Below are 113,373 nucleotides of genomic sequence, written 5' to 3'. Positions count from 1 at the left end.
CACCACCCGCCTCGTGACCCGCCTGGAGGACCGCGGCCTGCTCGCGCGCTACCTCTGCCCGACCGACCGCCGCGGCATCTACACCGAGGTGACCATCGCCGGCCGCGAACTGCTGGACCAGGCGCGCCCGACGCACGCGTCGGCGCTGTCGGCGGCGCTGGCCGAGGCCGAAGAGCTGCCGGAGCTGGCGCCGCTGGTGGGAGCGCTGGGTTCGCTGGCGTTGGCGAAGTAGGCCGCCGGCCATGAGCTGCGCGTGGCAGAACAGCTGCCGGAGCCGGCGCGCTCGCCTCCGCAAAACGTGACGCACCGTGACGGGCCCTGCGAGGACCTTCGGCCCTAGGCGGGCACCAGCCGCCGCGTGAGGCTGGACCGGGAAGACTTCCCGGAGGCCGGGTGGCGAAATGACGGAAAACGCTGGTACTGCGGACGAATCTCCCGTCGGGCTCCTCGAGCGGCTCGGCCGTTGGTGCGCCGGACACCCGTGGCCGGTGATCGTGATCTGGGTCCTGATCCTGGCCGGCGCGACCGTCGCCAACAACCTCGTCGGCGGTACGTACAGTGACGACTTCAGCCTGCCCGACGCCGAATCCGGCCAGGGCAGCACCGTGCTCGCCCAGCACGGCGTCGTCGGTGGTTCCACCAGCGCCCGCCTGGTCTTCACCACCGATTCCGGCACGCTGAGCAGCCAGAGCGCGGTCATCGAACAGGCCGCCGCGCAGGTGCGGGCGGTGCCCCACGTCGTGTCGCTGTCCGATCCGCTCGCGCCGGGCACCACCGCTCAGGACGGGCAGGTCGCCTTCGCGAACATCCAGTTCGACGACAAGCCCGCCGCGCTCGGCAGCGACCTCGTCGACGGCATCGACCAGGCCACCGACCCCGTGCGCGCCACCGGCGTGCAGGTCGACTACAGCGGCGCGCTCGGCAAGGCGGCCGAACCCGGCAGCGGCGACCTGCGCTCGGAGTCGGTGGGCTCATCGTCGCGATCCTGGTGCTGCTGCTGGCTTTCGGCAGCGTGATCGCCGCCGGGCTGCCCATCGTCACCTCCGTGATCGGCGTCGCGACGGGCCTCGGCATCCTCGGCCTGCTGGCCGCCGCGATCAGCTTCGCCACGGCCTCGCCGACGCTGGCGATCATGATCGGCCTCGGCGTCGGCATCGACTACGCCCTCTTCCTCACCACCCGCTTCCGCCAGCACATCCTCGACGGTGCCGAACCCGTCACGGCCGCCGGTCGCACCGTCGCCACGAGCGGCCGCTCGGTGCTGATCGCGGCGTCGACGGTGGTCATCGCGCTGATGGGGTTGTTCACGGTCGGCGTCGGCTTCATCGGCAAGCTCGGCCTTGCCGCCGCGATCACCGTGATCGTGGCCGGGATCGCGGCGACGACGCTCGTGCCCGCGCTGCTCGGCTTGTCCGGGCGGCGGATCGACCGCTGGCACCTGCGCAAGCCCGTGGCCGAACAATCGGCCGACGGCAAGGAAAGCGCGTGGCACCGCTACGCCGTGCGCATCGACCGGCACCCGTGGCGCTACCTCGGCGGCGGCGTGCTGGTGGCCGCCGTGCTCGCGATCCCCGCGTTCTCCATGCAACTCGGCCACATCGACGAGGGCGCCGACCCCGCGGGCACCACCACCCGCGAGGCCTACGACGCCATCACCCGCGGCTTCGGGCCGGGCGCCAACGGGCAGTTCACCGTGGTCATCGAGTCCCCCGACCCCGCGCTAGGCTCGACGGTGCAGCAGGCCCTGGCGAAGACCCCCGGCGTCGCTTCCGCCACGCCGATGAGCCCCAGCCCGGATCGCGTGCTGCAGCTGTCCACCGTCACGCCCACCACCGGCCCGCAGGACGCCGCGACCGACGAGCTGCTGTCCACCCTGCGCACGCAGACCCTGCCGCCGGTGCTGGCCGGCACGACCAGCTACGTCACCGGCATGACGGCCGGCCAGCTCGACTTCCGCGACATCGTCGCCGCCCGGCTGCCCACGATCATCGGCGTGGTGGTGGCGGCCGCGTTCGTGTTGCTGCTGCTGTCTTTCCGCAGCCCGGTGCTCGCGTTGAAGGCCGCGCTGCTGAACCTGCTGTCCATCGCCGCGTCGTACGGGGTGATCGTCGCGGTGTTCCAGTGGGGCTGGGGCGGGTCCCTGCTGGGCGTGCACGAGAAGGTGCCGATCGAGTCGTACGTGCCGATGATCATGTTCGCCATCGTGTTCGGCCTGTCGATGGACTACGAGGTGTTCCTGCTCTCGCGAGTTCACGAAGCCTGGCTCCGCACGCGCGACAACCACGTCAGCGTCGCCGACGGCCTCGCCGTGACCGCCCGCGTGATCTCCTCGGCGGCCGTGATCATGGTGTGCGTGTTCTTCGCCTTCCTGGCCTCGCCGAACGTGGTGATCAAGATCCTCGCCCTCGGCTTGGGCGTCTCGGTGCTGATCGACGCCACGATCATCCGGCTCGTCATCGTGCCCGCGGCGATGTTCCTGTTGGGACGAGCCAGCTGGTGGCTGCCCCCGTGGCTGGACAAATTGTTGCCCCACCTCGAACCCGAGCCCGAAGAGGTGCCCGAACCCGCACCGTCCACTTAGGGCGCGAGGCGGTGCACGTCGCGCGGGAACAACGTCGTACCCCGGACGTTGGGCACCTCGAGCACCCTCGCGACCCACCGCTCGAGCCCGATGGCGAACCCACCGTGGGGCGGCATGCCGTGCTCGAAGGCCGCGAGGTAGTCCCGGTACAGGTGGGTCTGTTCTCCGAGGACGGCTTCGTAGTCGGCGTACCGGTGCAACCGCTGGCCGCCCGTGACGAGTTCCAGGCCGCGGAAGAGCAGGTCGAAACTGCGGGAGAGGTGGGGCGCTTCGGGGTCGGGATGGGTGCAGAAGGGGCGCTTGGCCATGGGGTAGCCGGTGACGAAGAGGAAGTCCGAGCCGTGTTCCTGGTGGGCCCACTCACCGAGGCGACGTTCGTCTTCGGGGGAGAGATCGGGTTCCGTGCTGTGCAGGAGTTGCTGGGCCGCGGGGTAGTCGATGGCCGGGATCTCCGCAGGGACTTCGGGTCCTTCCGGGATGGCTGTGGCCATCTCGGCGATGACGTCCCTGAGAACCGCCATCACGTCCCGGTGGTCGTCGATGAACCCGAGCTCGGCGTCGAGGCTCGTGTACTGGGCCAGGTGCCTTGCCGTGTCGTGCTTTTCCGCTCGGAACACGGGCCCGGCCTCGTAGACGCGCTCGAACACGCCGACGAGGGTCTGCTTGAAGAACTGCGGTGACTGGGCGAGGTAGGCGGGTCTGCCGAAGTAGTCGAGCCGGAAGACGTCGGCGCCGGATTCCGTGCTGGTGGCCACGATTTTGGGGGTGTGGACCTCGGTGAAGCCCCGCTGGTCCAGCGCCCGCCGGAACGCCTGGACACTGCGGGCGGCCAGCTCGTGGCGGCGTTTGAGCACGGGATGCCGCAGTGCTGCGGCGGCGTTGTCGAGGATGGTGGGGAGCGAGGCGGGGATGGTGGGGCGGTAGAGGTCGAAGGGTGGGTGTTTTCGGGGTGTGGCCAGGATTTCGACAGTGGGGTCGGTGATCTCGATGCCGCCGGGAGCTTGGTCGTTCGGGGTGACGAGGCCGGTGATTTCGAGGACGGTTTCTTCGCTGAGCACGGCTGTTTCTGGGGCGCCGGATTTGTCGTGCGTGACTTCTGCGGCGGTCTTTTCGCTGGCCAGGGTCGGTTTTTCGGGCAGGGCGGTGCCTCTGAGCGCCTGCTGCTGACCGGGTTCCGGGGATTTGTCCACAGCCGGCTCGAGTTGTGGACAACTCGAGCCCATTTCGGCTTCGCTCAGGTTTTTGTCGGGGGTGGGCGATAGAATGGAGCCGGGGACGCCCCCCGGAGAGGGCGGGGGTGTGTCCGGCGTGGATGTGGCCGGCGTGGCGCGAGGGGATTTCCTCACCACCACCTGCGCCAATCCCGAACGGTCACGGATCACCAGGAACGTGACGGATTTCAGCGTGCGCCGGCGGTGCAGCCAGCCGGCGATGGTCACCGTGGTGCCGACGTGCGTGGGCAGGTCGGCCGCCAGAGTGCGAGGGAACATCGGGTCTCCAGGAAGCGAAGGACCCCTTGGGGGTGCGGGCGAGAAGGGAACTCGCGGTACCACCGCACCTTCGCCGCCCGGCGCGCCGGGCGGCCTCGAACAAGCCCGATCTCGGGGGCCGGCCGGCGGGGCATTTCCTCCCCGCTGCTCGGGAGTGTCTTCGCTGCGGGGGTGCGGCGCCGCCTCTCAGCGATGGCGGCTCTCTGTAGGCGCGGGACCCCGCGCTACTCGGCTCCGTCAGCGCGTTACCCGCGAGGGTAACCGCCGACCGGCCGTCGTGTCGCGCGAATTGACCACGCGAACCGAAAGCAGCAAACGACTTTCGACTTGCCGGCCAAAAACAGCCGTTTCCAACAAACCCACCCCGCCCGGCCAAGCCTCCCCACCCGAATGGCCCAGCCGAACTCAACTCCGAACCGCCCAAACCCATGCAGATGGCCAAGGCCGAACGGGTGAGCGGTTCGGGCGTCCACCACCCCGAACCCCTGCTCCATCCGAAGGACCACCCGCCCCGGCCACGAACCGAATCTCCGCAGGTCAACCAGGAGAAACGGGGTATTTGCCGGGATCGTTACCATTCCTCCATCGTTGACCCCTTCGTTCGGGCTGACCTAATTTGTTGCCCCACCAGACGAACTTGGCGGTGTCGGCGTGGACTCCTCCCTGCCTCTGCGAACCGGCGGCCCCCCGCGGCCGGCGGACCAGGCCTCGGTGCGGCGCAGCAACCTCGCGCTAGTGCTGCGGCACCTGCGTGACGCCGGCCCGAAGTCGCGGGCCGGGATCGCGGCGGAGACCGGCCTGAACAAGGCCACGGTGTCGAGCCTCGTGGCGGAGCTGGTGGAGCGGGGGCTGGCGCGCGAGGGTGACCTCGAACGAGCGGGCGCGGTGGGTCGACCCGGCACGATCGTCGAGCTCGACGGGCGGAGTGTGGGCGGCGTGGGGGTGGAGTGCAACGTCGACTACCTCACCGCGCTGGCCCTCGATCTCACCGGCACCGTCCTCTTCGAACAGCGCATCCCGCTCGACGTGCAAGCGCTTCCCCCGGCGAAGGTCCTCGACGCGACGGCCGAGCTGGCCGCCCGGGCGCTCAGGGAATGCCGCCGGCTCAGAATCAAACCCGTCGGCCTGACGTTGGCGATCCCGGCCCTGGTCGACGTGAAGGCGGGCACCGTGGCGTTCGCGCCCAACCTGCACTGGACCGACGTCCCCGTGGTCGCCGGTCTGACCGAGCGCCTCACCCAGCGCCTGGGCCACCTGGACTTCCCGATCCGCATGGCCAACGACGCCAACCTCGGCGCCCTCGGCGAACACGCGATGGGCAGCGTCGCCGGCACGGCGGACCTGGTGTACCTCACCGGCGAGATCGGAGTGGGTGGCGGCGTGATCTCCGGCGGCCGCCTTCTCGGTGGGGCGGAAGGGTTTTCCGGCGAGATCGGCCATATCCAGCTCGACCCCCACGGCCGGCGCTGCGGCTGCGGCCGCCGCGGGTGCTGGGAGACGATCGTGGGCCTGGCGGGGATGCTGCGGCTCGCGGCGGAGCCCAGCGACCCCGTGCACGACCCGTCGCTGGACCTCGAGCAGCGCCTCGACATGCTGCGCCGCCGGGCCGAGCTCAAGGACCGCCGCACGCTCGACGCGCTGGCCCAGGTGGGCACCGCCCTGGGGGTCGGCGCGGCGGTGCTGGTGAACGTGTTCAACCCGCGCGTGGTGCTGCTCGGCGGCTACTTCGCGCAGCTGGGCCCGTACCTGCTCGGCCCGATGATGGCCGAGCTGGAGGCTCGCGTGGTCGCGCCCGACATCGGCGGCTGCCGCGTGGAGCTGTCGTGGCTCGGGTTCTCGGCGGCCTCGCGCGGCGGGGCCCACGTGGCGCTGGAAGCCGTGTTCGACGACCCCGCGCGGGTCGTCGCCGCAGCGGGGGAAAGGGACAGCGGATGACGCTCCTCGAAATGACCGGCATCGGCAAGGGGTTCCCCGGCGTGCGCGCTCTCGACGACGTCGAGCTGAGCGTGGCCGAGGGCGAGGTCCACTGCCTGCTGGGCCAGAACGGCGCCGGCAAGTCCACTTTGATCAAAGTGCTCGCCGGAGCGCACCGGCCCGACGCGGGGGAGATCCGCGTGGGTGGCGAGCCGGTCGAGCTGCCCAACCCGACGGCCGCCATCAAGTGCGGCATCGCCACGCTGTACCAGGAGCTCGACCTCGTCGACGGGCTTTCCGTGGCGGAGAACATCTTCCTCGGCCACGAGCAGGCCAGCGTCGGCTGGGTGCGCCGAGCCCGGATGCGCTCCGACGCCCGCAACCTGCTCGACCGGCTGGGGCACAAGGAAATCCGCGTCGAACGCGAGGTCGGGTCATTGTCCGCGGCAGGAAAGCAGATCGTGAGCCTCGCCCGCGCGCTCTCGCTCGACGCCCGCCTGATCGTGCTCGACGAGCCCTCGGCCGTGCTCGCCAGCGACGAGGTCGCGAACCTGTTCCGCGTGATCCGCGGCCTCACCGAACGCGGGGTCGCCGTGGTCTACATCTCCCACCGGCTCGAGGAGATCCGGGAGATCGGCGACCGCGTCACGGTCCTCAAGGACGGCCACACCGTCGCGACCGGGCTCCCGGCCCGCACCACGCCGACCGCCGAGCTGGTCGCGCTGATGACCGGCCGCCGCGTGGAGTACCTCTTCCCGCCGCGCCCGGACGAAGCCGCGTTCGCCGATCGCCCGGTGCTGCTGGAGGTCGAGGACCTCGGTGTCACCGGCGAGTTCCGGAACGTGTCCTTCACGGTGCGGGAAGGTGAGATCGTCGGCCTCGCGGGGCTGGTCGGGTCGGGCCGCAGCGAGGTGCTGGAAACCGTCTACGGAGCGAGGAAACCGGCCACCGGACAGGTGAAGCTCGCCGGGAAGCCGCTGCGCAAGGGCGTGACCTCGGCCGTCCGCAATGGACTCGGGCTGGCTCCCGAGGAACGCAAGAGCCAGGCCCTGCTGCTGCAGGAATCGGTGGCCCGCAACGTGTCCCTCGCGTCGCTGCGGCGCTACGCCCGCTTCGGCTGGTTCAACGCGCGGGCCGAGACCACCGCCGTCCGCCGGCACACCGAGGCGCTCGACCTGCGCCCGCCCGACATCCGCCGGCCCGCGGGCAAGCTCTCGGGCGGCAACCAGCAGAAAGCCGTGCTCGCGCGTTGGCTGCTCAAGGGCTGCCGCGTACTGCTGCTCGACGAGCCCACGCGCGGGGTCGACGTCGGCGCGCGGGCGGAGCTCTACCGCGTGATCCGCGAGCTGGCCGATTCCGGTGTCGCGATCGTGCTGGTGTCCAGCGAGCTGCCGGAGGTGCTCGGCCTGGCCGATCGGGTGCTCGTGCTGCGCGAAGGCCGCGTGCTCACCGAAGCGCCGGCGCGCGACCTCGACGAACCGGCCGTGCTCGACCTCATCCTCGAAGAGCAGGAGCGTGCGGAATGAACGCTGAACAGGCGGTGGCATCCGAACGTACCCGGGGGTTTTCCGTGCGGCTCAAGGAGGCGCGCAACCTCGGCCTGGTCGGAGTGCTGGCCGTGCTGGTCCTGATCGGCGCGCTGACCGAACCGGGCCAGTTCCTCACCACGGGCACGCTGGTGCTGGTGCTCACGCAGGCTTCGGTGATCGGCGTGATCACCGTGGGCATGACGTTCGTGATCATCGGCGGCGGCATCGACCTGTCGGTGGGCGCGGTCGTGGCGCTCGCGACGGTGTGGGCGACCACGCGCGCCACACAGGCGTTCGGCATCACCGGGATCGTGTTCACCGCCGTGGCCGTCGGCGTCGGCTGCGGCCTGGTCAGCGGGCTGCTCATCGCGTACGGCCGGCTGGTCGCGTTCATCGGCACGCTGGCGATGCTCGCATCGGCCCGCGGCCTGGCGATCCAGCTCTCGCAAGGCCGCACGCAGACCGTGACCACGAAGAACCAGGCGCTCGTGGACCTCGGTTACCAGGACAGTTACGTGCTCGGCATCCCGCCGTTGGTGCTGATCTTCGCGGCCGTCGCGATCGTCGGCTGGCTCGTGCTCAACCGCACGACCTTCGGCCGCCGCACCTACGCCATCGGCGGCAACCTCGAAGCCGCGCGGCTCGCGGGCATCAACGTGAAGCTGCACACCTGCTTGCTGTACGTCCTTTCCGGACTGTGCTGCGGCATCGCCAGCGTGATGCTGATCATCCTCACCTCCAGCGGCACCTCGGGCAACGGCAACCTCTACGAGCTCGACGCCATCGCCGCGGTGATCATCGGCGGCACCCTGCTCTCGGGCGGACGCGGCACGCTCGTCGGTTCCGTGCTCGGGGTGCTCGTGTTCACGACCATCAGCGTGCTGTTCACCCTCAACAACCTGCCCACGGCCGTGCAACAGCTGGCCAAGGGCGTGATCATCGTGCTCGCCGTGCTCGTGCAGCGGCGGGCTTCGCTCTACTCGAGTGAGAGGACCTCCCGATGACTGCCACCGATCTGCGCCGCCGCACGTTCCTGACCGGGGCCACCCTCGCGGGGGTGGGCGTGCTCGCCGCGTGCACCAGCAACGAAGAACCACCGCCGGCCGCCCAGACCGGGCCGGCCGGAGCACAGAACGCGCCCGGCAAGCGGGTCACGGTCGGGTTCGCCGGGCCGCAGGCCGACCACGGCTGGCTCAACGCGATCACCCTCAACGCGCGGGCCGAAGCACAGCGGCACTCCGACGTGGAGCTCGTCGTCGCCGAGGGGTCGAACGACGCGGCCACGCAGTCGGCGCAGATCGACGCGTTGATCAACCGCAAGGTCGACGTGCTCGTGGTGCTGCCCGCCGACGGCAAGCAGCTCACGCCCGCCGGGCGCAAGGCGATGGACGCCGGCATCCCGGTGATCAACCTCGACCGCATCTTCGACTCGCCGCAGGCCTACCGCACGTGGGTGGGCGGCGACAACTACCGCATGGGCGTGAACGCGGGCAACTACATCGGCCGGCAGCTGGGCGGGCAGGGCACGGTGCTGGAGCTCGCCGGCATCGACACCCTCGAGCTCACCCGCCAGCGCACGCAGGGCTTCGACGACGCCCTGGCCAACTACCCGGGCATCCGGAAGGTCGGCCGCGCCGCCGCCGAGTTCACCGTGCCCACCGGGCAGGCGCGCATGGCCGAATTGCTGCAGGCGCACCCGCAGTTCAACGCGATCTGGAACCACGACGACGACCAGGGCGTGGGCGCGCTGCAGGCCGTGCGCCAGGCCGGGCGCACCGACTTCCTGATGGTGGGCGGCGCCGGCTCGAAGGCCGCGATGGAGCAGATCAAGAGCGGTGACTCGGTGCTGAAGGCCACCGTGCTCTACCCGCCGACGATGTCCGCCTCCGCGATCCGCCTGGCGCGGCTGCTCGGGCAGGCGAAAGGCGTGTCGGACCTGGCCGAGCAGGAGATCCCGGCTTCGGTGACCACGTTCTCGGCGGTCGTGACGAAGGACAATGTGGACACGTACCTGCCGGTTTCGTTCGAGTGAAAGGACTCCCGGGCATGGCCGACGAGATCGGCGTCGGGATGGTGGGCTACGCCTTCATGGGCGCGGCCCACTCCCAGGCGTGGCGGACCGTGCACCACGCCTTCGACGTGCCGCTCACGCCGAGGATGGCCGTCCTGTGTGGACGCGATCCAGCGGCGGTCTCGGCCGCGGCGGCGAAGCTGGGCTGGGCCGCCGTGGAGACGGACTGGCAGCGGGTCGTGGCGTCCGACGAGGTGGGGCTCGTGGACATCTGCACGCCCGGCGACTCGCACGCGGAGATCGCCCTGGCCGCGCTCGCCGCCGGGAAACACGTGCTGTGCGAGAAACCGCTGGCCAACTCCGTCGCGGAAGCCGAGACAATGGCCGTGGCTGCCGCGGAGGCGGCGACGCGCGGGGTACGGTCCATGGTGGCGTTCAACTACCGCCGGGTGCCGGCGCTCGCGTTCGCGCGGACGCTGGTGGCCGAGGGCCGGCTGGGGGAGATCCGGCACGTGCGGGCGCAGTACCTGCAGGACTGGCTCGTCGATCCGGAGTTCCCGCTGGTGTGGCGGCTGCGCCGCGAGCACGCCGGCTCCGGTGCGCTCGGTGACCTCGGCGCGCACCTCGTGGATCTCGCGCAGTTCCTCACGGGGTCCCGGATTTCGGGCGTGAGCGCGGTGTCGGAGACGTTCGTGCGCTCGCGCCCGCTCGTGGCGTCGTCCTCGGGCCTGGCGGGTTCGGCGGGCACGGCGCACGGCGAGGTGACGGTGGACGACGCCGCCCTCTTCACCGCCCGCTTCGAAAACGGTGCCCTCGGCACCTTCGAAGCGACAAGGTTCGCCGCCGGGCGCAAGAACGCGATGCGCATCGAGCTCAACGGCGCCGCGGGCAGCCTCGCCTTCGACTTCGAGGCCATGAACGAACTGCACTTCCACGACCACACCCAGGATCCGTCGGTCGCGGGGTACCGACGGATCCTGGTCACCGAGCCGGCGCACCCGTACGTGGGCGCGTGGTGGCCGCCGGGGCACGGTCTCGGGTACGAGCACACGTTCACCCACGAGGTCCGCGATTTCCTCGTGGCGCTGGGCGAGGGCAGCGACCCGGCGCCGTCGTTCGCCGACGGGCTGCAGGTGCAGCGGGTGCTCGACGCCGTGGCACGCAGCGCCGCCGCCGATTCCGTGTGGACCATCCTGTAGAAGGGGAGTTTTTCGATGGCACGACCGCTGACGTTGTTCACCGGGCAGTGGGCAGACCTGCCCTTCGAGGAGGTCTGCCGGCTCGCGAGCGGCTGGGGTTACGAGGGCCTCGAGATCGCGTGCTGGGGCGATCACTTCGAAGTCGACAAAGCGCTTTCCGACGGTGGTTACGTGCGGTCCAAACTGGACACGCTGGCCAAGTACGACCTGCGCGTGTGGACGATCTCCAACCACCTCGTGGGCCAGGCGGTGTGCGACCACCCGATCGACGAGCGCCACGAGGCCATCCTGCCGGCCCGCATCTGGGGCGACGGCTCACCCGAGGGCGTCCGGCAGCGCGCGGCCGCCGAGATGATGGACACCGCGCGGGCGGCCGCTCTGCTGGGAGTGTCCACTGTGGTCGGATTCACGGGATCGTCGATCTGGCACACCGTGGCGATGTTCCCGCCGGTGCCGCAGTCGATGATCGACCGGGGTTACGAGGACTTCGCCGCCCGCTGGCACCCGATCCTGGACGTGTTCGACGAGGTCGGCGTGCGCTTCGCCCACGAGGTGCACCCGAGCGAGATCGCCTACGACTACTGGACGACGGTGCGGACCTTGGAGGCCATCGGCCACCGCGCCGCCTTCGGGCTGAACTTCGACCCGTCGCACTTCGTGTGGCAGGACCTCGATCCCGTCGGGTTCCTGTGGGACTTCAAGGACCGGATCTTCCACGTGGACTGCAAGGAGGCCCGCAAGCAGCTCAACGGCCGGGGCGGCCGCCTCGGCTCGCACCTCCCGTGGGGCGACCCCCGCCGCGGCTGGGACTTCGTCTCGACCGGCCACGGCGACGTGCCGTGGGAGGACGTGTTCCGCATGCTCAACGCCATCGGTTACGACGGCCCCGTCTCCGTGGAGTGGGAGGACGCCGGCATGGACCGCCTCACGGGCGCGCCCGAAGCCCTGGAGTTCCTGCGGCGCTTGAACTTCACCCCTCCGACGGCGGCGTTCGACTCGGCGTTCTCGGTGAAGGCCGACTAGCCGGCGTACCGCCCGACCCGAACCCCGACGGCTTCCAGCAACCCGGCGAGCGGCACGGTGACGTCGCTCTGCCGGGGATCGACCGAATAGCCGTCGCGACGGAGGAGATCGAGCAGCCGGGTGGCCAGTGGCATGACCATGTGGCGGCCCCAGCAGCGTTCGTTGACGTGGCCGAACGGCAGGTAACCCGGCTGGTTGTCGGGGTCGAGGTCACTCCAGCGCTGCGGCCGGAACTCGTCGGGGGCTTCCCACAGCCGCGGGTCGCGGTGGCTGAGCAGCGGCAGGATCAGGACGTCGTCGCCTCGGCCGATCCGCTCGTCGACCTCGGGGAACTCGGCCGACGCCCGGCGCAGCAGGTTCCACGACGGCGGCAGCAGCCGCAGCGCCTCGTTCAGCAGGTACTCGTCCGGCACGTCCTCGTCGAACGGCGAACCGAGCCAGAGCGTGGCGGTGACGAGCGCGGAGACGGTGAAACAGACGGTGCTCGTGATTCGGCGGTACAAGGTCATCGCGCGCCGCCGTTGGCGGTAATCCGGGGCAGTGGCGGCGAGACCTGCGACCGTGGACACCGGGTCGTTCTCGCGCGGCCCGCCCGGCAGTGCGGCGCCCGCTGCGATCACGGCGAGGCTCAGCTTGGGGGTGAGCTCCAGGTTTCGGTTCACGAGGACCTTGAGCCGGTGGGGATCGTCGCCGAAGATCAGGTCGCGCAGGTAGTTGTGCCCGGTCAGCGGCCACTCGCCGGACAGGTCGACGTGGTCCTCCAACGGCTTTTTCAGGGCCACCCGCACGTCGTGGCCCACCGCCTGCATCAGCGTGGCTGCCTCGCGCCGCGGGACCGGTGTCCTGCTCACCGGTTTGAACGTCGGCCGTTCGATATCGGTGGCCGGCCGCGCCCGTAACACCGCGTCCATTTCCTCGGCCCCGGCTACGCCGATGGTGTCTTTTTCCAATCGGAAGACATCGGTGCCGCGATATTCGCGTAACAACGCGTCGAGCCGCGGGGCGAACTTCGTCTTTCGCGCGAGTCGGCTCGTTTCGGAAATGCTCACGATCATCCCTCGGTTCCGGGGTGCGGCGCCCGGGGATCCGCCCGGGCGCCGCGCTGTTCCAGCTGATCAGGCCTGGTGGCTCACAGCCAGATGTACCAGGCGTAGGCCTTCAGGCTCTTGCGCGCGGACAGCTTGTTCTTGACGAAGAATGCGAGCTTCACAATCAGAACCTCCCGTTGTCGAACTGGCGACCGTTGGCCCCAGCTGCCACCATTTCGTGGCTCATCAACGACTACCAGGCAGGTTTGTTGTCAGCAATGGACAAGTCCGATCGTGCACGACGGCACGGGAAAAACGGGTAGCGTGCGTTTTCGGCGAGGCGCCGCGCCGTTACACTGATGCCGCCGCCGGCTCGGCGTGGTGGCTCGCGGTGGTGCTCGGGGGCGCGGCATGGGCCGCGACCCGGTTGCCGACCATGATCACACCCACGACGAGCGCCAGCGTGGCGCACATCATCCCGATCACGGCGAGCGCCTTCACCGGCCGTCGTCCGATGCACCCCACGACGCCCAACGCGAACGCCACCACCGCGAACGGGAACGCGATCCACGACCGCACGTGGTCCAGCGGCAGCGGGAGGAACGGCACCACCAGACCCAGCACGCCGAACACCAACGCCAGCGCGCCGGGCGCGGCACTCTTCTCGGGTCCCTGCCGGGCCTGGGCGGCTTGCCCCGGCCAGGGCTGCTGAACCGGCGCGCCGAATCCCTGGTGGCCCGGCGCGCTCGGGAAGGGGGCCGGTTGGTGCGGCGCCGCGCCGAGGCCGGTGGTTGCGGGCGTGCCGACAGGACCGGCGGTGCCCGGCCCCTGCGCCGTACCTCCGGTCGGCCACGCCTGTTGCGTTCCGCCGGTCAAGCGGCCCGACTCGTCGGCGCTGCCGGACAGGGAGCCCGGTGATCCGGCCGGCCCGGGGGTGTACCGGGGCACCGGTCCCTGCGGCGGTGGGGGAAAGTCGTCCTGCTGGGGACCGTCGGTCATGGTGGGGGACTCCTCGGTGGTGGGGACCGTTCGCGAGATCACAAGATAGTCGTCCGGACCATTCCGCGACCAGTGAACGGCCCCCGCCGCCCGAGAATCACCGGGTGCCGAGCAGGTGCTCCAGGGCCAGCTGGTTCAGGTGCGTGAAGTGGTAACCGCGCTTGCCCGCGGCCTCGACGTCGAAGTCGTCCGCCGCCAGGTCGTCCAGGGTCTCGCCCGGTGCGGCCGTGGGCACCGACAGCTCGTCGACGCGCGAGGCCGCCAGGGCCGCGACCACGTCCGGGTCGGCGCGGAAGGCGGCGGCCTTTTCTTTCAGGATCAAGTACATCCGCATGTTCGCGGCGGCCGAGACCCACACGTCGGCGGGGTCCTCGGTGCGCAGCGGCTTGTAGTCGAAGTGGCGCGGGCCCTCGTAGCCGGCGCTCTCCAGCAGGTCGACGAGGAAAAACGCCGACGTGAGGTCACCGTGGCCGAAGATGAGGTCCTGGTCGTACTTCGGGCCGTGCTGGCCGTTGAGGTCGAGGTGGAAGAGCTTGCCCTGCCACAGCGCCTGCGCGATGCCGTGTACGAAGTTCAGGCCCGCCATCTGCTCGTGGCCCACCTCGGGGTTGAGGCCGAACAGCTCGGGCCGCTCCAGCCGGGAGATGAGCCCCAGCGCGTGGCCGATCGTGGGCAGCAGGATGTCGCCGCGGGGCTCGTTGGGCTTGGGCTCGAGCGCGAAGCGGATGTCGTAGCCCTGGGACACGGCGTAGTCGGCCAGCAGGTCGAGGCCTTCCTTGTACCGGTCGAGCGCCGCGCGCACGTCCTTCGCCGCGTCGGATTCGGCGCCCTCGCGGCCGCCCCACAGCACGTACGTGGAAGCGCCGAGCTCGGCGGCCAGGTCGAGGTTGCGGCGCACCTTCGTGAGCGCGTAGCGGCGGATGTCGCGGTCGTTGCTGGTCAGGCCGCCGTCCTTGAACACGGGGTGTGTGAACAGGTTCGTGGTCGCCATCGGCACCTTCAGGCCCGTGGCCTCCAGTGCCGCCTTGAACTTCTTGATCGCGGCGTCGCGGTCGGGCTCGGTGGCGAGCAGGTCGTCGTCGTGGAAGGACACGCCGTACGCGCCCAGCTCGGCCAGGCGGTGCACGCTCTCGACCGGGTCGAGCGCCGGTCGCGTCGCCACGCCGAACGGGTCCGCGGCCGGCCAGCCCACGGTCCACAGGCCGAACGTGAACTTGTCGTCCGGGGTGGGCGTGAAGTCGGTCATGGCGATCCCTTCATTTAGTTCACGTTATAGACTAAATACTGCGCCGCACCGGCCCGCGAGTCAAGGACCGCCGGTACAGTGCCGAGAGGAGGTCGGGGGATGACGCAAGCGGTGCGGCACGACTCCATGCGCGCGCGCAACCTCGAGCTGGTCCTCGGCGAGGTCAGCCGTCGCGGTCCGCTTACCCGGGCGGCGCTCGCGGAGCTGACCGGCCTCACCAAGACGACCGTGTCGAAGCTCGTCGCCGACCTGCTCGACGCCGGTTTCCTCGCCGAGACGGGACCGGCCCCGGCCCGCGCCGGCGAACGCGGCCGCCCCGGCGTCGAGGTCGTGCTCTCCGGCGCGCGCGTGGCCTCGCTCGGGCTGGAGATCAACGTCGACTACCTGGCCGTCTGCCTGCTCGACCTGGCTCGCGAGGTGCGCTTCACCGAACGCCGCGAACGCGACAACCGTGGCGCCCGTCCCGAGGAAGTGCTGGGGGAGCTGCAAAACCTGGCCGAGGCGGCCCTCGCGGCCGCCGGTGACCTGACCGTCGCCGGCGCGGTGCTCGCCGTCTCCGGCCTGGTCGGCGACGGCGTGCTCTTCAGTGCCCCGAACCTCGGCTGGGCCGACGTGCGCGCCGCCGACATGCTGCACCTGCCCGTGTCCGTCACCGTCGACAACGAAGCCAACCTCGGCGCACTGGGCGAGCTCTGGTTCGGCGCCGGCCCACCCGACTTCCTCTTCGTCTCCGGCGAGGTCGGCATCGGCGCCGGCCTGGTCGTGGGCTCGGAGCTCTTCCGCGGCCCCCACGGGCTCGCCGGCGAGCTCGGCCACGTCGTGGTCTCGCCCGACGGCGCCCGCTGCCGCTGCGGCGCGTCCGGCTGCCTGGAAACCTATGCGGGACAAGAAGCCCTGGTCACGGCGGCGGGCGTGCCGAGCGTCGCGGCGCTGCTCGAAGCGCTCGACCGCGACGACGCCGCGGCCACCCGGGCCACCACCGCGGCCGGCGAGGCGCTCGGTCTGGCGCTGTCCTCGGCCGTCAACCTGGTCGACCTCGACCACGTGGTCCTCGGTGGGGTGTTCGTCCCGCTCTTCCCCTGGCTCGCGCCCGCCGCGGATGCCGTGCTGTCCGCGCGTCTGGGCCGGCTGCGCGGCTCCGTCCCGACACTGGCACCGTCCACTGTGGATGGCGAAGCCGCGACGCTGGGCGCAGCCGGCCGCACGATCCACCGCGTCCTCGCCGATCCCGGCCCGTTCCTCGGCCGCGCCGGAGATCGTTAGCGGCGTTCGGTCACCTTCCTTGACGACCGCGTTCGCCCGAGTGGCGCAGGCGGAATCCCGGAAGGGCAACGAGGGCACCTGTTCGCACGTTGCCGGGGCGGCGGGAGATTGCCCCGCGAGTTCGCGCGTGGCTAGCGTTCGGCCTCCGAAGAGCAACTCACTGGCGTCGACGAGGTTGTCGTGCACGCCGTTGGCGTTGCCCGAAACCGAAATGCGGCGCAGCGTGTTGGGCGGGTTCTGGTAGAAGCCGAAGTAGATCCGCAGGGAGTGCTCACCCGGCAGGTCGAGCCGACCACCGGTTTCGGTGCCGGGCACCGGAATGCTGCGGGCCTTGCCGCCGAGAGCGCGGCGCTCGTACACGGTGACGTCGAAGCCGCGCTCGGCGAGATCGTGCGCGGCGGTCAGGCCGGCGATCCCGCCGCCCAGCACCGCGACGGTGCCCCCGGTCGCCGTGTCGGCGGGCGAGGCCGAAGCGGGAGCGGCCAGGCCGCTCATCCCGGCCAGCCCCGCGACCCCCGCCGCGGTACCCATCAGGAACGTCCGACGATGGGCTTGTGTGCGCCCATCATCCACCACCTCGTGATCAGCGTTGCGCCAAAAGGAAAGTCCGAAGCGCGGCCGGGCACCCCGCCACCCGCCGCACCCCGCAACCTCTCCGCGCAGTACGGCGACGGAAGCGTGAAGGAGATCATCTCCGCGATCTTCGGCGAGTGGGACAAGCCGGGCATCCTCTTCGGCAAGCCCGCGAAGCAGCTCACCCGCGACCAGATCACGCAGGAAGTGTGGGCGCAGATCAAGCAGAGCCTCAACGACACGGGCGAGACCGTCGTCGACGATGCCTCGCTGGTGACCTCGATCCTCGACCCGGGCGTGTCCGGGCTCGGCGGCCCGAACCCCCAGGACGCCGACCAGCTCTTCGTGCACCCCACCGGTTCCTGGCTCAAGCGTCCCACCTCGCGCACCATCCCGAACCTCGCCCTCGCCGGCGACTACGTGCGGGTCCCCATCGACGCGGCCGCCATGGAGGGCGCGAACACCGGCGGCCGCATGGCCGCGAACGTCGTGCGCGACGCCACCGGCTCGTCGGCGTCTCGCGCGGCCGTTTTCGGCCAGTACAGCGCACCCGAGTTCGAAGCCCTCAAGACCGAGGACGCGCAGCGGTTCGCCGCGGGCCTGCCGAACACGTTCGACGTGCCGGCCCGCGGCATGTGACCACCTGATCGTTTGACGAGAACCGCCCCGGAACCGACGGGTTCCGGGGCGGTTCTCGTGTGGTGTTCCGTCACGGTCGCGGCGCAGGGCGTGCTCGGCCGGCCGAGCACGGACTCCCGAAAGACTGTGTGCTCCGAAGACGGCGGGCTGAGCCCCCGAAAGGGAACCCGGCCCGCCGCCCACAACGGAACTCAGCTCACCGCACGCACCAGCACCGTGCCGTTGCCGACGGTCTTGCCGGCGTCGTCGACCACCGACAGCCGGCCGCGCAGCACACGACCGGCCGCGGGGGCCTGCGACGCCGTGACGACACCGGGCACGGTCCACGTCGAGCCCGACGCGTGGGCGGCCACCGGGTCGGTCACCGAGACGGTGCCGAGGGCCGGGTTGGTGAACACGTCCAGGTAGTCGTACGCGGTGGTCCCGGCGGGCACCGAGTACCCGTCGACGAGTGCGAGCCACTTGCCCGCGGCCGGGTTCTGGATCGTCACCGACTCCTCGGAGTCACCGTCCGCGCTCTGGCCCGCCGCGACGCACGAGCCGCTCGTGCAGTTGTAGACGACCAGGTCCAGGTCGGCGGCGGCGTCGGCGGTGCCGCCGATCGTCACCGTCAGCGAGGACGAGCCGGGCAGCACGTCCACCGGGAACTGCTGCTGCGCGCCTTCGGCGATCGACGGCCGCTTGATCGACGCGCTGCCGAACGTGCTGCCCACCACGTGCCCGGTGAACGCCTTGAGCGTGTTCTTCACCGTGTACGTGCGCGCCAGCCCGGTGCCCAGCGGGGCCGACGCGATGTCGTCCGGGTTCGGGGTGATCGCGGTGCCCAGCGCCGAAACCGTGAGCGAGTACGGCGCGGTGTCCACATCGGACGTCCGTCGCGCTTCCACCGTGATCTCCCAGACGCCCGGCAGCGGGTTGGTCAGCGTGCGGCTGGTCGGCGTGCCGCCGATGCAGCCCGCGCCCGCGTCGGGGTTGTAGCAGTTGGTGGAAGTGTTGCTGTCGACCGGAACACCGGTCGGGTCGTAGCGCAGGAAGCGCACCTGCCCCTTGCCCGGGTCGCCGCCGCCGGTCAGGTCCACCTGCAGCGAGCTCGCGCCCTGCGGCACACGCAGGAAGTAGCTCACCGACTGGTTGCGCCCGATCTTGCCCGACGCGGTGAAGATGCCCGACGCCGGGAATTCGGCCGGCGCGAAGACCGTGTTCATGGTCTGTGCGTCGACGCCGATCGTCAGCGGGTTGTCCAGGTACAGCAACGCCGAGTGCGCCCCGGCCGTCTTCGGGTTCACCTTCACGGCGAAGGAAACCGGCTTGTTCAGCGGCAGGCTCAGCAGCGAGCCCGAGGAGAAGGTACCGTCGTTGCCCACCCACCGTGCGAAGTACACCACCGGACGCGAAGAACCGGACGTGCGCGTGAGCGTGTACGTCCGGGTGTAGGACTTCCCGACGGTCACCCCCTCACGGTCGTGGATCCCCACCCCGACACCCGGCGCCGGCTTCAGCAGGTTGGCCTGCACCGTGTGCACGTCGACCGCGGTGGTCACGGCGTCCGGCTTCGGGTTCAGCGAGAGCGCGACCCACGCGGCGGGCACGTTGAACAGTCCGGCGCCCTGCTCGTACGCGCCGATCCCCGGCACGAACCGCGCCGTGGACTTGATCGCCGAACGCAGCGCGGCCACCGGCGGGCGCTGCCCGTGGTGCGTCGCCTTGTACGCGCTCACCAGTAGGGCCGCCGCGCCCGTCGCCTGCGGCGAGGCCATCGACGTGCCCTGCAGCATCGCGTAGCCCGCGGGCAGCGCGTACGTGCCCGCGACCGGGCCCGGCGCCTCCCACCGCGGCACGGTGGAAATGGCCGCACCGGGCGCGATGAGGTCGGGCTTGAACCCGCCGTCCTCGCGCGGCCCGCGCGAGGAGAACGGGTGCAGCGCCTCGGCTTTGTCCACCTTCGAGCCGTAGTTCGACAGCCACGTCTGGCGCGTGATGTAGGAGCCCACGCTGATCGCGTCCGTGGCCACCGATGGGTCGCCGACGGAGTTCGCGCCCGCGCCGGAGTTGCCCGCGGAGATGAAGATCTGCACGTTGTACTCGGCGATGGTGCGGTTGTAGAGCTCGGCGCGCGCGTTGTTGCCGTCGTTGAGCGCCGGCAGGCCGCCGATGGAGATGTTGATCACGTCGGCGCCGTGGCTCGCGGCGTAGACCACGCCGTCGAGCAGGCCGCTGTTGGTGCAGGAGTCCGTGGTGAGGCACACCTTCACGGCCATCACGTTGGCGCCTGGGGCGGCGCCGTCCATCTTGCCGCCGAACAGGTCGTTGCCGGTCGCGATGCCGGCCACGTGCGTGCCGTGCTCGGCACCCGCGATGCCGATGTTCACGAAGCCGGGGTGGTCGGTCTGCACCACGAACGCCATGCGCTCGGCGCGGTCGGTGGCCGGGTCGTCGGTGCCGAAGTAGCCGACGTCGAAGTTCTTGGCGTAGTCCGACATCGGCTTCTCGTCGGTGAAGTCGCCGTCGCCGTCGAGGTCCACGCGCACCTGCTTGTTGGCGGTGTCGAGCAGCACGCCCCAGGAGTCGGCGCGGTCGCCGTCTCGGTTGAGGTCACCGCCGGTCTCGCTGCCGGCGCCGCCGAGGTCGCCCGAGGTTTCGGTGAACAGACCGAAGGTGTACGGCCCGCCGGTGGTGGGCGCGGTCCACTCGCGGTTGTTCGAGGAGAACACGCCGGAGTAGGTCTGAGCCGACTGCTGCACCCACGTGCCGTCGCCGGAGTTGGTGGCGTTGGCGTTGTACCAGTCGACGATCTTGCGGTCGCCGTGGCTGGTCTTGGCCAGCGCGGGGCTGTCGAGGTCCACCCCGGAGTCGAGCACGGCGACGGTGGTGCCCTTGCCGTCCCAGCCGCCGAAGGTCTGGCCGAACTGCGCGGCGTAGGTGTCGCCGGTGGGCAGGTACGGGTTCACCCGCGGCGTGTTCTTGCCCGGCGCCGGCTGCGGGATGGGGCTGGCCGCGCCTTCGGGCTTCGGGTCGTCGCGGTGGATGAGGCCGTCGACGTCCACGGCGTCGACCGACGTGAGCTTCGCGGCCTTCTCGGCGTTCGCCACGGGCACGGAAACCTTGACGTAGTCGAGCTTCGCGTCGGTGGACTCGACCACACCGCCGAGTACCTCGAGGTCGTTCACGGCGGCGTTCGACCGTCCGCGCTCCGCGGCCACCAGCAGCGTCACGGTGCGCTTGCCGGCGCGCTGGGCTTCGGCCACGAGCGCGCGGTCGCCGTCGTCGAGGGTCTTGGCGCTGTCGGTGCTGGGGGAGGCAGGAGGTAGGAGGGGGGAGATCGGGGGCTGCGCGGCGAGCGCGGCCGGCACCCCGACGGGTGCGACGCCGAGAGCGGTGGCGAGAAGGGTGATCCCGGCCCGCCGTCTCCAGCGCGAGGTGTGCTGTGTCATCGGAGAAGTACACAGGTCGGGACCATCGGCATCAATCAGACAGTCAGCCGATACCGCCCACACTTCGACGTGGGACGAACGGCCTAACCCCCGACACCGCAACCCCCGCTCGCGACATCCGTCGACAACGCAACCACCACTGGGGGTCCGCAACCACCACTGGGGGAACGCAACCACCACTGGGGGTCCGGGGGCGAAGCCCTCCGGGCGGGGCCCGGGGGTTGCACCCCCGGAAACACGACGAGCGACCCCGGCCCGCTCTCTCCGGGCACACTCCACCCAAGTCGCTCGTGGCAGCCGAGGGAGTCGAACCCTGCGCGGCTTGTGAAGGCGGCGCCCCTGACCGGCCCTGACCCTTCGGCGGGCGACGGCTGCCATTGATGTCAACACCAGTGGAGTACCCGGGCATTCCCGTGATCGCACATTCGTCACCCGTTCGGGCAGTGACGGGATCGCCGTGATCTCGGCCGTCCGGTGATTCCCTTCCCCCGCACCGGCCTGGCAGGCTGGGCGGATGGACGATCTCCTCCTCCGCCGGGTGCGGGTCGGGCTGGGCGGCGGGCTCGCCGATGTGCGCGTGAACGACGGTCGCGTGGCCGCCATCGAGGAGCCGGGCGCCGGGTCGGGCTTCGCGGCGCGCGTGCTCGACGGGCACGGCGGCACCCTGCTGCCGGGTCTCGTCGACGCCCACGTGCACGCCCTGCAGTGGGCCACCTTCCGGCGGCGCATCCAGCTGGAGGCCGCGCGGTCGGCGGCCGAGGCGGTGGAGCTGCTGCTGCGCAAGCTGCTGGAGACCGCGGACCGGCAGGGTGACCTCGTGGTCGGCGCCGGCTTCCGCGACGGACTGTGGCCCGACAAGCCGCACAAGGACCTGCTGCAGCGCGCGCTGCCGGGCCGCGCGGTCGCGTTGTTCAGCGCCGACCTGCACACGCTGTGGCTCAGTCCCGCGGCGCTCAAGCTGATCGGCCGCGAGCACCCCACGGGGGTGCTGCTGGAAAACGACTGCATGACCGCCACGGCCGCGCTGCCGTCGGCACCGCTCGACGTGCAGGACCGCTGGGTCGCCGACGCGTTGTCGGCCGCGGCTTCCCGTGGTGTCACGGGCATCGTGGATTACGAGTACGCCGACACGGTGGCGGACTGGACTCGCCGTGCCGCCGAGGTTTCCCCCGCCACCAGGGTTTCCTGCGTGATTTCCCGGCCCCTGCTGGACGAGACGATAGCCCGCGGCCACCGCACCGGAGACGTCCTCGCCGACGGGCTGCTGAGCGTGGGGCCGTTCAAGCTGTTCGTCGACGGTTCGCTCAACACCCGCACCGCGTACTGCCACCACCCCTATCCCGAGTCGGATTCCCCGGGCCTGCTGGAACTTCCGCCCGCGGAGCTGGAGGCGTTGATGCGGCGCGCGTGGGAAAACGGCCTCGTGCCCGCCGTCCACGCCATCGGCGACAAGGCCAACACCATCGCGCTCGATGCGTTCTCCAGGGTGGGCTGCCCGGGCCGCATCGAGCACGCGCAGCTGCTCTCGCCCGACGACATCCCGCGGTTCGCCGGGCTGGGCCTGGTGGCGAGTGTGCAGCCCGCCCACCAGCCCGACGACCGCGACGTCGCCGACCGCCACTGGTACGGCCGCACGGACCGCGCCTACGCCTACCGCGCGCTGCTCGATTCGGGTGCCCGCTTGGAAATCGGCTCCGACGCGCCGGTCGCGCCGCTGGATCCGTGGGACGGCATCGCCGCCGCCGTCGGCCGCACCGACGACGACCGGCCCGCCTGGCACCCGGAGCAGGCGATCCCTCTCGCCGACGCTCTGGCCGCGGCGAGTGGCGGCCGCCGGGGCGTGGTCGTGGGTGATGTCGCGGATCTGATGATCACCGCCGCGGACCCGTCGCACCTGTCCCCGGCGCAGCTGCGCGACATGCCCTTGACGGCGACGATCCTCGACGGGAAGCCGTCGCACCTGGCCTGATCAGCTGATGTGCACGGGCGTCTCGTTGATCACCTTCACGACCTGGTCGTAGTTGCCGTTGGCTTCGCAGTAGCGGAGGAACTTCACGGCCTCGACCTGAATTTCCGTTGCGTCCGGCCGGGTTTCGAGCAGGTGCAGGACCTCCGTGACGAACTCGTTTACCGGTTGGGCGTAGCCCAGATCGAGGCCCGACCCGGCCGTCCGGATGGCCGGCGGCTGCAGTTCCAGGACCCGCACCGGCGTGTCCTCGAGCTGCAGCCGCAGCGATTCCGTGAGCAGGTGGATGGCGGCTTTCGACGCGTTGTAGCTCGGGGTCGCCTTCAACGGCACGAAACCGAGGCCGGACGACACGGTCATGATCGTGGCGTCGGTCCGCGTCTGCAGGTGCTCCACGAACGCCGCGATGAGGCGGACGGTGCCCAGCACATTGGTCTTCAGCACCGCTTCCGCCGACGCCAGGAACGACTCGGCCCGGTGCCAGTCCTCCGCGCGGATGATGCCGGGCATGGTGATCAGGACGTCGAGCTCCGGGTGGTTCGTCAGCACCGTCTCGGCGGCCCGGCGGACGCTCACCGGCTTCGTGATGTCTATTTGCACGGTCTCGAGTTCCGGGTTCTGCTTGGCCAGCGAGCGCAAGGGGGCGGCGCGCCGCCCGCCGATGATCACGGTGTTGCCGCGTGCCCGGAGCGCGAGCGCCAGGGCGAGCCCGATGCCGCTGGTGCCGCCCGGGATGAAAACGGTGTGCCCCTCGATGTTCATCTGCACAACGGTGCTGATCTTGCGGTCGTCGTGGCAGGGGAGCGTTTGCCCACGGATCCGTGATCCCAGGATCACCCGCGGCCCGGCCGCGCGCGAAATCCCGCGCCGAGCGGTTCTCGCCGAGGTCAGGGAGGCACAGATCGTGCACACTGGGATCTCGTAACCTTGGATCGCACTCCGTGTTCGCCCGATACTGAATGCGTGAACAGAACTGCACTGGCGGAGTTCCTCCGCCTTCGCCGGGCGAAGTTGCGCCCAGAAGACGTCGGCCTTGCTTCGGGACCACGGCGGCGTGCACCGGGGTTGCGGCGCGAGGAAGTGGCGACCCTGGCCGGGATGTCGGCCGACTACTACGCGCGGCTGGAGCAGCAGCGCGGCCCGCAGCCGAGTGAGCAGGTGCTGGGAGCTCTGTCCGGGGTGCTGCGCCTTTCCGAGGGGGAGCGGGAGTACCTTTTCAACATCGCCGGGCGCACCGCGCCGGCGTGCGCTCCGACCGTCGCCGAGCAGCCCGGCCCGGCATTGCTGCGGGCGCTCGACCTCCTCGGAGCCGTGCCCGCCGCCATCCTCTCGGACGTCGGCGACGATCTCGGGAAGAACGATCTCGCCCGCGCCCTCTACGGCGACACCTCGCACCACACCGGCCTGGCCCGCAGCGAGATCTACCGGTGGTTCACCGACCCGGCGCGGCAGCTGCTGTGCCCCGAGCAGGAGCGCGAGAACCAGAGCCGGTGCCGCGTCGCGAGGCTGCGGGCGGCCTACGGGTCTGCGGGCCCGCGCTCGCGCGCCGGGGAACTCGTGCGGGCGTTGCGTGAGGGCAGCACGGAGTTCGCCCGCCTGTGGGACCTGCACGAAGTCGCGCGCCAGTCGGAGGGCCGGGTGACCGTGCTGCACCCTCGGCTCGGCGAGATCGAGCTCGAACGCCACGTGCTCTTCGCCGACGACAAGAACCAGGTGCTGCTGGTGTTCTACCCGGCGCCCGGTAGCGACGCGGAGCGGAAGATCCGGCTGCTGGACGAGCGGCCGCGCTCGGCGAGCTGATCGCGGCGGCTCGCCTGCTCCCCGCTGAGGTCGAGGTTGTTGACGGCCGCCACGACCGGGTCGTAGTCGCCGCGGGCTTCGCCGTAGCGGAGGAACTTCACGCGCTCGACCTGGATCTCGCGGGCGTCCGGCAGGTGCCGGCGAACCACCCCGATCTCAACGTGCTGGTCACCATGTCCGGCATCATGCGACTGGAGGACTGGCACCGGTCCGAGACCTTCCTCGACACTGCCGAAGCCACCATCACCGCCACCGTGCTCGGCCCGATCCGGCTCATCGCCGCGTTCGTCGAGCACCTGCGGACGCGCCGCAACGCGACGATCATGATCGTCTCGTCGGGACTGGCGTTCACCCCGCTCAGGATCACGCCGAGCTACACGGGTTTCCAGGAGGGTCATGACCTTTGCGATGAACTCGTCCAGGGGCTGGGCGTCGCTGTTTTCGGCCTGGCCGGGGATCAGGTCGGTCCGCACCGACGGCGGCTCGAGCTCGACGACCCTCACCGACGTGTCCGCGAGCTGCCGCCGCAGCGATTCGCTGCGCATGGGGATGGCGCCTTGGAGGCGTTGCTAGGCGGTGGCGGTGATGCTCGCGGGGTCGGCGGTGTCGATCTGCCCGGTGTCGATCTGCCCGGTGTCGATCTGCCCGGTGTCGATCTGCCCGGTGTCGAGGCTGGGGTGCTGCGCCACGATCTCGCGCAGCCGCCCGGTGCGGCGGCCGCCGATGATCACGGTGTTGCCGCGAGCCCGCAGTTCGAGCGCCGGCGCAAGCCCGATGCCGCTGGTCGAGCCGGGGATGAAGATGGTGTTTGCGCTGATGTCCACGTCGTCGACCTTCGCGGCCCGCGTAGCGGTGGGGCAGAGACCGCTCATCGGGGGATCGCCGCTGCCTGGTTGGGCGCCTGCGCGCCGCGGATACCGGGTGCCATGGATCGATCGACTTCGGCGGAGTTCCTGCGTCGCCGCCGGGAGGAGCTGCAACCCGAGGACGTCGGCCTGCCCTCGGGCGCGCGCCGCCGGGCGCCGGGCCTGCGGCGCGAGGAGGTCGCCGCGCTCGCCGCGATGTCGGTCGACTCCTACACCCGCCTGGAACAGCAGCGCGGTCCGCAGCCGAGTGAGCAGATGCTCGCCGCCCTGGCTCGCGCGCTGTGCCTCGACTCCAGCGAGCGCGACTACCTGTTCTAGATCTCCGGCCGCAACGCGCCTTCGGCCGCCACCGTCGCGACCCACGTGGCGCCGGCGCTGCTGCGGGTCCTCGACCGCCTCGACGACAAACCCGCGCTGATCCTGTCGGACCTCGGCGAGATCCTGGTGCAGAACCGTTTCGCCGAAGCGCTCTTCGGCGACCACTCGCACCGCACGGGCCTGGCGCGCAGCACCATCCACCGCTGGTTCACCGATCCCGACGAGTGGCTCGTCCACCCCGCCGAGGATCGCGACCGCCAAAGCCGTTCACAGGTCGCGGGTCTGCGCGCCGCGTACGGGCTCGACGGGACCGCAGTCGCGCGCCGGTGAGCTGGTGCGGGCGTTGCAGCAGGAGTGCTGGGCACCGAGCGGTTCACAGCGTCGGCTCGATGAGCGCCCTTGAGGGCTGCCGCGCAGTCCGGAGCCCTTCGGTCACTTGATCTTGCCCGAACGGCTCGGGGATGACCGGTCCGCGCCGCGAAGGATTCCGTGCCGCCCGACCGGGCTGCTTGGATCGCCCGGCGCCGCGTCCGTGGTGCCCGACGTCGGGGAGGAAGACCGAGCATGTCGCCCGCTGAGGTTTTCGCGCGGCTGAGTGATACCCGCACGCCCACGGCCGGGCCGGTGGTGATGCGGACCGCCGTGGTGCTGGGCGGGAGCGTCGCCGGGTTGCTCGCGGCACGGGTGCTGGCCGACCACGCCGACGAGGTCGTGGTGCTGGAGCGCGACGAACCGGGCCTCGGCTCGCGCCCCGGCGCACCCCAGGGATCGCAGACGCACGTGCTGCTGCCGGCCGGGTTGCAGCAGCTCGAACGGTGGTTCCCCGGCTTCACCGACAAGGCCGTGGCGGCGGGTGCGCGGCTTGCGCCGGCCCGGTCGCGCCACACGTATGCCGATGGCGTGCGCAAGGTCGTCGGCTCGGACACCGACATGCTCACCAGCAGCCGGCCGTTCCTGGAGGCGCGGATCCGGGAGCACACGCTGGCGTTGCCGAACGTGCGGGCGCTCGTGGCTCGCGTGACCGGGCTGGAGTTCTCGGACTCCGCGGTCACGGCCGTCCGCTACGAGGGTGGCCGGCTGGAGGCCGAGTTCTTCGTCGACGCCATGGGCCGTGCCAGCCGTCTCGGCGACTGGCTGGCCGACGCCGGCTGGGAACAGCCGCCGATGACGCGGATGAAGATCGACCTCAACTACGCCACCGCGGTGCTGCGTCGCGAAGGTGAGCAGCCTGCCGCGCGCCTGGGCCTGGCGACGTACTCGCCGGGCGCACCGTCGGGCATCGCGGCCGCCGTCACGTGCGAGATCGAGGACGACCGGTGGATCGCCACGCTGTCGGGATACCTCGACGAGCGCCCCGGCAGCACGCCGGAGGACTTCGTCGAGCTGTGCCGCACGGCGCTGCCGGACGAGTTCGGTGCCGTCGCCGGCAACGAGCTGCTCGGCGGCATCACCACCTACCGCCACGCCGACAGCCGCCGCCGCGACTTCCACGGGCTCAAGCGCTTCCCCGCGCGCCTGGTGGCCACCGGGGACGCCGTGGCGTCGTTCAACCCCATCTACGGCCAGGGCATGACCTGCGCCGCGTTCCACGCGTCGTGTCTCTCGGAGTACCTGCGCTCCGCCCCCGATCTTTCCGTGCGGGCAAGCGAATTCTTCGCCCTGCAACGCGTGGTCGTCGACGCCGCCTGGGACCTCTCGACCGGCGCCGACCTGGAACTGCCGCACGTCGACGGCCCCTACCCCCGCGGCTACCGCCTGCAGAAGTGGGCGATCGGCCAGATCGTCGCCGCGTCGGTGCACGACCCGGAGATCGCGCGCCGGTTCGACGAGGTCACGTACTTCCTCGCCCATCCGGCGACGCTGGCGAAGCCGGGCACGTTGGTGAAGGCGATCCTGGCCAACCGCCGGAAAAGCTGATCGCCGGTCCGGGCGCCGCGATTTCCGGCGCCCGGACCGGCTTCGGTCGGTGTTTCAGGTCAGTGCTCGGGGTCGATGCTTCGGTTCAGTGCTTCAGTTCGGCGCGGACCAGGAGGGCGTCGTGGTCGGTGTAGGTGGTCGGGAGGACCTGCGCGCGGGCGGCGGCGAGGGTGCCGTAGGAGTGCTGGATGCCCGGGTCCTTCGCGGCGGCCGCGTCGGTCAGCGTCCAGAAGCCCTGGGGCGCGCACGAAGCGTGCCGGTTCACGTCGCCGGCGAAGAGGGTCGGCCGGTGGCGGGCGGCGAGCACGGCGCTCAGCTCGGTGCACTGCACGTTGTTGGTCGAGCCGGCGGCCTCGCCGTCGGTCGAGAGGTGGCTGGTGCAGACGTCCACGCCGCGCGCGGTCGTCACACAGAGCCAGCGCCGCTGCTCCACGCCGCTGAACACGGAGTACGGCGCGTCCTGCGAGGCGCGGATCGCGTCCTTGGTCAGCACGGCGTTGCCGAAGAAGCCGCGGCCTTCCGGGTTCTTGCAGGCGAGCGGGGCGCCGTTGTAGATCACCGTGGCGAAGCGGTAGTGGTAACGGGTGCGCGCGGCGATCTGCGCGACGTCGCCGCTGCAGGCCTCGTTGAGGGTGACCACGTTGACGTCGTTGGCCTTGATCTTGGCGACGACCTCGTCGTCGATCTTCGGGTACTCGGTGCCGGCGTAGCAGCCGGCGTAGCCGCTGGAGCACACGTTCATCTGCAACAGCGAGTACGGCGATCGCCCGTGCCCGGCCTCGGCGGCATCGGCGGTGCCGAGGGGGGACAGGAGCCCGAAGGCCAGCAGGCAGAACAGCACTGTACGCAAACGCGCCGCGAATCTTGAGGTCACGCGCCGATTCTGGCGCCCGCGGCGCGCCACCCGAAGAGCTCTCGGCAAGAGTTCACCGGGTGGACGCTCGGAAGGCGACTTTTCGGCGTTTTGTGTTGCGCCACCGCGATTTCCGGCGGACTACATGGTCTACCGGCCCGACGGCCGTGGCAGGTCGAGGTTCTCGCGCAGCGTCGATCCGGTGTACTCCGTGCGGAAGCGCCCCTTCGCCTGCAACAGCGGCACCACGTGGTCGACGAACGTGGCCAGCTCGTAGGGCAACGTGGAGCCCATGATCGTGAAGCCGTCGACCGCGCCCGCGTTCTGCCAGGTGAGGATGTGGTCGGCCAGCTGCTCCGGGGTACCGACGAAGTGGTACTGCCCCGCCCCGCTTTTCATGGCCGACGTGAGCTTCCGCAACGTCGCTCCCGGCTCCTTGCGCGCCGCCTCCACGAGCTGCGCGGCCCGGCTCGACGCGGCCGGGGCGTCGAGCAGCTCCATCGGCAGCGGCGCGTCCGGGTCGTAGGCGTCCGGGTCGAGCCCGGCGGTGTAGAGCACGTTCTGCCAGCGGAATTCTTCGCTCGACAGCTCCTCCAGCCGGTGCGCCTTCGCCTGGGCCGCCGCCTCGGTGTCCGCGAGCGTGATCATCAGCGCCGGCAGCACCAGCACCTCCTCGGCCTTGCGCCCCGCCGCCGCGGCCTGCGCGTGCAGATCCGTGCGGAACTTCACCGCCGCCTCCAGCGACGGCGGCCCCGAGAACACGAGCTCCGCGAACCGCGCCGCCAACCCGATCCCCGCCGACGACTGCCCCGCCTGCACCAGCACCGGCCACCCCTGCGGCGACCGCGGGAACGGCAGAATGCCCTCGACGTCGTAGAACTCCCCGTGGAACCGCGGCGCGTGCAGCTTCGCCCGGTCGGCCCACACCCCGTCCGGCCGATCCCCGACGAGCGCGCTGTCCTCCCAGCTGTCCCACGCCCGCGTGACCACGTCGACGAACTCGTGCGCCCGCGCGTACCGGTCGGCGTGATCGGGGTGCGCGGCCTCGCCGAAGTTGGCCGCCGCCAGCGAGGTGACGGTGGTGACGATGTTCCACCCCGCCCGGCCACCGCTGAGGTGATCCAGCGTCGCGAACCGCCGCGCCAGCTCCCACGGCTTGTTGTACGTGGTGGACCCGGTGCCGATCAGCCCGATGTGACTGGTCACCGCCGCCAGCGCCGAGAGCACCGAGATCGGATCGAACTGCGTCTGCGGCAGGTGCGCCACGCGGTACTCGGGAATGGCGATGTTGTCGGCGAGGAAGATCGTGTCCAGCAGCCCCCGCTCGGCGGTCCGGGCGATGTCGGCGTAGTAGGGCAGGCCGAGGACCCCGCGGACGTCGTCGTCGACCACGCGCCACGCTGATTCGTGGTAGCCGTTGGGCCAGATGAAGGCGTTGAAGTGCAGGGGGCGCGCGCTCATGGGCTGGACTCCTCAAGCAGGGTTGTCACGGTGGTGTGGTCCTCGGGGCGGAGGGGAATGGCGGGCCGGGGGCGAATGGCGGGCCGGGGGGAATGGCGGGCCGGCACCTCGGAGCTCCCGCCACCCCGTGGCAAGCCCTGCCGCAGGGCGGAGCGAGCGACCCCGACCCGCCAGACCTCAGGCCAGCCCCACCTTCGACAGCCACTCCTTCGCCACCTCAGCCGCCGGCTCGCCGTCCGCGTCGACCTGGCTGTTCAGGCCCCGCAGCTCGTCCGTGGTCAGCTTCGCCGAGACGGCGTTCACCGCCGCCGCGAAGTCCGGGCCGCGTTCGTCCAGCACTTTCTGGCTCACGGCGGGCACGACGTTCTCCGTCGGCTCGATGCCGAGGTCGTCCTTCAGGACCACGTACTTCGGGTCGCCGGCGACCGGGCTGACCGAGTCGACCGGGATCACCGTGGCGCCGCCCGAGTCGAGCTCCTGCACGCGCGGGCCGATTTCCTGCACGGTCTTGAACGTGGCGTTCGTGAGCTTGTACACGTCCTGGAAGCCCTTGAAGCACGGCAGCCGCGTCTCGCACTCCGGGCCGCCCGCCATGACTACTTTGTCCACCTTGCGCAGATCGCCGATCGTGGCCAGGCCCTTGGACTTCGCCAGGTCCGCCTTCACGATGTAGACGTCCTTGTCCTCGGCCGGCGCGTAGTTCAGCAGGCCGATGCCCTCGGGCTTGAACAGCGCGGCGAGCTGGCTGTGCTCCCCGGCGGCGTCCTTCACCGCGTCCTTGCCGAAGCCCGTCGCGATGGCCGCGCCCTGGTACTCCGGCACGAACTGCAGCTCGCCCTTCTTCAGCGACGGGTAGATCAGCTCGCGCGAACCCAAGTTCAGCTTCCGCGTGACCGGGTAGCCCTTCGCCTCCAGCGCGCCCGCGTAGATCTCCGCGAGGATCTGGCTGTCCGTGAAGTTGAACGACGCGACGACGATCGGCGCCCCGCCCTTGCTCTGCGCGGCCGGCTGGTCACTGCCACCACCGCACGCCGTGAGGCCGAGCCCTGCCGCGGCCAGCAGCGCCGCCGCTCGGATGGTCCGGGTCCAGCGCACGTGCCCACACTCCTAGAGTCGAGAACGGTCTCGTTGACCGATCACTGGGACCCTATAGACGGGTACCGACAGAAACCACATCGTGGGAATCACACGCCCCCGAAGTCCCCTGTGGACAGGGGATATTCCCGCCGAACGGCCACGAATCCCGGGCCGAACGCATACAGATCGGGCGGCGCGGCGCCGTTCGACCGGCGAGAATCGACCAGAGGCAGGTGCCGTGATCACTCGCTCGGTCTCGCGGACCTTGACGAGCACCGGCGGCCCAGTCCGGGGGCCCGAGTTTCCCTGGTCGGCACGCCCGTACCCGGGCTAAGTTGATCGCGTGACGAGTTACGCGATCGTGGGATCGGGCTGGCGCGCGGAGTACTTCTGGCGGCTCGCGGGGGACCTCGACTGCCTCGGCGTGGTCTCCCGCGCCCCCAAGGACCTGCCGGTCCCCGTGTTCACCTCGCTGGACGAGTGCCTGAAGCTCAAACCCGACTTCGTCGTCACGGCCGTGCCCTGGCAGGTCACCCCGGGCCTGATCCGCGAGCTCGTCGAGCGTGGGACGAGGGTCCTCGCCGAAACGCCACCCGCACCGGACCTCGAAGGCCTGCGCAGCCTCTGGCACGACGTCGGCGAAAGTGGTCTGGTGCAGGTCGCCGAGCAGTACAGCCGCATGCCCGCCCACGCCGCCCGCCTCGCGCTGGCCCGCTCGGGCGTGCTCGGCGACATCACGCGCGTGGACGTGTCCTCCACCCACCAGTACCACGCCGTCTCGTCTATGCGGACCTTCCTCGGCGCCGCCCGCGGCCCCGTCGAAGTGCGCGCCATGAGAACCACCGCGCTCCTGGCCGATCCGCTCTCCCGCGCCGGCTGGGCGGAGAACACGGAGACCAAACCCGCCGTCACCACGCACGCCACTGTGGTCTTCGCCGAGGGCGTCGGCGTCTACGACTTCACCGACAACCAGTGGCACAACCAGCTCTTGCACCGCCGTCTGCTCGTGCGCGGCACGCGCGGCGAGCTCGCGGACTCCGGTGTGCTGCGGCTGACCGCGGAGAAGACCATCGTCAACACCCCGATCGTCCGCCGCCAGACCGGCTACGACCTCGACCTCGACGGCTTCGACACCGATCACCTCACGTTCGGCGACCAGGTCCTCTACCGCAACCCGTACCCGGGCCGCCGCTGGAACGACGAGGAGATCGCCATCGCCACCCTCCTCGAAGACACCGCCGCCTGGGCCCGCGAAGACGGCCCACCGCCGTACCCGCTTGCCGACGGGATCGAGGACCACCGCATCGCCCTCGCCATCGAAGAGGCGGCGGACCGCGACGCGACCGTGCGAACGGCGAAGGAAGCCTGGCACTGAAACCGGCCTGAACCCGCGGCCAGTGGTTCACACCACCGGAACCGATTCAGCGCCCTGGTGAACGCCCCACTGGTACGCCCGGTGGATTGACGGAACCCCACCAAAGCGGCAAAGATCGTAGACACCCCGATCTGACAACGTTGTCACCCCGAAAGGAACGCGATGAGAGCGCGGAAACGCGTGTTCGCCGCCTTGGTGCTCGCCGTGGCGGTGGCCGCCACCGGAGCCACCTCGGCGCAGGCCCAGCGCGGCCCGAAGTTCGCCGACGACCCCACTCGGCTCGTCGACACCAGCATCGGCAACAACGGCGACGGGACCACGTTCCCGGGCGCCTCCACGCCGTTCGGCATGGTGCAGCTGAGCCCCGACACCCAGCTCAACCAGTACGCCTCCTACGACTACAAGCAGGACACCATCCTCGGCTTCAGCCACACACACCTCTCGGGCGTGGGCTGTCAGACGATGGGCAACTTCCGCTTCATGCCCACCACCGGCGCGGTCACCTCGTCGGACCCGAGTCAGTACGGCGCGAAGTTCAGCCACGCCAACGAAACCCGCGCCCCCGGCTACTACGGCGTGAAGTTCGACAACGGCATCCAGGCCGAGCTCACCGCGACGCAGCGCACGGGCCAGCACCGCTACACCTACCCCGCCGGCTCGGGCCCCGAGAACGTGCTCATCGAGGTCGGTCAGAGCAACGGCTCCACCTACGCCGGCGACGTGCACGTGGTCGGCAACGACACCGTCGAAGGCTGGCTGCAGGGCGGCAACTTCTGCGGCGAGACGGGTAAAGAGCGCTACCGCGTCTTCTTCAGCGCCAAGTTCGACCGCGCGTTCAAGGCCTTCGGCACCTGGACCGACGGCACCATCACCCCGAACCAGCGCGACGCCTCCCGCGGCAACCAGCGCGCCGGCGCGTACCTGACGTTCGACCCCACCAAGAGTGACCAGGTCGGCATCTCGGTGGGCCTGTCCTACACCTCCGTCGACGGCGCGCGGCTCAACCGCAAGACCGAGCAGCCGAACTCCTTCGACAAGGCCCGTTCGCAAGCGCACAACACGTGGGAGGACGAGCTCAACCGCATGCGCGTGGCCGGTGGCACGACGGCTGACCAGCGCACCTACTACACCGCGCTCTACCACTCGCTGCTGCACCCGTCGATCGGGTCCGATGTGGACAACCGCTACCGCGGCTTCGACGACCAGGTGCACAAGGCGGATTCCCCGTACTACCAGATGTTCTCGCTCTGGGACACCTACCGCTCGCAGAACCAGCTGGTGGCCCTGCTGCACCCGGACAAGGCCGCCGACATGGCCAAGTCCATCCTGCACATCTATCAGGACGGCGGTTGGTTGCCGCGCTGGGCGCTCGGCAACAGCGAGACGAACGTGATGTCCGGCGACCCGGTGACCCCGTTCATCGTGGACCTCTACAACCGCGGCCTGCTCGACAACCGCACCGCGCACGGCCTCTTCGACGCGCTGTGGAAGAACGCCAACGAGGTTCCCGCCGACCAGTCGATCTTCCGTGGCCGCGACGGCAACCCGTCGTATGTGCAGAACGGCTGGGTCGCCTACCAGAACCTGCCCGGCTACAAGTTCGGCGACAGCCGCCAGGCCGGCTCGGCCACGCTCGAGTACGCCCTCGGCGACTGTGCGCTGTCCACCATGGCGGCGGGACTCGGCGACCAGGACAAGGCGAAGACCCTCGCGGGTCGCTGTGACAACTTCACCAAACTCTGGGACCCGACGATCACCTCCCAGGGCTTCAACGGCTTCCCCGTGCCCAAGAACGCCGACGGGAGCAACGTCGGCAACCCCGACCCCACCCAGACCAACGCCTTCCACGAGGGCACGGCCTGGCAGTACCAGTGGATGGGCCAGCAGGACCCGCAGACCCTCTTCGGGCTGATGGGCGGCGCCGGGCAGGCCGAGCAGCGGCTCGACAAGTTCTTCGACATGCCCACCGTGCTCACCGACCCGGCGAAGGCCGCGTCCGACTCGTGGGTCACCGGCGCGTACGACTACCACAACAACTTCGCCTTCAACCCCAACAACGAGCCCGACTTCGCCGCCCCGTGGATGTACACGTGGACCGGCTCGCCGTGGAAGACGTCCTCCGTGCTGCGCGCACTCCGGACGCTCTTCACCGACGACGTCTACGGCATGCCCGGCAACGACGACCTCGGCGCCACCTCGTCGCTGCTCGTCTTCGCCATGGCCGGCGTCTTCGAGGCCCAGCCGGGCTCCGCGACGTACGTCGTCACCGCGCCCATGTTCGACAAGGTCGAGATCCGGCCCGAACACGGCCGCACCATCAGCATCGATGCGCCGGGTGCCAGCGCCTCGAAGCTCCAGTACGTGTCGTCCGCGTCGACCGACAAGGGCAAACTCCGCCAGAGCTGGCTGTCCCACAAGGACCTGCTCCGCGCGGGCACGATTCACCTCAAGCTCTCGGACACCCCGACGAGCTGGGGCGTCAACGCCGGCCCGCCCCCCGTGGCGCGGGCCTGAGGTTCCGGGGTGCGGGCTCCTCGCCGGAGGCCCGCACCCCGGGCTTCACCCGTTTGGCGGCTTCAGTGCTCCGCTTGCAACATCGACAGCACCCCGTGCCACGCTTCGCGCGAGACAGTGAGTTGTCCTGCTTCGCGATTCTTTGTGTCCCGGACACCCACCCGCTGCGCGACGGCCACCTCGACACAATTGGAATTTGCCGTGCTGTAGGACGACGTCCGCCATTGGGCAGTCTGCATGTGTGGCCCTCCGCTTACCTAGCTGCCTCCGCGATCACCGCGCGGCTCGCTTCCTCGCTCAACGCCTCTCCGAACAGGAGCCTAGCAAGCTGCCGATAGAGCCCCCAATCCTTATCGGCGCTCAGGAACGAGGTCGTGCTGTGCTGCTCGAGCAGCACAACTGGGTCGCGGTGTTGATATTCGAAAATGATGAAAGAGCCGATCAAGCCGGGATGATAGTGCGGCTGCCGGGGGAGCACTCGCAGCGAAATGTTCGGGCGTTCGGACATGGCCAGCAGGTGGTCCATTTGATCGGACATCGCCCAATCCGGTGCGACCGGCTCATCGACAGCATGGATGCCGATGATCGCGGAATACTTTACCGGATCCCTTTCGGTGAGAATTTTCTGCCGGTTGAGGCGAACCTTGATACGTGCATCGGTCTGCTCCACGGTTAGGCCGGATTCTTCGAAAATTCGTCGTGCATAATCTGGAGTCTGCAGCAGTCCAGGAATGATGTTGAGAGCCCACTCGTTAATATTGCGAGCACCCCGCTCGTATTGCAGCAATGTGGTCAATTCTGGAGTCAGCTCTGCTTGCCCGGCCGCCATCCAGTTTGGGTCGCGTACATGCCTTGCCAAATCCATGATTCGGCGCTTCGAGTCGCCGATCACCCGCAAGTAGCCCAGAAGGTTGGCAACGTCCTCGGTGGAGGGCATGCGCGTCCCGGCTTCCCAGTGCGCAATGAGACTCGGGTTCAACTCGAGCGCTCTTCCCAGCTCGCGCACACCGAACTTCCTTGCTTCGCGCACTTCGCGCAGTGCCGCACCCAGCGCCACGGCGCGCGGGGTGCCAGAAGGCTTGGTCATGGCCCACATCCTACGTAACCGGATGATCACCCTGGCCGTCGCTGGCGTTTACTGAAGTTGACAGAAGGCTATGTTCAGCACGTTTGCTGAATAGGGGAGACCGCCATGTTGAGGTGGCAGCAGGCCGAGGGAAAACGGCATGCTCTCGAAGGGCCTTTCGCGCCGCGTCCGGAGGAATCGTTCGTGGCGTTGTGCGGGGTGGAAGTGCGGGTGGCGGAGCGGGACGTTCCGCAGCTCGGTGGGAATTGGTTCGATCCGACGTGTGCGGTGTGTTCGTCGGCGTGGCTGGCGCGGACGTGAACGATCTGGCACTCCTCGACCGGCTCCGGGATCTGCACGCGTCGCTCGGGTCGGATCTCGCGTTTCTCGTCCGCGCGCTGGAGGAGGACTCGCCGCGGCCCGACGCCTGGCGCGACCTGGGCGAGCGGCTGCTGGACCTGGGCGGCGCGCTCGTCGCCCGGTCGGACGAGCTGAACGCGGCCGTCCTCGCGCTGCTGCCGCCTGACGGCTGGCTGCCGGAGGCGGGCACGCGCCGGCACGTGATCGGGCTGGTGCACCAGGTGGGGCCGAGGCCGTTGCGGTGTGGGGCCGTGTTCCTGGCGTTGTGCGGTTCGGCGTGTTTCCCGTTCTACGGCCGCGACGCGACGAACCGCTCGGCCCGCCACGAACGGTGCGAATCCTGCCTGGCCCGCAGCACACCCCGAGCGTGACCGGCGGTTTTCGTGTTGGCTGGACCGATGGCTGACGCACCGCGGCGGAAAACCAGCACCGAGCGCCTGTTCCGGATCGCGATCGCGCTCAAGGGACTCGACGGCGCGCTGCAGCTGGTCGGGGCGCTGGTCCTGGCGTTCATCCCGTCGACGGTCGTCACGGGGTTCACCCACGCCGTGATCACGCGCGACCTGCTGGGCGACCCGTCGGGCACGCTCGCGCACCACCTCGAACTGGCCACGGAGCACTTCGTGAGCGGCGGGACGAAGACGTTCGCGGTGGCGTACCTGCTGGCCCACGGCGTGATCAAGCTGCTGCTGGTGTGGGCGCTCGCGCGCAAGTGGCTCCGCGCGTACCCGGTGGCGATGGTGGTGCTGGGCGCGTTCGTGGTCTACGAGGTGTACCGCGCGATCGCCACGCACTCGATCGCGCTGCCGTTCTTCGCGGCGCTCGACGCGCTGATCATCGTGCTCGTGTACCGCGAGTACCGGCAACTGAAGCGTGAACGCGCTTCCCGCTCGTCCGGCAAAGACGCGAGGTGAAGCTACGCCGCCGTGGCTTCCGTATCTGATCTCGCCGCCGCGGTGCGCGCGGGTCTGACCGCAATCTCCACGGCCCGTACAGCGCTGGAGCGCGCCTACGCCCTCACCGGCGAACTGGCGAAGACGTGGCGTCGGGTGCTCATCGGGACGAACGATTCCGAGGCCGCCGGGCTACCCGCGCTGGAGGAGGCGACGACCCAGAGCATCGGCACCTGCCGTGCCGCGACCGCGCAGGCCGAGTCGCTGTTGACCGCCTACCTGGGCAGCCTCGCCGTGGATTTACCGGTGGCTCCGGCTCCGGCGGCCAAAGGTGTCACTCACACGTACGCCCAGCGGATCGCGCAGGCCAGAACAAGGGGTGGGGCAGTGATCGACCGGGCCGTGTGCGGCACCCGCGACACCGACCGCGAGCAGCCGTTCACCTGCGGACAAGTACCTACCCCGGTTCTTGTCACCAGGGCGCGCTCGCGGGTCGTGCAACCTGACGGGACAGTGAGGGTCTATACGGGTACCGAAATGGAGCGGCGATGACGACGGAGACCACGCTGGGCGCCAGCGTCCCCACCTGGCGCGACGGCCAGGAAGGCGGCGAATACGTCACCCTCGCCAGCCAGGACGACGTCACGCGGCTGGCGGAGCTGCTGGCGCAGCCGTGGGCCGACTCCGGTTCGATCCAGACCGAAAACTTGGTGTTGGACGTGCACCTGACCGACAAGTGGGGCTACATGTCGTATTACGGCGACGCCGGAAGCCTTGAAACGGACGGTGACCCGGCTTCACCGGAAGTCTTCGGAGAAGGTGGCCACCGAGCCGGAACCGGACTGCCGGTCGCCGACGTGGTCGCGGCGCTGCGGGAGTTCGTCGCTCCGGCGGGCAGCTGCCCCGGTCGGTGCCCTGGCGCGACACCTGAACACCAAGCAAAAGCCGGGACCTTTCACCGCCCCTCAGGCAGCTGAGGGAAATCGTTCGGTGACGACGGCGGCCACGTCCACCTCCGGCTGTTCGACGAAGAGCGCGGTGGCGTTGTCGGTGCCGCCGAGGGCGATGGCCGTCTCGACCAGAGCCGCGGCGCCGCGCGAGGGGTCGGCGAGGATGGCGTCGATGGTGGCGGGCGGCAGCACCTTGTGCACGCCGTCGCTCGTGAGCAACAGCCCGCCGCCGACGACTTCCGTGGTGCCGATCTCGTCGGGTTTCGTGGTGCGCACGCTCGTGGTGACCATGTGTTCCATGCGCGGCGAGTAGGGCTGGTGGCGAGCGCGGAAGTACTCGGCGAGCGTGTGGTCGGTGGTGAGCTTGCGGATCATGGTGCCGTCCCAGGCGTACGCGCGGGAGTCGCCGACCCAGGCGATGCGGTAGCCGCCGGGGAAGGGCATGGCGACCACGAGCACGGCGTCGCCGGTGCCGCCGAGTTCGCGCAGGGCGCACTGGGCGTTGAGGATGGCCGCCACTGGCCCGCTCTGCACGGGCGTGCGCGCGGCGGCGGCCGCCGCGGTCCGGGCGGCGCGGCCGGCGCCGGGGTCGTCGCCGACGCCGTCGGCCAGGGCGAAGGTGATGCCGGGGGCGCCGGCCAGGGCGTACGCGCTCACGGCGTCGGCGTTGCGCTCGCGTGGGCCCTGGGCGCTGGCGGTGTGCCAACGGGGGTAACCGGCCATCGTGACCTCCCGGGTGTCGGTAACTCCCAGAATGCGCGCGTTTCCTGGGAACAGTCTGAGACCCGGCTGTTTTTCCCCTGTTGGCCTAAACCACCGCTTCACGGAACTCGGCGGGCGGCAGTCCCGTGGCGTCCTTGAAGACCTGGCCGAAGTGCGAAGCCGAGGTGAAGCCCCACCGCGCGCCGATCGCCGCGACGGGCGTGGTGCGTTGCGCCGGGTCGGCCAGGTCACGCCGGCACTCGGCCACGCGGCGGTGGCGGATCCAGCCGGCGACGGTGTGTCCGCTGCCTCGGAAGAGCGAGTGCAGCGAGCGCACGGAGACGAAATGGGCGGCGGCGATCGTGTCCACGCGCAGACCGGGATCTTCGAGGTGTGCGTCGATGTAGGCGAGCACGGCTTCGCGGCGGCGGGTCAGGGCGTCGGCGGGTGCTCCGGCGTCGGCTTCGGTGCGGAGCATGGTGGCGGCGATGTCGAGCACGTGGCCGGCGACGACGATCGCCCCCGGGCTGCGCGCCGCTGCGCCGAGGGTGAGCGCGGCCGACCAGAACACCGGCGCGAGGCCTTTCTCGGCGGAGAACTTGCGGGCGACCAGTCCGGCGAAGGCTTCGGTGTCGTGGGCGCCGAGGGCGGCTTTGCGGAAGCGGACGTTGACGGAGCGGTAGCCGTCGCCGATGTCCATGGCCAGCGGGCGTTCGGAGTCGTAGAGGGCGAAGTCGCCGGCTTTGAGCGTGGTGGCGCGGCCTTCCTGGGTGACGCGTTTGTGGCCGTCGACCTGGAGGGTGAGCACGAAAGCGGGGTCGTGGGGCAACGCCAGGTCTTCGGCGCCGCGGCGCACGGTGTGCGGGCGGCAGGCGATGGCGAACGTGGCGAGCGCGCCGAGGTCGTGGTGGACGAAGGCGCCGGCGAACTTGTTCTGGCGCGCGAAGTCGTAGCTGAAGTTCAGGGCGACGCCGGTGTTCACGCGCCGCCGCCAGGTGCCGGGCCGGACCGCGACGGCGGTGCGGGGCACGGCTCGCTCGGCCTCGACGATCCTGGGACCGCGCATGGCTGCTCCCGTCGTTGGGCTCGGCGTCGGGCTTTCCCGCCGAGGCTACGCCCGTGCGCATCGACGACAGAAGTGTGCACTTTTCGGTGATGCGTGTCTCGTCTGTTCGGACGTATGTTCGATCGAGCCGACCGACGAAGAGAGGCTTGGCCATGGCGTACATCGAAGGGTCCCACCACATCACGCTGTCGGTGGGGCACGCGCAGGAGGACGTGGATTTCCACGTGCAGGTGCTGGGCATGCGCTTCATCAAGCGCACCGTGCTGTTCGACGGATCCTTGCCGATCTACCACCTGTACTACGCCAATGCGAATGGTGATCCGTCCAGTGTGGTCACCACGTTTCCCTGGGCGCAGGCGGGAAAGTTCGGCAAACGCGGCACGAACCAGGGGCGGGAGGTGCTGCTGTCGGTGCCTGCTTCGTCGCTGGAGTTCTGGAGCCGGCGGCTGGCTTCGTTCGACGTCCCCGCGCGCGACGCCGAGGTGTTCGGCAAGCGGCGTGTGCTGTTCTCGCACCCGAGCGGGATCGAGTACGCGCTCGTCGGCAACGACGGCGACGACCGCGTGGGCAACCCGGGCTCCGGCGTGCCACCGGAACACGCCATCCACGGGTTGCACGGCTTGGGGGTGCACGTGGTGACGCCGGATCGCACGGTGGAGTTCGCGGCGGAGACTTTCCACGCGCAGAGCGGGCTGGTGGAGGAAGGTGACCGCGTGGCGCTGCAGATCGGGAAGCAGGCACAGGGCAACCACCTGGAGATCACCGTGAACCGGGCCGACGAGCAGGGCACCTGGCGCTACGGTGCCGGCACGCTGCACCACTTCGCCTGGAACGCCGACACGCTGCAGAACCAGGACGAGCTCAAGTTCGAGGTGGAGGGCGACGGCTACACAGACATCTCGGAACTGAAGGACCGCAAGTACTTCAAGAGCGTCTACGTCCGCTCCCCGGCCGGCGCCCTCTTCGAGTTGGCGGTGACCCACGCCGACGGCGGCTGGGACTGCGACGAGTCCCCGCACGAGCTCGGACAGCGCTTCCAGCTCCCGGAGCAGTTCGAGGACCGCCGTGAGGAGATCATGGCCGCCCTGGAACCGATCGACGGATGACCCCGGTCTCCTGGGGCCCGGCCGACGCGCCGGTGATCGTGCTGGCCGTGCACGGGCGGGGGCAGGACCCTTCGTTCATGCGCTCGCTGTCCGCGCGCTTCGGCCCGGTGCCGGCCCGCTTCGTCGCCCCTGTGCCGTCTTCGGGCGACAGCTGGTATCCCTTGCCGTTCCTCTCACCCATCGCCGAAAACCAGCCGGCGCTGGACCGCGCTTTGGACGTGATGGAGGCTTCGCTGGACGGCCTTGACCCTTCGCGCGTGGTGCTCCTGGGCTTCTCCCAGGGCGCCTGCCTGCTGGCCCACCTCTTGCTGACCCGGCTCCGCCCGGTGGGCGCCGCGGTATTGCTCACCGGCGGCTACCTGGGCCCCACTCCGCTCGCCCCACCGCCTTTCCCGTACAACGGCATGCCGGTCCTCCTCCGCAGCATCTCGCAGGACCCGTGGGTACCCGCTTCGCGAGTCCACGAGACCGCACAGCTCCTGTCCGCCGCCGGCGCGAAGGTCGACGTCACCATCGCCCCGGGCACCGACCACACCATCACGGCCGAGGCCTGCTCGGCAGCTGCGGAGGTGATCCGCGGGCTCGCTTCCTGACGACGCGGCATGGTTGCGCCACTCTTACCCGGCGGCAGTGAAAGCTTGGGGCGCTTGGCCACCTCGGTACTTGCCGCGCTCGTGCCCAGGCCGCTCGGCTTTCGTCGCGTGAGTGGTGGAGAGCACCGGCGTTGCCGCGCGGGATGCGACCGCATCATGTGGCGGCGATGGCTTGGCGTGGTGCGGCGGGGTTGTCTTCGCGCGGAAAGTCTGTGCCGGAGGCCACGCCACCGGGCGGGGCGTGGCTTGCGGCCGTGAAGGCTTGTCGCGGTTGGTGTTTGGCACGCTTGGTCAAGATCGCGCGCTTCGCCCGACCGGGTCGCCGGCTGTGAGGGCTTGCGGCCGTTGGGGATTCGTGTGTGCCGCGCTCGTGCGCGGGCCACTCGGCATGGGCGCATGAGCGACGGAAGCGCTCGCGATGCTGTGTGACTGCCACCGAGCAGAAGCCGAGAGGCGAGGTCACTGCACCCCACCGCGACGCGGGGTGCAGTGACCTCCCCTGAAGCCGGGAGCTACTTCGTGAGGTCGTAAACCGTGGTGTTGCCGACCGCGGTGGCGGTGAAGGTGGCCGCGATCCATTCGGCGATGGCACTGGAGTTGCCCGCGCCACCGCCGCCGCCCGGGCCGCCGCCGGGGCCGCCGTCGACGTAGTAGGAGACTTGGCCGTTGGTCACGTACTGCTGGAATTCGGTGAGGGTGGGGGCGGGGTCGCTGCCGTCCCAGCCGCCGATGGCGATGACCGATTTGCCGCTGACGAGTTCGAGGCTCGCGGCGGATGGGGAGCCGGTGGTGGCTGCGGCCCAGGTCGTGGTGGTGCCCGCCAGGAGCTGGGAGAGTTCGCTGTTCGATTGGTCATCGCCGAAGCCGAAGCCGGCACCGAAGCCTGAGCCGACGTCCGAGGTGGCCGAGCCCGACGTGGGGATCGAGCCGGTGTGGGGCTGCGCCGCCGTATCGAGGGCGTAGGCCGCGGTGCCCAACCCCAACGTCAGCACACAGAAAGCCGCGAGGACGGTCACCGCGTGGCGAAGCGGTGCCACGCCGACGACCACAACCGTCGCGATCAGCAACCCCAGCGCCACGAGAACCCAGCGCAGCCAGGGCAGCCAGTCGGGCGTGCGGTCGAGGAGGATGAAGCTCCACACGGCCGTCACGGCGATCATCGCGCCGAGCACCGCGCGCGGAGCCTGGTGAGCGCGGCCGCGCCACAGGGCGTGGCCGGAAATCGCCACCACGGCGGCGATCGCGGGCGCGAGCTGAACCGAGTAGTACGGGTGCACGATCCCGCTCATGAAGCTGAACACCAAGCCGGTCACGAGCAGCCAGCCGCCCCACAACAGCAGTGCGGCGCGGGTGCGGTCGGTGCGGGCGCTGCGGCGCGTGAACCACAGGCCGGCGACCAGGCCGATCACCGCGGCGGGCAGCAGCCACGACACCTCCGTGCCGAAGCTCGCGCCGAACATCCGGCCGAGGCCGCTGCTGCCACCAAAGGCAGAACCACCTCCACCGAAGCCACCACCACCCGAGCCGCCGAAGATGCGGCTGAGGCCGTTGTACCCAAGAGCGAGCTCGAGAAGACTGTCACCCGTCGAACCACCGATGTACGGCCGCGAACCCGCGGGCCAGATCGACACCAGCGCCACGAACCAGCCCGCCGACACCAGCACTGCCGCACCCGCGCAAACCAGATGCAGCAAGCGCTTCCCCAGAGACGTCGGCGCAGCCACCAGATACGCCAACGCCAACCCCGGCACCACAAGAAACGCCTGCATCATCTTCGTCAGAAAACCGAACCCCACCGCCACCCCGGCGAACGTCAGCCACAGCGGGCTCGCCTTCTCCGCCGCCCGCACCGCGCAATACGCAGCCACGATCAACAACAGCACCAGCAACGCATCGGGATTGTTGAACCGGAACATCAACGCCGCCACGGGCGTCAACGCCAGCCCGGCACCCGCGAGCAACCCGGGCACCGGACCGGACACCCGGCGGACCGTCAGGTACAGCAACCCGACCGAAACGACGCCCATCAGCGCCTGCGGGGCCAGCACCGTGAAACTGGAGAAGCCGAAGACGCGGGCGAACGCCGTCCCCACCCACAGCGCGGCAGGCGGTTTGTCGACAGTGATCACGTTGCCGGCGTCGAGCGAGCCGAAGAGCCAGGCCTCGACGTTCTGCGTGCCCGACTGCACGGCGGCCGCGTAGAACGAGTTGCCGAACCCCGAAGCCGGGAGATCCCAGAAATACATTACGGCCGTGAGCACGAGGAGCCCGAACACCGCCGGACGAGTCCACGGCACAGGGCGCACCGAAACAGCGGGGACGGAGAGCGTGGCAGTCATTGAGACTCCTCGGACGGACGGCGGCGCGGGTTGAACACCCAGCCGCGCAGCAGCAGGAAGCGGAGCACCGTGGCGGCGAGGTTCGCCAGCACCAGCACGGTCGTCTCCAGCACGAGGCCCGGGTGGGTCGTGTGGTTGAGCAGCGCGAGCGAGCCGCTGGTGAGCACGAGGCCGAGACCGAACACGAGCAGGCCCTCGAACTGGTGCCGTCCGGCGCCACCCCGCCCACGGACGCCGAACGTGACCCGGCGGTTCACGGCGGTGTTGGCCACGGCCGTCACGAACAAGGCCAGGAAGTTCGCGGCCTGCGAGCCGATCCCGGTGCGCAGCACCAAGAACAACACGAGATACGCCGCGGTGCTGGCGACCCCGACGGCGGCGAACCGCACCAGCTGCTTCACCAGCCCGGGCGGCACACCGGGCGCGGTGACGCCGATCGGCTCGCGGCCCAGCTGCTCCCGCAGGAGGCGCACGGGGATCTCGCCGGTGAGTGTGGCGCGGGTGATGCGCACGATCCCCTTGAGGTCCTCGGTCGCGGTCGGGACGAGGTGCACCGACGAGCGCGGGTCGTCGACCCAGTCGACAGGGACCTCGTGGATCCGCAGGCCGGCGCGTTGCGCGAGCACGAGCAGCTCGGTGTCGAAGAACCAGCCCGTGTCGCGAACATGCGGCAGCAGGCGGCGCGCGACGTCCGCGCGGATGGCCTTGAAACCGCACTGTGCGTCGGAAAACCGGGCGGCGAGGGCGCTCCTGAGGATCAAGTTGTAGCAGCGCGAAATGAACTCGCGCTTCGGCCCGCGCACGACCCGCGCGCCCCGCGCGAGCCGGCTGCCGATCGCGAGGTCCGAGTGCCCGGACAGCAGCGGCGCCACGAGCGGCTGCAGCGCGGCGAGGTCGGTGGAGAGATCCACGTCCATGTAGGCCAGGACTTGAGCGTCCGAAGTGGACCAGACGGCGTTGAGGGCACGTCCGCGGCCCTTCTCGTCGAGGTGGTGCACCTGGACGTGCGCGAACTCGGCGGCGAGCTGCTCGGCGATTCTCAACGTGGCGTCGGTGCTCGCGTTGTCCGCGATCGTGATGCGATAGGTGCAGCCGGCGTGCGCTTCGAGGTGCGCGTGCAGCCGGCGGATGCACGGCTCGAGGTCGGTTTCCTCGTTGTACACCGGGATCACGACGTCGAGCACCGGCTGCGGCCCGCCGAGCCCGACCGGCGTCGAGCCGGGTCGCGGGCTCGGGACCCGGCCGGTGGTCCCCGTTACCCGGGAAGGTGCGGTGGCGTTCATGGGCTTCATCGTTCGGTCCGCGGCTTTGCCCGGCTTGTGGCATCGCTGTGGGTGGCCTGTGGGTCATTACACCAACGGGTGATCTTGAAGAAGCCCGTACGATGAGCGGATGCTGTTCGAAGCACGACTGCGGGAAGGCATCCACGCCGGGCACGTGACGGTGATGGTGCGGCGCTGGGCGCGCAACAAGGCGATCGCCGGGCACCGCTACCGCACGGGCGTGGACCTGATCGAGGTCGAGCACGTCGACGAGGTGCGCCCCGAAGACCTCACCGGCGCCGACGCCGTGGCGGCCGGGTACGCCGACCGCGCGGAACTGCTGGCGAGCATCCGCGGCGACGAGTCCGTGCCGTTGTACCGCGTGCAGTTCCACGTCGTGCCGGGCGGCGACCCGCGCGACACGCTCGCGGCCGCCGCGGCGCTCACGGCCGACGACGTCGAGGCGATTTCCGCACGGCTGCTGCGCTTCGACGCAGCCGGGCCCCACCCGTGGACCCGCGAAACGCTGGAGGCGATCGCGGCGAACCCGGGGCTGCGGGCGGGGACGCTGGCCGAGCGGCTCGGGTGGGACGAGCTGCTGGTGTTCAAGCGGTCGGTGCGCAAGCTGAAGGACCTGGGGCTGACCTTGTCGCTCGAGGTGGGCTACCGGATCTCGCCGCGAGGTGCGGCTTATCTCAGGATGTCGGGTCGTCCCCGCTGACACCGTCCACTGTGGTCGCGGTGTGGTTCTCGGCAACCCGGTTCGCGGCCGGGCGGTGGCGTCGTGGGAACCGGCGGTGGCCGCGGCCCAGGTGAGGACCACACGCGGAAGCTGCTTTCGGCCGTTCCGGGGACGCGGCGCGCCGAGGTGCGATCGGAGCGGGCACTTCCGGGCCGGAATTCTTGCCGTTGGCCCCCGGTGTTCCGGTGGCCGGGACCGGGGGTGAACGCTTCGCGCCGCTGTCTCGTACCCAGGAGGCCTTGCTCACCGAAGCAGAACGGAATTCCTCATGAGATCGCTCTCCTCGCGCCGGTTTCTCGGCGCCACCGCGCTGGCTGCGTGCCTCGCGCTCGGCCTTCCCGTCACGGCGGATGCCGCGACGCCGAACCAGGCCTGCCCGTCGTCGAACTGCGTCGCGGTCGGTCCGGACCTCGGCCAGGCGTACTCCGCGACACCCGACGGCCACGGCTCGGCGCTGGTCAGCAGCCGCGACGGGTCGATCACGAAAGTCGACCTCACCACCGGCGCGGCGCGCACGGTCGCGACCGGACTGGGCAACCTGCGGGGCGTGTCCGCCGACGGCGCGGGCACGGTCTACACCGGCGTGTTCGACGGCAGGGTGGTCGAGGTGAACTCCACGACCGGCTCGTCGGCCGTGATCGCCGACGGGCTCGGCTCGGTGTTGTCCGTCTTCTACCACGACGGCCACGTGTACGCGGGCGGCGTCGACGGTGTGGTGTGGGACCTCGTCGCGGGGCAGGCGCCGCGGCAGCTCGCCACCGGGCTCGGCGGGATCATGGACCTGGCCGCGGCCGGCGGCCGGGTGTGGGTGGTGTCGTTCACCGGCGAGGTTGCCTCGGTCGACGCCGTGACCGGCGCCCGCACCGACTTCGGCGGCGGCGATCTGTACGAGCCGAACGCGGTGAGCGTCGCGCCTGGTGGCACCGCGTACTTCGTCGCCGGCACCGGCGACTTCCACCGCATCGACACCGCCACGGGCTCGACCCCGCTGCTCGCGAGGTTCTACGGGATCAGCCCGCTCGACTTCGAGTTCCAGCAGGACGGCACCGCGCTGGCCCTCGACTCGTCCGGCTGGAACGCCCGGTTGTGGAAGATCACCGGCCCCGCGTCCTGACCGCGGCCGGACCCGGCCGGCGACGCTGCCCGGCCGGCCCCCCGGTAACCGCGCGACGGCGATCTCCAGCCACCGCAGGTCGCCGTGCGACGCGAACGACGAGGTTGTGGCACGACCACGCGATCGATCACCTGGGGTACGGCTTCCCGCTGGGCCGCCGGGGACACCGCGACCGCGGTCGTGGTCATCCCGTCGCTTCGATCCGCGCCACCGGCGAGCCGGTGCGTTGCGCCGGAACCACCACGGGCAGCCGGACGGCGAACTCCGTGCGTCCCGGCACGCTCTGCACCTCGATCGTCCCGTGGTGCGCCACCAGCACCGCCGCCGCGATGGCCATGCCGAGCCCGGTGGAGCCGGCGGCGCGGGAGCGGGACGAGTCGCCGCGGGCGAAGCGTTCGAACACGGCCGGGAGGAGGTCCGACGGGATGCCGGGGCCGTTGTCGGTGACCGTGACGACCGCCGTGCCGTCGGGCGACTGCGCCAGGGACGTGACGACGGTGGTGCCGGGCGGGGTGTGCACCCGGGCGTTGGCCAGCAGGTTGGCCAGGACCTGGTGCAGGCGCTGCACGTCGCCGACCACGAGCACCGGCGCCTCGGGCAGGCGCAGCTCCCAGTGGTGCGAAGGACCGGCCACGTGGGCGTCGCTCACGGTGTCGGCGACCAGGCGGGCCAGGTCGACCTCCGCGAGGTCCAGCGGACGGCCCGCGTCGAGCCGGGCCAGCAGCAGGAGGTCTTCCACGAGGGTCGTCATGCGGTCGGCCTCGGACTCGATGCGGGTCATGGAGCGGGCGACGTCCGGGCTCAGCGCCATGCGGCTCGCGAGCTCGGCGTAACCGCGGATGGCGGCCAGGGGCGTACGCAGCTCGTGGCTCGCGTCGGCGACGAAGCGGCGCACGCGCATTTCGCTGGCGTGCCGGGCTTCCAGCGCGGCGGAGATGTGGCCCAGCATGAGGTTGAGCGCCGAGCCGAGCTGACCGACCTCCGTGCGCGGGTCGGTGTCGCCGTCGGGCACGCGCACGGAGAGGTCGACGTGACCGCGGTCCAACGGCAGCTCGGAGACCTGCGCGGCCGTCGCGGCGACGCGGTCGAGCGGGCGCAGCGTGCGCCGCACCGCGAAGGCGCCGACGAAGGCCGCGCCGATCACCCCGGCGGCCGCGACGCCGAACAGGATCAGCCCGACGGTGAGCAGCGTCTGGTGCACCTGTTCGAGCGGTACGCCGGTCACGACCACGCCGTCGGGGATCGGGGCGGCGGTGAGGCGGTAGTCGCCGAGGTCGCCGACGGTGCGGGTGTATGCACGGCCGTCGGCGGGCAGGCTCTGCAGGGCCGCGAGCTGGTCGGCGGTGAGCGTCACGCGCTGGCCGTGCTGGGACAGCGAGCCGCCGTCGACCAGTTGACCGCCGGAGAAGTGGGCGTTGACGGTGCCGACGCCCTGTCCCGGCGCGTCGAGCGGGTTGTGCCCGCCCAGCGGCCCGCCGTGCAGCGCGAAGTCCCGGGCGCGCCCGGCCGCGGCGTAGAGCTGCCCGTCGGTCTGGTCGATGAGGAACGCCCGCAGCGCGAACTCGCTCACCACCCCGATCACCAGGCACACCAGCGACAGCAGTGCGACGATCGACACGGTGAGCCTTGCGCGCAGCGAAAGCCGCCCCAGGCGGGGTGAGGCGGTGTGCGCGCGCGATGTCATCCCCCGAGCGTGCGGGTGCCGGGTGTGGGCCGCATGTGTGCTGCCTGTGAGCCCGCTGTGATGTCAGGCATGCGGCGAAAAGTCGGGTCACAGGAGCGGCTGACCACGGGCACGGTGCCCGCACCGGCACCACCCCGACCGTGGTCGTCGTTCCCCCTTCGAAGAGGAGCACACCATGCCGACGCCACCGTCCACTCAGGACACTGTTACCACCGAGCACACCGTGGGTGCGCCCCGGCGCGGGCCAGGGTGGCCCCGGGCAACGCTTCGGACCCGGCGGTGCAGGCGGCCTCGGCCAGGCCCTCCGCGGTGAGTTCACGACCACCGGCGAGAGGTCACGATCATCGCCACCACCTACGGCGACACGGCCACCACCACGTCCATCACAGAGGCATCCGGAGATGCAGTCACAGTGATTCCCGCGCTGCCGCAAGGGCTTGCTCTGCATAGGACCGTCCGAACAGGACGGTGTGCACGAGCAGCGGGAACAACTGGTGCAGCGGCACCCGCTCCCGCCACCCGGCGGCCAGCGGCGCCACCTCGTCGTACGCGGCCACGACGTCGTCGAGGTGCGGGCAGCCGAACAGCCGCAGCATCGCGAGATCCGTCTCCCGGTGCCCGCCGTGGGCGGCCGGGTCGATGAGGCGGACGCCGGTGCCGGTCCACAGGACGTTGCCGTTCCAGAGATCCCCGTGCAACCGGGCGGGGCTCTCACCCGGCCCGGCGACCTCGCCGAACCGCGCGCACGCCCGTTCGAAGACCCGGGCCTCCGCCGCCGCAAGCGTCCCGGCGTCCACCGCCGTTCGCACGTACGGCAGCACCCGCTGCTCGGCGTACCACCGCGGCCAGTCGGTGCCGGTCACGTTCGCCATCGGCGCCGTCCCGATCCACGCGGCCACCGGCCCGCCCGGCGGCGGCGACCCGAACGCGGGGGCGCCGGCCACGTGCAGCCGGGCCAACCCCCGTCCGAAGTTCCGCGCGGCGGCCACCGTCGGACGCGCGGGAGAAACCCGCTCCAGCACCAGCCACTCGTCGTCGGCGCCCAGCACCGCAACCACCGGCACGGCCCGGGCGGAAGCGAGCCACCGCAGTCCCGCGGCCTCCGCGGCGGCCGCACCGGGGGCGTGTTTGACGACGACCCACCCGTCGCTCAGCCGGGCTTCGGTCAACACCCCGGAGCGCACGGACAGCACTTCCCGGCCCGTGAGCCGGGCGACGACCTCAGCGGCGGAACCCATCCGGCGAGGCTCTCACCGGTCGTAGTCGACCGCCAGCTCGGGCGTGGTCGGGCGGGCGCGGCAGGTCAGGATGCGGTTGTCGGCGACGTCGACCTCCGTCAGCGCGTACTGCACGTCCATGTCCACGCGGCCGCGCACGAGCTTCGCCACGCAGCTGCCGCACGCGCCGCCGGTGCACGAGTACGGCACGTCGAGCCGGGCGCGCAGTGCAGCGTCGAGCACGGTCTCGCCCGGTCGCGTCACGATGTCCGTCACCGTCCGCCCGACCGTGACGGACAAGGCCGCCGGCGAGCCTTTCGGGCTGCGCGCCGGCGCACCGGCGAAGAGCTCGAACTGCACGTCCTCGTCGGGCACGTAGGCCTCGCGCAGCGTGCGGCGCACCGTGTCGAGCAGGCCGCGCGGGCCGCACAAGAACCACTGGTCGACCTTCGCCGGGTGCAGCCGGTTCTGCAGCAGCGCCCGCAGCCGGGTCGCGTCCAGGCGGCCACTGCGGTAGCGCTCGTGCGAGATCGCCAGCGCCTCGCCGACGGTGTCGAAGTGCCGCACCGGCCGGTGCGCGTGCAGGTCGGGATCACGCACGTCGGTGCGAAAGTGGACCACGTGCAGCCGGCCCGCGCCCTCGCGCGCGAGCGCCGAGAGCTCGTCGGCGAACATTGTGCTCGCGCCGGAGGTGTTGACGTACAACAAGGTCACGCGGCTGTGGGTCTCGGTGCGCAGCACGCTCGAGAGGATCGACAGCACCGGCGTGATGCCGCTGCCCGCCGCCAGCATCACGTAGTGCGCGGAGCGGTCCGCGCGCGGCGAGAGCGCGAAGCCACCGGAGGGCGGCAGCACCTCCAGCACGTCACCCGGCTTCAGGAGCGTGGTCGCGAACGCCGAGAACGTGCCACCAGGCCGGCGTTTCACGGCGATCCGCAGCGACGCCGAGCCGGCGGGGGAGCAGATCGAGTACGTGCGCCGGACCACGGTGCCGTCGACCGCCGTGCGCACCGCCACGTGCTGGCCGGGCACGTGGCGGAACGTCTCGCGCAGCCCGTCGGGCACGGTGAAGGTGACCACCACGGCGTCCTGCGTCACCGGTTCCACCGCGGCGACCCGCAACGCGTGGAACTGCCGCGGCCCGTGGCGCGACGGCTCGGGTGGCGGGGTCTTCTCGAAACACTCTGTGAGATGGCGCCACGCGCGGTACTCGTCGGCGGTCAGCTCGCGGCCCCACGCCGTGGTGATCGGGACCTCGCGCGCCAGGTAGGCGTCGCGGTTGTCGTTCCACGCGCGCACGTAGCGGTGGAACGGGATTCCCGGGTGCAGGTGGTGCACGAGGTGGTAGTTCTGCGACAGCATGATCGGCGTCATCAGCCACTCCAGCCCCACGCGCACCCGCGCGGCGCCGAAGCGGTTCTCGGCGAGACCGTGGTGGGGCAGCCAGTCGAACCACCAGGCCAGCAGCGCGAGCCCGAGCCGCTGCGGGATCAGGTAGACCGCCAGCAGCTCCCAGCCGTGGCCGGACGCCAGCACCGCGACCACCATCGCGGCGAACGCGGTGAGCGCCACCAGCGTCTCGGCGCGTTCCGCACGCGGGCGGCCGTGCGCGCGGCGGGAGTAGAAGCGGGCGTACCAGAGGTCGATCGTCAGCCAGCGCAACGGCAGCTGCCACCACGGGCCCTGCGTGGTCCACGCGTCCGGGTCGGTGCTCGCGTCGGCGTTGGTGTTGCGGTGGTGCTCGAGGTGGATGAAGCGCAGCAGCGGGAACGAGCCGTAGGCCGCCACGAACAGCATCGCCAGGCGGCCGAGCACCTCGTTGAGCCAGGTGAGCTTGCCCGCGGCGTGGTGGGCCGACTCGTGCGCGACGGTGAACATCGTGAACGTGACCAGCGCGTGCAGCGGGATCGTGACCCACAGCGGCGCGAGCCCGGTGAGCAGCAGCCACGTGGTCGTGACCCACCCGGCCAGGCCGGCGGTGAACAGCACGAGCGTGGGCAGCGACGCGGGCGCGAGCGGGATCCGAGGGCTGGGCACGGTCGGGCCGTGCTGCTCCCCGGTGCCGAGCCGGCTGTCGACGACGGGCATCGAGCGGTCTCCTCGGTCGATCGCTCCTGGCCAAGCGGTGAAAACCTAGACAACCGGGCGGGGTTTGTAAATCGTTTTGCCGAGGAATCGGCGTCGGCCGGGGAAAGGCGCAGGCCGTGCGCCGGGTCCACGACGAGGCCGGCCCGCGCTCGACCGCTGATCGGGAGGGGTGTCAGGGTGCCCCCGACCAGGTCCGGTCACGCCACTGGCCTAGACTCGGCTGTCCCGGTCGGCAGGTGACCGGGGCCGTCCTGAAGGACTGACCACCCACATCGTTTACCGCTCGAGGAGAAGACCTTGAAGAGCACCGTCGAGCAGCTCAGCCCGACGCGAGTCAAGATCAATGTCGAGGTGCCGTTCGACGAGCTCAAGCCGAACTTCGACCGCGCCTACCGCAAGATCGCCCAGCAGGTGCGCATCCCGGGCTTCCGGCCCGGCAAGGCGCCCGCTCGCGTCCTGGAAAGCCGGATCGGCCGTGCGCCGGTGCTCGACGAGGTCGTCAACGAAGCCATCCCGGCCAAGTACATCGAGGCCGTCCGCGCCGGTGAGGTCCGCACGCTGGGCCAGCCGGAGTTCGAGGTGACCAAGCTCGAGGACCGCGACGTCCTGGAGTTCAGCGCCGAGGTCGACGTGCGGCCGGAGATCGAGCTGCCCGACCTCGCGGGCCTCGAGGTGAGCGTCGACGACGTCGAGACCACCGACGCGGAGGTCGACGAGCAGCTCGACGAGCTGCGCGCCCGCTTCGGCACCCTGACCGGTGTCGAGCGTCCCGCCGAGAACGGCGACTTCGTGTCGATCGACTTGTCGGCCACGGTCGACGGCACCGCCGTGGAGGAAGCCTCCACCAGCGGCCTGTCCTACGAGATCGGCTCCGGCCAGCTCGTGGACGGCATCGACGAGGCCATCATCGGCGCGAGCCAGGGCGAGACGAAGACCTTCACCACGAAGCTCGTGGCCGGCGAGTTCGCCGGGCAGGACGCCGAGGTCACCGTCACCCTGCAGTCGGTGAAGCAGCGCGAGCTGCCCGAGGCCGACGACGAGTTCGCGCAGCTCGCGAGCGAGTTCGACACCATCGACGAGCTGAAGAGCGACCTTCGGGAGCGCCTCGGCCGCGTCAAGAAGATGCAGCAGGGCGTGCAGGCTCGCGACAAGATCCTCGACATCCTCCTGGAGCGCACCGAGGTGCCGATCCCGGAGAAGGTGCTCGAGGCCGAGATCGAGAACCGCAAGCACGACGCGGTGCACCCGTTCGACCACGACGAGGCGAAGTTCGCCGAGGCGCTCGAGGCCGAGGGTCGCACGCTGGACGAGTTCAACACCGAGGTCCAGGAGGAGTCGGAGAAGGCGGTGCGCACCCAGCTGCTGCTGGACACGATCGCCGACAAGGAGAAGACCTCCGTCAACGACGGCGAGCTCACCGAGCGCATCATGTACCAGGCCCAGCGCTTCGGCATCAGCCCGGACGAGTACGTGCAGCGCGCGCAGCAGTCGGGCCAGCTCACGGCCATCTACGCCGACGTGCGCCGCGGCAAGGCGCTCGCGTCGGTGGTGCGCGGCACGACCGTCAAGGACGCCTCCGGCGCCGAGATCGACCTGACCGAGCTGTTCGGTGCCGACGAGGCCGACGCGCCCGCCGGCGACGAGACGCAGGTCACCGAGGAAGCGGCCGCTACCCCTGCGGAGTGACGCTGTGAGCGAACTTGGGCGGTGTCGGGCATTCCGCACCGCCCGAGTTCGTTAGGGTCGTTTGCAAGACCTCAAGGCATCTGAACACGACAGCGGTGGCCCGGTACGACGAAGGGCCGCCGCCGGCGAATAAAGGCAGGCAGACGTGAAGCAGCACATGCCCGAGGGGCGGACCGGCACCTCCGGACTCAACCTCACCGACTCGGTGTTCGAGCGGTTGCTCCAGGAGCGCATCGTCGTCCTCGGTTCCGAGGTCAACGACGAGGTGGCCAACCGGATCACCGCGCAGCTGTTGCTGCTCGACGCGGACGACGGCGAGTCCGACATCCGGTTCTACATCAACTCGCCGGGTGGCTCGGTCACCGCCGGGTTCGCCATCTACGACACCATGCAGCTGATCCGCCCGGACGTGGCCACCTACGCCATGGGCATGGCGGCCTCGATGGGGCAGTTCCTGCTCTCGTCGGGCACGCCGGGCAAGCGGTACGCGCTCCCGCACGCCAGGATCCTGATGCACCAGCCGTCGGCCGGTGTCGGCGGTACCGCGTCCGACATCGCGATCCAGGCCGACCTGTACAACAAGTGGAAGCAGGAGCTCGCCCGCATCACGGCCGAGCAGACCGGCCAGACCACGGAGCAGATCGTCAAGGACGGCGACCGCGACCGCTGGTTCACGGCGCAGGAGGCGAAGGAATACGGCTTCGTCGACCACGTGCTGTCGGCCGGCATCACCTCGAACAACTGAGCGCGAAGCACACAGGAGACCTCTCATGAGCAACTTCCGGCTCCCGGGTGACTTCCGGGCTCCGCAGACTCCGCAGTCGCGGTACATCCTGCCGTCCTACGTCGAGCGGACCAGCTACGGCGTGAAGGAGTCCAACCCGTACAACAAGCTGTACGAGGAGCGGACGATCTTCCTCGGCGTGCAGGTGGACGACGCGTCGGCCAACGACGTGATGGCCCAGCTGCTGCACCTCGAGCACGAGGACCCGGACCGCGACATCAGCATCTACATCAACTCCCCGGGTGGGTCGTTCACGTCGCTGATGGCGATCTACGACACCATGCAGTACATCCGCCCGGACATCTCCACGGTGTGCCTCGGCCAGGCCGCTTCGGCCGCCGCGGTGCTGCTGGCGGCCGGCACGCCGGGCAAGCGCATGGCGCTGCCCAACGCGCGGGTGCTGATCCACCAGCCCGCCACCGAGGGTACTTACGGGCAGGTTTCCGACCTGGAGATCCAGGCCAACGAGATCCAGCGCGTGCGGCGCCAGATGGAGGTCATCCTGGCGAAGCACACGAACAAGGAGCCCGACCAGATCCGGGCCGACATCGAGCGGGACAAGATCCTCACCGCCGACGAGGCCAAGGCATACGGGCTGATCGACGAGGTCCTTCCGTACCGGAAGGCGTCGGCCAACTGATCACCGGGCCGGTGCGTGTCGAATCGGCGACACGCACCGGCCCTCTGGTCTAGTGTCGAGCTCTGACGTGCCTTCGACGCCTCGGGTGTTCCCGCTCGCGGCGTCGGACGGGTACCGTCAGTGGCAGTGCGTGAAGCTCCGGGACGCCTCAGCTCAGACCGGAGCGGCAAGACAGTGTCAGGTGCGTACCACGCACCGGAGGGGACGAGGTCAACGGCCATGGCACGGATCGGTGACGGCGGCGACCTGCTGAAGTGTTCTTTCTGCGGGAAGAGCCAGAAGCAGGTGAAGAAGCTCATTGCCGGCCCCGGGGTCTACATCTGCGATGAGTGCATCGACCTCTGCAACGAGATCATCGAAGAGGAGCTGGCCGAAGCCGGCGAGGTGAAGCTCGACGAGCTCCCCAAGCCCGCGGACATCCGCGAGTTCCTCGAGCAGTACATCATCGGCCAGGACGACGCGAAGAAGACGCTCGCGGTCGCGGTGTACAACCACTACAAGCGCATCCAGGCCGACGACAAGGCCGGGCCCAAGGACTCGAAGGACGAACCGGTCGAGCTGGCGAAGTCCAACATCCTGATGCTGGGCCCGACCGGTACCGGCAAGACCTACCTGGCCCAGACGCTCGCGAAGCTGCTGAACGTGCCGTTCGCCATCGCGGACGCCACGGCGCTCACCGAGGCCGGCTACGTGGGTGAGGACGTCGAGAACATCCTCCTCAAGCTGATCCAGGCCGCCGACTACGACGTGAAGCGCGCCGAGACGGGCATCATCTACATCGACGAGGTCGACAAGATCGCCCGCAAGTCGGAGAACCCGTCGATCACGCGCGACGTGTCGGGCGAGGGCGTGCAGCAGGCCCTGCTGAAGATCCTCGAGGGCACCACGGCATCGGTGCCGCCGCAGGGCGGGCGCAAGCACCCGCACCAGGAGTTCATCCAGATCGACACCACCAACGTGCTGTTCATCGTGGCCGGTGCGTTCGCGGGGCTCGAGAAGATCATCAACGAGCGCGTCGGCAAGCGCGGCCTCGGTTTCGGCGCGGAGATCCGCACCAAGGCCGAGATCGAGGGCAGCGACGTCTTCTCCGAGACGATGCCCGAGGACCTGATCAAGTTCGGTCTGATCCCGGAGTTCATCGGCCGCCTCCCGGTGGTCGCCACGGTGAACCACCTGGACAAGGACTCGCTGGTCTCGATCCTCACGCAGCCGCGCAACGCCCTGGTGAAGCAGTACAAGAAGCTCTTCGAGATGGACAACGTCGAGCTCGAGTTCACCAAGACGGCGCTGGAAGCCATCGCCGACCAGGCGATGCTGCGCGGCACGGGCGCCCGCGGCCTCCGCGCGATCATGGAGGAAGTCCTCCAGCCGGTGATGTACGACATCCCGAGCCGCGACGACGTGGCCAAGGTCGTGATCACTGAACAGACCGTGCGGGAGAACGTGAACCCCACGATCGTCGCGCGCCAGCCCTCCCGGCGGGCCCGCAGCGAGCGTGGTGAGAAGTCGGCCTGAGCCGTTTGCGGGAGTCCGCTGCCCGGCGGTTCGCGGCACGCGCGATAATGGACAGGATGACAACCGTGCCGCTGACCGCAGCTCCCGGGGACAACGCCGCCGCCGTGGCGGACTCCGCCGAGCGGACCCCCGCCCCCGACGGCCCCCTCACGCCGTCGGTCGGCATCGTCGAACTGAGCGAACGGGTCGTCGCGTCCATCCTGACGCGCTTCCCGTGGCTCTACCGCGCCGGCACCGTCCTCCTGGCGGTCTTCGCGGTGTTCTGCCTCGCGGGAGTGGCCACGCGCCTGTCGCCGCTGCCGCTGATCCCGCTGCCGCTGTTCGCGCTCGCCTGGTACTTCCTGCGCTTCCTCCGCGCCGCGGACACCCGCCGGCTGCAGCTGAGGTGGGCCCTGCTGACGGCGCTGTCGACGATGGTGGGGTTCTGGCTGATCTCGGTGGTGGCTCGGTGGGTTTCTTCCTGAGCTGAGGTTGAACCGGGTTGATCGTGCTGATGATCGTCGCCCGGCACTGACGTGAGAGCACCGCAGTCGCAGGGGCACGGACGAGCCGGTGCTATGAGCGGGCTCAGACGCTGCGGTGCACGTGCTTCCCGACGAAACTCACCATGCTCGGGATCACCGAGTGGAAGAACGTGTCACTGTGGATGCCCTTCGCCGTGTAGCCCACGGCCGGGTGCGTGGCGGCGATGTAGCGGCGGACGCCCGTGATGAAGGCGTCCTCGGTGCCGCACCACAGCGCCGTGGGGATGCCGCGCAGGGCGGAGAGGTGGCGCAGCGGGTCGAGGGACGTCCAGTCGGCCTGGCCCGTGAAGATGTGGCGCTTGGCCATTTCCGGCCAGCTGGCGATCAGCGCGGGTGAGATCGCCGCGACGGCGTCGGGTGGCTGCCTGCGCTCGGCGCGGCGCCGGCCGTAGACCATCGCGCCGAAGCCGCCCATCGACACGCCCGCGCAGGCGAACGGCAGGCCGTGCGCGCCGCCGAGACCGCGCGCGGCGAGCCAGCGCGGGACCTCTTCGAGCAGCATCGCCATCGGGTCGTCGCCGGGGTGGACTTCGTGCCAGTAGTTGTCCCCGCCGTCGACCGCGACGTAGCCGTGCGCGGGCACGGCTTTGCGGGCCACGTCCGCCGCGAGCTGCTTCAGCAGGCCGCTCGGGGCGGCCGTGCGCGCGGTGCCGTGGAGGCCGTGGAGCATCAGCGACATCGGCAGGCCTCTGGCCGGCTTCTTGGTCGGCAGGAAGAAGACCAGGTCCACGTCCCGGCCCCGCGCCGCCGAAGGGACCCGCTCCACGCGCAGCACCCCGGCAGGCCCGGTCGGCACCGCGGGAGAAACCGTGGTCACGCCCAGCACCCGCAGCGCCTCGCCGACCGGCGCCCCGCCCGACGCGGCCGCCACCGCCACCCCGGCCGCCCCGACGCCGGCCACCCCGGCGGCGAGCAGGGTGCGGCGGGTGACCTGGCCGGTCATGCGGCCGCCCGGTGCCGCGGGGTGGTGGGAACGACGGACATCGCGCTGACCCATCCGTGCACACCCGCCTCCGTCCTCGACACAACCCCACCCACCGCGCCACCGGAGGGTTGCCTCGGCCACCGATCATCGTCCTTCGGCGGCCGAAATGGTGCCAGTCGGTGAAAACCGTGCCCTTGCGAGCGTTTCGTAACCGTGTTATCAATGAATAACACTGTTATGAAAGGAGGCTGAACATGGCCAACCGGTTCTTCGAGGGCAACTACGCCCCCGTCGTCCAAGAGCACACCGTGACGCAGCTGGAGGTCACCGGGCACCTACCCGAGTACCTCGACGGCCGCTACCTGCGCAACGGCCCCAACCCGGTCGGGGCCGACCTGAACGCCATGCACTGGTTCCTCGGCGACGGCATGGTCCACGGCGTGCGGCTGCGCGGCGGACGCGCGGAGTGGTACCGCAACCGCTTCGTCCGGACGCCACGCATCGACAGTTTCCTGGGGCAGGGCAACGAGCAGCCCGGCGTGCTCATCGGCGCCAACACCAACGTGATCGGGCACGCGGGGCGCACGTTCGCGGTCATGGAGGGCGGCCTGCCGGTCTACGAGCTGACGGAGGAGCTCGAGACGATCTGCGCCTGCGATTTCGACGGCACGCTCCCCGGCGGCTACACCGGCCACCCGAAACGCGACCCGCGCACCGGTGAGCTGCACGCCGTGACGTACCAGTTCGGCCAGGGCAACCGCGTGCAGTACTCGGTGATCGGGACCGACGCCCGGGCGCGCCGGACCGTCGACGTCGAGGTGACCGGCGCGCCGATGATGCACGACTTTTCCCTCACTGAGCGGTTCGTGGTGTTCTACGACCTGCCTGTCACCTTCGCGCCGGACCAGAAGCCGGTCCACGTCGACGTGCCCGACCCTGTTACGGCGCACAACGACCGCGGGATGACCGCGATGCCGTACCGGTGGAACCCGGACTACCCGGCGCGCATCGGCGTGATGCCGCGGGCGGGTGGCAACGCCGACGTGCGCTGGTTCGAGGTCGAGCCGTGCTACGTCTTCCATCCGCTGAACGCCTACGACGACGGCGACCGGCTGGTGCTCGACGTCATCCGCCACGCGAGGGTGTTCGAAGGGCCCGAGCACCGGGGGCCACAGAGCGCTCCGACGCTCTACCGGTGGATCGTCGACCTCGGGTCCGGAAAGGTCGTGGAGCAACCGCTCGACGACCAGGGCCAGGAGTTCCCGAGGGTCGACGAGCGGCTGGTGGGCCTGCCGCACCGCTTCGGCTACGCGATCACCGCGGGGGACGTCGCGAAGACCACCGGCGACCTCTACAAACACGATCTGCTCAAAGGATCCACCCAGCGGCACGCGTTCGGTCCCGGCCGGCAGCCCGGTGAGTTCGTGTTCGTGCCGTCCCGTGTGGACGCTGCCGAGGACGACGGCGTGCTCATGGGTTTCGTCTTCGACGCCGCCACGCAGCGCAGCGAGCTGACGTTGCTGGACGCGGGAACGCTCGAAACCGTCGCCGCCGTGCACCTGCCCGACCGCGTGCCGCACGGGTTCCACGGCAACTGGGTGCCCGTCTCCTGAGCCGTACGGACTAGGTGAGCAGCCGCTGATCGCCGGTGTAGAGGTTCATGCTGTCGCCACGCAGGAAACCGATGAGTGTCATGCCGTTCTCCTCGGCCAGCTCGACGGCCAAAGAGGACGGAGCGGACACGGCGGCGAGCAAACCGATCCCGGCCATCGCCGCCTTCTGCACGAGCTCGAACGAGGCACGGCCGGAGACCAGCAGCCCGAGCCCGGGCGCCGGGATCCGGTCGTTCTGCAGGGCCCAGCCCAGCACCTTGTCCACGGCGTTGTGCCGGCCGACGTCCTCGCGCACCACTTCCAGTGCACCGTCCGCGGTGAACAGTGCGGCCGCGTGCAGCCCGCCGGTGGACTTGAACACCTTCTGCTGTTCCCGCAACGTATCCGGGAGCTTCACCAGCACGTCGGTTTTCACCTCGAACGGCGAAGCCGCGGGCGAAAAGCGGCTCTTGAGCTTCACGGCGTCGAGCGCGGCTTTTCCGCAGACGCCGCACGAGGACGTGGTGTAGAAGTTGCGCTCCACCCCGACATCGGGCGGTGCCACGCCGGGCGCGAGGGTCACGTCGAGCACGTTGTAGGTGTTGCGGCCCTGGTCGTCGACGCCATCGCAGTAGCGCGCCGCCGAAATGTCCTCACGGGAGCCGAGCACGCCCTCCGAAAGCAGGAAACCGTGTGCCAGCTCGACATCGTGACCCGGAGTGCGCATCGTCACAGCGAGTGCTTTCCCGCCGACGCGGATCTCCAGCGGCTCCTCGGCCGCCAGCGAGTCGGGGCGGCGACGTTCACCGGTCGCGGAAATCTTCCGGACCGGCCGCCGCACGGTCACCCTGCCCATCCGTCCACCTCTCCGCGCAGAAAAGACGATCTACGACACCCAGCCGATGCAACGTCGGAGAATAAGTAATACATTCCCAGCATCACCTCACAGTTCGGAGGAGTCTGACGATGGCCATCGGCTTCCTGGCCCGCTCACGTATAGTCGCACCGCCTGGCTGGACCCGTTGGCTGGTCCCTCCCGCAGCGCTTTCGATCCACCTCTCGATCGGTCAAGCCTACGCCTGGAGCGTGTTCAAGACCCCGCTCGAGAAGACCATGCACCTCTCGGGCACCGAGTCCGGGCTGCCGTTCCAGCTCGGCATCGTGATGCTCGGGCTCTCGGCCGCGTTCGGCGGCACGCTCGTGGAGAAGAACGGGCCGCGCTGGGCCATGTTCGTCGCCACGATCTGCTTCGGCACCGGCTTCCTCATCGCGGCTCTCGGTGTGGCCACGGGGCAGTTCTGGCTCGTGGTCGTCGGCTACGGCGGGATCGGCGGGATCGGGCTCGGCATCGGCTACATCTCCCCGGTGTCGACCTTGATCAAGTGGTTCCCCGACCGGCCGGGCATGGCCACGGGCATCGCCATCATGGGCTTCGGCGGCGGCGCGCTCATCGCGTCGCCGTGGTCCTCGGCGATGCTCGGCACCTCGCCGACCGTGAGTGACATAGCGGTGGCCTTCCTGATCCACGGTGTCGTGTACGCGGTGTTCATGACCATGGGTGTCCTGCTCGTGCGCGTGCCGGCCGACGGGTGGAAGCCCGCCGGCTGGGAGCCGAAGGTTCTGGAGACCAAGAAGCTCATCTCCACGCACAACGTCTCGGCCGCCAACGCGCTCAAGACGCCGCAGTTCTGGTGCCTCTGGATCGTGCTGTGCCTCAACGTGACCGCGGGCATCGGCATCCTGGAGAAGGCCGCGCCGATGATCACGGACTTCTTCAAGGGCACCTCGGCGCCCGTGAGCACCGCGGCCGCCGCCGGGTTCGTGGCGATGCTCTCGCTCACCAACATGCTCGGCCGCTTCGTCTGGTCGTCGGTTTCGGACCTCGTGGGCCGCAAGAACATCTACCGCTTCTACCTCGGCCTCGGCGCGGTGCTGTACCTCGTCATCGCGCTGACCACGAACTCGTCGAAGCTGCTGTTCGTGCTCTGCGCCATGCTGATCCTGTCCTTCTACGGCGGCGGCTTCTCGACGCTGCCCGCGTACCTCAAGGACCTCTTCGGCAACTACCAGGTCGGCGCGATCCACGGCCGGCTGCTCACCGCGTGGTCGGTGGCGGGTGTGCTCGGCCCCCTGATCGTCGACGGCATCGCCGACAGCGAGAAGTCCGCGGGCAAGAGTGGTCCGGACCTCTACGCGACGTCGTTCTACATCATGATCGGCCTGCTCGTGGTCGGCTTCATCGCCAACGAGTTCGTGCGCCCGGTCAAGGCGAAGTACCACGAAACCGTGGACCGCACCCAGGTGGGGAGTGAGGCGTGATGAGCGCACCGAACGTCGAAGGGCGCTCGGGCGGCCGCACCGTGCTGCTCGTGATCGCGTGGCTGTGGGTGCTGGTGCCGTTCGTTTACGGCGTGTACGAGCTGATCCTGAAGGTCATCGACCTGTTCGGCAGCTGAGTTGACGACCCGGGTTTCCCGGGTGAGGAGGCCGCGATCGCGGGCGCGTCGAGCGCCGGTGGTCGCGGCCTTTTCGCGTCTTTTGTCCACTTCGGACAGCAGGCTCGACCGCCCGGACAATTCGCTGGACAAATGGTCAAGAGTCGTTGACCATTGAGCTCATGACTGGGGAGAACTGGGTTCCGCCGGACGAGACCGTCCACGTGCGGACGAACGAACAACTGCGTGCCGTCAGCAATCTCGTGCGCCACCGCGTGCTGGCCGTCCTGCGGGACGGACCTGCGACGATCACGCAGATCGCCGCGCGGCTGGAGCTGGCGAAGGGGAGTTCGAGCTACCACGTGCGCGTGCTGGAGCGCGCCGGGCTCATCCGGGTGGTGCGCACGAACAAGGTGCGCGGGGTGATCGAGCGGTACTACGGGATGGTGGCGAAGACCGTCTCGCTGCCCGATCCCGCGCCGGGCCAGCGTGACGTGCTGATGCAGCACGCGATCGACGACCTGGCCACCGCGGCGGAGGACTCGCCGCGGCTGGTGCGGATGAGCCACCTGCGGCTCAGCGCGGCCCGCTTCGCGGAGTTCGAGCAGCGGCTGAGCGCGCTCGTGGACGAGATGCACGCGGCCCGTGAACCGGACGAACCGGCGGCTTCGGTGGCGGTGGCGTTCTTCCGGCCGCGTGAAGGAGCCGCGCGATGACCGAGACCACTTCGAAAGTTTCGAAAGTGCGGCTGCCACCGGCGTTCGCCCGGTTGTGGACCGCCGCGGCGGTGTCCGGGCTGGGGGATGGGGTCTACGCGGCGGCGCTGCCGTTGTTCGCGGTGGCGCTGAGCAGCGATCCGGTGGTGATCAGCCTGGTGGCGGTGGCGATGGTGCTGCCGCACCTGGTCGTGGGGCTGGTCGCGGGCGCGCTGGTGGACCGGTGGGACCGGCGGCGGACGATGTGGCTCGCCGACGCGTGGCAGGCGATCCTGCTCGGGCTCGCGGTGGTGGCCGGGGCGTTCGGCATGCTCGGGATTCCGGCGTTGCTGGTGCTGGCGTTCCTGCTGGGTGTGGGGCAACTGTTCTTCGACATCGCCGCGCAGGCCTACCTGCCGGACCTGCTGGGGCGCGACAAGACGTTGCTGCGGCGCGCCAACGGACTCATGCGCGGCGCCTCGACGGCGGCCGGCGACTTCGCGGGGCCACCGCTGGGGAGTTTGCTGTTCTCCTTCGCGCGGACGGTGCCGCTCCTGGCAGACGCGGTGTCGTTCGTGGCGAGCGCGGTGCTGATCCGCACGCTGCCGCCGACGCCGGTGCCCGAGCGGGCGCCCGGCAGCAGCGTCTGGGCGGACGCGCGCGAGGGCTTCGGCTACGTCGTGCGGGACAAGCTGTTGCTGGGGCTCGCGTTGCGGCCCGCGGTCGGCAACCTGGCGTTCGGCGCGGTGGGGGCCGTGCTGGTGCTGTTCGCGCGCGACACCCTGGGCCTCGACGCCGCGGGCTACGGCTTCCTGCTCGCCGCGGACGCCGCCGGCGGGCTGCTGGGCGCGATGGTCGTGTCGGGCCCGCTGGAAAAACTCCTGGGCACGGGCACGGCGCTCACGGTCACGGCGATCGTGGAAGGCGCGTCGATCCTCGTCTTCGGGCTCGCAGACAACCCGTGGCTCTCCGGCGCCATGTTCCTGCTCTGCGGCTGCGGCATGGCGACGACCATGGTGCTCGGCTGGTCCATCCGCCAGGCCATCGTTCCGGGGCGGCTGATGGGCCGGGTCGCCGCGGCGTCCCGGCTGGTCGCGATGGTGGCCGCCCCCGCCGGCGCCCTGCTCGGCGGCTGGCTCGCCTCGGTGGCGGGGCTGCGGGCACCGTACCTGGCCGCCGCGGGGGTGCTGCTGACGATGACGGTGGTGACGATGAGCATGACCAGCAACGCGAAGGTGAAGGCGGCGTTGTCCAAAGTGGAGGGTTAAAGATCCGCCGCGGATGAGAGTGGGCGGCGCGTGGCGTGTCAAGCTTTCCGGAGCCGGCCGTGAGTGTGGTCGGATGGGCAACGATCGGCACAGTAAGGTGAAGGGGACACGAAGGAGAACCCATGCGGCCCGCATTCCACCTCGCCATCCCGGTCGACGACCTCACCCGCGCCCGCGCGTTCTACGGCGGGGTGCTCGGGCTCGAGGAAGGCCGCTCGGCCGACGCGTGGGTGGACTGGGACTTCCGCGGTCACCAGGTCGTGACCCACGTGGTGCCCGGCGCCAGGGCCGAGGCCGGGCGCAACCCCGTCGACGGTCACGACGTGCCCGTGCCGCACTTCGGCCTGGTGCTCGACGTCGAAGCGTTCCACGAGCTGGCCGATCGTCTCAAGCAGGCGGGCACGGAGTTCGTGATCGAGCCGTACCGGCGGTTCGCGGGCGAGCCGGGGGAGCAGTGGACCATGTTCCTGCACGACCCGGCCGGCAACGCCCTGGAGTTCAAGGCGTTCCGCGACGAAGCGCAGCTGTTCGCGAAGTGAACGTCCTCGTCACCGGCGGCTCCCGCGGCATCGGCCGCGCGATCGCCCACGCCTTCGCCGCCGGGGGTGACCGGGTGGCCGTCCACTATGGATCCGATGCCGCCACGGCCGACGAGACGCTGGCCGCGCTGCCGGGCGAGGGTCACGTGAAGATCGGCGGCGACCTCGGTGATCCCGTTGCGGCGCAACGGATCGCGGACACGGCCGAGGAGCTGCTCGGTGGGGTCGACGTGCTCGTGAACAACGCGGCCGTCGGCACCACGCCCGAGACGTCCACCCCCGTCGCGACCGTCGACTACGCGCACTGGCAGGAGGTCTGGCGCCGCATGCTCGAGGTGAACCTGCTCGGGGTCGCCAACCTGTCCTTCCACGTCGCGCGCCACCTCATCGCGCGCGAAAAGCCGGGCCGCATCGTGAACGTCGGCTCGCGTGGCGCGTTCCGCGGCGAGCCCGAACACCCCGCGTACGGCGCGAGCAAGGCCGCGCTCCACGCGCTCGGCCAGTCGCTCGCGATCGAGCTGGCCCCGCACGGGATCTCGGTAACGTCGGTGGCGCCCGGCTTCACGGCGACCGAGCGCGTGGCGCACCGGATCACCGACGCCGTGCGGGAGCAGAGCCCGTTCGGCCGGGTGGCGGAACCGGAGGAGATCGCCGCCGCGGTCGTGTTCCTGGCTTCGGCGGAGGCGACCTGGGCCTCGGGCGCGATCCTCGATCTGAACGGCGCGTCGTACCTGCGCTGAGCTGTGAACTGGGTCACGCGTGCAGCAGAACCGGTGCCCCGGGCGTCGGTAGGGCGTGCGGATCGCAGGGAAAATCGTCGTCTCGGTGCTGGCGCTCGTGGTGTTCACCGGCACGGCCTACGGCTACTCCACGCTGAACTCGCTCGACGACGTCAAGCGCAGCAGCGTGATCGACGCCGACGACGAGCCGGCCCCGGGTGAGCAGCCGGCCGACGGCTCGCTCGACATCCTGCTGGTCGGCCGCGACTCGCGCTCGGACAACCAGGGCAACCCGCTGCCGGCCGACGTGCTGCGCGAGCTGCGCGCGGGTCCCAACGGCGACGACCTCACCGACACGCTCATCGTGCTGCGCATCCCCAACGGCACGCAGACGGTGAAGGCCTTCTCGATCCCGCGCGACTCGTACGTGACGCTGCCCGACGGCGACAAGGGCAAGATCAACGCCGCCTACGGCCACGGAAAGGCCGAGGAGGCCGCGAAACTGCACGCCGCGGGCGAGACCGACAAGAACGAGGTCGAGCAGGAGTCGCTCACCGCTGCCCGCCGCGCCACGCGGCAGGCGGTGGAGAACCTCACGGGCGTGAAGATCGACCACTTCGCGGAGGTGAACCTGCTGAGCTTCTACGACATCAGCAACGCCGTCGGCGGCGTCGAGGTCTGCCTCAACAACGCGACGTCGGACCGCAACTCGGGCGCGAACTTCCCGGCGGGGCCACAGAAGATCTCGGGCGCCGACGCGCTCGCCTTCGTCCGCCAGCGCGACGGCGTCAAGGGCACCGACTTCGGCCGCATGCGCCGGCAGCAGGTGTTCCTCGCTTCGCTGGCGCACCAGGTGCTTTCGGCCGGCACGCTCGCCAACCCCGGAAAGCTCGGGGCGCTCATCGACGCCGTGAAGAAGTCGGTGGTCCTCGACAATTCCTGGAACCTGCTCGACTTCATCGGGCAGCTGCGCGGCATTTCCGGCGGTGGCATCCAGTTCACGACCATCCCTGTCGTGAACCCCGACTACCGCTACAGCAAGGCGAATCCGCGGGCGACGGCGGTGCAGGTGGATCCCGCACAGGTCAAGGCGTTCGCGGCGGGCCTGATCGGTGCGCCGCCCGCCGCTGGGCCGAAGCAGGCCGGTTTCGTGGTCGACGTGTCCAACGCGGGCGGCACGAGCGGGCTCGCCCAGCGCGTCTCGGAGGTGGTGAAGGACAACGGTTTCACGCCCGGCACGACCGGTAACGCCACCGCGCGCCGCACCTCGCTGGTCCGGTACGGCGCCGCGCTGGCGACTCAGGGCGAGGCGGTGGCGAAGCTCCTGGGGGGCCTCGCCACCGCCGAGTCACCCGACGTCCCGGCCGGTCACATCGAGGTCACCCTCGGCCAGGTCTACTCCGGTCCGGGCGCCTCTTCCGGTGGCAACCCCACCGGCGGCGGCGCGGGTGCGGGTGGCTCGGGCGACACCCCGATCACCGGCGCGGGGAACAACTGCGTGGACTGACCGGCACCGGACCTGATCGGCGTGCCGGTGCGGTGGTGCCGCGGGCCGGGCTGGTTGACTGGACCGATGCGATCCTGGGCCCGCTGGCTGCTCGCCGCCGCCGTTCTGATGGTGCTCGCCATCACGCTCCGGCCTGGACACCTGAGCCCGCCGGAGAACGTCAACCTGGTCCCGTTCGCGGGGATCGCCGACGAGGCCCGCAACGCCAACGGCCGCCTCGGGCTCATCAACAACGCCGGCAACATCGCGTTGTTCGTGCCGCTGGGGTTCCTGGCGACCGTGGTCACGCGCCGGAAAGCCGCAGTGATCGCGGCGCTGGCGGGGTTCTCGGCAGTGATCGAGATCGTGCAGTACTTCGTGGGCCGCAGCGCCGACGTCGACGACCTGTTGCTGAACACCCTCGGCGCGGCACTCGGCGTGCTCCTCGCCGCCACAGCCCGGTCACGCCGGAAAGCCCCAGCGTGACCGGACGCGGAAGCGTCACGAGTGGTGGTGCGGCTCCAGCCGGATCACCACGGCCTTCGACACCGGCGTGTTCGACTTCTCCGCCACCGAATCGAGCGGCACCAGGGCGTTGGCCTCCGGGAAGTACGCCGCCGCGCAGCCGCGGGCCGTGGGGTAGGACACGGCGCGGAAGCGCGGGGCGCGGCGGTCGCCGTCGCGCCATTCGGAGACCAGGTCCACGATCTCGCCGTCGGCGATGCCCAGCTCGGCCAGGTCTTCGGGGTTCACGAAGACCACGCGACGGCCGTCCTCGATGCCGCGGTAGCGGTCGGACAGGCCGTAGATCGTGGTGTTGTACTGGTCGTGGCTGCGCATCGTCTGCAGCAGCAGCCGGCCCTCGGGCACCTCGGGGTACTCCAGCTCCGAGATGGTGAACGTGCCCTTGCCGGTGGCCGTGCCCGTGAACTGGCGGGAGTCGCGCGGCGGGTGGGGGAGCGTGAAGCCGTCGGGCTCGCGCACGCGGCGGTTGTAGTCCTGGCACCCCGGCACCACCGCGGCGATGCGGTCGCGGATCAGGTCGTAGTTCTGCTCGAAAGAGCGCCACGGCACGGCGTGGTCGCCACCCAGCAGTCGCTCGGCCAGTCGGCAGATGATGGCGACCTCGGAGATCAGGTGCTCCGAAGCCGGCTTCACCCGCCCGCGCGAGGCGTGTACCTGCGACATCGAGTCCTCGACGGTCACGAACTGCGGGCCCGACTCCTGCACGTCGCGCTCGGTGCGGCCCATCGTGGGCAGGATCAGCGCGGTGGTGCCGTGGACGACGTGCGAGCGGTTGAGCTTCGTCGACACGTGCACGGTGAGCGAGCACGAGCTCAGCGCCTTCTCGGTGGCTTCGGTGTCGGGCGTCGCGGAGGCGAAGTTGCCGCCCATCGCGATGAAGACCTTGCCCTGGCCGTCGCGCATGCCGCGGATCGCGTCGACGGTGTCCCAGCCGTGCTCGCGCGGCACGGTGATGCCGAACTCGCGGTCGAGCGCGTCCATGAACGGCTCGGGCATCTTCTCCCAGACGCCCATGGTGCGGTCGCCTTGCACGTTCGAGTGGCCACGGACGGGGCACAGGCCCGCGCCCGGCTTGCCGATCATGCCGCGCGCCAGCGCGAGGTTCGTGATCTCGGAGATCGTGGGCACCGCGTGCTTGTGCTGCGTCAGCCCCATGGCCCAGCAGTAGATCGTGCGCTCCGACGTGGCGATCATCCGCGCGATGTGCTCGATCTGCGCCCGCTGCAGGCCGGTGGCCTTCTCCGTCTCGGCCCAGTCGAGCTCCAGCAGGTTCTTCGCCCAGTCCTCGAAGCCGTAGGTCGACGAGTTCACGAAGTCCTGGTCGACGATCGTGCCCGGCGCCTCGTCCTCCCACTGCAGCAGCAGGTGGCCCACGGCCTGGAACAGCGCGAGGTCGCCGCCGAGGCGGATCTGCGCGAACTCGTCGGCCAGCGGCGTGCCCTCGCCGACGACACCACGCACGTTCTGCGGGTTCTTGAACCGCATCAGCCCGGCCTCGGGCAGCGGGTTCACGGCCACGACCTTGGCGCCCTTGCCCTTCGCCGTCTCCAGCGCCGAGAGCATGCGCGGGTGGTTCGTGCCCGGGTTCTGCCCGACGACCACGATCAGGTCGGCGTGGTGGATGTCCGCGAGCGAGACCGAGCCCTTGCCGATCCCGATGCCGGTGGACAGCGCCGAGCCCGACGACTCGTGGCACATGTTCGAGCAGTCCGGCAGGTTGTTCGTGCCGTAGGAGCGCACGAGCAGCTGGTAGAGGAACGCGGCCTCGTTGCTCGTGCGGCCCGAGGTGTAGAACACTGCCTCGTGCGGGCTCGCCAGCCCGCGCAGCTCACCCGCGACCAGGTCGAACGCGGCGTCCCACGAGATCGGCTCGTAGTGCGTGGCGCCCTCGCGCAGCACGAACGGCTCGGTGATCCGGCCCTGCTGGCCCAGCCAGTAGTCCGTCTTGTCCCGCAGGTCCTCGATCGGGTGCGCGGCGAAGAACCCGCGGTCCACGCGGCGGCGCGTGGCCTCTTCCGCGACGGCCTTGGCGCCGTTCTCGCAGAACTCCGCGAGCTTGCGCTTCTCGCCGTCGGCCTGCAGCGGCTCGGGCCACGCGCAGCCGGGGCAGTCGAAACCCTTGCGCTGGTTGAGCAGGCGCAGCGCCAGCGCGGTGCGCGTGACCCCCATCTGCTCCACGCCGCGGGTGAGCGACACCTTCACGCCGGTGACACCGGCCGCCCACTCCTTCGGCTTGCCCACCTTCAGGTCGGCTTCGTCCACGTCGTTCTTCGGCGCATTGCGGTGCATACCACCATCGTCCGCCTCGATGATCGACAGTCCAACACCGGGTAGTGCATTTCACGTCGACAATCAGGCCTGACGAGCCCGTTCCCGGTGTTCGGAAAGCTTCAGACCACGGTCGGCGACTGTCACGACCAGCAGGATGGCGCTGATCACCACGAGCACCGTGCCGAGCCGGTGCAGCCCGCCCGAGTCGGCGTGCACGCCGTCGCACTGGGCGATCACGGTCGAGGCCACGATGGCGCCGAGGTACTGCGCCGTGCGGAACAGGCCGCTCGCCGTGCCCATGGTCTCGGCGGGGGACTCCCGGTAGAGCGTGGTCTGGTTCGCCACGCTCGTGAGCCCCTGGGCCAAGCCGAACACGGCGACCAGCGCCAGCAGCCCGACCAGCCACGTCGAGTCGCCGACGAACAGCAGCGCCGCCGAACCGGCCAGCAGCGCCACCGCCACCACCACGAGCCGCGTGCGCACGCCGGTCGGCCGGCCCGAGAACGCGGCCGCGCACACGGCCACCACGGACATCGGCAGGAGCAGCACACCCGCGATCGAATCGCTGAAGCCGCGGCCCTCTTCGAGCCACTGGACGTAGCCGAACATGATGGCGTAGATCACCATGAAACTCAGGGCCTGACGCAAGTAGGTGCGCAGGATGGGAGTGTTGGCCGCGAGCATCCGCAGGTCGATGAACGGCACCCGGGTGTGCAGCTCCACCCAAACGAACGCCGCGCCGACGGCGATGGCCGCCACGAGCAGCCACAGGTCGCCGATGCCCGGCGCCATCAGGTAGCACAGCAGCACGAGCAGCGACAGCGAGAACAACGCGATGCCGAGCACGTCGATCGGCTTCGGTTTCGTGCCCTCGGAGCGCACCGGCGCGTCCTTCGGCACCCAGAAGATCGCCAGCAGCAGCGAGGCGCCCGCGAGCGGGATGTTCACCGCGAAGATGGCCGGCCAGCCGAAGAGCGTGATGAGCACACCGCCGAGCGTCGGGCCGATGACCATGATCGTCTGGGACGACAGCGAAAGCAGCGAGAGCGTGCGGGCGGGCACACCCTGGCCCAGCGTGTCGGCGCGCTTGCGCAGCACGGCCATCGCGGCGGGGAAGCCGGCACAGGTGCCGATGCCGAGCACCGCGCGCACGCCGGTGAGCCAGTCGACGGAGATCGGGATCATGCCGGCGACCCCGGCGACGATCACCACGGACGCGCCACCGAGCAGCACGCGGCGGGCGCCGTAGCGGTCCACGAGCAGGCCGACCACCGGCTGGCCGACGGCGGTGGCGAGGTACAGCGCGGAGATGAGCCAGGCCGTGCGGCCGGGCCCGGCGCCGAAGCTCTGCCCGATGGGCACGAGCGCGACGGCGATGAGCGTGGAGTTGATGGGGTTCAGCACCGCGCTCGCCACCAGGGGGGTGACGAGTTTGGCACCGAAACCGGCCGGTGCCTTTCGGGGTGTTGCGGTGGTTGTCACGGATCCTTCGTTCTGCGCTGGTCGGGGGTTGGTCGGGGTCCTCCACGGCGTCCGCGCTGACGTCGGTGCTTCGGGTCCCGGCGCCGCTGCCGGGGGTCGGGTCAGTGCTGCGCGATGCGCTGCAGCAGGGGCAGGGCGCGGCGCACCGTCTCGAGCTCTTCGGGGGTCAGCTCGGCCGCGAGGGCGTGGGCGAGCCACTCGTCGCGGTGCTGGCGAACTCCCAGCACGGTCTTCTCGCCGAGCTCGGACAGCGACAGCACGGTGCGGCGCCCGTCGGCGGGATCGCGCGTGCGGTCGAGGTAACCGAGCGCGTCGAGCGCCGAGAGCGTGGTGGCCATCGACTGCTGCCGCACGTGCTCGGCCGCGGCGAGCTCACCTTGGGTCGCCGGGCCGTCGCGGTGGAGGCGGTGCAGCGCCGCCGACTGCGACGGCGTGAGACTGTCGGCGTTGTCGACCTGACGCAGCCGGCGGTGCAGCTGCGCGACGACGCCGCGGATCCAGCCGGCGGATTCGGCGACGTGAGCGGGGACGGTGGCCATATCCACAGTCTAGGCTGTGTAGTCTGGCCTGTGCATCCCTCGGCGGGGCGACCTTGGCCACACCCGGTGACTGCGGTCTGCGCGGTCCTTTCCGGGCACGGACCGGAGGGCTCGCGACGAGGTGAACGAATGCCACCGGAAGCGGTAACGCCTTTTTCAGGCCGGCACAAACTGGTTCTGCGCAAATGCTTTTCACGCTGTTTCGGTGCAATCGTCGCTTGTTGACACCCCCTGATCCGGGCAGGACGATGAGAATCGCGCTGCTGCACCACGGCACCTTTTCTTTTGAGCTGGCTGACATGCGCGCCATTTCCGGAAAATGGCGTGGCGGGAGGCGCCGATGCCTGCTTGGACCCGGATCCGCCCGCGCCGCCGGGCGGACACGAGGGCTGCCGCGGCGACCGGACGCGGGCCCGGGTATGCCCTGGTCGCGGGCTGGTCGGGAATCCTCTTCGCGGGGCTGTTCACCGTCGCGCTCGTGCTGGTGCACCGGGCGCCGGGACTGACCGTGGCGGACAGCCGGTACGCGAATTTCTACGCCGACGGCGGATCCAGTGCATTGGTGACCGCCGGTCTGTACATCGTGCCCTTCGCGGGCATCGTCTTCCTGTGGCACATGATGGCCACGCGTGAATTCGTCGCGAGCCTGCCCGGTGGGCAGAACCGGGAAATGCCGCGGGCGCTTCAGTTGGCTTCCGGGGGGGGGCGTTCATCATCCTGCTGTTCTCGGGGATGGCGCTGACCGGAGCGATCGCACTGCTGAAGCAGTTCTCGGTGGCGCCGCTGCCGCCCGTGTCCGTGGCCCGGGCGCTGACCGCGGCCGGCTACGGGCTGGTGTTCGTCTTCGGTGCCCGGGTCGGCGGCATGTACATGATCACCACGACGACGCTGCTCAGCGCCGCGGGTGTGCTGACGCGCCCGCTGGTGTGGTTCGGCTACCTCTGCGCCGCGGCTGTGCTGCTGAGCTGGACCTTCCACCCGATCTTCGCGCTCATCTTCCCCGGCTGGGTCTTCGTCGTCAGCGTCGTGGCGGTGGTCCGGGCCCACCAGGCCAAGGCGCGGACCACGCAGCCGAGCCGGGCCGGCGCCGTGACGTCGCCCGCCGAAGGGCACCTCTCCAAGGAGTGAACGCCATGACCACCAAGACCCCCATCGACGAAATCCCCGGCCCGCGCGCGCTGCCCTTCGTCGGCAACGCCTTCGACATCGACGCCCACAGCCCGTTCGAGAGCATGATGGGGATGGCCAGGGAGTACGGCCCGATCTTCCGGCTGACCACACCGGGCGGCACGCGGCTGATCGTGTCCGGGGCCTCGCTGGTCGAGGAGATCTGCGACGACTCGCGCTTCGACAAGGTGGTCAGCGGCGGTCTCGCGAACGTGCGCCGGACGGCGACCTCCACCGGCTTGTTCACGGCCGAGACGGACGATCCGCTGTGGCACCGCGCGCACAACATCCTGATGAAGCCCTTCAGCCTGCAGTCCATGCGCGACTACGTGCCGATGATGCTGGACATCGCGGGTCAGCTGGTCGACAAGTGGGAGCGGCTGAACCCGGACGAGGACGTCGACGTGCCGGCCGACATGACCCGGCTCACTCTCGACACCATCGCGCTGTGCGGGTTCGGCTACCGCTTCAACTCCTTCTACCGCGACACCCGGCACCCGTTCGTCGCGGCGATGATCCGCACGCTCACCGAGTCGCAGGCGCGGGCCCGCAGGCTGCCCATCCAGACCCGGCTGCGGATCCACGCCCAGCGCCAGCTGCAGGAGGACCAGGCGTTCATGAACGACCTGGTCGACGAGCTCATCGCCGAACGCCGCGCGGAGGGCGAGGCCGGCAAGAAAGACGATCTGCTCGGCCAGATGATCAACGGCGTCGACAAGGAGACCGGTCAGCGGCTGCCCGACGAGAACATCCGGGCCCAGTGCATCACCTTCCTGATCGCCGGCCACGAGACCACGAGCGGCCTGCTGTCCTTCGCGATCTACTACCTGCTCAAGAACCCCGACGTGCTGGCCCGCGCCCGCGCCGAGGTCGACGAGGTGTTCGGCACCAGCGCCGAACCGACCTACGAGCAGATCCACAAACTGACCTACATCCGGCAGGTGCTCTCCGAAGCGCTCCGGTTGTGGCCGACCGCGCCCGGGTTCACGCGCACGCCGTTCGAGGAGACCGTGATCGGCGACCGGTACTTGATCGAGCACGGCGTCCCGTTGACCGTGCTCACCCCGATGCTGCACCGCGACCGCAGCGTCTGGGGCGACGACGCGGAGGAGTTCGACCCCGAGCACATGGCCCCCGAACGGCTCGCGGCGGTGTCGCCCGACGTCTACAAGCCCTTCGGCACGGGGCAGCGGGCCTGCATCGGGCGGCAGTTCGCCATGCAGGAGGCCGTGCTCGTGCTCGGCATGCTCGTGCAGCGCTTCGACTTCATCGATCACCTGGACTACCAGCTCAAGACCAAGACGACGCTGACCATCAAGCCCGACGAGATGCACATCCGGGTGCGCCCCCGCCCCGGGTTCGTGCTGACCCGGCCCGGCGGTGGCCCCGCGGCGCCGGCGAAGGCCGTCGCGGCGGCACCCGCCCCGCGTGTCGCGCTGGCGCCGGACGCGCACAAGACCCCGCTGCTGGTCGCCTACGGCTCGAACCTCGGGACCGCGGAAGGTCTCGCGACGCGGCTCGCGCGCGAGGGGACCGAGCGCGGCTACGCGGTGACCCTCAGCGCGCTCGACGACGTCGCGGACGCGTTGCCGTCCCACGGCACGGCCGTGATCGTCACGTCGTCCTACAACGGCACGCCGCCGGACAACGCCGGCAAGTTCTGCGCCTGGCTGCGCGGGCCCGGCACCGCGAAGGACGCCGCCGCCGGACTGTCCTACACCGTGTTCGGCTGTGGCAACACCGAATGGGCGGCCACCTACCAGGCGGTGCCGAAGCTGATCGACACCGAGCTGGCCGCGCACGGCGCCACGCGGCTGCACGCCCGGGGCGAGGGAGACGCGAACGGCGACTTCGACGCCCAGTACCGCGCCTGGCACCACGGGCTCTGGGCCGACGTGGCCGCGAGCGCCGGCCTGCCCGAGAGCGCGGCCGAGCCGGCCACGACCGGCCCGCGGCTGTCGATCACGCTGGTGAACCGCCAGCTGAACAACCCGGTGATCATGTCCTACCAGGCGCAGCCGGCCCTGGTGCGGATCAACCGCGAGCTGCACGCGCCCAACGGTGGGCGGTCCACGAAGCACATCGAGGTCGCGCTGCCCGAGGGCGCCGAGTTCAGCGCCGGGGACCACCTGGGAGTGCTGCCCCGCAACAGCATCGACCTGATCCGCCGGGTGATGCAGCGCTTCGAGCTCGACGGCGGCATGTACGCGACGATCATCCCCCACAGCGGAGACCACACCCACCTGCCCGTCGACGAGCCCGCGCCGCTGCTCGGCATCCTGGCCAGCTGCGTCGAGCTGCAGGACGTGGCCACCCGGGCCGGCATCGAGGTGCTCGCCGGCTGCACCGAGGACCCGGCCCAGCGCGCCGAGCTCGAGTCGCTGGCCGGGGACGACGAGGCGGCTCGCGCCCGCTACCAGGAGCGGGTCTTCACGCCGCGCCGGTCGCTGCTCGATCTGCTGGAGGAGTTCCCCGCGTGCAAGGTGCCTTTCGGTGTGTACCTCGACCTGCTGCCGCCGCTGCGGCCGCGCTACTACTCGATCTCGTCCTCGCCGCTGACCGATGCGAAGGTGGCCAGCGTCACCACGGGTGTCCTGCGCGCCCCGGTGCGCGGTGGCGGCGGCACCATGTTCACGGGTGTCTGCTCCAACTACCTGGCGGGCAGCCCCGACGGCAGCACGGTGTTCGTGTTCGTGCGGCCCCCGACCATCGAGTTCCGGCCGCCGGACAACCCGCACACCCCGATGATCATGGTCGGGGCCGGGACCGGGCTCGCCCCGTTCCGCGGGTTCCTGCAGGAGCGGGCGGCCCTGCGCGAGCAGGGCGTGCCGATCGCCGAGTCGCTGCTGTTCTTCGGCTGCCGCAACGCGGACCAGGACTTCCTCTACGCCGACGAGCTGCGCGAATACGACCGCCAAGGGGTCGCCAAGCTGCACGTCGTGTTCTCGAACGCCCCGGTCGACGGGCGCAAGTACGTGCAGCACGAGATCGCGGCAGCGGGCGACGAGGTGTGGCGGCTGCTGCAGGACGGCGCGGCGGTGTTCGTGTGCGGCAATGCGAACACGATGGCGCCCGGCGTCCGAGCGGCCTTCACCACGCTGTTCGCCGAGAAGACCGGCGCCGGCGAGGCCGACGCGCAGGCCTGGCTCGCCGGTCTTCGCGCCTCGAACCGGTACCTCGAGGACATCTGGGGCAGCGGCTGAGCGCCGGAACGAGGCGCGAACTCAGAACGGCTGCGCGGCCGCCGGCAGGTGTGCCGACAGGCTGAAGACGTACTGGATCGACGTCTCGTTCACGCCGTAACCCTGGATCTGGTGCACCACGATCGCGCCCACGACGAGCAGCACGAGGATCGCCAGGGCCAGTGCGCCCGGCCAGCGGCTCTGGGTCGACGAGTAGCCGTAACCCGCGGAGACGCCGGTGCGGCGCTCCCGCTTGCGGCGCTTCTTCATCTCCTTCTTGGCACCCAGCCAAGCGTCGAGCTCCGCGTGCTTGCGCCAGTTCGGATCGACGAGGTCCGGGTGCGTCTCGATCCGGTCGTCCGGATCTTCCGGTCGGGTCATCCGTGCACCGCCTTTCCCCCTGAGCAACCCCGCCGGAGCGGGTTCGTAGACTTCTCCATTGTGACCGAGAACGCTCCGCAGCAGAAAACCGACCTTCCGGGTGCCTGGGACCCGGCCGCCGAAGAAGCACCCATGTACGACCGCTGGGTAGCGGCCGGGTACTTCACGGCCGACGCTTCGTCGGAGAAGCCGCCGTTCTCGATCGTACTGCCGCCCCCGAACGTCACCGGCAGCCTGCACATGGGCCACGCGCTCAACCACACCCTGATGGACGCGATGAGCCGCCGCCGTCGCATGCAGGGTTACGAGGTGCTGTGGCTGCCGGGCATGGACCACGCCGGCATCGCGACCCAGAACGTCGTCGAGCGCCAGCTCGCCGGCGAGGGCCTCTCGCGCCACGACCTCGGGCGGGAGAAGTTCGTCGAGCGCGTGTGGGAGTGGAAGGCCGAGTACGGCGGCAAGATCCTCGGGCAGATGAAGCGCCTCGGCGACGGCGTCGACTGGTCGCGCGAGCGCTTCACCATGGACGAGAACCTGTCGCAGGCCGTGCAGACGGTGTTCAAGAACTTCTTCGACGCGGGCCTGATCTACCGCGCCGAGCGCATCATCAACTGGTGCCCGCGGTGCCAGACCGCGCTGTCGGACATCGAGGTCGACCACAACGACGACGACGGCGAGCTCGTGTCCATCCGCTACGGCGAGGGCGCCGACGCGATCGTGGTCGCCACGACCCGCGCCGAGACGATGCTGGGCGACACCGCCGTGGCCGTGCACCCGGACGACGAGCGCTACGCGCACCTGGTGGGCACCGAGGTCGAGCTGCCGCTGACCGGCCGCAAGATCCCGATCGTCGCCGACAAGCACGTGGACCCGGAGTTCGGGACCGGCGCGGTGAAGGTGACCCCGGCGCACGACCCGAACGACTTCGAGATCGGCCGTCGCCACGACCTGCCGATGCTCACGATCATGAACGAGCGCGCCGAGATCACCGCGCCCGGTCCGTTCCAGGGCCTCGACCGGTTCGAGGCGCGCCCCGCGATCGTCGCGGCGCTGCGCGAGATGGGCCGGATCGTCGCCGAGAAGCGGCCGTACGTGCACGCCGTGGGCCACTGCTCGCGCTGCGACACCGTGGTCGAGCCGCGGCTTTCCCTGCAGTGGTGGGTGAAGGTCGAGGAGCTGGCCCGCAAGGCGGGCGACGCGGTGCGCGACGGCCGGACCAGGATCCACCCGGCCGAGCTCGAGAAGCGGTACTTCGACTGGGTCGACAACATGCACGACTGGACGATCTCGCGCCAGCTGTGGTGGGGCCACCGCATCCCGGTCTGGTACGGCCCCGACGGCGAGGTCGTCTGCGTGGGTCCCGACGAGCAGCCGCCGACGGGTGAGGGCTGGACGCAGGACCCGGACGTGCTGGACACGTGGTTCTCGTCGGGCCTGTGGCCGATGTCGACGATGGGCTGGCCTTCGCGGACCGCGGATCTGGCGAAGTTCTACCCGACCAGCGTGCTGTCCACGGGTTACGACATCCTGTTCTTCTGGGTCGTGCGCATGATGATGTTCGGCGTGCAGGAGATGGACGGCGTGCAGCCGTTCGACCACGTGTACCTGCACGGCCTCATCCGCGACGCCAACGGCAAGAAGATGTCGAAGTCGCGCGGCAACGTGATCGACCCGCTCGAGTGGATGGACGCCTACGGCGCCGACGCCACCCGCTTCACCCTCGCGCGCGGCGCGAACCCCGGCACGGACATGGCGCTGGCCGACGAATGGGCCGCCGGTTCGCGCAACTTCGGCACGAAGCTGTGGAACGCCAGCAAGTTCGCGATGATGAACGGTGCCACCGTCGCTTCGCCGCTGCCGGACGCTTCCGCGCTGACCGAGGCCGACCGCTGGATCCTCGGCCGCCTCTCGGCGCTGGTGTCCGAAGTGGACGGTCTCTTCGAGGACTTCCAGTTCGCCAAGGTCGCGGGCGCGCTGTACCAGTTCACGTGGAACGAGCTGTGCGACTGGTACCTGGAGCTCGCGAAGGTCCAGCTGTACGGCGGAGACGACGCGCGTGTTTCCTCGACGCGGTCCGTGCTGGGCCACGTGCTCGACACCGTGCTGCGGCTACTGCACCCGTTCATGCCGTTCATCACCGAGAAGCTCTGGCTCGCCCTGACCGGCGGCGAATCGCTGGTGATCGCCGCGTGGCCGACCGCCCCCGTCGGGTACGCGGACCCGGTGGCGGACGCGCGGATCGCCGACGTGCAGAAGCTGGTGACCGAGGTCCGCCGCTTCCGCGCCGACCAGGGCCTGAAGCCGGGCCAGAAAGTCGCGGCCCGTGTGTCGGGCGCCGGCTTCGCTTCGCTTGCCGGACACGAGGAATCGGTGCGTTCGCTGGTGCGCCTGACCCCGGAGACGCCGGAGTTCGCCGTTTCGGCCTCGCTGGAGGTCGCGCTGGCCGGCGGGGTGGCCGTGGTGGAGCTGGACCTGTCCGGCACCATCGACGTGGCCGCCGAGCGCAAGCGCCTGCAGAAGGACCTCGGGGTGGCGCAGAAGGAACTCGCGCAGACCGAGGGCAAGCTCGGCAACGAGTCGTTCATCGCGAAAGCCCCGGAGCAGGTCATCGAGAAGATCAAGACCCGCCGCGCCACGGCGGCGGCGGACATCGAACGCATCGAGTCCCGGCTGGCGGCGCTGCCGGCTTCGTGAGCCTGGGTTCTTGCGGCGGCGCCCGGTGCTTCGTGCACCGGGCGCCGCGGTGTTTTGCGGGGTCGAACCCCGGGCCCCGCCCGGGGCGAGCCCTCGGATCCCCAGCGGTGGTCGGCCGAGTCCGGGACGTGCCTCAGGGGTGGTGGGCCGAGTCGGCGACGAGCCCCGGGGTGGTTGGCCGGGTTGGCGACGAGCGCCAGGGGTGGTGGGCCGGCGAGAAGCCCGAGGGGTGGTCGGCCGAGTCGAGGGCGAGCTCGGGGGTGGTTGGCCGAGTCGGCGACGATTCCCAGGGTGGTCAGCCCAGTCGGCGACGAGCGCCAGGGGTGGTCGGCCTGATCGGCGACGAGCGCCAGGGTCGTCGGCCGGGTTGGGGACGAGCCGGATTTGGTGTGCGGCCTGGGATCGGCACCGATCCGGCGGGTGGCGCCCGGGGCAGGCTGGTGATGGCCGAGGCGGGCCGGGCCGGCACTTTACTGGGGGTTGGGTGCCGGCCCGGTCCTGGCTGCGCCGGGGAGGCGGCGCGGGTCCCGTGTGCTGATTTTCATCTCAGTTGGTGCGATTCGGCAAGAGAATAACATGAGTTGACACTCCGGTGTTGCAACTGCGAGACTCTGCGGTGCCGAGGGAGGGGTGCCCACGAGCGACGGGGGCGGGCGGGTGAGGGCCGCCCCCGGTCGTTCGCGGTCACCCGGGAAGTCACCCGGGGAATCAATCGGGGGGAGTCAGCCGGCCAGCTGCCGGTAGATGATCCCGGCGAGGCCCGCCATGCCTTCGGGCAGCGGGTGGTACGCGGCGGCGGTGAAGAGCAGCGTGTTCCGGCCGTTGATCCAGGCCGCGCCGTCGGGCGCGCAGGCGTCGTGGCCGGTCGACGGGGTGAACGTGTCCACATAGGACGTGTTGCCGTCGGCCTCGACGGCGTTCTCGATGGCCTTGTTCAGGGCTTCCTCGACGCTCGAGAGCCAGGCGTAGTCGCCGTCGGCGAAGGGCAGCACGCTCGGGCAATAACCCGAAGCCGGCGCGATGCGCGGGTAGCCGATGGCGAGCACCTTCGCCTGCGGGGAGCGGGCGTGGATGCCGGCGAGCACCTCCTTGATGCTCTGCTGTGTGTTCTTCAACGCGGCCTTGATGGAATCCGTGCCGCCGGCCGTGAAGTGGCGTTCGCACGGGTTGCCGCTCGGGTCGCTGGAGCGCAGCGCCGGGCACACGCCGACGAGCGTGGCGAAGACGCTGGAGTCGTTGCCGCCGATGCCGAGCGTCACGAGGTCGGTGTCGAGGCGCAGCGCGGAGAACTGCGGCGCGTTCACCCCGAGCGGCACACTCTGCGGGCCCGCCATGTTCGACGTGTCCGCGCCCGAGCAGCTGATGTCCGTGTAACTGCCCACCCGCAACGCGGCGGCCAGGATCGACGGGTAGTTCGACGAGCTTCTCGCGCACCCGATCGGGTCGAGGCGCTGCGTGGGAATCAACGGCCCCGCGGTGTACGAGTCGCCGAGCGCGACGTAGTGGCGGAAGTGCTCCAGCTGCGAGGTGGCGCTCGCCGCGGTGCTGACCGACGTGGCGGCTGCAACAGCCGCCAGCGCGGCGAACACGAGCCGGGTGGTACGCATGAAGGCCCCGTTTCTCCGAACCGAATTCACGGACTCTTCTCACGTTTAGCCAGCTCACGGTGGGTTGCCTGCCGCCGTTCGGGTACACGGCCCCGGGATTCACCCGCCAGTGGGGTGACGCAGCCGGATCCGGGTCAGGCCGATGGTTTCCGGTACGTCAGCAGGTGCCGCCAGAACGGCAGCAGCTTGATCGTGCTGCCGGGCAGCAGCTCGCGCGCCTGGCGTCGGATCGCGTTCATGCTCGGGAACTCCATCTCGACCGGCGGCGCCGGCGTCGGATCCGGCCCGCCGTTGAGCCACTCACCCGCCGCGACGATCCCGCGCGCCACGAGGTTCACCGGTGCCCACCCGAGGTCCACCACGTAGTCGGCGGGCGTGCTCGGCCGCGCCAGCCCCAGCACCGCGAGGACCCCACCGGGCTTCAGCGCGTCCCTGAGCTTGGTGACGGTCTCGAACGGCATGTGGTGCAGGGACGCGAGACAGGAGATGAACCCGTAGGTGGCTTCGGGCAGCTCTTCGGTCCTGACGTCCGCCTGCCGCACCTCCACCCGCCCCGGCCCGGGCGACCCCAGCGCCTCCGCGATCCGCACCATCTGCTCCGACACATCCACGGCGTCCACGTCGACCCCCCGCGCCGCCAACCGGCGCGCGAACCGCCCGCTCCCGCAACCGACGTCGAGTGCCCGCTGGGTTTCCGGAGGAACCAGGCTGAGGAGGAGGGGGTGGTAGCGGTGGTTGTGATTGAAGGGCATGGTCTCGACTCAACCACTCGAGGGCCATGCCGTTGCGGGAATCCCAATATGGTCAGCCGGATGGCAGGACGATCACCGAAGGTGGCGGCTCTCTACAGCGCGTACGAGCTGATCCTCGATCGGGCCAAACAGCTCATCGCGCCGCTCCGACCTGACCTGAGTCCGGCGATGGTCGGGATCGTTCGCACGGCGGATGACCGATTCGCGGCCGTTCTCTCCGTGCCGTCGTCGACGTCGCGGCGTTCGACGCTGACGATTCGGTTTCGGCTCGCCTCGAAGGGCGGCGGCGTGATCGGCCCGACGGACTTCTCGTCGGGTCTCGCCCACGCCTTGGCTGCCCACACGGCGGAACCCGCATCGACACCTTCGAGGCCCCGGAGCACAGCAACCCCGAGGATGCCGCGAGCGAGTCGATCTTCTACAGCCCGAAGAGCTTGAGCATCAAGCCGATGCCGGCCGACTCCGGAGTCCGGCAGTTCCAGCGCATGTTCCCCTTCTTTCTTCCCGGATTCTCGAAAGTTCACAGCGGAAAGCTCCGGGCTTGTCTGACCTGCTGCGCCGACCGCACCACGATCGCGGTCGGCCTGCCCATCGCCGAGGACGACGCCGCCTCCGTCAAGACCGCGAGTGCGTCGATTCTGGGCGAGCTGGCCGCTCTCCTGCGATCGGGGATCCCTGCCCACGTCGCTGACCACGAGGTGGCAGCCGATCCGTACTGCAGCCGCGCGTTCGACCTGTTCGAGTGGTTCCTCAGGCCCGCCGAGTAGACCCCACCACTGAAACCCGCAGGTCACCCCTCCCGACACGGCCCCGAACCCCCGCGGCCCCCCGCACGTAGACTCGACAGGTCAGTAATAGGCCCGTTGTCGAGGGAGCGTGTTCGTGCCGCGTGGTGAGGCGGACGGCCAGGAGTCGTTCGAGGAGGTCGGCGAGGTCGAGCCGAGGCGTCCGGAGCTGGCGGATCCGGACAGTTTCGCCGGCGTCGACGAGCTGGGCGCGCGGGCGCACGACGAGTCCGACGACATCGACCCCGACCTGGACGCGCCGGACGCCGCGTACACCGTCGGCGGCGGGTCGCGTGGTGGGATCGGCGGCATCGGGCAGCTGGGGGACAACCTGGCGACCGGGCCGGTGCCCGACCTGCTCGGGGCCGAGGACGCGGAGCTGCACGAACTCGACGACCAGGGCGTCGAGGAGCCGGCGCAGGATCCGAACGGGCAGCAGGCCCGCCGGGAGCTCATCGCCGTCGAGGCGGAGCTGAACCAGCGCTGGCCGGAGACGAAGATCGAGCCGAGCCTCGCGCGGATCCAGGCGCTGGTGACGCTGCTGGGCGAGCCGAACCACGGCTACCCCGTGCTGCACGTCGCCGGGACGAACGGCAAGGGGTCGGTCAGCCGCATGATCGACGCCCTCCTGACCCGCATGGGCCTGCGCGTCGGGCGGTACACGAGCCCGCACCTGCAGCTGGTCACCGAGCGCATCGCGCTCGACGGGCACCCGATCTCGGCCGCGCGGTACGTGGACCTGTTCCGCGACGTCGCGCCGTACGTGAACATGGTCGACGCCGCGAGCGAGGACGGCGTGGCGATGAGCAAGTTCGAGGTGCTCACCGGCATGGCGTTCGCGGCGTTCTCCGACGCGCCCGTGGAGGCGGCGGTGCTCGAGGCGGGCATGGGCGGGGCGTGGGACGCCACGAACGTCGCCGACGCCGACGTCGCCGTGATCACCCCCATCGGCCTCGACCACGTCGAGTACCTCGGCCCGACCGCCGTCGACGCGGCGCGCGAGAAGGCCGGGATCATCAAGCCCGGCTCGGTCGCCGTGATCGCGGAGCAGGACCCCGACGTGCTCAACGTGCTGCTCAAGCGCGCGGTCGACGTCGACGCCGCGGTGGCGCGCGCCGGCAGCGAGTTCGGCGTGCTGGAGCGCGAGGTCGCCGTCGGCGGGCAGCTGCTGAAGCTGCAGGGCCTCGGCGGCGTGTACGACGAGATCTTCCTGCCCCTGCACGGCGCCCACCAGGCGGCCAACGCGGCGCTCGCGCTCGCGGCCGTCGAGGCGTTCTTCGGTGCGGGCAAGGACCGCAAGCTGGTGCTCGAAGCCGTGCGCGAGGCGTTCGCCGAGGTCGAGAACCCGGGGCGGCTGGAGCGCGTGCGAGCCGCCCCGACCGTGCTGCTCGACGCGGCGCACAACCCCATGGGCGCGCAGGCGCTGGCCACCACCGTCGCCGAGGAGTTCGCCTTCCGGCGGCTCGCGGCGGTCGTCGCGGTGATGGAGGAGAAGGACGCGCGCGGCATCCTCGACGCGCTCGAGCCCGTGGTGTCGGACATCGTGGTCACGCGCAACTCGTCCCCGCGGGCGATGGCGCTGGAGGACCTGAACGACCTCGCCATCTCGATCTTCGGCGAGGAACGCGTGCTCGCCGAACCCGATCTCGAGACGGCCGTCGAAACCGCCATCGGCCTCGTCGAGCAGTCCGACGACCCGGAGGAACCCCTCGCCGGCGGCGGCGTGCTGGTCACCGGCTCCGTCGTCACCGCGGGCGAGGCCCGCACCCTGTTCGGGAAGGAACCGGCATGAGCGAGCCCGCGGCCAGCCCGCCACCCAAGGACCCCATGAAGGGCTTCCGCGGCGTCCTCTCGGGCACGCTCATCATGGAGGCCATCACGGTCGCCCTGGCGCTGCCCGTCATCGCCAACCTCGGCGGCGGCATCACCTCCGCGGCGAGCTGGACGGTCATCGGCATCGCCGTCGCGCTGATCGCGCTGTGCGGCCTGCTCAAGCACGTGTGGGCGGTGCCCGCGGTGCTGGTGCTGCAGGTCGCCCTCATCGCCATGGTGTTCGTGCTGCCCGCGATCGCCATCATCGGCGTGCTGTTCCTCGCGGCGTTCGTCTGGTTCTTGTACCTGCGCCGCGAGGTGGCGCGCAGGATGGCGGCGGGGACGTTGCCGAGTCAGCAGCAACAGCAGCAGCGCTGACGGTCACCTCACCCCGCGGCCGATCAACGATCAGCGCCGGTACGAATAAACGACGAGCCCCTCGTTCACCTTCGCCACGGTGTCCTACAGCCCGCGAGCCGGCGAGTCCACCAGCGTGTTCCAGTACAGCCGCGGAAATCCGTGCTCCTCGGCGTCCCTCGCCACCCACCTGATGATCGCCGTCGCGATCCCTTGCCGTCGTGCGTCGGCGGCGACGAACAGGTCCGCCAGACAACACCGTCCCGCGGTCCAGATCCCCGCGTGGAACACGTAGTGCGCGAAGCCGACCATTCGGCTGTCCACCCAGGCGGCGATCCCGCGCGGCTGGTCGCCGTCGAGCAGGCCCCGCCAGGACCATTCGTAACCCTCGTCGCCGCGATCCACTCCGGCGTACGCGTCGTTGTCCCGGGCCAGCGCTTCCCACTCGGCACGGTCGGGTTGGCTCAGGAAGCCGATCTGCACCATGGCCCCATTCTTGCGGACCGCCGGACGTCCGTTCACCGCCAAGTCAGCGGGAGTTGTCCGACCAGCCGCCGCAGCGGGATAGAACGTCCGGCATGACCGAATCGACCCACTCCCGCCGCACCCTGTTCAAGGCCGGTTTCGCCGCGTCGGCCATCGTGGGCGGGGCGTTGCTCCTGCCCGAGAGCGTGTCCGCCGCGCCGCTGGTCCGCCGTGCGCGTCCGGTGCTCACGCACGGTGTCGCGTCCGGTGACGTGACCACCGGGTCCGGCATCATCTGGTCGCGCGCCGACCGGCCGGCGCGCCTGGTCGCCGAGATCGCGCGCGACGAGTCCTTCCGCCACGCCCGCAGAGTCACCGGGCCGATCGTGTCGCCCGACACCGGCGGCACCGGCAAGGTGCGCGTGACCGGCCTACAGCCCGGCACCGAGTACCACTACCGCGTGACCGCCGTGGACCTCGACGGCCGCACCGCCAGCGAACCCGTCGCCGGCCGCTTCGCCACCGCGCCCGTCGGCCGCCGCGACACGCGCATCCTTTGGAGCGGCGACGTCGTGGGCCAGAACTACGGCATCAACCCCGCGCTGGGCGGCATGACCATCTTCTCGGCCATGGCCGACCGCCACCCCGACCTCTTCCTGCACAGCGGCGACACCGTCTACTCCGACGGCCCCCTCACCGAAACCGTCACCCTGCCCGGCGACGGCGGCACGTGGCACAACATCGTCACCCCGGAGAAGTCGAAGGTCGCCGAGACGCTCGACGAGTACCGCGGCCAGCACGCCTACAACCGCCTCGACAAGAACTTCCTGCGCTTCGCCGCCCAGGTCCCCAGCTACACCCAGTGGGACGACCACCAAATACGTCAACTGACAACACGCTAGCACGTGTGACCAGCGCGAACCTGGTTGACGTGGGGTTCGCGGACTAACTGATCGTCACGCAGGCCCGTCGGCTGGTTCTGCCTAGCGGCGCTGCCGGTGCCGCGTGTGGCGACGTAGTACAGCAGCGGCACCAGCGCCCCTGCGTCGAGGAGTTCTTGCCGCTGCGCTAATTCCGGGATCCGGCTGAGCGGACCCACTCCAGCCTGCCGCCCTCTTCGGTATCCGTGGGTTCGCCGACCTTCTCGGCTGCCCGCCCACCAAGGACAGCATCCCGAGGGAGATCACCCGCAACGTCTCGTGCGGCGTCGCGTTCTCGGTTGCGGATCAGGTCGTCAACGACGGTCTGTTGGGCTCCGGCAAGTATGCGGCTGGCGTCCGCGCGACCGAACTACGAATCAACACCGACCGGGGAACCTGTGTGGCTGGCATCACCGATGAGACGTTCGAGCTGGTCCGCACGTTCTATGTCCCGTTCGAGGACGGGGCCGACGATGTGACTCCGGTCATCGGGCGAGCCGTGCCACCGATCGAGGAGATGGGCCGCCCGCGTCGAATCGTCATCCGACCGACGCAACATCCGGGAGGGACGACCGACGCGATGGGCACGCTGCACCGGCAGGGATGGTCAAGATGGAGCCAGGCGGCGCGCTGTGGGTTGACATTGACGAGCGCGGATGTCGAACAGGTGGCTGCCGGGATCGGTGCGGCGTGCGACGTGCTGAACGAGCGTAGCCACCCAGAGTGACACGCTACCGGACCTGGTGGGTGTTTGCTGAACCCGCTGACAGAGCACCTTCACCACGTGGTGGAAGGCCTCCTGTGTGGACACAGGGTTGTTGGAACCGCTGAATTTACAATCCAGCGGCTATTAGCTAGTCTGCGAGCCTTGGTTGACAGTTGTGAGAACGATGGTGTTCGTGCGATTTCTTCGAAGGCTCATAAAGCGTAAGCGGTCCCATTCACTAACAGTGGGAGGAAGGTTTACGCCTCGACTTCCAGGGCTCCTGGGTACAACGATCGGTGCAGTCCTAACGCTTCTGATAGTCACTCTCGCTATCTTCATGACCTTTGCCTGGCTTAGTGGAGTAAGACTCTTTCCACTGACGGAAGGAACACTTTCTGGGGCTGGCCTTTCTGATCTTGTCCGTAATACTGTATCTGCAGGAACTTTGATCGCGGGGTCTTTCGCACTCGTCTACGCTTATCGCAAACAACGACTTGATGAAGCTGCGAGCTTTCGAGCCGACAGTGAACAGTTCGGCAAACGATATCAAGATGGCGCTGTTCAACTCGGTCATGAGCGAGCGGCGGTGCGCCTGGCCGGGGTATACGCGATCAGTCGTCTTGCCGATGACTGGCCAGACAAGCGGCAAATGTGCGTGGATTTGCTCTGCGCATACTTGCGAATGCCATACACATCGCACCTAACAAATGATGATGAATCAGTAGTTCGTGCATCAATATTTGAAGTTATACGCCAACATGTGTTGGATCCTGACTCATCTGCCGGCTGGTGTCGACTGAATTTCGACTTCTCGGGTGGGACATATGACGATGTTCAATTGAGCGGAGGACATTTCTACGGGAGCGTATCGTTTCAGGATGCCAAGTTCACGGGAATTCAGCGACGCAGGGATGATAGGAACTATGGCTGGATTGGTCTGAGAAATTGCACATTTGAAAATGGGGTGAATTTCTTTCAGGCTAAATTCCACGACTGCATAACTTCATTCGATGGCTCAGTATTTAAGTCAGGCGAAGTATTTTTTGGGGGTGCAACCTTCAAAAACTTTAACCTCTTCTTTCGGGAAGTAAAATTCTCCGGAGGGCTAGTGTACTTCGGCAGGAACAAATTCGAACACTTTAATATTAGGGGTTCGGAAAGTCTTGGCAATATTTTGTTTGATGATGCGGACTTCTGTGGTGCAGAGGTTGTCTTTAATGACTGTACTGTTACCGGCCCGATCGATATAAAATTCGATCAAGTAGCATTGAGGGGTGGGATGCTTGACATGTCTGGTCTTCAATTTTATCCAGCTGGCAGAAAGTCCGCACGAGTACTAATCGCTCCAGTGATTATATCGACCGGAGTTTTAAAGCCGCCTTCTGAAAGTGCTGGCCTGGCTTTAGAAATAGAAATACCGTCAGCGGAGGGTGCTGCCGGGCAGACATCGTCGCCGAAGTTGTTCGATCAAGAAGAGCTAATGTAAGTGAGTAAAGGGATCTTCGTGCGAAAACCGTCGATATCGCGAAGGTGACATTGAATGAATGATTGAATGAACGCAACTCGGTGCGGGCCGGTTATAGGCCGCGGATGTCCGCCGCTATGTGCCTTGTCGCAGCCTGGTTTCGTCTCATATCATAAATTCGGGTCTATTGTGGTTCGGTCGAGTAAGTCTGTGATCTCTATCGTCTCGTTCGTCCATCGGTGCGTGTCCCGCGGCTGGACCTCGCTGGACGTGCTCGTCTGTGTAGTGCGACTGGCGGGCGTAGCACACCGCTGCGTCGCCGTCCGGCGTGAACGGGACGGCCGGCATTCGCGCGCTGACCTGCTTCTTGAACCTACGCCGCTTCCGGGGTATCGGTGCGCTCATGGTCGGTATCCTCACTGGTAGGCGACGTGCCCAGTGCGGTCAGTTGACACCCTTGGTGGGACGACCACGAGGTCCTCAACAACTGGTACCCCGGCGAAGTCCTCAACGACCGCCCCGAATACACCGAGAAGCGACTGAGCGTGCTCGCCCCGCGCGCGTACCAGGCGTTCCACGAGTGGCACCCCATCGACAGCCGTCAGGCCGTGGACGGTCGGGTGTACCGCAGCTTCCGCTACGGCAGCCGCGTCGAGGTGTTCGTGCTCGACATGCGCACCTACCGCAACGCCAACACCGCGGACCAGACCAAGCCCGGCTACATCCTGGGCGACAAGCAGGCCCGCTGGCTCGCCGACGCGCTGGACCGCAGCACCGCGACGTGGAAGATCGTGCAGGCCGACATGCCGATCGGCCTCGTGGTGCCCGACGGCACCGACATCGAGGCCGTGGCCAACAACCTGCCGGGCGCGCCCGGCGGCCGCGAGACGGAGCTGGCCTGGGTGCTGCGCGAGATCCAGCGCCGCAAGGTCCGCAACGTCGTGTGGCTGACCGCCGACGTCCACTACACCGCCGCGCACCACTACTCGCCCGACCGCGCGGCGTTCAAGGACTTCGACCCGTTCTGGGAGTTCGTGTCGGGCCCGCTCAACGCCGGCGCGTTCGGCCCGAACCAGCTCGACCCCACGTTCGGCCCCGAAGCGGTGTTCGTGCACGCGCCGACGACGCAGAACTCCTCGCCCGCACAAGGGTTCCAGCACTTCGGCGAGCTGAACGTCGACAGCGGCAGCGGCGATCTGCGCGTGGACCTGCGCGACGCGACGGGCAAGTCGCTCTGGTCCAAGACCCTTCACCCGCAGCACCGCTGACCACGCCGAAACCGGCCGCAACCGGGCGTCGGCTAGGCTCGCGCCCGATAACACGAATCCGCACAAGGAGAAACACCGTCGTGACTGAACGCACGCTGGTCCTCGTCAAGCCCAATGGCGTCGCGCGCGGCCTCGTCGGCGAGGTCGTCTCGCGCATCGAGCGCAAGGGTCTGAAGCTGGCCGCCCTCGAACTGCGCACCGTCGAGCGCTCGCTGGCCGAGGAGCACTACGCCGAGCACAAGGAGCGCTCGTTCTTCGGCGACCTGCTGGAGTTCATCACGTCGGGGCCGCTCGTCGCGATCGCCGTGGAGGGGCCGCGCGCCATCGCCGCGTTCCGTCAGCTCGCCGGCGGCACCGACCCGGTCGAGAAGGCCACGCCGGGCACGATCCGCGGCGACTTCGCGCTCGAGACGCAGTACAACCTGGTGCACGGTTCCGACTCGCCGGAGTCGGCCGAGCGCGAGCTGAAGCTGTGGTTCCCGGACCTGTGAGCCGGGCCTGAAGCCGGGGTGGGGCCCAATCGGCGCCGCCCCGGCTTTCCCTTTCCCGCCAACCGTTTCCGAGGGGCCATGTCGACGCTGCCGCTGCCCGCCCGCGACTACCTCGCGCACCTGCGCGAGCTCACCGCGGCGTTCACCGACATCGCGCGTTCCGCCGAGGCCGGTGTGGCCGTGCCGGACTGCGCGGGCTGGACGTGGCCCGACCTCGTGACCCACACCGGCAACGTGCACCGCTGGGCCGCCGAGGTCGTGCGCACCGGCGAGCCGCAGCAGCAGGCGTTCGAGGACTCTCCGGCGGGCGACCTCGCCGGCTGGTACGCCGAGAGCGCGGCCCTGCTGCTGGCCGCTCTCGAAGAAGCCGACCCCGACGAGCGGTGCTGGCACTTCTGCGGCACCGCGAAGACGAAGCTGTTCTGGTTCCGCCGCCAGGTCCACGAAACCGCGATGCACCTGGTCGACGCCCACTCCTGCGCCGGCACGACCCCGGTCCTCGACCCGCTGGTGTCGGCAGACGGCGTCGACGAGGTCCTCGGCGCGATGCTGCCGCGGATCACGCGCTGGCACGAGCCGCCGCCGCTGGCCGCGCCGCTTTCGTTGCGCGCCACGGACACCGGCCACGAGTGGACCCTCGTGCCGGGGGAACCGCCCGCGCTGGGTGACGGCGAACCGGCTGCCACCGTCGAGGCGAGCGCGCAGGAACTGCTGACGCTGCTGTGGAAGCGCGGCGAGGTCAAGCCCCGCGTCACCGGGGACGAGGAGCTGGCGCGCGGCTTCCTGAGGGCACCGCTCACTCCCTGACCGGAACCGCCCGTTCTGAGCCATTCAGGCGGAGTTCACCCGGAATCCTTCCGTCGGCCGCACCGCTCCACTTTGCTGGGCGAAGTCACTCACTCGATACTGGGGTACCTGGTGAAGAAGTCACGCTCCGTGCTGCTTTGCGCCCTCTGCACGCTGTTCACCTCCGCCGTCGCCGCGCCGGCCTACGGTGACCCGCTCGCCGCGCCACTCGGCACGCGGCCCGTGGAAAGCGCGCCCGTCGCGTCGTCGGCCCGCGAAGCGCCGGTCACGGCCGCCGCGACCACCGACGACGGTCTCGAGACCAGCAGCGCCACCTCGGCCATCGCCCCCGGGCTGCAGCTCACGCAGTTCGACCGCTTCGACCCGGCCGGCTGGATCCGCGGCGACACGCTGAGCGTCGACCTCACCAGCAAGGTCCTGAAGCCCACGTATCTGAGCCCTGGCACGGTTTCCGCGCGCACCCCGCTGTCGCAGCAGGTGGCGCGCACCGGCGCGGTGGCCGGCGTGAACGGCGACTTCTTCGACATCAACGCGACCGGCGCGCCCGAGGGCGTCGGCATCTCCGACGGGCAACTGCAGACCGCGCCGGCCACCGGCCACAACACCACCGCCGCGATCACCGACGAGGGCCGCGCGAAGCTGGCCGACATCTTCCTCGAAGCGTCTGTGCAGCTGCCGGACGGACGCAGCGTGCCGGCCACGAACTTCAACAGCCCCGTGCTGGGCAAGGACGCGCTGGGCGTCTACACGCCGCTGTGGGGCGCGTCGGCACGCGCGACTTCGGTGGCCGGGGCCGCTCGCGTGGCCGAGGTCGAGGTGCGCGACGGCGTGGTCACGCAGGTGCGCACCGCGCCCGCCGACGGGCCGATCCCGGCGGGCTCCACGCTGCTGCTGGGCCGCGAAGCCGGCGCGGACACGTTGGCCGCGCTGAAGGTCGGCGACCACGTGCGCGTCTCGTACGCGCCGCGTTCCGCCGCCGGGAAGATCGCCGTGGCCGTCGGTGGCAACGAAGCTCTGCTGAAGGACGGGCAACTGCTCCCGGTGGACGACACCACGCTCGCGCCCCGCACCGGCGTCGGGTTTTCCGCCGACGGCAAGCGGATGTGGCTCATGACGGTCGACGGGCGCCAGGCCGACAGCCGCGGCATGACCGAGGCCGAACTGGGCCGGCGCCTCAAGGCCCTCGGCGCCGACGACGCGATCAACCTCGACGGTGGCGGCTCCTCCACCCTGCTCGCGCGTGGTGAAGGCGAGGCCGCGCCGAGCGTGCGCAACGCCCCGTCCGACGGTGGAGAACGCCTGGTGCCCAACGGAATCGGCATCAAGACCACGCCCGGCAGCGGGCGGCTGACCGGCTTCGCGCCCGCACCCGCGCAGAACACGAAAGACGCCACGCGAGTCCTTTCCGGACTATCGCGGGTGCTCGTCGCCGACGGCCACGACGAGACCGGCGCCGCCGTCGCCGCACGGCCGAAGTGGAGCACTTCGGACCCCGCCCGCGCGAGCGTGACCGACAGCGTCCTCACCGCCCACGCGGATCGCGGGCATCCGGACGCGCGTGAAGACGTCTCCGTGCTCGCGCGCGACGGCAAGGCGTCGGGCAAGACGACGATCTCGGTGCTCGGCACCCCGGTCCGGCTCGGTACGAGCGCCGCGCAGGTCGCGCTCTCGGGCGCGGGCGCGCACAGCACGTTCCAGGTCTACGGCTACGACGCCGACGGTTACGGCACCTGGGTCGAACCGCGTGACGTGAAGCTCGACTACGACCCCGCCGTGGTGGACGTGAAGCCCTCCGCGGACGGGTTCGAGGTCACCGCGAAGGCCGCTTCGGGGGCTTCGGGGGCTTCGGCGATCACCGTGCACGCGGGTGGGCTGACCGAGCACCTGGCCGCGTCCGTGGGCACGGTGGGCCAGGTGGCGTCTCCTTTGGACGGTCCGGCCGGCTGGAGTGCGAGCGTGTACCCGGCGGTGGTCGGGGCCGCGCTGTCGCCGGCCGAAGGACGCGACGGCGGCCAGGGCCTGGCGCTCGACTACCGCCTCACCGGCACCACGGCCACGCGCGCGGCGTACGTGACCGCCGCGACGCCGCTGCCCGTGCCCACTGGGACGCAGAAGATCGGTCTGTGGGTCAACGGTGACGGCAAGGGCGCCTGGCTGCGCGCGGAGCTGCACGACGCGGCGAACGTGGCGTCCATTGTGGACCTCTCGCTGAGCGTGGACTGGACCGGCTGGCGGTACGTGACCGCGAACGTGCCGGCCGGGCTGCCCGACGGCCAGCGGCTCACGCGCTTCTACGCCGTGGAGAACGTGCCCGACCAGCAGTACGAGGGGCATCTCGTGTTCGACGACCTCACCTTCGAGGTCGCGCCCTCCACGTCCGTGCCCGCCGACCCGCCCGTGCACGACCCCGCGCTGGTCACCGACGACACGCTCGGCGCCGGCGGCCTGCGGATCGCGGTGATCAGCGACGCGCAGTTCACCGCCGACGCGCCCGACGGCCCGCTGGTGGCGCAGGCGCGCCGCGCGATGCGCGAGGCCGTGGCCGCGAAACCGGACCTGGTGCTGATCAACGGCGACCTCGTCGACCGCGGCACGGCGCCGGATTTCGTGTTGGCGCGCAAGGTGATCGGTGAGGAGCTCGACGGCAAGGTGCCGTGGTACTACGTCCCCGGCAACCACGAGGCCGAAGGCGGCAACGGGCTCGCGAACTTCCAGGCCGCGTTCGGCGTGACCCACCAGGTGGTGGACGTGCACGGCATCCGGCTGGTGCTGATGGACTCCTCGCGCGGGTCGCTGCGGGCCGGCGGGTTCAACCAGGTCCGCATGCTGCGTGACGCGCTCGACGGCGCCGCCCGCGACCGCTCGATCCGCGGGGTCGTGGTGGCGATGCACCACCCGGTGCGGGACCCGAGTCCGACGGGCAATTCGCAGCTGGGCGACCGCAAGGAAGCCGACCTGCTGCAGACGTGGCTCACCGGGTTCGAGCAGTCCTCGGGCAAGCAGGCGGCCGCGATCGCTTCGCACGCCGGGGTGTTCAGCCTGTCGCGCACCGATGGCGTGCCCTACCTGGTCAACGGAAACTCGGGCAAGACGCCCGCGGCCGCGCCGGGTGACGGCGGGTTCGTCGGCTGGACGCTGGTGCGGGTGGACCCTTCGGCGCGCGATCAGCCGGTGCGCTTCGAGACGAAGCCGAACGTGGACGCGCTGACGCTGTCCGGGCCCGCTTCGCTGCGTCGCGGTGAGAAGGCTCAACTGACCGCGACGGTGACGCAGGCCGGCCGGGCCGTGCCGGTCGCGTACCCGGTGAGCGCGGACTGGAGCGGCTTCGCAGCGTACGTCGGCGCAGGGCGGCCGGCGCCGTGGGATGTCGTGGCCTACGACCCGGCGAGTGGCGTGCTGACCGCGTTGCACCCGGGGGTGGCGCGGATTTCCGTGCGGGTCAACGGTGTTTCGCGGGACTTGACGGTCACCGTGCGCTGACCGATCGGAAACCGCTCGAAAACTGTCGGTGCCACGGCCTAGTGTCGGTTCCGTGGGTGAGTCAACGGCGGAACCGGCACTGGTGCAGGCGAAGGCACTGGTGAAGCGGTTCGGTGAGTTCGAAGCGGTCCGCGGCATCGACGTCGAGGTGCGCGCGGGGGAGTCGTTCGGCTTCCTCGGGCCCAACGGCGCGGGGAAGTCCTCGACGATGCGGATGATCGCGTGCGTGTCGCCGCGCACCGACGGCGACCTGCGCGTGCTGGGCATGGACCCGGACGTCGACGGGCCGCGCATCCGTGCGCGCCTGGGTGTGGTGCCGCAGGAGGACAATCTCGACGTCGAGCTGTCGGTGCGGCAGAACCTGCAGATCTACGGGCGGTACTTCGGGCTGTCGCGGGCGCACGTGCGGGCCAAGGCCGAGGAGCTGATGGAGTTCGCGCAGCTGAGCGATCGCGCGGAGAACACCGTCGACTCGCTCTCGGGCGGCATGAAGCGGCGGCTCACGATCGCGCGGTCGCTGGTCAACGACCCGGAGGTGCTGCTGCTCGACGAGCCGACCACGGGTCTCGACCCGCAGGCCCGCCACCTGCTGTGGGACCGCCTGTTCCGGTTGAAGGCCCGCGGCACCACCCTCATCGTGACCACCCACTACATGGACGAGGCAGAACAACTGTGCGACCGCCTCGTGGTCATGGACGGCGGCCGCATCGCCGCCGAGGGCTCGCCGGCGGAGCTGATCACGCGCTACTCCACGCGAGAGGTGGTGGAGCTGCGGTTCGCGCCGGGCGAACAGGCCGCGGCGGCCGAGGTGGTGACAGGGCTGGCCGAGCGCATCGAGGTGCTGCCCGACCGCGTGCTGCTGTACACGATGACGGGCGAGGCCACCCTCGAGCGCGCGCACGAACGCGGCCTGCGCCCGGTGTCCAGCCTGGTGCGGCGCAGCTCGCTGGAGGACGTGTTCCTGCGCCTGACCGGCCGGACGTTGGTGGACTGATGACGATCTCCGCGACGGGCCGCGTGGTCGGCCCCTGGCGTGGTGCGTGGCTGCGCGTCGAGGGCCACTGGACGTGGTACCGGCGGCACTGGGTGAGCACGCTGTACTCCACCGGCCTGCAACCCGTGCTGTTCCTCGCCGCGATGGGGCTGGGCTTCGGTTCGCAGGTGCAGGCGGGACCGGCCACGGGCGGGGTGTCCTACCTCGTGTACGTCGCTCCCGCGCTGCTCGTGGCGGGCGCCGCGCAGCAGGGCGTGGGCGACTCGACGTACCCCGTGCTGTCGGGGTTCAAGTGGCAGAAGGACTACCTGGCGGTCACGGCCACCCCCGTGTCGCCCGGCCAGCTGGTCGGCGCGCACTTCATCTGGTCGGGCCTGAAGCTCACCCTGGCCGGCACGATCTACGCGGTGATCGCCGTGCTCTTCGGCGCGTGGCAGAACTTCGGCGTTGTGCTGGTGGTGCTCATCGGCACGCTCACCGGGCTCGCCTGCGCGGCCCCGATGACCGCGCTGGCGGCGAAGACCTTCGACGAGGGGCAGCGCTTCGGGCTGCTGTTCCGCTTCGTGGTGATGCCGATGACGTTGTTCTCGGGCACCTTCTTCCCGATCACCCAGATCCCCGTGTACCTGCGCTGGCTCGCCTGGCTGTCCCCGCTCTGGCACGGCACGCAACTCTCCCGCGCCGCCACGCTGGGCGGCATCGGCCCCCTCGTGGCCCTCGGCCATCTCGCCTACCTGGCGGCCCTCGTGGCGGTTGGCTGGGCCCTGGCCCACCGCTGGTTCTTCCACCGGCTGGTGGCGTGATGACCTCAGCTCGCCTGGGCTCCCGGGCCCGCACTCGTGGTTCGGCACGCGGCGTCACGATGATTCGTGTTGTCAGCACCCCCTCGGCGGCTGCCGCGCGGCTCCCGGGGGAGCCGGTGCTGCCCCTTGCACCGGGGCCGGTGCCGCAATCCGCTGTGTCGTGGCTCGTCGAGTCGCACGCTGCTCTGTCAAGTCCAGCCGAACGGCCGCCCGGTGAGCGGCTGCCGCGCATCGCTGCTCCGGCGGAAGGGCCGGTGGCGTGATGACCGACGTCCAAGCCCCCGAGTTCCAACGCCGCGGTCTCCTCATCCGCGTCCTGCCCGCCGGCATGTACAGCGGCCGAGCCGGCGCCCTCATCGAGCGCGCCGTCACCGTCTACGGCCGCTCGTGGTCGATGCTGCTGTCCGGCGCCCTCGAACCGCTGTTCTACTTGCTCGCGTTCCAGGTCGGGTTCGGCAAGCTCGTGCAGACCGTGCCGGGCCCGGACGGGCAGCCGATCAGCTACGTCGCCTTCGTGGCGCCGGCGCTGCTGGCGTCGTCGGCGATGAACGGGGCCGTGTTCGAGAGCACGTACAACCTGTTCTTCAAGCTGCGCTACGCGAAAACGTACGACGCCATGCTCGCCACCCCCATCGGGCCGCTCGACGTCGCGCTGGGGGAGATCGGCTGGGCGATGCTGAGGGGCGGGCTGTACTCGGTCGCGTTCATGGCCGTCACGGGCGCGATGGGCTTGCTCACCTCATGGTGGGCGCTGCTGCTCCTGCCGGTGGCGCTCCTGGTGTCGTTCGCGTTCTCGGCCATCAGTATCACGCTCGTGAGCTACCTGAAGTCGACGTCGCAGTTCGACTACATCCAGCTCGTGCTCATGCCGATGTTCCTGTTCTCCACCACGTTCTTCCCGATCACCGTGTACCCCGAGGCCCTGCAGTGGGTCGTCCGCTGTTTCCCGCTGTACCACGGCATCGAGCTCATGCGTGGCCTCGCGACAGGCTTCTTCTCGTGGAGCATGGCGGCCAACCTCGCGTACCTGCTGGTGCTCGCGGCGATCGGCGTCTGGGGGTCCACGCGGCGCATCGCGAAGCTGCTGTTGACGTGACGCGGGCTGTCCAAAGTGCGACAGGTCGTATTTCGGCCACCGCGAAGATCGTGACGCCGCGCCCGCTCTGCCCCACGCTGACCGGATGCACGCCAGACCCTGGAAGCTCGCCGCGCTGAGTGCCGGCTTGTCCCTCGTCCTCGCTGCCCCCGCGACAGCCGAACCCGAGCACGCCCAGCCGTGGCAGCTCGTCGGTCCCAACAGCGCCGGCGGCCACCTTGCGTTCACGCCCGACGCCCCCGCGCGGCTGTACGTGCTGCCCGACAGCGGCCACGCCGTCTACCGCACCGACGACCACGGCGGCACCTGGACCACACCCGGTCCGCTGGCCGCCGGCGGCACCGCGATCGCGGCCGACCCCCGCGACGGTTCCGTCGTGTACGTCACCGCCACCGACCCGGCCACCGGCACCGGCGAGGTGCTGCGCAGCGACGACGCCGCGCGCACGTTCCGCGCCGTCACCACGAGTCCCGGCCTGCTCGCCTCCGTGGTGGTCTCGCCCTCGGGCGCGGACGTGTTCGCCGCGGGCGACGACGGCGTGCTCACCAGCACCGACCACGGCCGCCACTGGACGAAGCTCGCGGGCACCCCGGCGGGCGTCACCGACCTCGCCCTCGACGGCGACGAGCTGTTCCTCAGCACCAGCAGCGAAATCCACGTCGTCGACCACGCGCTCACCCACCCGCAAAAAGCCCGCAAGCTCACCGTGCCCGGCTCGCCGTACTTCGCGAACCTGGCCGCCGCGGACGGCATCGTCGTCGGCTCGGGCGTGATCGGCGAAGGCGTCCTCTCCACTGACGGCGGTCGCACCTTCCGCACCCTGGCCGGGCCGTGGGGCGCCGGCGACGCGATGGCGTTCACCGGCATCACGTCCGCTGGCGAGATCGAGGTCCAGTCCGTCGCCCCGCCGCGGCCCGACGGCAGCGCGGGCCCCCGCGACGTGTGGGTCAGCCGTGACCGCGGCCGCACCTGGACCGACCACCCGGCCGCCACCGCCGGGATCGACCTCTACTCCGAGATCGGCGCGTTCCCCGATCGTCCGCACGAGCAGGTCGTGGCCGGGCAGGCCGGGATCTTCACCACGCGCGACTCCGCGACGTTCCGTCGCATCGGCGTGCCCGACACCGAGGTCAACGCCCTGACCGCGGCGGGTCCGGCGCTCGTCGCGGCCACCCGCAGCGGCACCTACCGCTCCACCGCGCCGTTCGCGGCGCACCTCCCGCGCGGCTACCAGGACTGGGGCTGGACCGGCCAGGCCCCGAACACGCTGGGCAACTCCGTCGGTGCCCTCGCGACCGTCTCGGCGAAGACGGTGCTGCGCGTGCGCCAGGGCTACTGCGAGGTCGACTGCTTCACCCTGGAACGCTCCGGCGACGGCGGCACCGCCTGGCAGCAGCTCGCCACCGTGCCCGGCAACTCCCGCGCGCTCGTCGTCGATGCGCGTGACCCGAAGACCGTGTACGCGGGCAGCTACCTCACGCCCGCCGTCTACACGAGCCGCGACGGCGGCCGCACTCTCACCGCACACACCCCGGCCGGCCTCGACGGTGTGCAGGCGCTCGCCGTCGACCCTCGCGGCGCCCTGTGGATCGGCGACGTCACCGGCCTCTACCGCAGCACCGACGGCGGCGAGACCACGCGCAAGCTCTTCGACGGCGAGGTCACCGGCGTGACCGTCGACCCGCGCGACGCCCGCCACTTGGTCGTCACCGGCGCCGGTTTCGTCGAGGTCAGCACCGACGGCGGCACCACGTTCCGCGCCGCGGCCGGCGTCGGCACCGCCGGGTACTCCGCCGCCACGTTCACCCGCGACGGCACGCTGTACGTGTCCTCGGCCGACAAGTACGAACCCGGCGCCGGCGTGCTGCTCAGCCACGACGGTGGCCGCCGGTTCACCGCACTGCCGGCCCAGCCGGCCGACCGCGACGTCCGCACGCTGCTCACCACCGACGACGGCCGCTGGCTGCTCGCCGGCACCGGTGCGGGCGTCTACCGCCTGCCGCTGCGGTGAGCGACGGGCCGGGTGTCCACACGGGACACCCGGCCCGCGCCCGAATCCGAACTGGACGCCACGACTCAGCCCGCGAGCCACCCGAGCTTCGCCACCTGCCAGGCCAGCTGCATCCGGCTGTGCGCGTCTGCTCGCTGCATCAGGTCCTGCAACCTGCGCTGCACCGTGCGGTGGCTGACGCCGAGGTGCTTCGCGATCGCCTTGTCGCTCACCCCGCCGACGAGCAGCGACAGCAGCCGGCGCTCGTCGGCCGACAGCGGGTCGTCGCCCGCGAGGCCGTCGATCCGCACGGGAGAGGCGCGTTCCCAGTAGCTCTCGAACAGCGCGACGAGACCGGTCACCAGGCTGCTACCCAGCACGAGGGCGGCCGTCGGCTCGCCCGTGGCCTCGTCGTCGGCCAGCGGCACGAGCGCGAGCGCCCGGTCGGCCACGCCGAGGCGCACGGGCAGCTTCGCGATCGTGCGGGCCCGCTCGCCGAGCCGGATTCCCTCGGCCAGGCCCGCGATCGCGCCCGGTTCTTCGAGCAGCGCGGTCTCGTACAGCACCCGGAAGCGCACGCCGCGCGCCAGCGCCCGGAACTCCTCGTCGTTCTCCGACGCCGGCATGGCGATCGGTGCCTCGCGGCAGAACCACAGCAGTTCCTCACACGCGTCGCGCTGCAGGCTCAGCGCCTGCTGCCGGATCGCCTCGGCGCCGGTCACGACCTCGACCAACCGCGACGAATCGCGCCGCCGTGCGCTGTCGCGGAACTGCTCGGCCAGCTCGGTCACCGTGGCCCGCGCGAGTTCGAGCTCCGCCTGGCCCCGGCGCAGCAGCGGGCCGAGCGAGACGTCGGGCGGCGCGGGCACGTAGTGCTCCCCGGTGCGGCTCACGAGCCGCCTCGCCACGAGCGCGCCGAGCACGCGTTCGGCCTCGGCGAGATCGAGGCCCAGCCGCGCGGCCACGTCGCCGGGCGCGGCTCGGTAGCCGCCGACGAGCACACGGAACACCCGCTCCTCGTCGGCGGTCAGGCCGAGCGCTTCGAGCACCGCACCTCCTCGGGAACCCGGGTTCGGCGTATCCAACCCGGTGGAGGTGTCGAAACGATCACCGCTCCGGGTTCGGCGGTCCCGTCGAGGGCGGGGTGACGGCGGCGAGCGCGTCGACCAGGCCGTGGCCGTAGAAGCCGTTGTAACCGTCGTAGCCGGCGCAGTAGGCGTCCTGCGCGCCGTCGCCGGTGAGGTCGTAGTCGTCAGGACACGGCATGGGCGTGGCCCGCGTCTCCAGCGCGCGGCGCAGGTCGGCGGCCGACATGCGCGGGTGCGCCGACTTCAGCAGCGCCAGCACGCCCGCGACGTGCGGCGCGGCCATCGACGTGCCGCACAGGGGCGCGTAGCCGCCGGGCACGGTCGACACGACGCAGCGGCCCGCCTCGCCGCCCGGTGCGGTGACGTCCACCACACCGAGGCCGTACGAGCTGTAGCCCGCCTTCACTCGATCGGCACCCACGGCCGAAACCGCCACCACGTCCCGCAGGCCCGCGGGCAGCGCTTCACACTTCGCGGCGCCCGCCGCTCGCGTGCCCGAGTGCGCCGACGGCGTGAGGTCCACGGCCTCGTTGGTGGCCGCCGCCACGGTCAGCGTCCCGGCCGAGGTGGCGTACTCGACCGCGCGCGCCAGCACCTCGTGGACCACACCCCGGTCGTCGCCGCGCACGCACGACAGCGACCACGGGTTCACGAACCAGCTGCCGTTGGTCACGGGCAGGTGGTGGGCCGCCGACCACATCAGCCCGCACACCGCGGCCTCGGGATCGGCGTAGCCCCGGTCGTCGATCACCTTCACCGAGGCGATCCGCACGCCGGGCGCCACACCGGTGACGCCCTTGCCGTCGTCGGCCGCGGCGATGATGCCGGCCACGTGCGTGCCGTGCACCGACGTCGTCGGCCGCCAGGCCTCGGGGCTCGGATCGGCGACACCGGTGAGGCAGCCCGCGGAGTCGGCCGGGTCCATCGCCGCGGCCAGGTCGGGGTGGCTCGGGTCCACGCCGGAGTCGAGCACGCCGACCACCACGTCGCGGCTGCCTTCGCTCACCTGGTGCGCCCAGGTCGCGTCGACCATCCGCATGTCCCACTGCTCACCCGACAGGTCGACCGCGGGCACCCGGGCCGGGTCGCTCGGCGCCAGCTGAGCCCGGGCGGGCTGGGCCGGCGCGGCCACGCCGGTCGCGCGCTGCGCCGCGAGCCGGGTGCCCTGGGCGCTGAACGCGCGGTCGAGCCCGATGCGCGACCCGAAGTCCGGATCGTCCGACGTGGCGACCGCCACGGCGATCTGCGGGTAATACCCGAACGGGTGACCGCACGCGGCCTCGAGCTGTGCCCGTGCGGAGTCTTCGGAGGTACCGCGGTCGAAGGCGACGACGTACCGCAAGGTCCGCCCGGACGGGTGGCAGCTCGGGGCGTCCGCGCTCGCCGGCCCGGCGGCGAGACACCCGGACAGCGCCGCGACGAGGCACACGGCCGCGCGCAGCGGCCGCGCCAGCAGGGACACCGGACCTCCTCGTGGACGGAGGGGAGCACGGGCACGCGTGCCCGAGGCGCACGGTAACCAGGCCGGGGCATCGGGACAAGCGGAACGGCGGAGTCCGGCGCGGGACGGCACGCCCGGGTGGCTGCGCAAGGCACCGACTACACCGGGTGCACCCCCGGGTGTGGGATACTCACGTCGACCGCCTCGACGACGGGCATCCCGCCTTGCGTCGAGAGTGGTCCGGAGGAGTGCTGGACCGGCACCACTCGCGTTGCCCCCGGGAGGCCGGGCAGCTCGACGTCGTGGAGTCGGCGCAGCCGAGTCGGTCCGGTGACACGGCCCGTGAGGGGTCGGAGCCAGGCCGGCACACCGCCGAGGAGACCTGACCGTGCCCGGTTCGCCGAACCAGGTGGACCGCGCGGTTTGCCAAGCAAGGATTCCCGCCGCTGGTCACCACCACGGCGGGCACGAAACAGAAAGGGCCCCTGCGCGGCCGCGTCGTGACCGGTGAGAACCGGCAAGACGCGCCCGGGGGCGGAGGAGACACATGTCGAACGCGGACACACCCGCCGATCAGACCGGCGGGAATACCGCCGCATCCGTGGCCAGTCAGCTCGGGGAACTGCCGCCGCGCATTCGCGTGCACGCCCTGGCCAAGCTGCTGGGCTCCAGCAGCCGCGACCTGCTCGCCAAGCTGGCCGAGCTGGGCGAGAGCCCCCGCAGCGCGCAGTCGAGCGTGACGCGCGAGGTCGCGTTCCGCGTGGCCGAGGCGCTCGCGCCCGCCGCGGACGGGAGCGCGCCCGAGGTCGCTGAGCAGCCGGCTCAGCCCGAGACCCCCGCGGCGGCCGAGACCACCACCACTACCGAAGCCCCGGCGGCCGCCGAAGAGCAGGCCGCGCCGGAACCGCGTGAGTCGCGGCGCCGCGTGCGCCGGGCCGTCGCGCCGGCGATCCCCGTGGTCGAAGCGCCCGCCGAAGAGACCGACGAGCCCGCCGCGCAGGCCAAGCGCCCGGTCCACGTGCCGGTGTTCGCCGCGCCGTCGCCCGTGTTCCTGCCCCCGGAGGCCGACCCGGCCGCCGACCGCCCCGCGCGCACGCGCCCGGAGCCGGTGTTCGGCATCGGCTCGAAGCCGGTGGACGCGGGGCCGGCCAAGACCGGGCCGGCCAAGGACGAGCAGGACGACGAGCAGGCCGAGGACACCACCGGCGAGGACACCGACGACCGTTCCGACGACGACGAGGACGGTGCGGGCGGCCGTCGCCGGCGTCGTCGCGGACGTCGCGGCCGTGGCCGGGGCAAGGGCGGCGACGAGGGCGGCGCCGACGAGGACGAGGCCACCGACGAACCGGACCGCAAGCGCGGCGCCGGCAAGGACGACAAGCCCGCCGAGAAGGCCGACAAGCAGGCCGAGAAGGCCGACGCCGAGGGCGAGACCGAGTCCGACGACTCGGCCGGCGAAGCCGAGACCGACGGCGACTCCGACGAAGGGGGCAGCCGCCGCCGGCGTCGCCGCCGCCGTCGCAAGGGCGGGGACGACGACGGGTCCGAAGCGACCACCGACGACCCGCCCAACACCGTCACCCACGTGCGCCAGGCCAAGGCCGAGCAGCCCGAGCGCCCGGCGCGCGACGAGGTGCGCAGCGTCCGCGGCTCCACGCGCCTGGAGGCCAAGCGCCAGCGCCGCCGCGACGGGCGCGAGGCCGGCCGCCGCCGTGCCCCGATCCTGTCCGAGGCCGAGTTCCTCGCCCGCCGCGAGTCGGTGGAGCGCACGATGGTCGTCGCCGAGAAGGGCGACTCCACGCAGATCGCCGTGCTCGAGGACGGCGTGCTCGTGGAGCACTTCGTCACTTCGGCCGGCACCGGGTCGATCGTCGGCAACGTCTACCTCGGCCGCGTGCAGAACGTGCTGCCGAGCATGGAGGCCGCGTTCATCGACATTGGCCGCGGCCGCAACGCCGTGCTCTACGCCGGCGAGGTCGACTGGGACGCCGCCGGCCTGGAGGGCAAGGCCCGCAAGATCGAGCAGGCCCTGTCCACCGGCGACAGCGTGCTCGTGCAGGTCACGAAGGACCCGGTCGGGCACAAGGGCGCCCGGCTGACCACGCAGATCTCGCTGCCCGGCCGCTTCCTGGTCTACGTGCCGGCCGGCGGGGCCACGGGCATCTCGCGCAAGCTGCCGGAGAACGAGCGGCGCCGCCTCAAGGACATCCTCAAGCGGATCGTCCCGGAAGACGCGGGCGTGATCATCCGCACCGCGTCCGAGGGCATCAGCGAGGAGGAGCTCGACCGCGACGTCCGGCGCCTCAAGGTGCAGTGGGACGTCATCAAGGAGAAGGCCGACGCCGGTTCCGCCAAGAAGGGCGGCGCACCGACCATGCTCTACGAAGAGCCCGATCTGCTGGTGAAGGTCGTGCGCGACCTGTTCACCGAGGACTTCGCGAAGCTCGAGGTGCAGGGCGGCAAGGCGTTCGACACGATTCACTCGTACGTGGAGCACGTGGCCCCGGACCTGGCCGACCGCCTCAAGCGCTACACCGGCACCGGCGACGTGTTCGCCGACCACCGGATCGACGAGCAGATCACGAAGGCGCTCGACCGCAAGGTCTGGCTGCCCTCGGGTGGGTACCTCGTCATCGACCGCACCGAGGCGATGACGGTGATCGACGTCAACACCGGCAAGTTCACCGGCTCGGGCGGCAACCTCGAGGAGACGGTGACGCGCAACAACCTCGAGTCGGCGGAGGAGATCGTCCGCCAGCTGCGGCTGCGCGACATCGGCGGCATCATCGTGATCGACTTCATCGACATGGTGCTCGAGTCCAACCGCGAGCTGGTGCTGCGTCGCCTCACCGAGTGCCTGGGCCGCGACCGCACGCGCCACCAGGTCGCCGAGGTGACGTCGCTGGGGCTCGTGCAGATGACCCGCAAGAAGATCGGCACGGGCCTGCTCGAGGCGTTCTCCACGCCGTGTGAGCACTGCAAGGGCCGCGGCGTCGTCGTGTCCACCGAGCCACAGCGCACCGCCGGTGGCGGCAACGGCAACGGCGGTGGCAACGGTGGCCACAACAACGGTCACAACCACGGCGGCAACGGTGGCAACGGCGGCGGGGACACCAAGAGCTCCCGGCGCTCGCGCGGCCGGGGCAAGGGCGAGGACCAGCCGGCCGAGCACGCCAAGGCCGTGGAGACCGCGCCGGCGCCGACGCCGGAGCAGCGCGAGTCGGTGGTCTCGGCCGTGCAGGCGATGGTGAACGCGTCGAAGGCGGCCCACAAGGGCGAGCACGCCGAGGGTGAGCCGCAGCCGAACGTCGCCGACGAGCCGAAGCCGCTGGCCGAGGCCGTGAAGACCGTGGAGACGGCGCAGGAGGCGGGGGCCCCCGTGGCCGCCGCGAGCGCGCCGCCCGCCGTCGAGCAGGCACCTCGGCAGACCGAGGCGGCCGAGCCGGAAGTGGCGGAAGCGGCTCCCGAGGTGGCTGAGGCCGCCGAGGCCATCGGGGAAGCCGAGTCCGACGTCGAGGTGCCGGCTCCGGCCACGCGACCCACCCGGCGCCGGTCGCGCCGAGCGGCCTCGCGTCCGGCGGGTCCGCCGGTGCACGCGACGGACCAGAGCTGAAAGACCACGTAGGGGACCCCGGTGTCCATCCACCGGGGAACCTCACGTAACCTGTAGTACGGCCTGCCACCAGAGCAGGCCGCTGCGCGAGTACCTGGACCGCCTCCGGGCGGGCCGTCCGCGCCAGCCCCCACCCGATTGCCTAGTAGTTACAGGGCCGAGTTAATGCAGGAGACTTCCGTGTCGGCGTACGCGATCGTCAAGACCGGCGGCAAGCAGTACAAGGTGGCCGTCGGCGACGTCGTCGAGGTCGAGAAGCTCGAGGGCGAGCCGGGCACCGAGCACACCTTCCCCGCCGTGCTGTTCGTTGACGGTGGCGAGGTCACCACGGACGCCGACGCGTTGGCGAAGGTCTCGGTCACCGGCAAGGTCGTGGAGCAGACCAAGGGTCCGAAGATCCGGATCCACAAGTTCAAGAACAAGACCGGCTACCACAAGCGCCAGGGTCACCGGCAGAAGCTGACCCGCGTCGAGGTCACCGGCATCTCCAAGTAGTTCTTCGGATCTTCGTAGAAAGAGGCTTCTCCCATGGCTCACAAGAAGGGCGCGTCCAGCTCCCGCAACGGTCGTGACTCCAACGCCCAGCGCCTCGGCGTGAAGCGCTACGGCGGCCAGGAGGTGAACGCCGGCGAGATCCTGATCCGTCAGCGTGGCACCAAGTTCCACCCCGGCGTGAACGTCGGCCGTGGCGGCGACGACACGCTGTTCGCGCTCGCCGCCGGTGCGGTCGAGTTCGGCACCAAGCGTGGCCGCAAGACGGTCAACATCGTGCCCGTCGCCGCAGAAGCCTGATCTTCGGTTTCTTCGCGCGCACGACTCTCCGACGAGGGGTGGAGCCGGAATATCCGGCACCACCCCTCGTTTGTCTTGTTCGGTACCTTTTTCTTCGCGAGTGAATAGAGGCAATGCCATGGCGTCCCGGTTCGTGGACCGCGCGGTGATCCACCTGACCGCCGGCGACGGTGGGAACGGCTGTGCCTCCGTGCACCGCGAGAAGTTCAAGCCCCTCGGTGGCCCGGACGGCGGCAACGGCGGCAACGGTGGTGACGTGACGCTGGTCGTCGACCCGAACGTGCACACGCTGCTCGACTTCCACTTCCGCCCGCACGCCAAAGCGGGCAGCGGCAAGATGGGCATGGGCAGCAACCGCAACGGCGCCGCGGGCGAGGCGCTCGAGATGAAGGTGCCGGCGGGCACGGTGGTGTTCACCGAGGACGGCGAGCTCGTGGCCGACCTCGTGTCGCCGGGCACCACCTTCATCGCCGCCCAGGGCGGGCGCGGCGGGCTCGGCAACGCGGCGCTCGCGTCGAAGGCGCGCAAGGCGCCCGGGTTCGCGCTGCTCGGCGAGCCGGGGGAGTCGCGCAACCTGGTGCTGGAGCTGCGTTCGGTCGCCGACGTCGGCTTGCTCGGCTTCCCGAGCGCCGGCAAGTCGTCGCTGATCTCCGTGCTGTCGGCCGCGAAGCCGAAGATCGCCGACTACCCGTTCACCACGCTCGTGCCGAACCTGGGCGTGATCACCGCCGGGGCCACCGTGTTCACCATGGCCGACGTGCCGGGCCTGATCCCGGGTGCGTCGGAGGGCAAGGGCCTCGGGCTGGACTTCCTGCGCCACATCGAGCGTTGCGCCGTGCTGGTGCACGTGGTCGACTGCGCGACACTCGAACCGGGCCGCGACCCGCTGTCCGATGTGGACGCTCTCGAAGAGGAGCTCGCCAAGTACACGCCCGGGCTGGGCGGCAAGCTCGACGAACGTCCGCGCGTGGTGGTGCTGAACAAGATCGATGTGCCGGAAGCGGCCGAGCTGGCCGAGTTCGTGCGGCCCGAGCTCGAAGCCCGCGGCCTGCAGGTGTTCGAGATCTCGACGGCGTCGCGCAAGGGCCTGCGGGAGCTCACCTTCGCGCTGGCGAAGGTCGTGGAGGAGTACCGCGAGGCGCAGCCGGTGCTGGAGCAGCAGCGGATCGTGCTGACCCCGCTGGCCGTCGACGACAGCGGCTTCACCGTCGAGGTCGATCCCGAGGAAGAGGGCGCGTTCATCGTCCGCGGTGCTCGCCCGGAGCGCTGGATCCGGCAGACGAACTTTGCCAACGACGAGGCCGTCGGCTACCTCGCCGACCGGCTCAACCGCCTGGGCGTCGAAGAGATGCTCGCGAAAAAGGGCGCGAAGCCGGGCAGTCCGGTCACGATCGGCGACGTGCAGTTCGAGTGGGAGCCCTCGTCGCCGGGCGTCGCGGTGCACCTGTCCGGTCGTGGCACGGACGTGCGGCTGGAGAAGAGCGACCGCGTCGGCGCGGCCGAGCGCAAGGAGGCCCGCCGCATCCGGCGGGACGGCACCGGTGAAGACGAGCCGGACTCGGCCGACTTCGCGGACGACTTCGACGACGATCTGGAGGAGCTGGACCGGTGAGCGGCACGCGCGTCGAGATCGCCGAAGCCCGCAGGCTCGTCGTCAAGGTCGGTTCGTCCGCGCTCACGACCGCGGGCAGCGGTCTGGACACCGAGCGGCTCGACGCGCTCGTCGACGCCATCGCCGCGCGCGTGGCCCGCGACTGCCAGATCGTGCTCGTGTCCTCGGGGGCGATCGGCGCGGGCCTCGCGCCGCTGTCGCTGGGCAAACGCCCGCGCGACCTGGCCACGAAGCAGGCCGCGGCGAGCGTCGGGCAGCTCGCGCTGGCCCACGCGTACGCGGAGTCGTTCGGCCGCTATTCGCTCACCGTCGGCCAGGTCCTGCTGACCTCCGACGACGTCGTGCGCCGCGCGCACTACCGCAATGCGCAGAACACGTTCTCCCGGTTGCTGGCGCTCGGTGCCGTGCCCGTGGTCAACGAGAACGACACCGTGGCCACCCAGGAAATCCGCTTCGGCGACAACGACCGCCTCGCCGCCCTCGTCGCCCACCTCGTCGGCGCCGACGCCCTGGTTCTGCTGTCCGATGTGGACGGCCTCTACGACGGCGACCCCCGCGACGGCGCCACCCGCAAGATCGCCGAGGTGCTCAGTGAGTCCGATGTGGAGGGCATCTCCGTCGGCATGTCCTCCTCGGGCCTCGGCACGGGCGGTATGGTCTCGAAGTTGGCCGCCGCGCGCACCGCCGCGGGCGCCGGCATCCCCGTGCTGCTCGCCGCCGCGTCCGAGGCGGCCGGCGCCCTGGGTCCGGCCGACGTCGGCACCGCCTTCGCCCCGGCCGACAACCGCTTGTCGGCCCGCCGATTCTGGCTCGGCTACGCCGCCGACGCCTCCGGCCACCTCCGCCTCGACGACGGCGCCGTGGCCGCCATCCTGCGCCGCCGCTCCCTCCTCGCCGCCGGCATCACCGGCATCACCGGCAAGTTCCAAGCGGGCGACGTGGTCGACCTCGTGGACGCCAAGGACGTCCCCGTCGCCCGCGGCGTGGTTTCCTTCGACGCGAGCGAACTGCCGGACCTCATCGGCCGTTCCAGCCACGAGGTCCCGGTGGAGCACCGCCGCGAGGTCGTCCACGCGGATGACCTCGTACCGCTGCGCCGTTCCTGACCCTGCTTTCCGGTGACCCTGCTGTCCGGTGACCCAGCGGCGCTGGGCCCGGGTGCAGTTGCGGGTCTTTGATGCCAGTGGCGCGAAGCGCCCCGCGCTCCTGTGCACGACCCGGTCCGACCTGATCGGCGCTGACCTGCGCCGCGAAGCGGTGACCCCGCGCTCCTGACCTGGCAGCACACTGGCCTGCTCCACGCGCGGCACTCGGCCAGGGCCGCCGGCGAGCCATCCCGAACCAGCACTGCACCTGCCCCGGCGGCCTTCGCGGCCAGGCACGTCCCGTCCGGTGCCCGCAACCCAAGGGCGACTGTCCCCCGTGCCCCGCCGTCACATCGTGATCAACCGCGCCCCGCCATCGGTCTCCAGCACCGTTCCCGTCGTCGTCGGGTTGGTGGCCGCGAAGACCACCGCCTCCGCGACGTCCTCGGCCGTAGCGACTTGGCGCGTCGGCAGTACCGAAGCGACCTGCGCGAAGTAAGCCGCGCGCTGTTCGGCCGGGAAACCGTTCGACCAGGCGGTATTCACCACCCCCGGCGACACGGCGTTGACGCGGATCGGCGCCAGCTCCGCGGCCAGCGGCTTGACCGCGGCTTCCAGTGCGCCGTTGAGCGCGGCCAGGCCGGTCGTGCCCGGCATGCCCGTGCGGGCGGTGATCGCGGTGACCAGGGTGATCGAGCCCGTGGGCGCGAGCCGCGGCAGGACGGCCTGCACTGTGGTCAGATGGGCCCAGAACTTGGCGTCGAAGGCACGCCGCAGCATGCCCAGGTCGAGGTCCGCGATCGGACCCATGCCCTCGCTGCCGGCGAGGCTCACGACGAGGGCGTCGATGCTGCCCATCGTCTCGGCGAGGGCGGTCATCACGGCCGCGTCGCCGCCGTCGGCCTGGTGGCCGGTGAGGTCGGGGTCGGTGATCGCCAGGTCGTCGAGCCGTTCCTTGCCGCGGCCGGTGAGGTGGACGTCGAAGCCGCGGTCGCGAAGTTTCCGCGCGATCGCCAGCCCGATGCCCGAAGTGCCCCCAGCGACTAGGGCCGTGCGCTTGCTCATGTGGTCTCCTATTTCGAACCGTGACGTCTCGTCTCGAATTACGCTACCATCGGTTCCCGTGACCGAACAGCCCCGTCCCGGCCGCAAGCGCAGCGCCGCCAGCCGCGACGCGATCCTCGTGGCGACCTTGGAACTGATTGCCGAAGTCGGCTACGCCGGCCTCACGATCGAAGGCATCGCGGCGCGTTCCGGTGCGGGCAAGCAGACCGTCTACCGCTGGTGGCCGTCCAAAGCGGACGTGCTGATGGAAGCGCTGGCGACCAAGGCCGACCTGATCGTGCCGATCCCCGACCACGGCATCCTCGCGGACGACCTGCGCGAGTTCCTGCGCGACACCTTCGCCCTCGGCCGCAAGCAGCCCGTCGGCGACACCCTGCGCGCGCTGATGGCCCAGGCCCAGGTGGACCCCGCGTTCGGCGACCGGTTCCGCGAAGACTTCCTGTTGCGCCGCCGCGAAGTGCTGGGCCGCATCGTCGACCGCGCGGCCGACCGCGGCGAGCTCCCGGCCGGCGTCACCCGCGAAACCCTCATCGACGTCGTCTTCGGCACCCTCTGGTACCGCCTGCTCGCCACCCACACCTCGCTCGGCCCGGACCTGGCCGACGAGCTGGTGGCGCTGATCGTCAGGGCTTGAGCGCCCGCACGATGCGGGCCAGCTGCTCCGCGTAGTCCTCGGCGAACTCGGGCGACGCCGGGTCCCGGCCGGTCAGCGCGCGCGCCACGCGCGGGAACGCGAGCGACGCACTGGCGGCGGCCATCAACACCAGCATCAACGCCGCCGGTTCGACGTCGGCAGGGAAGTCGCCGGCCTCCTGGCGTGCGCGGACGTAACCGAGCTGACGCTGGAGGAACTCGCGCTGCGCGTCGACGCCGACGGCGTCCGGCTCGCCGTCGGTGAGGTTCTCCCACAGGAACAAGCGCCCGAGGTCGGCGTCGGCGAGGCCCGAGCGCACGAACTCGGCCGCGACGTCCGCGAGCTCGCGATCCGGCGCGGCCAGCGTGGTGAAGCTGTCGAACACCGGGCGGTTCAGCTCGGTGTACAGGCCTTCCTTGCCACCGAAGTAATACGAGATCAGCTGCTTGTTCACGCCCGCGCGCGCCGCGATCTCGCCGACGCGCGCCGCCGCGTACCCCAAGCTGGCGAACTCCGCCTTCGCTGCTTCGAGGATTCGCGCCTTCGTGCGCTCGGGGTCTCGCTGCCGTTCGCGCGGCGCGCGGCGGGGGCTGTTCTCGGGCACGGGTTCAGCCTAGCCGCTGACTCAATCATCCCCACGGTTGACTTAATCATCCATACGGATAATTATGGCTGACGTCTGAGAGGGGAAGACCATGAACTTGAGAGTTGCCGTCGTCGGCGGCGGGACCGGTGGTCTGTGCCTGGCCCACGGGTTGGTGCGCGCCGGCGTCGACGTGGCCGTGTACGAGCGCAGCCGCACGCGAACCGAACGGCTGCAGGGCTACCGCGTGCACATCGATCCGCACGGCGCGGCGGCGCTGCACGAATGCCTGCCGCCCGAGGCGTGGCGGCGGTTTCTGGCCACGACGGGGGAGAGCGCGCACGAGTTCGCGTTCGTGACGGAGCAGTTGCGCGAGCTGGCCGTGCTGCGCGAGCCGCCCGCGGCGGACCCGGCCGCCGCGCACCACTCCGTGAGCCGGATCTCGCTGCACCAGGTGCTGTCGACGGGACTCGACGGAATCCTCTGGCACGACAAGGAGTTCGTGCGTTACGACACCGGCCCGAAAGCCGTCACGCTGCACTTCGCCGACGGCACCACGGCCGAAGCCGACCTGGTGATCGGCGCGGACGGTGCCAACTCCCGCGTCCGCGCGCAGCTCCTGCCGCACGCGCAGCGCGTGGACACGGGCATCGTCACGATCGTCGGCAAGACCCCGGTCCCGTCAGCGGCCTCGCGCTTCACCGCCGGCCCGGTCTACGTGGTCGGCCCGCCGGGGCGCGGGATGTTCACCGCGCCGCACCTGTTCCCGGAAGTCGCGCTCAACGACGAGACGGCCGAGGTCGATCCCGTGCTGTTCGACAACACCGGCAGTTACGTGATGTGGGCGTACGGATCCCGGCGGTTCCCGAGTGGGCTGTCCGAACAAGACGGTCCTGGCCTGCGATCCGCTGTGCTCGACCTGATCCGCGGCTGGCACCCCGACCTCGTCCGCCTGGTCGAGAGCGCACCGGACGCGTCGGTGAGCCGCCTGCCGATCCTCACCTCGGTGCCGGTCGCGCCGTGGCAACCGGGCCCGGTGACGCAGCTCGGCGACGCGGTGCACAGCATGACGCCCTTCCGGGGCATCGGCGCGAACACCGCCCTGCGCGACGCACAGTTGTTGTGCCGCACGCTTTCCACGGGCGGCGACGTGGGGGAGTACGAACGCGAGATGCGCAAGTACGGCTTCAAGGCGGTCCGCACGTCGGCGCGCAGTGCCGAGCAGTTCGTGTCGGAGAGCCGGATCGGACGGCAGGCGGCACGTGGGATGTTCCGGGCCCTGGGAGCGGTGGCGAAGCTGCGGGGTTGAGACACGGCGCGCCTCAACCCCGCGAGGTCACAGCCGCCGCGGCGCTGCGATGCCGAGCAGGTCCAGGCCGAGCACCAGCGTGCGCGAGGTGAGCGTGGCCAGCTGCACGCGCGATGCCCGCAGCTCCGGCGTTTCCGCCGACAGCACCGGGCACTGCTCGTAGAAGCGGGAGAACGTCACGGCCGTGTCGTACAGGTACGTACACAGCTTGTGCGGCGCGTACGCACTGGTCGCCGAGCGCAGCGCCTCGCCGAAGCGCAGCAGCGTGAGGGCCAGCGCGCGTTCGGCCGGTTCGGCCAGCGTGATCGGCACGTCCGTGTTGCGGTGACCGGCCTTCGCGAGGATGGACTCGATCCGTGCGTGGGCGTACTGCAGGTACACGGACGTGTTGCCGTCCTTGGCGAGCATGCGGTCCCAGTCGAACACGTAGTCGCGTTCGCGGTCGCCGGACAGGTCGGCGTACTTCACCGCGCCGATGCCGACGGCGCGGGCCACCTCGCGCTGTTCGGCCGCGCTGAGCTCACTGCGTTCGGCGACCACGTCGGCGGCTTGCGCGACGGCCTCGGCCAGCAGGTCGGCGAGCTTGATCGTCTCGCCGGCGCGGGTGCGCATCACCTTGCCGTCGGCGCCGAGCACGGAGCCGAAGCCGATGTGCTCGGCGTGCACTCCGTCGAGCCAGCCCGCGGCGCGGCAGACGGCGAAGAGCATCGCGAAGTGCTGCGCCTGCGGCGTGCCGACCACGTAGAGCAGGTCGGTGGCGCCGCGTTCGGTGGTCCAGTACTTCGCGGTGGCGAGGTCGGTGGCCGCGTAGCCGTAGCCGCCGTCGCGCTTGCGGACGATCAGCGGCAGCCGGTCGCCTTCGCGGTTGTGGAAGCCTTCGGGGAACACGCAGACGGCGCCGTCGCTGAGCTCGGTGAGCCCGTCGGCCTCCAGTTCGTCGACGACCTTGGCGAGGTAGGGGTTGTAGAAGCTCTCGCCGTAGATGTCCTCGTCGGTGAGCGTGATGCCGAGCAGGTGGTAGACCTCGTTGAAGTGGCGCGTGGACTCGT

The 113,373-nt window shown here is 70.3% G+C and carries 100 protein-coding genes and 3 pseudogenes (2 of these 103 running past the window's edge); 67 read left to right on the top strand and 36 right to left on the bottom strand.

The genetic code is table 11. The features are described 5' to 3' along the window. From ACWEOE_RS13630 to ACWEOE_RS13620, 3 genes are all read left to right on the top strand, one after another. Positions 1-232, top strand: the 3' portion of a protein-coding gene (locus ACWEOE_RS13630; RefSeq protein ID WP_452008008.1) for a MarR family winged helix-turn-helix transcriptional regulator. It extends 218 nt beyond the left edge of the window; the window shows 232 of its 450 coding nt (coding positions 219-450); its start codon lies beyond the left edge, outside the window; it ends in the stop codon at positions 230-232. 169 nt (positions 233-401) lie between these two features. Then, on the top strand, positions 402-1,016 hold the full coding sequence (locus ACWEOE_RS13625) for a hypothetical protein (RefSeq protein WP_452008005.1): 615 nt from the start codon (positions 402-404) through the stop codon (positions 1,014-1,016). Continuing rightward, positions 989-2,581 (top strand): MMPL family transporter, encoded by a 1,593-nt coding sequence (locus ACWEOE_RS13620; protein WP_452008002.1) that lies wholly within the window; start codon positions 989-991, stop codon positions 2,579-2,581. Before ACWEOE_RS13625 ends, ACWEOE_RS13620 begins: the two co-directional genes overlap by 28 nt. On the opposite strand, the gene aspS is transcribed toward ACWEOE_RS13620, so the two are convergent. Then, positions 2,578-4,071, bottom strand: coding sequence for an aspartate--tRNA(Asn) ligase (aspS, locus tag ACWEOE_RS13615; RefSeq protein WP_452008000.1), 1,494 nt, complete (start codon positions 4,069-4,071; stop codon positions 2,578-2,580). The genes ACWEOE_RS13620 and aspS overlap by 4 nt on opposite strands. A gap of 651 nt (positions 4,072-4,722) precedes the next feature. Here aspS and ACWEOE_RS13610 point away from each other — a divergent pair. Genes ACWEOE_RS13610 through ACWEOE_RS13585 form a run of 6 tightly spaced genes read left to right on the top strand, consistent with a single transcriptional unit; the run spans position 4,723 to position 11,747 of the window. Beyond that, complete coding sequence (locus tag ACWEOE_RS13610) at positions 4,723-6,006, top strand: ROK family transcriptional regulator (protein ID WP_452007997.1); 1,284 nt, start codon at positions 4,723-4,725, stop codon at positions 6,004-6,006. After that, positions 6,003-7,511 carry a sugar ABC transporter ATP-binding protein gene (locus ACWEOE_RS13605; protein ID WP_452007994.1) on the top strand — a complete coding sequence of 503 codons (1,509 nt, stop codon included), beginning with the start codon at positions 6,003-6,005 and terminating at the stop codon, positions 7,509-7,511. Before ACWEOE_RS13610 ends, ACWEOE_RS13605 begins: the two co-directional genes overlap by 4 nt. Beyond that, positions 7,508-8,518: an ABC transporter permease gene (locus tag ACWEOE_RS13600; protein ID WP_452007992.1), complete on the top strand. Its 1,011-nt coding sequence runs from the start codon at positions 7,508-7,510 to the stop codon at positions 8,516-8,518. Before ACWEOE_RS13605 ends, ACWEOE_RS13600 begins: the two co-directional genes overlap by 4 nt. Further along, positions 8,515-9,546, top strand: a complete 1,032-nt coding sequence (locus tag ACWEOE_RS13595; protein ID WP_452007990.1) for a substrate-binding domain-containing protein — start codon at positions 8,515-8,517, stop codon at positions 9,544-9,546. The genes ACWEOE_RS13600 and ACWEOE_RS13595 overlap by 4 nt, the downstream gene beginning before the upstream one ends. A gap of 14 nt (positions 9,547-9,560) precedes the next feature. Beyond that, positions 9,561-10,724, top strand: a complete 1,164-nt coding sequence (locus ACWEOE_RS13590) for a Gfo/Idh/MocA family protein (protein ID WP_452007988.1) — start codon at positions 9,561-9,563, stop codon at positions 10,722-10,724. A gap of 15 nt (positions 10,725-10,739) precedes the next feature. Further along, the gene (locus ACWEOE_RS13585) at positions 10,740-11,747 is read left to right on the top strand and encodes a sugar phosphate isomerase/epimerase family protein (RefSeq protein WP_452007985.1); all 1,008 of its coding nucleotides are present in this window, start codon (positions 10,740-10,742) and stop codon (positions 11,745-11,747) included. Here the strand turns inward: ACWEOE_RS13585 and ACWEOE_RS13580 are convergent. The 4 genes from ACWEOE_RS13580 to xylA form a co-directional block, all read right to left on the bottom strand. Beyond that, complete coding sequence (locus tag ACWEOE_RS13580; protein ID WP_452007983.1) at positions 11,744-12,796, bottom strand: cytochrome P450; 1,053 nt, start codon at positions 12,794-12,796, stop codon at positions 11,744-11,746. The genes ACWEOE_RS13585 and ACWEOE_RS13580 overlap by 4 nt on opposite strands. A gap of 80 nt (positions 12,797-12,876) precedes the next feature. Beyond that, the gene (locus ACWEOE_RS13575; protein ID WP_452008221.1) at positions 12,877-12,957 is read right to left on the bottom strand and encodes a tryptorubin family RiPP precursor; all 81 of its coding nucleotides are present in this window, start codon (positions 12,955-12,957) and stop codon (positions 12,877-12,879) included. Between the two features lie 169 nt (positions 12,958-13,126). Further along, positions 13,127-13,774 carry a hypothetical protein gene (locus tag ACWEOE_RS13570; RefSeq protein ID WP_452007981.1) on the bottom strand — a complete coding sequence of 216 codons (648 nt, stop codon included), beginning with the start codon at positions 13,772-13,774 and terminating at the stop codon, positions 13,127-13,129. A 97-nt stretch (positions 13,775-13,871) separates the two neighbouring features. Then, complete coding sequence (gene xylA / locus ACWEOE_RS13565) at positions 13,872-15,020, bottom strand: xylose isomerase (protein ID WP_452007979.1); 1,149 nt, start codon at positions 15,018-15,020, stop codon at positions 13,872-13,874. A gap of 99 nt (positions 15,021-15,119) precedes the next feature. Here xylA and ACWEOE_RS13560 point away from each other — a divergent pair, with 99 nt between their 5' ends. Then, positions 15,120-16,283 carry an ROK family transcriptional regulator gene (locus ACWEOE_RS13560; protein ID WP_452007977.1) on the top strand — a complete coding sequence of 388 codons (1,164 nt, stop codon included), beginning with the start codon at positions 15,120-15,122 and terminating at the stop codon, positions 16,281-16,283. Positions 16,284-16,571: 288 nt separating this feature from the next. Here the strand turns inward: ACWEOE_RS13560 and ACWEOE_RS13555 are convergent. Continuing rightward, positions 16,572-16,778, bottom strand: a pseudogene (locus ACWEOE_RS13555) (FAD-dependent oxidoreductase); the annotation flags it as partial. Between the two features lie 51 nt (positions 16,779-16,829). Between ACWEOE_RS13555 and ACWEOE_RS13550 the strand changes: the two are divergent. Beyond that, positions 16,830-17,495, top strand: coding sequence for a hypothetical protein (locus ACWEOE_RS13550; RefSeq protein WP_452007974.1), 666 nt, complete (start codon positions 16,830-16,832; stop codon positions 17,493-17,495). A 191-nt stretch (positions 17,496-17,686) separates the two neighbouring features. On the opposite strand, the gene ACWEOE_RS13545 is transcribed toward ACWEOE_RS13550, so the two are convergent. Continuing rightward, positions 17,687-20,926, bottom strand: a complete 3,240-nt coding sequence (locus tag ACWEOE_RS13545) for a S8 family serine peptidase (protein ID WP_452007971.1) — start codon at positions 20,924-20,926, stop codon at positions 17,687-17,689. A 514-nt stretch (positions 20,927-21,440) separates the two neighbouring features. Between ACWEOE_RS13545 and ACWEOE_RS13540 the strand changes: the two genes are divergently transcribed. Next, a complete protein-coding gene (locus ACWEOE_RS13540; protein WP_452007969.1) occupies positions 21,441-22,895 on the top strand; it encodes an amidohydrolase in 1,455 nt (484 codons plus the stop codon). Here the strand turns inward: ACWEOE_RS13540 and ACWEOE_RS13535 are convergent, their stop codons facing one another. After that, positions 22,896-23,654, bottom strand: a complete 759-nt coding sequence (locus ACWEOE_RS13535; protein WP_452007966.1) for an SDR family oxidoreductase — start codon at positions 23,652-23,654, stop codon at positions 22,896-22,898. A 201-nt stretch (positions 23,655-23,855) separates the two neighbouring features. On the opposite strand from ACWEOE_RS13535, the gene ACWEOE_RS13530 reads away from it, so the two are divergent. Then, positions 23,856-24,692: a helix-turn-helix transcriptional regulator gene (locus tag ACWEOE_RS13530; protein ID WP_452007963.1), complete on the top strand. Its 837-nt coding sequence runs from the start codon at positions 23,856-23,858 to the stop codon at positions 24,690-24,692. Here ACWEOE_RS13530 and ACWEOE_RS13525 read toward each other — a convergent pair. Continuing rightward, positions 24,620-25,195 carry a hypothetical protein gene (locus ACWEOE_RS13525; RefSeq protein WP_452007961.1) on the bottom strand — a complete coding sequence of 192 codons (576 nt, stop codon included), beginning with the start codon at positions 25,193-25,195 and terminating at the stop codon, positions 24,620-24,622. The two genes, ACWEOE_RS13530 and ACWEOE_RS13525, sit on opposite strands and share 73 nt — an antisense overlap. A gap of 66 nt (positions 25,196-25,261) precedes the next feature. Further along, a complete protein-coding gene (locus ACWEOE_RS13520) occupies positions 25,262-25,516 on the bottom strand; it encodes a hypothetical protein (RefSeq protein ID WP_452007959.1) in 255 nt (84 codons plus the stop codon). Between the two features lie 102 nt (positions 25,517-25,618). On the opposite strand from ACWEOE_RS13520, the gene ACWEOE_RS13515 reads away from it, so the two are divergent. From ACWEOE_RS13515 to ACWEOE_RS13505, 3 genes are all read left to right on the top strand, one after another. Continuing rightward, a complete protein-coding gene (locus ACWEOE_RS13515; protein ID WP_452007957.1) occupies positions 25,619-25,876 on the top strand; it encodes a helix-turn-helix domain-containing protein in 258 nt (85 codons plus the stop codon). Positions 25,877-25,921: 45 nt separating this feature from the next. Next, on the top strand, positions 25,922-26,206 hold the full coding sequence (locus tag ACWEOE_RS13510; RefSeq protein ID WP_452007954.1) for an MmyB family transcriptional regulator: 285 nt from the start codon (positions 25,922-25,924) through the stop codon (positions 26,204-26,206). 234 nt (positions 26,207-26,440) lie between these two features. Next, positions 26,441-27,793 (top strand): FAD-dependent oxidoreductase, encoded by a 1,353-nt coding sequence (locus ACWEOE_RS13505; protein ID WP_452007952.1) that lies wholly within the window; start codon positions 26,441-26,443, stop codon positions 27,791-27,793. 85 nt (positions 27,794-27,878) lie between these two features. Here the strand turns inward: ACWEOE_RS13505 and ACWEOE_RS13500 are convergent, their stop codons facing one another. The 3 genes from ACWEOE_RS13500 to ACWEOE_RS13490 form a co-directional block, all read right to left on the bottom strand. Then, positions 27,879-28,634 (bottom strand): endonuclease/exonuclease/phosphatase family protein, encoded by a 756-nt coding sequence (locus ACWEOE_RS13500; RefSeq protein WP_452008219.1) that lies wholly within the window; start codon positions 28,632-28,634, stop codon positions 27,879-27,881. A gap of 162 nt (positions 28,635-28,796) precedes the next feature. Beyond that, positions 28,797-30,107: an NtaA/DmoA family FMN-dependent monooxygenase gene (locus ACWEOE_RS13495; protein WP_452007950.1), complete on the bottom strand. Its 1,311-nt coding sequence runs from the start codon at positions 30,105-30,107 to the stop codon at positions 28,797-28,799. Positions 30,108-30,284: 177 nt separating this feature from the next. Beyond that, positions 30,285-31,202 carry an ABC transporter substrate-binding protein gene (locus ACWEOE_RS13490; protein WP_452007948.1) on the bottom strand — a complete coding sequence of 306 codons (918 nt, stop codon included), beginning with the start codon at positions 31,200-31,202 and terminating at the stop codon, positions 30,285-30,287. A 325-nt stretch (positions 31,203-31,527) separates the two neighbouring features. Here ACWEOE_RS13490 and ACWEOE_RS13485 point away from each other — a divergent pair, with 325 nt between their 5' ends. Together ACWEOE_RS13485 and ACWEOE_RS13480 are read left to right on the top strand one after the other, a co-directional pair. Beyond that, entirely contained in the window at positions 31,528-32,559 is a 1,032-nt protein-coding gene (locus ACWEOE_RS13485) for a hypothetical protein (RefSeq protein ID WP_452007945.1), read from the top strand. 162 nt (positions 32,560-32,721) lie between these two features. Next, a complete protein-coding gene (locus ACWEOE_RS13480; RefSeq protein WP_452007943.1) occupies positions 32,722-35,073 on the top strand; it encodes a GH92 family glycosyl hydrolase in 2,352 nt (783 codons plus the stop codon). Positions 35,074-35,135: 62 nt separating this feature from the next. Here ACWEOE_RS13480 and ACWEOE_RS13475 read toward each other — a convergent pair whose 3' ends face one another. Both ACWEOE_RS13475 and ACWEOE_RS13470 read right to left on the bottom strand, forming a co-directional pair. Beyond that, a complete protein-coding gene (locus ACWEOE_RS13475; RefSeq protein ID WP_452007941.1) occupies positions 35,136-35,312 on the bottom strand; it encodes a DUF397 domain-containing protein in 177 nt (58 codons plus the stop codon). Between the two features lie 14 nt (positions 35,313-35,326). Continuing rightward, complete coding sequence (locus ACWEOE_RS13470; RefSeq protein ID WP_452007938.1) at positions 35,327-36,160, bottom strand: helix-turn-helix domain-containing protein; 834 nt, start codon at positions 36,158-36,160, stop codon at positions 35,327-35,329. A gap of 105 nt (positions 36,161-36,265) precedes the next feature. Between ACWEOE_RS13470 and ACWEOE_RS13465 the strand changes: the two genes are divergently transcribed. The 5 genes from ACWEOE_RS13465 to ACWEOE_RS13445 are packed head-to-tail and all read left to right on the top strand — an operon-like array spanning position 36,266 to position 38,369. Then, entirely contained in the window at positions 36,266-36,460 is a 195-nt protein-coding gene (locus ACWEOE_RS13465; protein WP_452007935.1) for a zinc finger protein, read from the top strand. Beyond that, complete coding sequence (locus ACWEOE_RS13460) at positions 36,457-36,870, top strand: hypothetical protein (protein ID WP_452007933.1); 414 nt, start codon at positions 36,457-36,459, stop codon at positions 36,868-36,870. Before ACWEOE_RS13465 ends, ACWEOE_RS13460 begins: the two co-directional genes overlap by 4 nt. A 27-nt stretch (positions 36,871-36,897) precedes the next feature. Further along, positions 36,898-37,413: a DUF2127 domain-containing protein gene (locus ACWEOE_RS13455; protein ID WP_452007930.1), complete on the top strand. Its 516-nt coding sequence runs from the start codon at positions 36,898-36,900 to the stop codon at positions 37,411-37,413. A gap of 12 nt (positions 37,414-37,425) precedes the next feature. Next, the gene (locus ACWEOE_RS13450) at positions 37,426-37,944 is read left to right on the top strand and encodes a hypothetical protein (protein WP_452007928.1); all 519 of its coding nucleotides are present in this window, start codon (positions 37,426-37,428) and stop codon (positions 37,942-37,944) included. After that, entirely contained in the window at positions 37,941-38,369 is a 429-nt protein-coding gene (locus ACWEOE_RS13445; protein WP_452007925.1) for an Imm1 family immunity protein, read from the top strand. The genes ACWEOE_RS13450 and ACWEOE_RS13445 overlap by 4 nt, the downstream gene beginning before the upstream one ends. Here the strand turns inward: ACWEOE_RS13445 and ACWEOE_RS13440 are convergent. Together ACWEOE_RS13440 and ACWEOE_RS13435 are read right to left on the bottom strand one after the other, a co-directional pair. Then, entirely contained in the window at positions 38,358-39,065 is a 708-nt protein-coding gene (locus ACWEOE_RS13440; protein ID WP_452007923.1) for a PP2C family protein-serine/threonine phosphatase, read from the bottom strand. The two genes, ACWEOE_RS13445 and ACWEOE_RS13440, sit on opposite strands and share 12 nt — an antisense overlap. Positions 39,066-39,150: 85 nt before the next feature. Beyond that, positions 39,151-40,110: a helix-turn-helix domain-containing protein gene (locus tag ACWEOE_RS13435; protein WP_452007921.1), complete on the bottom strand. Its 960-nt coding sequence runs from the start codon at positions 40,108-40,110 to the stop codon at positions 39,151-39,153. Between the two features lie 152 nt (positions 40,111-40,262). On the opposite strand from ACWEOE_RS13435, the gene ACWEOE_RS13430 reads away from it, so the two are divergent. Both ACWEOE_RS13430 and ACWEOE_RS13425 read left to right on the top strand, forming a co-directional pair. Next, on the top strand, positions 40,263-41,216 hold the full coding sequence (locus tag ACWEOE_RS13430; protein WP_452007918.1) for a VOC family protein: 954 nt from the start codon (positions 40,263-40,265) through the stop codon (positions 41,214-41,216). After that, positions 41,213-41,809, top strand: coding sequence for an alpha/beta hydrolase (locus ACWEOE_RS13425; protein WP_452007916.1), 597 nt, complete (start codon positions 41,213-41,215; stop codon positions 41,807-41,809). The genes ACWEOE_RS13430 and ACWEOE_RS13425 overlap by 4 nt, the downstream gene beginning before the upstream one ends. Positions 41,810-42,321: 512 nt before the next feature. Here ACWEOE_RS13425 and ACWEOE_RS13420 read toward each other — a convergent pair. Together ACWEOE_RS13420 and ACWEOE_RS13415 are read right to left on the bottom strand one after the other, a co-directional pair. Continuing rightward, the gene (locus ACWEOE_RS13420; RefSeq protein WP_452007915.1) at positions 42,322-44,148 is read right to left on the bottom strand and encodes a glycosyltransferase family 39 protein; all 1,827 of its coding nucleotides are present in this window, start codon (positions 44,146-44,148) and stop codon (positions 42,322-42,324) included. After that, positions 44,145-45,431 (bottom strand): glycosyltransferase, encoded by a 1,287-nt coding sequence (locus ACWEOE_RS13415; RefSeq protein ID WP_452007913.1) that lies wholly within the window; start codon positions 45,429-45,431, stop codon positions 44,145-44,147. Before ACWEOE_RS13415 ends, ACWEOE_RS13420 begins: the two co-directional genes overlap by 4 nt. A gap of 109 nt (positions 45,432-45,540) precedes the next feature. Between ACWEOE_RS13415 and ACWEOE_RS13410 the strand changes: the two genes are divergently transcribed. Together ACWEOE_RS13410 and ACWEOE_RS13405 are read left to right on the top strand one after the other, a co-directional pair. Further along, on the top strand, positions 45,541-46,131 hold the full coding sequence (locus ACWEOE_RS13410) for a hypothetical protein (protein WP_452007910.1): 591 nt from the start codon (positions 45,541-45,543) through the stop codon (positions 46,129-46,131). 289 nt (positions 46,132-46,420) lie between these two features. After that, positions 46,421-47,266, top strand: a complete 846-nt coding sequence (locus ACWEOE_RS13405; protein ID WP_452007907.1) for a hypothetical protein — start codon at positions 46,421-46,423, stop codon at positions 47,264-47,266. A gap of 184 nt (positions 47,267-47,450) precedes the next feature. On the opposite strand, the gene ACWEOE_RS13400 is transcribed toward ACWEOE_RS13405, so the two are convergent. The 3 genes from ACWEOE_RS13400 to ACWEOE_RS13390 form a co-directional block, all read right to left on the bottom strand. Then, positions 47,451-48,950 carry a sensor histidine kinase gene (locus ACWEOE_RS13400; protein ID WP_452007905.1) on the bottom strand — a complete coding sequence of 500 codons (1,500 nt, stop codon included), beginning with the start codon at positions 48,948-48,950 and terminating at the stop codon, positions 47,451-47,453. A gap of 407 nt (positions 48,951-49,357) precedes the next feature. Then, the gene (locus tag ACWEOE_RS13395) at positions 49,358-50,188 is read right to left on the bottom strand and encodes a fructosamine kinase family protein (protein WP_452007902.1); all 831 of its coding nucleotides are present in this window, start codon (positions 50,186-50,188) and stop codon (positions 49,358-49,360) included. Between the two features lie 12 nt (positions 50,189-50,200). Further along, positions 50,201-52,255, bottom strand: a complete 2,055-nt coding sequence (locus ACWEOE_RS13390; protein ID WP_452007899.1) for a fatty acid desaturase — start codon at positions 52,253-52,255, stop codon at positions 50,201-50,203. A 297-nt stretch (positions 52,256-52,552) separates the two neighbouring features. Here ACWEOE_RS13390 and tig point away from each other — a divergent pair, with 297 nt between their 5' ends. The 5 genes from tig to ACWEOE_RS13365 all read left to right on the top strand — a co-directional run bounded on the left by tig (position 52,553) and on the right by ACWEOE_RS13365 (position 57,344). Then, positions 52,553-53,941: a trigger factor gene (tig, locus tag ACWEOE_RS13385; RefSeq protein ID WP_452007896.1), complete on the top strand. Its 1,389-nt coding sequence runs from the start codon at positions 52,553-52,555 to the stop codon at positions 53,939-53,941. Positions 53,942-54,086: 145 nt separating this feature from the next. Then, complete coding sequence (locus ACWEOE_RS13380; protein WP_452007894.1) at positions 54,087-54,686, top strand: ClpP family protease; 600 nt, start codon at positions 54,087-54,089, stop codon at positions 54,684-54,686. 25 nt (positions 54,687-54,711) lie between these two features. Further along, positions 54,712-55,365, top strand: coding sequence for an ATP-dependent Clp protease proteolytic subunit (locus ACWEOE_RS13375; protein ID WP_285973822.1), 654 nt, complete (start codon positions 54,712-54,714; stop codon positions 55,363-55,365). A 219-nt stretch (positions 55,366-55,584) separates the two neighbouring features. After that, positions 55,585-56,880 carry an ATP-dependent Clp protease ATP-binding subunit ClpX gene (clpX, locus tag ACWEOE_RS13370; protein ID WP_452007892.1) on the top strand — a complete coding sequence of 432 codons (1,296 nt, stop codon included), beginning with the start codon at positions 55,585-55,587 and terminating at the stop codon, positions 56,878-56,880. A 56-nt stretch (positions 56,881-56,936) separates the two neighbouring features. Continuing rightward, entirely contained in the window at positions 56,937-57,344 is a 408-nt protein-coding gene (locus ACWEOE_RS13365; protein WP_452007890.1) for a hypothetical protein, read from the top strand. A gap of 103 nt (positions 57,345-57,447) precedes the next feature. On the opposite strand, the gene ACWEOE_RS13360 is transcribed toward ACWEOE_RS13365, so the two are convergent. Next, the gene (locus ACWEOE_RS13360; RefSeq protein WP_452007888.1) at positions 57,448-58,347 is read right to left on the bottom strand and encodes an alpha/beta hydrolase; all 900 of its coding nucleotides are present in this window, start codon (positions 58,345-58,347) and stop codon (positions 57,448-57,450) included. Positions 58,348-58,583: 236 nt separating this feature from the next. On the opposite strand from ACWEOE_RS13360, the gene ACWEOE_RS13355 reads away from it, so the two are divergent. After that, the gene (locus ACWEOE_RS13355; RefSeq protein WP_452007886.1) at positions 58,584-59,942 is read left to right on the top strand and encodes a carotenoid oxygenase family protein; all 1,359 of its coding nucleotides are present in this window, start codon (positions 58,584-58,586) and stop codon (positions 59,940-59,942) included. A 10-nt stretch (positions 59,943-59,952) separates the two neighbouring features. On the opposite strand, the gene fdhD is transcribed toward ACWEOE_RS13355, so the two are convergent. Next, entirely contained in the window at positions 59,953-60,777 is an 825-nt protein-coding gene (gene fdhD, locus ACWEOE_RS13350; RefSeq protein ID WP_452007884.1) for a formate dehydrogenase accessory sulfurtransferase FdhD, read from the bottom strand. 110 nt (positions 60,778-60,887) lie between these two features. Between fdhD and ACWEOE_RS13345 the strand changes: the two genes are divergently transcribed. The 8 genes from ACWEOE_RS13345 to ACWEOE_RS13310 all read left to right on the top strand — a co-directional run bounded on the left by ACWEOE_RS13345 (position 60,888) and on the right by ACWEOE_RS13310 (position 67,549). Continuing rightward, positions 60,888-62,240, top strand: a complete 1,353-nt coding sequence (locus tag ACWEOE_RS13345) for an L-lactate MFS transporter (protein ID WP_452007881.1) — start codon at positions 60,888-60,890, stop codon at positions 62,238-62,240. Further along, positions 62,240-62,377, top strand: coding sequence for an MFS transporter small subunit (locus ACWEOE_RS13340; RefSeq protein WP_452007879.1), 138 nt, complete (start codon positions 62,240-62,242; stop codon positions 62,375-62,377). Before ACWEOE_RS13345 ends, ACWEOE_RS13340 begins: the two co-directional genes overlap by 1 nt. A gap of 161 nt (positions 62,378-62,538) precedes the next feature. Next, the gene (locus ACWEOE_RS13335; RefSeq protein ID WP_452007877.1) at positions 62,539-63,072 is read left to right on the top strand and encodes an ArsR/SmtB family transcription factor; all 534 of its coding nucleotides are present in this window, start codon (positions 62,539-62,541) and stop codon (positions 63,070-63,072) included. Next, complete coding sequence (locus tag ACWEOE_RS13330) at positions 63,069-64,319, top strand: MFS transporter (protein ID WP_452007875.1); 1,251 nt, start codon at positions 63,069-63,071, stop codon at positions 64,317-64,319. Before ACWEOE_RS13335 ends, ACWEOE_RS13330 begins: the two co-directional genes overlap by 4 nt. A 122-nt stretch (positions 64,320-64,441) precedes the next feature. Further along, positions 64,442-64,858 (top strand): VOC family protein, encoded by a 417-nt coding sequence (locus tag ACWEOE_RS13325; RefSeq protein ID WP_452007873.1) that lies wholly within the window; start codon positions 64,442-64,444, stop codon positions 64,856-64,858. Then, a complete protein-coding gene (locus ACWEOE_RS13320) occupies positions 64,855-65,598 on the top strand; it encodes an SDR family NAD(P)-dependent oxidoreductase (RefSeq protein WP_452007871.1) in 744 nt (247 codons plus the stop codon). The genes ACWEOE_RS13325 and ACWEOE_RS13320 overlap by 4 nt, the downstream gene beginning before the upstream one ends. Before the next feature lie 55 nt (positions 65,599-65,653). After that, on the top strand, positions 65,654-67,084 hold the full coding sequence (locus ACWEOE_RS13315; protein WP_452007869.1) for an LCP family protein: 1,431 nt from the start codon (positions 65,654-65,656) through the stop codon (positions 67,082-67,084). A gap of 66 nt (positions 67,085-67,150) precedes the next feature. Continuing rightward, complete coding sequence (locus ACWEOE_RS13310) at positions 67,151-67,549, top strand: VanZ family protein (RefSeq protein WP_452007867.1); 399 nt, start codon at positions 67,151-67,153, stop codon at positions 67,547-67,549. Between the two features lie 15 nt (positions 67,550-67,564). Here ACWEOE_RS13310 and ACWEOE_RS13305 read toward each other — a convergent pair whose 3' ends face one another. The 3 genes from ACWEOE_RS13305 to ACWEOE_RS13295 form a co-directional block, all read right to left on the bottom strand. Next, on the bottom strand, positions 67,565-69,877 hold the full coding sequence (locus ACWEOE_RS13305) for an FdhF/YdeP family oxidoreductase (RefSeq protein WP_452007865.1): 2,313 nt from the start codon (positions 69,875-69,877) through the stop codon (positions 67,565-67,567). Between the two features lie 63 nt (positions 69,878-69,940). Next, positions 69,941-71,275, bottom strand: a complete 1,335-nt coding sequence (locus ACWEOE_RS13300) for an MFS transporter (RefSeq protein WP_452008218.1) — start codon at positions 71,273-71,275, stop codon at positions 69,941-69,943. A 167-nt stretch (positions 71,276-71,442) separates the two neighbouring features. After that, a complete protein-coding gene (locus ACWEOE_RS13295) occupies positions 71,443-71,880 on the bottom strand; it encodes a MarR family winged helix-turn-helix transcriptional regulator (RefSeq protein ID WP_452007863.1) in 438 nt (145 codons plus the stop codon). 340 nt (positions 71,881-72,220) lie between these two features. Between ACWEOE_RS13295 and ACWEOE_RS13290 the strand changes: the two genes are divergently transcribed. Genes ACWEOE_RS13290 through ACWEOE_RS13280 form a run of 3 tightly spaced genes read left to right on the top strand, consistent with a single transcriptional unit; the run spans position 72,221 to position 76,250 of the window. Continuing rightward, positions 72,221-72,622, top strand: coding sequence for a hypothetical protein (locus ACWEOE_RS13290; RefSeq protein WP_452007861.1), 402 nt, complete (start codon positions 72,221-72,223; stop codon positions 72,620-72,622). Beyond that, a complete protein-coding gene (locus tag ACWEOE_RS13285) occupies positions 72,613-73,008 on the top strand; it encodes a hypothetical protein (RefSeq protein ID WP_452007859.1) in 396 nt (131 codons plus the stop codon). The genes ACWEOE_RS13290 and ACWEOE_RS13285 overlap by 10 nt, the downstream gene beginning before the upstream one ends. A gap of 5 nt (positions 73,009-73,013) precedes the next feature. Continuing rightward, positions 73,014-76,250 carry a bifunctional cytochrome P450/NADPH--P450 reductase gene (locus tag ACWEOE_RS13280; RefSeq protein WP_452007857.1) on the top strand — a complete coding sequence of 1,079 codons (3,237 nt, stop codon included), beginning with the start codon at positions 73,014-73,016 and terminating at the stop codon, positions 76,248-76,250. Between the two features lie 21 nt (positions 76,251-76,271). On the opposite strand, the gene ACWEOE_RS13275 is transcribed toward ACWEOE_RS13280, so the two are convergent. Further along, positions 76,272-76,610: a hypothetical protein gene (locus tag ACWEOE_RS13275; protein ID WP_452007855.1), complete on the bottom strand. Its 339-nt coding sequence runs from the start codon at positions 76,608-76,610 to the stop codon at positions 76,272-76,274. 60 nt (positions 76,611-76,670) lie between these two features. On the opposite strand from ACWEOE_RS13275, the gene ACWEOE_RS13270 reads away from it, so the two are divergent. Continuing rightward, positions 76,671-79,304: a valine--tRNA ligase gene (locus ACWEOE_RS13270; protein WP_452007853.1), complete on the top strand. Its 2,634-nt coding sequence runs from the start codon at positions 76,671-76,673 to the stop codon at positions 79,302-79,304. A 722-nt stretch (positions 79,305-80,026) separates the two neighbouring features. On the opposite strand, the gene ACWEOE_RS13265 is transcribed toward ACWEOE_RS13270, so the two are convergent. Both ACWEOE_RS13265 and ACWEOE_RS13260 read right to left on the bottom strand, forming a co-directional pair. Further along, positions 80,027-80,911: an SGNH/GDSL hydrolase family protein gene (locus ACWEOE_RS13265; RefSeq protein WP_452007851.1), complete on the bottom strand. Its 885-nt coding sequence runs from the start codon at positions 80,909-80,911 to the stop codon at positions 80,027-80,029. A gap of 134 nt (positions 80,912-81,045) precedes the next feature. Then, on the bottom strand, positions 81,046-81,663 hold the full coding sequence (locus tag ACWEOE_RS13260; RefSeq protein WP_452007849.1) for a class I SAM-dependent methyltransferase: 618 nt from the start codon (positions 81,661-81,663) through the stop codon (positions 81,046-81,048). Positions 81,664-82,097: 434 nt separating this feature from the next. On the opposite strand from ACWEOE_RS13260, the gene ACWEOE_RS13255 reads away from it, so the two are divergent. The 3 genes from ACWEOE_RS13255 to ACWEOE_RS13245 all read left to right on the top strand — a co-directional run bounded on the left by ACWEOE_RS13255 (position 82,098) and on the right by ACWEOE_RS13245 (position 84,638). Continuing rightward, positions 82,098-82,430 carry a hypothetical protein gene (locus ACWEOE_RS13255; RefSeq protein ID WP_452007847.1) on the top strand — a complete coding sequence of 111 codons (333 nt, stop codon included), beginning with the start codon at positions 82,098-82,100 and terminating at the stop codon, positions 82,428-82,430. 115 nt (positions 82,431-82,545) lie between these two features. Further along, positions 82,546-84,240: a bifunctional tetrahydrofolate synthase/dihydrofolate synthase gene (gene folC / locus ACWEOE_RS13250; RefSeq protein WP_452007845.1), complete on the top strand. Its 1,695-nt coding sequence runs from the start codon at positions 82,546-82,548 to the stop codon at positions 84,238-84,240. Then, entirely contained in the window at positions 84,237-84,638 is a 402-nt protein-coding gene (locus tag ACWEOE_RS13245) for a DUF4233 domain-containing protein (protein ID WP_452007843.1), read from the top strand. The genes folC and ACWEOE_RS13245 overlap by 4 nt, the downstream gene beginning before the upstream one ends. An 84-nt stretch (positions 84,639-84,722) precedes the next feature. Here ACWEOE_RS13245 and ACWEOE_RS13240 read toward each other — a convergent pair whose 3' ends face one another. Beyond that, entirely contained in the window at positions 84,723-85,103 is a 381-nt protein-coding gene (locus ACWEOE_RS13240; protein WP_452007841.1) for an N-acetyltransferase family protein, read from the bottom strand. A gap of 92 nt (positions 85,104-85,195) precedes the next feature. Between ACWEOE_RS13240 and ACWEOE_RS13235 the strand changes: the two are divergent. The 11 genes and pseudogenes from ACWEOE_RS13235 to ACWEOE_RS13185 all read left to right on the top strand — a co-directional run. Beyond that, positions 85,196-85,963: pseudogene (locus tag ACWEOE_RS13235) on the top strand (alkaline phosphatase D family protein); the annotation flags it as partial. Between the two features lie 439 nt (positions 85,964-86,402). After that, positions 86,403-86,729, top strand: a complete 327-nt coding sequence (locus ACWEOE_RS13230; protein ID WP_452007839.1) for a hypothetical protein — start codon at positions 86,403-86,405, stop codon at positions 86,727-86,729. Between the two features lie 316 nt (positions 86,730-87,045). Then, on the top strand, positions 87,046-88,194 hold the full coding sequence (locus tag ACWEOE_RS13225) for a hypothetical protein (RefSeq protein ID WP_452007837.1): 1,149 nt from the start codon (positions 87,046-87,048) through the stop codon (positions 88,192-88,194). Positions 88,195-88,634: 440 nt separating this feature from the next. Then, positions 88,635-89,441: pseudogene (locus ACWEOE_RS13220) on the top strand (alkaline phosphatase D family protein); the annotation flags it as partial. Positions 89,442-89,521: 80 nt separating this feature from the next. Continuing rightward, positions 89,522-89,932 carry a nucleoside-diphosphate kinase gene (ndk, locus tag ACWEOE_RS13215; protein WP_452007835.1) on the top strand — a complete coding sequence of 137 codons (411 nt, stop codon included), beginning with the start codon at positions 89,522-89,524 and terminating at the stop codon, positions 89,930-89,932. 78 nt (positions 89,933-90,010) lie between these two features. After that, positions 90,011-90,739, top strand: a complete 729-nt coding sequence (locus ACWEOE_RS13210) for a maleylpyruvate isomerase family mycothiol-dependent enzyme (protein WP_452007834.1) — start codon at positions 90,011-90,013, stop codon at positions 90,737-90,739. A 129-nt stretch (positions 90,740-90,868) separates the two neighbouring features. Next, positions 90,869-94,219, top strand: coding sequence for a phosphodiester glycosidase family protein (locus ACWEOE_RS13205; protein ID WP_452008215.1), 3,351 nt, complete (start codon positions 90,869-90,871; stop codon positions 94,217-94,219). 52 nt (positions 94,220-94,271) lie between these two features. Continuing rightward, entirely contained in the window at positions 94,272-95,213 is a 942-nt protein-coding gene (locus tag ACWEOE_RS13200; RefSeq protein WP_452007832.1) for an ABC transporter ATP-binding protein, read from the top strand. Next, entirely contained in the window at positions 95,213-96,016 is an 804-nt protein-coding gene (locus tag ACWEOE_RS13195) for an ABC transporter permease (protein WP_452007830.1), read from the top strand. Before ACWEOE_RS13200 ends, ACWEOE_RS13195 begins: the two co-directional genes overlap by 1 nt. A gap of 262 nt (positions 96,017-96,278) precedes the next feature. After that, complete coding sequence (locus ACWEOE_RS13190; RefSeq protein ID WP_452007828.1) at positions 96,279-97,112, top strand: ABC transporter permease; 834 nt, start codon at positions 96,279-96,281, stop codon at positions 97,110-97,112. A gap of 85 nt (positions 97,113-97,197) precedes the next feature. Further along, positions 97,198-99,123, top strand: a complete 1,926-nt coding sequence (locus tag ACWEOE_RS13185; RefSeq protein ID WP_452007827.1) for a hypothetical protein — start codon at positions 97,198-97,200, stop codon at positions 99,121-99,123. A 65-nt stretch (positions 99,124-99,188) separates the two neighbouring features. Here the strand turns inward: ACWEOE_RS13185 and ACWEOE_RS13180 are convergent, their stop codons facing one another. Next, positions 99,189-100,151 carry a LuxR C-terminal-related transcriptional regulator gene (locus ACWEOE_RS13180; protein ID WP_452007825.1) on the bottom strand — a complete coding sequence of 321 codons (963 nt, stop codon included), beginning with the start codon at positions 100,149-100,151 and terminating at the stop codon, positions 99,189-99,191. Positions 100,152-100,209: 58 nt separating this feature from the next. Continuing rightward, positions 100,210-101,652, bottom strand: coding sequence for a S8 family peptidase (locus ACWEOE_RS13175; RefSeq protein WP_452007823.1), 1,443 nt, complete (start codon positions 101,650-101,652; stop codon positions 100,210-100,212). A 526-nt stretch (positions 101,653-102,178) separates the two neighbouring features. On the opposite strand from ACWEOE_RS13175, the gene ACWEOE_RS13170 reads away from it, so the two are divergent. From ACWEOE_RS13170 to ACWEOE_RS13145, 6 genes are all read left to right on the top strand, one after another. After that, entirely contained in the window at positions 102,179-105,244 is a 3,066-nt protein-coding gene (locus ACWEOE_RS13170) for a translation initiation factor IF-2 N-terminal domain-containing protein (RefSeq protein ID WP_452007821.1), read from the top strand. Positions 105,245-105,424: 180 nt separating this feature from the next. Beyond that, entirely contained in the window at positions 105,425-105,739 is a 315-nt protein-coding gene (gene rplU / locus ACWEOE_RS13165; protein WP_009081084.1) for a 50S ribosomal protein L21, read from the top strand. A gap of 33 nt (positions 105,740-105,772) precedes the next feature. After that, positions 105,773-106,036, top strand: coding sequence for a 50S ribosomal protein L27 (rpmA, locus tag ACWEOE_RS13160; protein ID WP_452007819.1), 264 nt, complete (start codon positions 105,773-105,775; stop codon positions 106,034-106,036). A 118-nt stretch (positions 106,037-106,154) separates the two neighbouring features. Continuing rightward, complete coding sequence (obgE, locus tag ACWEOE_RS13155) at positions 106,155-107,648, top strand: GTPase ObgE (protein WP_452007817.1); 1,494 nt, start codon at positions 106,155-106,157, stop codon at positions 107,646-107,648. Next, on the top strand, positions 107,645-108,754 hold the full coding sequence (gene proB, locus ACWEOE_RS13150) for a glutamate 5-kinase (RefSeq protein ID WP_452007815.1): 1,110 nt from the start codon (positions 107,645-107,647) through the stop codon (positions 108,752-108,754). The genes obgE and proB overlap by 4 nt, the downstream gene beginning before the upstream one ends. A gap of 28 nt (positions 108,755-108,782) precedes the next feature. Then, positions 108,783-108,923, top strand: a complete 141-nt coding sequence (locus ACWEOE_RS13145) for a hypothetical protein (RefSeq protein ID WP_452007813.1) — start codon at positions 108,783-108,785, stop codon at positions 108,921-108,923. A gap of 158 nt (positions 108,924-109,081) precedes the next feature. Here the strand turns inward: ACWEOE_RS13145 and ACWEOE_RS13140 are convergent, their stop codons facing one another. After that, positions 109,082-109,798, bottom strand: a complete 717-nt coding sequence (locus tag ACWEOE_RS13140; protein ID WP_452007811.1) for an SDR family oxidoreductase — start codon at positions 109,796-109,798, stop codon at positions 109,082-109,084. Positions 109,799-109,856: 58 nt separating this feature from the next. Between ACWEOE_RS13140 and ACWEOE_RS13135 the strand changes: the two genes are divergently transcribed. Continuing rightward, entirely contained in the window at positions 109,857-110,432 is a 576-nt protein-coding gene (locus ACWEOE_RS13135) for a TetR/AcrR family transcriptional regulator (protein ID WP_452007809.1), read from the top strand. On the opposite strand, the gene ACWEOE_RS13130 is transcribed toward ACWEOE_RS13135, so the two are convergent. Further along, on the bottom strand, positions 110,422-111,036 hold the full coding sequence (locus ACWEOE_RS13130; protein WP_452007807.1) for a TetR/AcrR family transcriptional regulator: 615 nt from the start codon (positions 111,034-111,036) through the stop codon (positions 110,422-110,424). The genes ACWEOE_RS13135 and ACWEOE_RS13130 overlap by 11 nt on opposite strands. Before the next feature lie 91 nt (positions 111,037-111,127). On the opposite strand from ACWEOE_RS13130, the gene ACWEOE_RS13125 reads away from it, so the two are divergent. Beyond that, positions 111,128-112,324, top strand: coding sequence for an FAD-dependent oxidoreductase (locus ACWEOE_RS13125; RefSeq protein WP_452007805.1), 1,197 nt, complete (start codon positions 111,128-111,130; stop codon positions 112,322-112,324). Between the two features lie 27 nt (positions 112,325-112,351). Here ACWEOE_RS13125 and argS read toward each other — a convergent pair whose 3' ends face one another. Beyond that, a protein-coding gene (gene argS, locus ACWEOE_RS13120; protein ID WP_452007803.1) for an arginine--tRNA ligase crosses the window boundary here: on the bottom strand, positions 112,352-113,373 show its 3' portion. Its footprint extends 706 nt past the window's final position; only the last 1,022 of its 1,728 coding nucleotides appear in the window; its start codon lies off the right edge, out of view — the gene reads right to left on this strand; it ends in the stop codon at positions 112,352-112,354.

It is taken from the genome of Amycolatopsis sp. NPDC004368, from assembly GCF_053602515.1.
The sequence above is the reverse complement of the archived record's forward strand: the minus strand, read 5'-3'. Positions and strand labels throughout refer to the sequence as shown.

What these genes read in the sequence shown, in the direction of transcription:
- ACWEOE_RS13625 (WP_452008005.1), top strand. Translation starts at nt 402, where the DNA reads ATGACGGAAAACGCTGGTACTGCGGACGAATCTCCCGTCGGGCTCCTC.
- aspS (WP_452008000.1), bottom strand. Translation starts at nt 4,071, where the DNA reads ATGTTCCCTCGCACTCTGGCGGCCGACCTGCCCACGCACGTCGGCACC.
- ACWEOE_RS13605 (WP_452007994.1), top strand. Translation starts at nt 6,003, where the DNA reads ATGACGCTCCTCGAAATGACCGGCATCGGCAAGGGGTTCCCCGGCGTG.
- ACWEOE_RS13600 (WP_452007992.1), top strand. Translation starts at nt 7,508, where the DNA reads ATGAACGCTGAACAGGCGGTGGCATCCGAACGTACCCGGGGGTTTTCC.
- ACWEOE_RS13595 (WP_452007990.1), top strand. Translation starts at nt 8,515, where the DNA reads ATGACTGCCACCGATCTGCGCCGCCGCACGTTCCTGACCGGGGCCACC.
- ACWEOE_RS13590 (WP_452007988.1), top strand. Translation starts at nt 9,561, where the DNA reads ATGGCCGACGAGATCGGCGTCGGGATGGTGGGCTACGCCTTCATGGGC.
- ACWEOE_RS13585 (WP_452007985.1), top strand. Translation starts at nt 10,740, where the DNA reads ATGGCACGACCGCTGACGTTGTTCACCGGGCAGTGGGCAGACCTGCCC.
- ACWEOE_RS13570 (WP_452007981.1), bottom strand. Translation starts at nt 13,774, where the DNA reads ATGACCGACGGTCCCCAGCAGGACGACTTTCCCCCACCGCCGCAGGGA.
- xylA (WP_452007979.1), bottom strand. Translation starts at nt 15,020, where the DNA reads ATGACCGACTTCACGCCCACCCCGGACGACAAGTTCACGTTCGGCCTG.
- ACWEOE_RS13560 (WP_452007977.1), top strand. Translation starts at nt 15,120, where the DNA reads ATGACGCAAGCGGTGCGGCACGACTCCATGCGCGCGCGCAACCTCGAG.
- ACWEOE_RS13550 (WP_452007974.1), top strand. Translation starts at nt 16,830, where the DNA reads ATGGGCTTGTGTGCGCCCATCATCCACCACCTCGTGATCAGCGTTGCG.
- ACWEOE_RS13545 (WP_452007971.1), bottom strand. Translation starts at nt 20,926, where the DNA reads ATGACACAGCACACCTCGCGCTGGAGACGGCGGGCCGGGATCACCCTT.
- ACWEOE_RS13540 (WP_452007969.1), top strand. Translation starts at nt 21,441, where the DNA reads ATGGACGATCTCCTCCTCCGCCGGGTGCGGGTCGGGCTGGGCGGCGGG.
- ACWEOE_RS13535 (WP_452007966.1), bottom strand. Translation starts at nt 23,654, where the DNA reads ATGAACATCGAGGGGCACACCGTTTTCATCCCGGGCGGCACCAGCGGC.
- ACWEOE_RS13515 (WP_452007957.1), top strand. Translation starts at nt 25,619, where the DNA reads ATGGATCGATCGACTTCGGCGGAGTTCCTGCGTCGCCGCCGGGAGGAG.
- ACWEOE_RS13505 (WP_452007952.1), top strand. Translation starts at nt 26,441, where the DNA reads ATGTCGCCCGCTGAGGTTTTCGCGCGGCTGAGTGATACCCGCACGCCC.
- ACWEOE_RS13495 (WP_452007950.1), bottom strand. Translation starts at nt 30,107, where the DNA reads ATGAGCGCGCGCCCCCTGCACTTCAACGCCTTCATCTGGCCCAACGGC.
- ACWEOE_RS13480 (WP_452007943.1), top strand. Translation starts at nt 32,722, where the DNA reads ATGAGAGCGCGGAAACGCGTGTTCGCCGCCTTGGTGCTCGCCGTGGCG.
- ACWEOE_RS13475 (WP_452007941.1), bottom strand. Translation starts at nt 35,312, where the DNA reads ATGCAGACTGCCCAATGGCGGACGTCGTCCTACAGCACGGCAAATTCC.
- ACWEOE_RS13470 (WP_452007938.1), bottom strand. Translation starts at nt 36,160, where the DNA reads ATGACCAAGCCTTCTGGCACCCCGCGCGCCGTGGCGCTGGGTGCGGCA.
- ACWEOE_RS13465 (WP_452007935.1), top strand. Translation starts at nt 36,266, where the DNA reads ATGTTGAGGTGGCAGCAGGCCGAGGGAAAACGGCATGCTCTCGAAGGG.
- ACWEOE_RS13455 (WP_452007930.1), top strand. Translation starts at nt 36,898, where the DNA reads ATGGCTGACGCACCGCGGCGGAAAACCAGCACCGAGCGCCTGTTCCGG.
- ACWEOE_RS13445 (WP_452007925.1), top strand. Translation starts at nt 37,941, where the DNA reads ATGACGACGGAGACCACGCTGGGCGCCAGCGTCCCCACCTGGCGCGAC.
- ACWEOE_RS13440 (WP_452007923.1), bottom strand. Translation starts at nt 39,065, where the DNA reads ATGGCCGGTTACCCCCGTTGGCACACCGCCAGCGCCCAGGGCCCACGC.
- ACWEOE_RS13435 (WP_452007921.1), bottom strand. Translation starts at nt 40,110, where the DNA reads ATGCGCGGTCCCAGGATCGTCGAGGCCGAGCGAGCCGTGCCCCGCACC.
- ACWEOE_RS13430 (WP_452007918.1), top strand. Translation starts at nt 40,263, where the DNA reads ATGGCGTACATCGAAGGGTCCCACCACATCACGCTGTCGGTGGGGCAC.
- ACWEOE_RS13425 (WP_452007916.1), top strand. Translation starts at nt 41,213, where the DNA reads ATGACCCCGGTCTCCTGGGGCCCGGCCGACGCGCCGGTGATCGTGCTG.
- ACWEOE_RS13420 (WP_452007915.1), bottom strand. Translation starts at nt 44,148, where the DNA reads ATGACTGCCACGCTCTCCGTCCCCGCTGTTTCGGTGCGCCCTGTGCCG.
- ACWEOE_RS13415 (WP_452007913.1), bottom strand. Translation starts at nt 45,431, where the DNA reads ATGAACGCCACCGCACCTTCCCGGGTAACGGGGACCACCGGCCGGGTC.
- ACWEOE_RS13410 (WP_452007910.1), top strand. Translation starts at nt 45,541, where the DNA reads ATGCTGTTCGAAGCACGACTGCGGGAAGGCATCCACGCCGGGCACGTG.
- ACWEOE_RS13405 (WP_452007907.1), top strand. Translation starts at nt 46,421, where the DNA reads ATGAGATCGCTCTCCTCGCGCCGGTTTCTCGGCGCCACCGCGCTGGCT.
- ACWEOE_RS13400 (WP_452007905.1), bottom strand. Translation starts at nt 48,950, where the DNA reads ATGACATCGCGCGCGCACACCGCCTCACCCCGCCTGGGGCGGCTTTCG.
- ACWEOE_RS13395 (WP_452007902.1), bottom strand. Translation starts at nt 50,188, where the DNA reads ATGGGTTCCGCCGCTGAGGTCGTCGCCCGGCTCACGGGCCGGGAAGTG.
- ACWEOE_RS13390 (WP_452007899.1), bottom strand. Translation starts at nt 52,255, where the DNA reads ATGCCCGTCGTCGACAGCCGGCTCGGCACCGGGGAGCAGCACGGCCCG.
- ACWEOE_RS13375 (WP_285973822.1), top strand. Translation starts at nt 54,712, where the DNA reads ATGAGCAACTTCCGGCTCCCGGGTGACTTCCGGGCTCCGCAGACTCCG.
- clpX (WP_452007892.1), top strand. Translation starts at nt 55,585, where the DNA reads ATGGCACGGATCGGTGACGGCGGCGACCTGCTGAAGTGTTCTTTCTGC.
- ACWEOE_RS13365 (WP_452007890.1), top strand. Translation starts at nt 56,937, where the DNA reads ATGACAACCGTGCCGCTGACCGCAGCTCCCGGGGACAACGCCGCCGCC.
- ACWEOE_RS13360 (WP_452007888.1), bottom strand. Translation starts at nt 58,347, where the DNA reads ATGACCGGCCAGGTCACCCGCCGCACCCTGCTCGCCGCCGGGGTGGCC.
- ACWEOE_RS13355 (WP_452007886.1), top strand. Translation starts at nt 58,584, where the DNA reads ATGGCCAACCGGTTCTTCGAGGGCAACTACGCCCCCGTCGTCCAAGAG.
- fdhD (WP_452007884.1), bottom strand. Translation starts at nt 60,777, where the DNA reads ATGGGCAGGGTGACCGTGCGGCGGCCGGTCCGGAAGATTTCCGCGACC.
- ACWEOE_RS13345 (WP_452007881.1), top strand. Translation starts at nt 60,888, where the DNA reads ATGGCCATCGGCTTCCTGGCCCGCTCACGTATAGTCGCACCGCCTGGC.
- ACWEOE_RS13340 (WP_452007879.1), top strand. Translation starts at nt 62,240, where the DNA reads ATGAGCGCACCGAACGTCGAAGGGCGCTCGGGCGGCCGCACCGTGCTG.
- ACWEOE_RS13335 (WP_452007877.1), top strand. Translation starts at nt 62,539, where the DNA reads ATGACTGGGGAGAACTGGGTTCCGCCGGACGAGACCGTCCACGTGCGG.
- ACWEOE_RS13330 (WP_452007875.1), top strand. Translation starts at nt 63,069, where the DNA reads ATGACCGAGACCACTTCGAAAGTTTCGAAAGTGCGGCTGCCACCGGCG.
- ACWEOE_RS13325 (WP_452007873.1), top strand. Translation starts at nt 64,442, where the DNA reads ATGCGGCCCGCATTCCACCTCGCCATCCCGGTCGACGACCTCACCCGC.
- ACWEOE_RS13310 (WP_452007867.1), top strand. Translation starts at nt 67,151, where the DNA reads ATGCGATCCTGGGCCCGCTGGCTGCTCGCCGCCGCCGTTCTGATGGTG.
- ACWEOE_RS13305 (WP_452007865.1), bottom strand. Translation starts at nt 69,877, where the DNA reads ATGCACCGCAATGCGCCGAAGAACGACGTGGACGAAGCCGACCTGAAG.
- ACWEOE_RS13295 (WP_452007863.1), bottom strand. Translation starts at nt 71,880, where the DNA reads ATGGCCACCGTCCCCGCTCACGTCGCCGAATCCGCCGGCTGGATCCGC.
- ACWEOE_RS13290 (WP_452007861.1), top strand. Translation starts at nt 72,221, where the DNA reads ATGCCTGCTTGGACCCGGATCCGCCCGCGCCGCCGGGCGGACACGAGG.
- ACWEOE_RS13285 (WP_452007859.1), top strand. Translation starts at nt 72,613, where the DNA reads ATGGCGCTGACCGGAGCGATCGCACTGCTGAAGCAGTTCTCGGTGGCG.
- ACWEOE_RS13280 (WP_452007857.1), top strand. Translation starts at nt 73,014, where the DNA reads ATGACCACCAAGACCCCCATCGACGAAATCCCCGGCCCGCGCGCGCTG.
- ACWEOE_RS13275 (WP_452007855.1), bottom strand. Translation starts at nt 76,610, where the DNA reads ATGACCCGACCGGAAGATCCGGACGACCGGATCGAGACGCACCCGGAC.
- ACWEOE_RS13265 (WP_452007851.1), bottom strand. Translation starts at nt 80,911, where the DNA reads ATGCGTACCACCCGGCTCGTGTTCGCCGCGCTGGCGGCTGTTGCAGCC.
- ACWEOE_RS13260 (WP_452007849.1), bottom strand. Translation starts at nt 81,663, where the DNA reads ATGCCCTTCAATCACAACCACCGCTACCACCCCCTCCTCCTCAGCCTG.
- ACWEOE_RS13245 (WP_452007843.1), top strand. Translation starts at nt 84,237, where the DNA reads ATGAGCGAGCCCGCGGCCAGCCCGCCACCCAAGGACCCCATGAAGGGC.
- ACWEOE_RS13240 (WP_452007841.1), bottom strand. Translation starts at nt 85,103, where the DNA reads ATGGTGCAGATCGGCTTCCTGAGCCAACCCGACCGTGCCGAGTGGGAA.
- ACWEOE_RS13225 (WP_452007837.1), top strand. Translation starts at nt 87,046, where the DNA reads ATGACCTTTGCCTGGCTTAGTGGAGTAAGACTCTTTCCACTGACGGAA.
- ACWEOE_RS13210 (WP_452007834.1), top strand. Translation starts at nt 90,011, where the DNA reads ATGTCGACGCTGCCGCTGCCCGCCCGCGACTACCTCGCGCACCTGCGC.
- ACWEOE_RS13195 (WP_452007830.1), top strand. Translation starts at nt 95,213, where the DNA reads ATGACGATCTCCGCGACGGGCCGCGTGGTCGGCCCCTGGCGTGGTGCG.
- ACWEOE_RS13190 (WP_452007828.1), top strand. Translation starts at nt 96,279, where the DNA reads ATGACCGACGTCCAAGCCCCCGAGTTCCAACGCCGCGGTCTCCTCATC.
- ACWEOE_RS13185 (WP_452007827.1), top strand. Translation starts at nt 97,198, where the DNA reads ATGCACGCCAGACCCTGGAAGCTCGCCGCGCTGAGTGCCGGCTTGTCC.
- ACWEOE_RS13170 (WP_452007821.1), top strand. Translation starts at nt 102,179, where the DNA reads ATGTCGAACGCGGACACACCCGCCGATCAGACCGGCGGGAATACCGCC.
- rpmA (WP_452007819.1), top strand. Translation starts at nt 105,773, where the DNA reads ATGGCTCACAAGAAGGGCGCGTCCAGCTCCCGCAACGGTCGTGACTCC.
- obgE (WP_452007817.1), top strand. Translation starts at nt 106,155, where the DNA reads ATGGCGTCCCGGTTCGTGGACCGCGCGGTGATCCACCTGACCGCCGGC.
- ACWEOE_RS13140 (WP_452007811.1), bottom strand. Translation starts at nt 109,798, where the DNA reads ATGAGCAAGCGCACGGCCCTAGTCGCTGGGGGCACTTCGGGCATCGGG.
- ACWEOE_RS13125 (WP_452007805.1), top strand. Translation starts at nt 111,128, where the DNA reads ATGAACTTGAGAGTTGCCGTCGTCGGCGGCGGGACCGGTGGTCTGTGC.